Raw genomic sequence first — 100,798 nt, 5'->3', positions numbered from 1 at the left:
TTCAACAAGTTTCTATCTGCATCACCGCCGATGGATGTGCATTCTACACCATCCCCATTCCTTTACAACCCCTTTCGCCTTTCTTTTTTTTCAAGCGAACAGTTTTTGTTCTTTTTTGCTTTTTTTATGCCTTTTTTAAAGTTTTTTTGCTTTAATAGTAGCTATAAGGAAACTGTTAAATAAAAATGATCTTATTTAAAATCATATAAGCTTTCACCTTCGAGATGGTGGTTAAGGAATTCTATGCATTATTCAAAACTTTTTTTTGCTGGTCTCTTGTCGGCAGGTCTATCTGGTTATGTGTTTGCCCAAGACACCGCGGAGCAAAATACTAATGCCAACGCTGTGGCTTCTGACAGTATGCAAGCCGATGTAGAACCCTCTACGCAATCATCAACTCACTTTCAATCTTTACGTAATCTCAAGTCTGAATTAAAAAATGTTAAAGCCAGTGACTTTAAGGTAAATGCAAAAGCATCTCAGCCCGATGAAGTGAAAGATCCTTTACAGCCCTTAAACCGTCAGTTTTATGCTTTTAATGATTATTTAGATCGTAATGTAATCCGCCCTGTGGCCGTACAATATGTGGCTAAAACACCTGAAGATGTAAGAGGTTCGTATCGTCAGTTTAGAAAAAATCTAGGCGAACCTTGGAATGCAGTCAATCAGCTGATTCAAGGCAGACCAACCCGTGCGGCAAAAACATTAGGACGTTTTACAATTAACACCTTAACTACGCTTGGTCTGGCAGACCCTGCGCGTCGACTTGGACTACCACCTGAAGAAGAAAGCTTTGGCGTCACGCTGGGTTATTATGGTGTCCCGTCTGGTCCATTCTTAATGTTGCCGTTTTTTGGGCCAAGTACATTACGTGATACTGTTGGCTTAGCAGCAGACAGTCAGGCTCGTCCACAAAAATATGTTATGGACGATCAAGATGGTTTGTATTGGTCTACTAACGTGCTGCAAGCAATTGACACACGTGCTCAAGTGCTCGATATCGAACAAATTTTACAAGGTGATAAGTACGCTCTAATTCGCGACTTGTATTTGCAACGTAAAAATTTCCAGATTGCAGAGAAGAAAGGAAACTCGTCTGAACAAATTAATTTTGTGGATACCGATGATGACGGGTCAGACGACAGCGACACACCACAACCCTAACGTTATTTCCAATAAGAAGATTGCTATCTGGATGTGACATCTTCTAGCAATCTTTTGTTTTCTATAGTACATCTACTACTATGGTAAATACGGTTTTCTTGTAAAGGCAGTGTTCAATCCTCTATGTATCTCATTCAACCGACTCGTTCTATTTATAATTTAGACGAAACGCTTCAGGCGTTGCCCGATCTACAAGTGATTCACATAGAAGATATCGACCTTTACGATCCAACGATTATCGCGATTGCTGATGTGCAGGATTATCTACACTATCAGTGGTCGTTACCAACGATTGTACTTGGATTTGAACATGAAGGTGCCGCGCTTTCACAAGCATGGGAAATGGGTGCTTTAGCAGGCTGGATCTGGGGAAGTCTGCCTAAAAACTCGAATGAAGCATTATTGAAAATTGATGCCAAATATAAACGTAACCAAGACAGTCGTGATCTGCCCGCTGCTGCTGAATTACAAAAAAAATTACTTCCCAATCCAATTGACTTACTAGATTACAAGATTGAAGCTTTTTTTCAGCCTTCTGCGTATTTGTCTGGAGACTGGTACGATTACTGGAAGCTCAATGACAAAGAAGTCTTGTTTTATTTGGCCGACGTTTCAGGCCATGGTGTGACCAGCAGTCTACTGACTTCTTGGATGGCTGCATTTCACGGCCGCTCAAAAACACCTCGTCAATTGCTGAAAAAACTAAATGGAATGCTGTTACAAGAAAATATCGAAAAACATATTACGATTGTGGCGGGTATTTTAAATCTGCAAACGCATCAAATTCGCTGGTCAAGTGCTGGCCATTATCCACCGCCGATTATTTTTGAACCCGATCAACCACCAAAAATTTTAACCACCAGTAGTTTCCCTTTAGGGCTGACTGATGAGCTGGATTTTGAAGAACATGAATGTACATTAAGTCGTCATACACGTTTTATTGTTTGCTCGGACGGTGCACTTGAACCTTTCGATGGTGGATTGAATGAACAGTTTTCCCAACTCCTCGATCATTTGCAAAAACAATCATTCAAAGCACCCGATCATGTTGCAGACGACATTGCTATTTTAAGCTTATGTAGAATGAATTAATTTAAAAAACAATAGGTTAATTCTTTTGAAATCATTATGCGACTGTCAAGCACTTGAGTATCGATTCACCCTATGTGATAATTTTGCTATCCTTCTCTGAAAATGGCATTTATATGTCAACAGGTCATGTTGAATATGCAAGTTTAGATGGAACGCATATTTTCAAACTTATTGGTGAAGTGCGTGCTCAATCTTGCATCAGTCTTGATAAACTTTTAAACCGAATTGAACAGCAGAAAAATGTCGTTGGTGCGATCGTAGATCTTACCCGAACGACATTTATTGACAGCACAGTTCTCGGCATTCTGGCAAAGCTGGGTCTTAAACTTAAGCAAACGCACCACATTCAGGCAGTTATGCTGTCGACCAACCCAGATATTAGTACCTTGGCCAACAGCATGGGGCTTGGGCAGGTTTTTGTCATCTTGAATTATTGCGGCGATCCAAACGTATGCACGTTGGAACTCACCGAAGAACATATCACTCATAATGCCATGTTGACCACGGTATTAGATGCGCACAAAACCCTAATGCGACTCAACGAAAACAACCAAAATATGTTTGAGCCGCTTGTGAAACAACTACAAAAAGAACAAGATACTCTGGATCAGGCCTGCACCAAGCAAAATGCTTGACGCCTAAACGGACTTATACCTCATGACTTTACTTTCTGTTGCACAAATGAATTCTCAAAACGATATTGGAGCAAATTTCTGTATCGTTGAATCTCTGATTGAGGAAAGTAAAGCCAAACAGGCTGAGTTAATTGTTTTCCCGGAAAATTTCATTTGTTTTGCTGCCGGCAAACAACGTGAAACTGCTGCTCAATTTGAATCGATACAAGCCCAGTTGGAAGAACTGGCTCATCGACACAACATCTGGATTGTTGCAGGTACATTACCCTGTCCGTTTCGCCCAGATGGTAGTGTGATTCGGGATGGTCGTGTCAGAACGTCAAGCTTATGTATTAGCCCAGAAGGTACAGAAGCTCGCTACGACAAAATTCATCTATTTGATGTTCAGGTTGGCGACGCGGTGGGTGGTTATCAGGAGTCAAAGTTTTTTGAACCGGGTGATCAGCCTGTTGTCGTCAATACACCATTTGGACATATTGGTTTAATGGTGTGCTATGACTTACGCTTCCCCGAACTTGCATTAACTTTGCGTGCCCAAAATGCACAAATATTAACTGCACCTGCTGCATTTACCTATACCACGGGTCAGATGCATTGGCAGCTCTTGTTGCAAGCACGTGCAATGGATACACAATGCCATGTACTCGGTGCCGCGCAACAAGGCTGGCATGGTGAAAAACGTCAAACTTGGGGACACACTGCTGCGGCGAATAGTCGCGGACAACTGCTGGATATTATTCAAAACGATGGTGCTGGATTAATCACAATTGATTTTGACAGTGCTGAGCAGCAGCAGATTCGTGAGTCAATGCCCTTAATGCAGCATCGCAAGCTCATCCAGTTTTAATTCATTTCTTTCTAAGCCATCGCTTAACTGGTCGTTATAGCGAAAACAAGGCTATACTTGAGACTTGCCAAATGACTCATGAGGCCTTTATGCAGCAAGACAGTTCTATTTTACATCTTGATAATCAATTGTGTTTTTTGATTTATTCAACCAATTTGGCGCTGCATCAGTTATATCGTAAGTTACTGGCCCCCCTCGGACTCACCTACCCACAGTATTTGGTCATGCTGGTGCTTTGGGAAAAGGATCATATAACGGTATCGGATATTGGTGCACAATTGTTTTTAGAATCGTCTACCCTGACACCCCTGTTAAAAAAACTCGAATCGTTACAACTCCTCACACGCCAGCGATCAAAGCGCGATGAGCGTCAAGTGATTATTTCACTCACAGATCAAGGCGCACAGCTTAAATCACAGGCGCTAGACATTCCACATCAGCTCGCCCAAGCCAGTGCATGTGATTTAGATGAATTAATGCAGCTTAAGTCTCAGCTCGAAGCACTTCGTACAAATATCAGCAAATAAATGCATTTGATTACAAAAAAACCTCTTGCACACCTATTTATATCGTGTACGATATATTTGTACACAAATTAAAGGTGGTTTAAAAATGTCATTAGAAAAAGTTGTATACACAGCACACGCTAAAGCAACCGGTGGCCGTGATGGTCGAGCAACATCTTCAGACAATATCTTGGATGTAAAACTGACCGTGCCTAAAGAAATGGGCGGTGCAGGTGGTGGTACCAACCCAGAACAACTTTTTGCAGCTGGCTACTCTGCATGTTTCCTTGGTGCCATGAAGTTTGTTGCCAACCGTGACAAATTCAATATTCCAAAAGACGCTTCTGTTGAAGGCGATGTTGGCATTGGTCCAATCCCAACTGGATTTGGTATTGAAGTCAAACTTCATGTTCACTTGCCAGGCATGGATGCAGATGAAGCGAAAAAACTGGTCGATGCTGCGCATATTGTCTGCCCATACTCAAATGCAACACGTAATAACATTGATGTCGATTTCAATATTGTTACCGATGCTTAATTGATTGAGCAGTTTGTAAAAAAGCACCTCCATTGAGGTGCTTTTTTTATTCTTCAGCTTGATTGGTCACACGAAGTACTTCTTCGAGTGTGGTTTTACCCGCCAGTACTTTTTTGAGTCCATCGTCTCGGATTGAACCTGCGCTACGACGCGCATAGGCTTCTAGTTCAAATTCGGCAGCATTGCCATGTATTAGACGACGGATATGTTCATCGATAGGGACAATTTCATAAATGGCTGTTCGACCAGTAAATCCAAGATAGGAGCAATGTTCACACCCTTGAGCTTCTGGCAATTGAAGATGCGTTCGATCAGATTGAACATTTTGAAAAATTTGCCGTTCGAAGTCGTCTGCCTCGCGCCATGTAGCGCAGTGCGAACATAAAGTTCGAACCAGTCGCTGTGCAATCACACCAATTAATGAACTCGACAATAAAAAGGGTTCAATTCCCATATCTTTTAAACGTGTCACGGCGCCAATGGCCGTATTGGTGTGCAAGGTAGATAAAACCAAGTGACCCGTCAGTGAGGCTTGAACTGCAATTTCAGCCGTTTCAAGATCACGAATTTCGCCGACCATGACCACGTCTGGATCTTGCCGTAACATGGCCTTTAAGGCACGCGCGAATGTCATGTCGACTTTGTTGTTCACCTGCGTCTGACCAATCCCCTCTAGCTGATATTCGATTGGATCTTCAGCCGTTAGAATGTTTCGAGTATTGTCATTTAAATCAGATAGAGCCGCGTAAAGTGTCGTGGTTTTTCCTGAACCTGTAGGCCCCGTGACCAAAATAATCCCATGTGGACGATGGACCAAATAATCCAGACGCTCATAATCTTCGGGCATCAACCCCAAATGTGTCATATTTAAACGACCGGCCTGCTTATCGAGCAATCGCATCACTACCCGCTCACCATGCGATGACGGTAAAGTCGAGACACGCACATCGACTTCACGGCCAGCTAAACGCAAAGAAATACGGCCATCTTGAGGTATACGTTTTTCAGCAATATCCAGCTTAGCCATTACTTTAATCCGTGACACCAACAGTGGTGCCAGTTCACGGCGCGGCTGCACAATTTCACGTAATTGACCATCGACACGCAACCGCACGGAAAGCTTTTTCTCAAATGCCTCAATATGAATATCCGATGCATTGACGCGAATTGCTTCTGACAGTAAGGCATTGATCAGACGAACAATCGGGGCATCATCCTCCTGATCCATTAAATCTTCTGCTTCGGGTACTTGATCGGCCAGACTCAATAAGTCAGGATGATCTTCTAGCCCTGCAGCGACCTGCTGCGACTCTCCACGATCTCCAGCATAGCTAGAACTGAGCAAGGCATTAAACTTTTGCTCGTCACAGAGTTCATATTGTGCCGCCCTGCCCACGATTCGGCGTGCTTCTTGTAATGCAATCCATGCGGTTGTTTGTTTTCGAATAATAAAAACCTGATCACCGTCGTATCTCAACAAGACACCATGACGTTTTGCAAAACTATAAGGAATTTGTATTTGTTTGAGTATTTGCATCACAAATTTATAATGATCATAAAGATAGTTTTGAGTGTACTCTAAGCGTATGACAGCGTGAAGTCCGTTTTAGATAAACTCAGCAGAGGATTTTTTCGACTTGACTCAACAACATGACCTTCAAGAGCTTGCATCCCCACATTTAAAATGGTGGGGCGAGCATACATTTGAATTACACCAAGTCAAAGCTTGGCAATTTGGTTCTCTGCTTTTTCGATTGACGCGTGGGATCAATGAATGGCGGCTAGAATATCATCGTCCCAAATATCAATACGATTACGAACAAAACTGGCATTCAATTACCGATACCAATTTTGCCTGCCCACAGCCGCGTAAAATTGAACGTTACATGTTTAAAAAAACCCATGAAACCTTTCAGCTAATGCCACGCCTTGCAGATCGTTCTGTGGTGATTAAGCCAGTCGATCCCATTTATATTCCGGCAGGCCAGCGCGGTACTTTATATATCAGTACGCCACTTTGGATCGCAGGCTTTGTCGAAGGTCAGCGTGAACCATTGTTTGATCTTCCAGTGATTCAGCCTAAAGATACTTGGTTTGGCCCAGATCGTCGTAATGGTGAAATCTGTTATGCCACCGCAGTGGATGGGCGTACCGATATCAACCAACTCAAGCCACGCGCCTTTCGTGCCGTAACCCCTGTCGAATTCCACAACACCAGCAGTCAGCAATTGCGATTTGACCGGATGAATGTCCCCGTGGCTGCATTGCCTCTGTTTTACAGTGAAAGTACACAGCGCTTATGGACCTCACAAATTAAAGTTTTGCATGAAGGCTACGACAAGCCACCGCGTATTCGGATTGAAAACCGGACGCCACCTTTGGCCGGTGAAGTCATTTATGTACATCCACCGCGTTCACCAGGTGGTGCATTGTTTAATATGTTTGATTCATTTTTCTAGGACGTAGTATGGCTGATTCCAATATCCCGAAAGATGTTGCCGTGAGTCTTAAAGGGATTTTTACCAATATCAATCTGGACCGTCTGAGCGAATTGCTGGTTGCACTTGTACTGTGTTTAATCGGGTTTATCATTGCCCGACTGGTCTCGAATACCTTTATTCGTACCATTGGGCATCGTTTTAATGCCCATCAAAGCATGGTGTGGCGACGCGGGATTTTTTATTTTATTTTCTTAATCTTTGTGATGGCCAGCCTAAAAGAAGCGGGCTTTAAGCTCAGTGTATTTTTAGGCGCAGCAGGGATTCTTACCGTAGCGCTGGGTTTTGCCTCGCAAACTTCGGCCAGTAACTTGATTAGTGGACTATTCCTGATTGGTGAAGGCTCTTTTGAGGTGGGTGACACCATTCAGATTACTCTAATACGTGGTCAAACCATTGAAGGCGAAGTCATTTCAATCGATTTGCTGTCGGTCAAACTGCTCACCTTAGATAATGTATATGTACGTTTGCCAAACGAGCAACTGATTCGTGCACCCGTAATGAATCTGTCAAAGTATCCGATTCGACGAATTCCCATTACATTAGCCATCAACTTCCAAGAAGACATCATGAAAGTTCGCAAGGTATTGTTGGATGTGGCATCTAAATACCCATTGGCTCTAGATGAACCGAAACCTGAGGTGACCGTTACCGCTTTTCGTGAATCTTCAATCGAGCTTTTATTTACCGTATGGTGCAGGCAGGAATTTTTCTTAAAATCACGCGATGAATTGCAAGAACGCATCCGCAATGGCTTTTTAGAAAACCAAATTGAAATTCCAGTACCGAAGATGGGCTTTGTTGATCGCCCGCCCATTAGCGCGCTAAACGAAGATGAAATCGATCAATATGCCAATAAAGAGTCACTTAAGCGTGAACCTAAAGCTTAACTTAGACTAACAACCATTTTGTTTACAGTGTGCCACCCACAACGGATTGGCACACCACTCATCTCAACCTTACGTTCTAAAAATCAATGACCCATCGTTTGACTAGCAGATATTAAAAACTCTAAACGTCTCATATCACGATATATCGGCAGACTCAACTCACGCGCACATAAGATAAAATTTAGCCCCTCTAAGTATCGTTTTTATCTGCTATTTTGCTGGCAGGCGGTAAAGGCGCCAGATAAGCAATGACCAACATCACACCTCCAGCACCAATAAACGAAACCACTCGAGTTAAGGTGCCACTTTGTGACAAATCCAGACTGACCAGTTTGATCACCACTATTCCCAGTAAGGCTGCACCGACAAACCAGATCTGACGAATGTGTCTTTGGCTGGAAAAAGTCATCAACACAAAGGCCAAAATGACCCACAGCAAAGTCAGGCTCAGTTGTACTGCACCATTCGACCAGATCGATATCCCCCAAAGCGGTGTTCCCATATAAACATGTAATGCACGCACCACGATACTACTGAGTACCAAAAGAGCCATTAAAATGCTTATGACTTTACTCGCCCACTCTAAGCCATGCTGTTGAGGCAAAAATTCTTTTCGGTAAATTGCCCAGAGTAAAGCCATCAGTACCATCAATGACAATCCATCTACCGGATTCAACACAGGCAATAGATACGCGGTAAATGGCGCTTGCTGCAAACTCACCACAATGAGCCAAATCCAAGTGATGCCCCATACCGCAGGATACTGCATTACACCTGAAGTACCTCGAGACATACAGACCATTGCATACACCACCGGAGCGAGTGCCAAAGATAAAATAGCTTCTGCTGGCCACAGCACTGGACCGAGTGCTGCAAGTGCTAACCAGACCACCGAAGCAGCAACGTGCTGCATGATTAAGAAAGCGTCAGCGTAACGCGTGGTACGTAAAAACAACAACAACACGAACCCTTGTGCCACCACAAAATTCAACTGCTGAATCAAATTCAGCCATTTAAAACTTGCAAACAAACCATAGTTAACCAGTTCTACGTAGCTGAGCAATAATAAGACCGTAGCTAAAATGAGTTCTGCCGTATGGCTAGTGTTTTGTTTTCTGGCCGCGACAAAACGAGCAAATCCAAACAACAACAGCGCGCTGATCGCTAAATATGGACTTAAACCACTCGATTGCCATGCCAAGGCATGTACACCAGCCAATGCGCCAGCGTAAAGCCCTAAAGCCAAAAAGAGACTGGCCAAAACAGGCGGTTGTTTTTGCCGCTCGGCAAATTGAAACAAAAAGTAGGCAGCAACAAACTGGGCAATTGCATAAATGGTGGTGCTTAACGTCGGAAATCCCTGAACAGACCAAAACTGATCAAATAGTGCCAAAGAACTTAAAAATACCAAAACACAACCTAAATAACGACTAACTGAATAACGCTCAGTCACGCCCCACACAATCAGTGCAGCCCCCTGCACCACCCATCCTACGGCACTCCAGTGCGCACCTTTCCAGAGTGGAAAAATTAAAGAAATAAAGGCCACTGCCAAGATAAAAAAGCTTTTGGCCAGTACCGATAATTCTGATTGTTTTTGCTTGATCCACCACGCGAGTCCGCTATAGGTCACACCGAGTGCCAGTGCTCCCAATGTCAGTGCCGTACTTGACTGCTGCATCAAGACCGCATGCATTGAAAAACCCAGAATAGGCACACTAAATATCAGCCCCACATCTATTAACGGCGGCAACACAAACTGATTATGTGCTTTAAGACTTAGATATTCTTTTTTAATTAATTGACTATAACGTATGCTCAGCCAGATAAATAATCCGATATGCAGCCAGAGAATTTGATCTAAAACCGCATACTGCTCGGGCTTGGCATATACACTGATGTAACTTCCCGCGATCAGACCCGTGGCCACAAAAGCCAATTGATGAAGCAGCTTCCATGGTTTGACAAAATTAATCGCCGCAACCGCAAGGTTGATGACCAAATAATAACTGAGTAAAAACACACTCTCTGGGTGGTACTGTGGAATCAAAAGAGGCGCAAGATAGGCCATCGACAGTGCCAGTATCGATAAATACAGTGCATTTTGAAAGAGACTGAGGGCAATCGTGATTAGCAGTAAGACTGCGAAACACAGGCTAGCGGTCATCAGCTCTTCAATAACCTCAAAGTGATTCGCAAATACCAAGGTTAAGAAAATGATGGCAAGGCCTGCACCTTGTAAAGCCACTGCAAACAGTGCATTTTTATGACGCAAGTAAAATCCAAGCACTGTCGCCGCACCACCCGTTAGTGCAATGGCCAGCAATTTCGCACTCAAACTTAATTGCCAGTGCTCACTGGCAAAACGAAGCAACAGCACGACCCCGATCATCAGCACCACAATCGCGACACGCAAAATTGGATTACCGTGCAATAACCAGTGTTGAACAGGCTGCCACCATGTTGCTGCATTTGAAGTTTTGGTCTGAGCTAATACTGCATTAGTCGATGGCGCGACTTCAGATAAAAATACATTCTGCGGCTGTAGCGTATGTTGTGACTGCGCATCCTGAATGGGATGCGCCGAGGTCGAGAGTACAGATGAAGAAGATGAAATTGAGGGATCGGTCTTTAGGCGATCGAACGCTGTATCAGAAACCTGACGATCTGTGTGCTGTGTGGATGTGAGAGATTCAATATGATTTAAACGCTCCGTCAGAGCATTAAACATCTGCAACAAGCTCCACAGTCCGATCACGGCACCAAGGATTGGCATCCATACAACGCCAATAAACCCACCGATCAGTGCGATCAATACACCCAGCCAAACACCAGACTGCCAACCACGCATAGATGTGACTGAAAAGGCAACCGCATGGTGCTGCTCAAGCTGCTGAAGGCGTTTGTCTAAACGATTGAGATAATACATCAACACAAACAGCATCAATGTACCCAGCACAACCGCTAGATTTGCCGCGTGAAGTACATAGCTCATCACTGTGCCCACGCCCAGCATAAGCACGATGATGCTGATCTTTTGTTTATCGTTTTTATACATGATCAAAAAAACAAACACATGGATTGAACTCTCATTTTAAACCATGATGTCTTGAGCGTATATTTAGACATACAAAACAACCGTAAAAGTGAATCTCAGCATTTTGATGCTTTTTCACGTAGAATAAGAGCCAATTGTTTGTGAGGAAATGTTCAATGCCACCATTTGTCTTGGTTGATGGCTCATACTTTTTGTTTCGTGCGTTTCATGCACTTCCCCCCTTGACCACGTCAACAGGCCTTCAGACCAATGCCATTCGTGGTGCCATTTCCGCCATTCAAAAGTTAATGCGTCGTACCCAGCCGACGCACATGGCTGTGATTTTTGATACTCCTGAACCGACATTTCGTCACGAACTTTCGCCAATTTATAAAGGTGATCGTCCAAGCATGCCAGAGGAACTCGCACAGCAAATCCCTTATTTGCATGCCTTGATTAAGGCCTTGGGAATTCCGCTATATATGCTCCCGGGTGCAGAAGCCGACGATGTGATTGGAACACTGGCCAAACGCGCTGAAAAGGAAGGACATCAGGTTCTGATTTCGACGGGCGACAAAGACATGGCACAGCTTGTGACTGAAAAAGTCACGCTTGAAGACAGCTTCAAAGACAAACCTATGGATATTCAGGGTGTATTTGATAAGTTTGGTGTCTGGCCAAATCAGATTATTGACTACCTCACCCTGATGGGCGATGCCTCGGATGGCATTATGGGGGTACCGGGCGTAGGCGCAAAAACCGCAGCCAAATTACTTACAGAATATGGCTCGATTGGCGGTATCTTGGAAAATGTCGACAAGATTAAGGGAAAAGTCGGGCAAAACATCAAGGAACATGCAGATGGTATTGCGATTGACCATCAGTTGGCCAGTATTGTGTGTGATCTCGATATTGCACTGACTTGGGATGACTTACAACTACGTGAACCGCATGTGGAAAGCTTGCGCAATTTATACACCGAGCTTGAATTTAGAAACCAGTTACAGTCGCTAGATCATCCCAACAATCCAGTAAGCAGCAGCTACAAAGCAGCCAATCAAGAAATTGAAAAGATACACGCTGCACCTGCGATTGAAACTGAAGATCAGGCCAGCCTGACCAGTGAAGATGATCAACTTGGCACGGCAAATTATCATACAGTACTAACACAAGCTGCTTGGGATGCCTTATTGCAACGCTTCCAGAGCGAAAAGCACTTTGCAATCGACACTGAAACCACCAGTTTAGATTATCGTGTAGCACAAATGGTGGGCTTCTCTGTGGCGTTTGATGCACAAGACGCCTACTACGTGCCATTGGCTCATGACTATGAACACGCACCTGAACAATTGAACCGTGAGCAGGTACTGGCTCAGCTTAAACCCATTTTAGAAGATGAACAGGTTGGTAAAATTGGCCATCACCTTAAGTATGATGCACATATCTTCGCGAATCATGGCATTGAACTTAAAGGCTGGTACTTCGATACCATGCTGGCCTCTTATGTGCTGAACTCGGTCGCAACACGACATGGTATGGATGATGTGGCACGGGTCTATTTAAGTCATCTCACCACCACCTTTGAGCAAATTGCAGGTAAAGGCGCTAAACAAAAAACTTTTAATCAGATTGATCTTGAAGTGGCTGCGCATTATGCCGCAGAAGATGCGCATGTCACCTACCGACTCTATGAGGTACTGGCGCAAAAACTCAAACAGAGTCCAGAACTTGAACAGCTTTTGTACCAGATTGAAGTCCCTGTAGCGCGTATTTTAGCAGGAATGGAAGAAGCAGGCATTAAACTTGACCATGACTTTCTGGGTCGGTTAAGTGGGGAATTCACAAACACCATTCAAGGGCTTGAAGATCAGGCCATCGAACTGGCTGGTGAAACCTTTAATGTCAGCTCACCCAAACAGGTGGGTGAAATCCTGTTCGATAAGATGGGGCTTAAAGGCGGCAAAAAAACGGCCACCGGACAACACAGTACCAGTGAAAGCATTTTGGAAAAAGTTGACCATCCGATTGCCGAGGTGATTTTAGAACACCGCACGCTTTCTAAACTCAAAAACACGTATACCGACCGTTTGGTCGAGCAGTCTCATAACGAAACGCATCGGGTTCATACCAGTTATCATCAGGCCTTGACTGCGACAGGCCGTTTGTCATCGTCTGATCCCAACCTACAAAATATTCCAATTCGCGGTGAAATTGGTCGTCAAATTCGTAAAGCCTTCATTGCACCTGAAGGCCGAGTGTTGTTGGCTGCCGATTACTCACAGATTGAATTGCGTTTAATGGCGCACTTTTCTCAGGATGACGCCTTACTTGACGCGTTTAAAAATGGTCAGGACGTACATCGACGTACCGCGGCAGAAGTACTCAACATCGCACTGGAAGACGTCACCAATGATCAGCGCCGACAAGCCAAGGCCGTCAATTTTGGCCTGCTCTATGGTATGTCTGAATTTGGTTTGATTCGTCAATTGGGATTCACTCGTGAAGAATCGCAAAATTACATCAAGCAATATTTCCAGCGCTATCCGGGTATTTATGAATACATGCAGCGCACGCGCCAGATTGCACTGGAGCAAGGTTTTGTCGAAACCATTTTAGGACGACGCTTATATACGCCAGATATCGATGCACGCAACATGATGGTACGTAAAGGTGCCGAGCGTGCCGCAATTAATGCGCCGCTACAAGGCAGTGCTGCCGATATTATTAAATTGGCGATGATTAAAGTCGATAAAATGCTGCCAAAAGATCAAGCCAAGTTACTGCTTCAAGTACACGATGAACTGGTTTTTGAAGTCGATGCGGCAGTTGCAGACCAGCTTGCACCACAGCTTGCAGCCACCATGCAATCGGTGGTAGATATTTCGGTTCCTTTACTGGTGGAAGTCGGTAAAGGTTTAAACTGGGAAGAAGCCCATTAAGCATGTTCCATAAAAAAAGGCCGATCAAATCGGCCTTTTTTTTAAAGCAACTTATAGTCCGGTCAGAAGAACTTTAGCCACTTCATTCATCAGAATTTCAGCAATATACAGCGCCAAAAAGGCCAAAATAGGCGATAAATCAATCATGCCCATGTTTGGCAATAACCGGCGAAAAGGTGCCAGTAAAGGTTCGGCAAGCTCTTGAATCACTTCGATATAAGGCGAGCGAGACTGGGTAAACATCACCACCCAGCTCAAAATAATCGTGGCAAAAATCAGGTAACGACAAAAACGGATTAAATCCTGAATCATGGTGACAAAAGTCAGAATCAGCAAATGAATCGGACTATTTGGCATTGCACCCGAAAGATACATCACACCAAAAATCTTAAGTAAATACAGCACGACCAAAAGCGCAATCGCTGCAAGATTCACGCGGCCTTTGGCAACCGTTGGAAAAATACGGCTAAAAATATCTACAATTTTGGTGGCTTTAACGGTAGATAAAACCACAGGATTATAGGGAGTAACCCCGGTCAATTGGATGAGAAATCGAAAAAATACCAATAAAATGGCAACATTAATTAAAATACCAAAAATGAGCGCAGAACTCGCCATAGTGTTCCTATCCTACTTAAGTCGTTTTGGTGCTGTCGCTGAGCTCGCGGGCTAACTCTTGACTTCTTTTTTGCGCTGCGGCAAGCGCAGCCTGAATATTTTGAGAGATTTGAGCACGATCAAATACTTCAAGTGCGGCCTGAGTCGTTCCGTTTGGAGAAGTCACATTTTTTCTTAACTCAGACGGAGTGCTCGAACTGGTAATGGCCATTTGCGCTGCACCCAATGCGGTTTGCAGCGTCAATGCGGTGGCAACTTTTTCATCTAGTCCCATGTTTTTACCCGCACGGATCATGCTTTCCATCAGGTAAAAAAAGTACGCCGGACCAGAGCCAGAAACCGCTGTGACTGCATCGATCTGTGCCTCAGACTGTACCCAGATGGTCAGACCTGTAGCTGCTAGAATTTGGCTAGCCAGTTCACGATCTTTTGCACTGACTGTCTCGTGTGCATACAAGCCATGTGCACCCGTTTGTACCAAAGCTGGTGTATTGGGCATTACACGCACAATACGCTCGGCTCCGGTTAAAGCGGCAATCGTTGCAATCTCTGCACCAGCAATCACAGACACAATCAGTTTATCTTCAAACAAGCCTTGAAGTGGCTTAAGTACCTGAGCCAATACCTGCGGTTTAACAGCCAATACCACAACATCTGCATTTTTAATCGCTTGAAGATTATCATCGATGGCATGAATTTCTTTTTCTTGAAGTACTTGGCGAATTGCTTCGACCGGATCAGAAACGGTAATCCGAGTTGAGGGTAATCCACGCGCAACCAGCCCCCCAATCAGGGCTTGCGCCATATTACCACCACCAATAAATGTGATATTTGAATTTAATGTCGCACTCATGAATTATGCTCAACTCGCAAATGATTGACGTCAGAAATTAAATAAGGTTGCCATCCCCCGACTTCACAATAGTCAGATTGTGCCAGCCAAAACCCATTGGGCGTAAAAACCCCTAGCATAACATTATCTACCAGCAATATTTGAATTGTGTGACGTAACCAAGGGAAAATTTGTGCGTCTTGAATCGCTTTTTTAAGTGGCCAATGTCCAACCCGACCATAAAGATGAATCTTTTCGCCGCCCTGACGTGCCAGCACAGTGAGCTCACGTGCCAGAAGAGCTTTAGATAGTCCAATATCTGCTGCTTTTAAGATATAACGACCCGATGACAACTCAAGCATGTGATCGAGTTTCAAGTCAGCAAGTGTTTGCTGCTGAGGCAATGTTTGAGCGGTATAAGCGGCATGTGCAATACGATGCAAAATCTGCTGATAGCGAACATAATAAAAACCGTTCCAATGTAAGGTAGCTTGAGCATCGGCTTTAGCGTGAATGACTTCCTCTTGCAGACGATTCACCATATCCAGAGAAGGCCTGTACGTTTCTTTGCCTTTCATCCAAAACGATAACAGTTGCCTCTGGCGGGCAGCTGAAAGCTGTAAAAATGGTTGCAGCACCAGATGGTTGTCCGAACCCGTGGCAGCTAAATCTTGTTGCAACACCTCATCTAAAATGATTTGCGCGTCTTGCATCAATACACTGGTACGCGCAACCGCGTCTTGCATCTTGGGAAAGCGTTGTTCAAGTAGCGGCCAAAGCTGCTCCCGACACCAAGCACGATCATAGCGTGTGTCAAAATTGGTCTCATCTTGTACATAAGGCAATGCAAGTTGATCTACCCACGCCTGAATCTGCTGCCGAGACAGTGATAAAAAAGGACGCCAGCGACGAAGTGTCTGAATGTGATCGTGTTCCTTCATGGCCGCTAAGCCCTGAACACCAGTGCCTGAAAGGAGGCGAAGTAATACGGTTTCGGCCTGATCGTTTTGATGATGCGCCAACACCAGAATATCATTGGGCTGCGCATGGCGTAAAAAGGCAGCATAACGTGCTTGGCGTGCCTGATTTTCAAGGTTGCCTGCCTCAACATCGACGGGTTGAATGGTGACTGGAATCTGACGTTGCTGTGCAAAATTCTGGATAAAATCGCCCCATGCACGGCTGCTCGATTGCAGCTGATGGTCGATATAAATGGCACGAATGTTATGAGGAAAGAGTTCAGACATTACATGCAGCAGTAGCATGGAATCCATACCACCACTGCATCCAATGAGAAAGACCGAATCAGCAGAGAATTGCTGGGCCTGTATTAAGAGGCGATGCCTAAATTTTCGCTGCCAAATTTCATTAAACGTTGGTAACGCGCTTCGCATCGTTCATCTGCATCCATAGCTAGCAATTCATCGAGCGCTTGTTTTAACACGACTTGCAGATTTTGCATAACCTGATCTGGATTGACATGCGCGCCTTCACCTTCATCGACCACATACTCTACAATACCGATTTTTTGTAGTTTATCTGCGGTCAATGCCAAAGCATCACTGGCTTGTTCTGCTTTTTCAGCCGTTTTCCACAAAATCGATGCGCAGCCTTCAGGTGAAATCACTGAATAAATACTGTGCGATAACATGATAACGCGGTCTGCCACACCAATTCCAAGTGCACCACCTGAACCACCTTCACCCAATACTGTAGCAATCACAGGTACTTTTAGGCTTGAAAGCTGTGCCAAACTGGTTGCAATTGCTTCAGCTTGACCGCGCTCTTCTGCACCTACACCCGGATAAGCACCCATGGTGTCAATAAACGTAAATACCGGCAGGTTAAAACGTTCTGCCATATCGAGCAAACGTTGTGATTTGCGGTAGCCTTCAGGATTACACATCCCGAAGTTGTGCTTGAGTTTTTCACGTGTACTACGGCCACGATGTTGACCCACGACCATCACAGGACGACCTTCAAAGCGAGCCAAACCACCCACCATCGCACCGTCATCACCAAATAGACGGTCACCGTGCAGCGCATCAAATTCAGTGAAGATTTCACCGACATAATCTAAAAACTGCGGACGATCTGGATGTCGCGCAATTTGAACCGTTGTCCACGCTTTAGACTGAGCAGCTTTATTTTTCATAAGTCGAGCATTATCCCTAAATTAACCAAATCGAGTTAATCGATAAATTTTTCCGACTGAATATTCAACTCAATGTCCCAGTGCTTAAATTGCTCTTGCTCATCATGCAAATCGGCAACCAGCAATGGCCATTGTTTGGCATCACCAGAAACGCTAAGTTGCCATTGTTGATCATTTACAATGTTTAATTCAATGGCAGGAAGCATCTGATCGCTGCGACTATGGTTGAGTAAAACAGCAAGGCGAAGAAGTAAACATAAATACATCAGTTTGACCCCACCCACCTTTAAAACATCGGTTTTAACATCACTGCGCAATTTACGGCGATGATGTGCAACCAGATGCGACAGATGGTTTTGGTCAATTTGTGAAAAGCCGGGAATATCAGAATGTTGCAATAAATATGCACCATGGCGATGGTATCCACCATGACTGATGGCCAAACCAATTTCGTGTAAATAGGCAGCGCGACGCAATAAGTCACTGTCTTCACTGAGTAAATCCAGACGACCAGCAACATGATCAAAGAGTTGCTGTGCAGTATTCACCACTCGCTCGGCCTGTTTGGTGTCAGCATTGTAGCGCCCCATTAAGGCCTGTACACTGCGGTCACGAATGTCTTCATGTTTGAAGCGCCCAAGCAGATCGTACATCACCCCTTCACGCAGTGCGCCGTCTGAATAAGCGAGTTTATCAATATTCAAAACATCAAATACTGCGAACAAAATGGCCAATCCAGCTGGCAAAACTGCTCGTCGATCTTCTTTTAGTCCCTCAAAATCAATTTCACTGATATGACGAAACTTCAATAATTTGTCTTTTAATTTTTCAAGGCCCTCACGCGTAACATTTTCTTGCTCGTCGCTTAGCCCCATATTGACCATGATCTGTTTGGCCGCCTTGATGGTACCGCTGGATCCCACAACGGTATCCCACCCTTCAGCTTTATAGATATTGGCAATTGCCGAAAGCTCTTTGCGAGCAGCCACGACAGCCTTATCAAAAATCTTGGCGCTGATTTCCCCTTCAGCGAAATAAGCTTTAGTAAATGCCACACAGCCCATTTGTAAGGATTCAGTTTGAATCGGCTCAAATTCTTCGCCAATAATAAATTCGGTCGACCCGCCGCCGATGTCGACGACCAAACGACGCCCACCATTGGCCATGGTATGCGATACGCCCAAGTAAATCAGGCGAGCTTCTTCACGCCCTGCAATAATTTCAATGGGTTTAGGTAAAATTTCAGCCGCACGCTGAATAAATTCATGACCATTTTTGGCTTGTCGAAGCGCATTGGTCGCCACGATTCGTAAACGATTGGGCTGCACCGACCCTAAACGTCCGACAAAACGAGCCAGACATGCAAGCCCCCGCTGTTGTGCAGCTTCGGTTAAATTTTTATTTTCATCTAGGCCCGCTGCCAGCTGAACCTTTTCTGACATAGAAGCCACTTTTTTTACTTCGCCATGATCTACACGTGCAATGGCCAAGTGAAAACTGTTCGATCCCATATCGATGGCAGCAAGTAATTCTTCATCTATCAAAAAATCAGCCATTATTGATATAAACCTTTATAAAATTGTCGCTAAGATTAATTCACACGCACCCAATTGAAAAGCCATTTCGCTGATCTTTTAAGCTTGATTTCCCCTTAGATCGCCATTTTACGATAGTGAATTACGATTACAAGTATCGCAAGCATCCATTAGACAAAATTCACATAACCTTGAATAATACGAATCAACCCTTATATTGATCTAGAAGGTTATGTCATACTTAATTTCTGTATTTGTCTAACTTCTATATCCGCAAAAAATAAATTTGGAGCGACCTATGTCTGCCACTATTGTAAATACAACTGATGCTAACTTCCAAGCAGACGTTTTAGATGCTGAAACTCCCGTTCTTGTAGATTTCTGGGCAGGCTGGTGTGCACCTTGTAAAGCAATTGCACCTGTTCTTGAAGACCTGTCTCGTGAATACGAAGGTAAAGTCAAAATTGTAAAAGTGGATGTAACTGCATGTGAAGATACTGCAGTGAAATACAACATTCGCAACATCCCTGCACTTTTACTTTTCAAAGATGGTGAAGTGGTTGCTCAACAAGTTGGCGCTGCACCGCGTTCAAAACTTGCTGCATTTATCGATGACAACGTATAAGCCGATTTATACGCACCATCATCAAATACGCTATTGTTCGATAGCGTATTTTTTTTGCATGGAAATTGACAATCACCCTGATCTGACTTATAGTTCTTGAGCAGGAAGTGCTGAAGGAAAATCACTTCATTTGCCTCCTTTTCGCAAGACACAAAACATAAGATCGCCGCTCGGCAACAGAAATTGCTTCACCTATTTCTATACTGAAATAACCAAACAAACTTCTGCGTTTGTGATTGTGCAAGTGCGATTCTTATCGTCATTTGAATGCTTGCGGCTGACCTTTATCTCTTTCCATTTCTGTGCTCCACACACTCCTTTTATCTATCTGACCACTTATGAATTTAACCGAACTCAAGAAAAAACCGATTGGCGAACTCATTAAGATTGCAGAGTTTATGGGCCTTGAAGGTATGGCTCGTAACCGCAAGCAAGATATTATCTTTGCCATCTTGAAACGTCATGCAATGAATGGCGAAGAGATTTTTGGCGACGGTGTTCTCGAAATTCTCACTGATGGTTTTGGTTTTTTACGTTCAGCTGCTGGTTCTTATCTGGCAGGTCCAGACGACATTTATGTGAGCCCGTCCCAGATCCGTCGCTTTAACTTGCGCACCGGTGACACCATCACAGGAACGATTCGCCCACCTAAAGAAGGTGAACGTTACTTTGCATTGCTTAAAGTTAACCAGATTAACTACGATACGCCTGAAAACTCGCGTAATAAAATTTTATTTGAAAACCTCACACCGCTTTTCCCAACCGAACAACTGGTGATGGAGCTGGGTAACGGCACCACAGAAGATTTAACGACGCGTGTAGTCGACTTAATCGCACCGATTGGTAAAGGTCAGCGTTCAATTATCGTTGCGCCGCCAAAAGCCGGTAAAACCATGTTGTTGCAAAGTATTGCACAATCGATTGTTCGCAATAACCCAGAAGTGTTCCTGATTGTTCTTCTGATCGACGAACGTCCAGAAGAAGTCACCGAAATGGAACGTACCGTACGCGGTGAAGTGGTTGCTTCAACCTTTGATGAATCGCCTGCACGTCATGTTCAAGTGGCCGAAATGGTGATTGAAAAAGCCAAACGTCTGGTTGAACACAAAAAAGATGTGGTGATTTTGCTTGACTCGATTACCCGCCTTGCACGTGCGTACAACACGGTGATTCCATCATCGGGTAAAGTCTTGACTGGTGGTGTCGATGCGCATGCACTTGAGCGTCCAAAGCGTTTCTTTGGTGCTGCACGTAATATCGAAGAAGGTGGCTCACTGACCATCATCTCAACTGCCTTAATTGAAACTGGCAGTAAAATGGATGATGTGATCTACGAAGAATTCAAAGGTACAGGCAACCAAGAGATTACCCTAGATCGCCGTATTGCTGAAAAACGTGTCTTCCCTGCGATGAATATCAAGAAATCTGGTACGCGTCGTGAAGAACGCCTGATGGACGAAGATAACCTGCGTAAAGTCTGGATCTTGCGTAAATTGCTTCATCCTATGGATGAGCTTGCCGCAATGGAGTTCTTACTGGATCGTATGAAAGAAACCAAAACCAATGATGATTTCTTTGACCAAATGAAGCGTAAAGCCGCAAACTAAGTTTTGTTGCGAATACTCAATCTAGGCTGTCTATAACGACAGCCTTTTTTGTTTGGTTGACTTAATTTACATAAATATACAATTGACGGTTTTCTATGTTAAATTTCGTGTAAGCACTTGATTAATATCATCTTCAATTATAAAAACTGTATAAAATTTAACTAGTTAACCCGTGTTCATCCAATATAAAATTCAGTCTTGATTGTTATTTTCTGTTAAAAATCAGACAATTTTATCGTTTTTTTAGCCACTTTTTCACATCAGGCAGTAGTAATTCGCAAAGGGCAGTGATAGCATATCCGCAGACCAGTTAGACTGCTCTATGCGTTGTTACCTAACCACGTTTTAGGAATAATTAAAGCACAAACAGGCTAACGTAGGTTTTTTTTAATCTCAATTTTTTTATGAGAGTGATGCCATGTTATTCAAGAAAATCGCAATTGCTGCTGCTATCGCTACTACTTTAGCTTTCGTTGGTTGTGCAAAGAAAACTGAACAAGCTGCTGCTGACGCTAACACAGCTGCTTCTCAAGCAACTGCTGCTGCTTCTGAAGCTCAAGCTGCTGTAGACGCTGCTGCTACTTCAGCTCCTGCTTCTGCTGCTGCTGCTGCTGACGCTGCAACTAACGCTGCTGCTGCTGCTACTGACGCTGCTAAAGCTGCTTCTTCAGCTGCTGCTAAATAATCTAGATTTTAGATTATTTGAAAAAAAGAGAGCCTTATGGCTCTCTTTTTTTATGTCTGGTGATCAAGAAAATTTGATAACCAAACCGACACAATCAAATCAATTACTCGACGTACACAGCTCAACACATGGCCAATATAGCATCGGCATTTAAAAAAAGAATAAAAAAATGAGCAGGTTATTCCTGCTCATTTCCTACGCGCTGTCTAAATTTCTGACCCGCTCTAAAAGTCACAACGCGACGGGCAGAAATCGGAATTTCCTCTCCCGTCTTAGGATTACGACCTGGGCGCTCACGTTTGTCACGCAATTCAAAATTACCAAACCCAGAAAGTTTTACGTGTTCGCCTGTAATCAACGCTTGGCTGATTTCATCAAAAAATAACTCGACCATTTGTTTCGCTTCGCGGCGATTTAGGCTTGTGAGTTCGCTTAAATGATCTGCCATGTCTGCTTTTGTTAATGCTGTCATGAGGCCCTCAATGTCGCTTGATAAGTGTTTTCCAACACTTGAATTATATTATCCATACCTGACTTAATTTCAGCATCTTCAAGCGTACGAAATGGGTGCTGCCATAGAAGTGCAAACGCTAGCGAACGCTTACCCTGTTCAACACCTTGACCCGTGTACACATCAAACAACCAAGTCGAATCGAGTAGATCACCACCTGTTTGTTTAATTAACTGCTGAATATCGCTCACATTTATCTTATCACTGATTAATAAGGCAATATCACGTCGAACCGATGGAAAACGTGATAATTCTGTAAAATTAGATACATAAGATTGCAAAATCGCCTTCTGATCAATTTCAGCAACCCATGTTGTGCCCAAATCTAGTTCATTTTCCAATGATGGGTGCAAACGCCCCAAATAACCAATCGACTGTCCATCGACTAAAATCTCGGCAGATTGACCCGGATGCAACCAAACACGCTCTGAACGAACATAGCTCACATTGAGACGACCCGCAGCTAAAATTTGCTCGACTTCATTTTTTAGGTCAAAGAAATCCATTGGCTGTACTTTGCCATGCCAGAGCTCCGGTGTACGTGAGCCGACCGCAATTAGAGCTAAAGTCGGGATCTGCTGTAAATCGTGAATTGATGCTGCATGCTGATAATCAAATCGCAACCCCAATTCAAAGAAACGTACGCGACTTTGCTGACGGTTCAAGTTATGTTGCACACATGGGATTAAGCTTGAAAGCAAGGTACTGCGCATCACAGCCAAATCACTTGAAATCGGATTAGCCAAGGCCAACGGATTTACATTCGGATTGAGCTGCTTTTCAAGCTTGAGGTCTGCAAAGCTAAAGCTGATGGCTTCTTGATATCCCAAAGTTGCAACGGTTTGACGCAGTGCTGCCAATTCAAGATGATCTTGATACTGTGCAAGCTGAACATCAATTTTTGGCAAGGCAATCTGAATATTGTCGTAGCCATGAATACGCGCAACTTCTTCAATTAAGTCTTGATAAATCGCGAGATCAAAACGATGTGATGGGGGCACAACATGCCATTCGCCTGTGGCAACCACAGTCACTTCACAACCTAAACGCTGTAGTGCATCGGTAATAAAATCGGTTTCGACACGATACCCAAGTAATGCATCGACTTGCGATTGATGCAGCGTAATCGGATCACGCTTTGGCAATAGCTCTGCTTTTTCAGCCACGCTGATTGGTCCAAACTCACCACCGGCATATTGCTGAATCAATTCACTGGCGCGATGCATCGCCAGCATTGGCAATTCAAAGTCGACCCCACGCTCATAGCGCTGTGATGAATCGGTATGCAAACCGAAACGACGTGCACGGCCCGCAATCGCTAGCGGCGCGAAAAAGGCACTTTCAAGGAAAATATCACGGGTTTCATCAGTGACACTTGAGTCTAGGCCACCCATAATTCCAGCAATTGCCAAAGCTTTGCTATTGTCTGCAATGACCATAATATCTGGATTCAGCTCAACTTCTTGCTCATTCAATAAGACCAGCTTTTCCTGATCTGCTGCTTGACGAACATGAATATCGCCGTCGATTTTTGCCAAATCGAAAGCATGCATCGGCTGGCCAAGTTCCATCAATACATAGTTGGTGATATCGACCAGAATGCTGTGCGTGCGAATACCTGAGCAGCTAAGTGCATGTGCCATCCAATCAGGCGTTTGTGCTTGCACATTGACATTTTTAATGGCACGGCCCAAATAACGTGGCGCACCATCTGTCGCGAGATGAACCTGCTTTTGTTCTAAAATGCTAGATTCAACCGCAGCAATAACAGGTGGCGTAACTGCTAACTGGTTAATGACACCGATTTCACGTGCAATACCACGAATACTAAAACAATCACCGCGATTTGGCGTGATACTGATATCAATCACATGATCATCCAGCTTCAAATAGTCGCGGATGTTGGTGCCCACAGGTGCATCTTGTGGCAATTCGAGTAACCCATCGATTTTATCTTCAAGATCGATCTCAGATGCGCCGCACAGCATGCCTTGTGATTCAATACCGCGTAGCTTGCCCTTTTTAATTTTAAAATCACCCGGCAATACCGCACCAATGGTCGCAACTGGTGCTTTCATGCCCACACGTACATTCGGTGCACCACATACAATTTGTAATGGCTCACCATTGCCAATATTGACCGTAGTGACACGCAAGCGATCTGCATCTGGATGCTGCTCAACGCTCAACACTTCCCCCACGACAACCCCAGTAAATGGCTTGGCAATCGGTGCCAACTCATCGACCTCTAGCCCAAGCATGGTCAGTTGATCGGTCAACGTTTCGCTATCAATGGCTGGATTAACCCAAGTGCGTAACCAACTTTCACTAATTTTCATCTTTATAAAACCTTAAATCTAATCCTGAAAAACTGTTAGGCAAACTGACGCAAGAAACGCACATCATTCTGATAGAACATCCGTAAGTCATTAATGCCGTAACGCAACATGGCAAAACGCTCAACACCTAGACCAAAGGCAAAACCTTTGTATTTTTCAGGATCAATGCCTGCAGCACGCAGTACATTTGGGTGCACCATACCGCAGCCCAATACTTCTAACCAGCGGCCTCGTTCATCCATAATGTCTACTTCAGCACTTGGCTCTGTAAACGGGAAGTAAGATGGACGAAAACGAACCTTTAAGTCTTTTTCAAAAAATTCATTTAACAGATTGATCAACAGCCCTTTAAGCTCAGCAAAGCTGGTGTGCTCTGCCACATAAAGTCCTTCAATTTGATGGAACATCGGTGAGTGCGTCTGATCTGAGTCACAACGATACACACGCCCTGGACACACAATACGAATCGGGGGTTGGCTGGTTTCCATGGTACGAATCTGTACGCCCGATGTATGCGTACGCAACAAATGATTCACATCAAAGTAGAAAGTATCGTGCATTGCACGTGCTGGATGATGCCCCGGAATGTTCAAGGCTTCAAAGTTATGATAGTCATCTTCAACTTCAGGCCCAGTGGCAACGGTAAAACCAGCTTTGGTAAAAAATTGGCAAATTCGTTCTTGTACTTGAGTGACCGGATGAATGCTCCCCATGCGCTGGCCGCGGCCCGGTAAGGTGATATCAATCATTTCACTGGCCAGTTTTTGTTGTAACGCTGCCTGTTGTAATGCAGTTTGGCGTTCGGTCAAGGCAGCATTAATGGCTTCACGTACAGCATGAATGGCCGCACCTTGCACTTTGCGTTGCTCGGGATCCATTTTTCCCAGTGCTTTCGATTGTTCTGCAAGCTGGCTTTTTTTCCCTGTAAACAAAACTCGTACTTGATCGAGTGCAGCAAGGTCTTCAGCCGCTGCTATTGCAGCAAGCGCTTCGGTGGTCAGGGCTTCCAGTGACATAGTAACTCTCAAAGCAACAAAGTTATAAAGAAAATAAAACTCTGCATTCTAACAGTTTTTAAACGGATTGATGAAGCATAAACGCAGGAAAATTACTAGGCAGGGTATTTATAAAACGTATAAGATGAGCGCTGGTGTGAATGAGAAACTCGACAATGGCACTTGATCAAATCTGGAAACAACAACTCGCATTGGTCAGTTATGGCAATGAATATCTGAATCATGATCTTAGCTTTTCAGGCTGGAAGCAGCACAGCATCTTTACACGGCATGCACTGTATTTTCGAGATCTGATCACACAGCATTTACTGGCTCAGCATTTTCAGGTTTGGCTTGAAGGGCTTAAACAGCAAGGCGTATACCGGATTAGTCTTCATGCCTCGAATCTACTGATCGATGAAAAAAATCCAAATCCAAATGTTGAGTTGCTGTCGAGTCATGTAGTGGTGACGCACAGTAAAACACAAAAAACAGCCTGGATTATGGGTCAGGAACTTGCCGAGTGGTATTTAAGTGATCAAGCTTTTGAGATTCCCCTAAACCAACGTTCCGATACTCGTGAAACAACATTTTGGCGCTACGATTTAAGTGACAAACTCGCAAAAAAAGTTCAAGCCGATCTGGAAACTGCCAACTGGAAAGACATCTCGGCGTTTTTATCTCGTGAGTTATTTGAACAGCGCTTAGCTCAGGGAGTAGATCTTGAGTCGAACGGCAAGCCTTATTATGGTACAGATACTTTAGCCTCGAGCGAAGCAACAGGCCAATATCTCCCACTATTGCCGAGCGAGTATCCCGCCCAACTGGCACATGAGTTACTCCATAAAGTAGAACGCTTAAGCCATTTTATTCAGCAAAAGCGGCAGCATCCTTATCATGCAACAGGTGAGATGCTCAGTCCTGAAGAGCAGATTGCACTACGCCAGTTTGCCGAAAAAATTGAGGATATGCATGCCAAGCTGATTGTACGCGTAGCCAATCACTACCAATCGGCACATCCGCTTCCTGCTGCGCCAGTAGCCTCTCCACTTGAGCCACAACTGGCACATACGCCAACCGCGCAGATTGCAAACAGCACTCCACAGCATTCACATAAAGTCGGCTCGCCCAGTGTAATTAAACTGGTGCTTTTAACCATTATTATCTGTGCATGTGCCTATTATTTTGGGCTATAAGTCGGCTAAACCTGACTAGGTGCTTAATCGTGCAGAAGCCTTTAAGCACTTTTAAAAGGTGGGTTTAATTTTAAGAATAATTTTATGACCGCCATCATGTTGATTAATCACATGATGTACACCTTCTACCACGCCCTCCACTTCTGCATCTGGCCCATAAAAAACCCGGATGCTCTCTCCCAAACGCGGCAATAGTCCCAGTTCAATTTCAATCGCGCCTTGCTCGATTCCCTCAACCAATACTTTCATGCGTACGCTCCTTTTCTTATTACTGTATTCCTATTACTGTATGAAGAAGCATGTAAGCCTGTCTTATTCATCCTGTGGCAATTGTGTACATCTTTAGTCATTTTCAAGACTTAGAACTTAAAGAGGCGTAGTTGATCGATATACCTCAAGCACATTTTTAGACATAAAAAAAGACCGCTAAAAAGCGGTCTTTTTTTGAATCTCTAGCTTATGCAGCCAAAGCGCCTTTCGCTTTTTCAGCTAAAGCAGCAAATGCTACTGCATCATGCATAGCGATGTCAGCTAATACGCGACGGTCGATGATCACTTGAGCTTTTTTCAAGCCATCGATCATACGGCTGTAAGACAAACCGTTTTGACGAGCACCCGCGTTGATACGCGCAATCCATAGAGCACGGAATTGACGTTTCTTCTGACGACGGTCACGGTAAGCGTATTGACCAGCTTTGATTACCGCTTGGAACGCTACGCGGTAAACGCGTGAGCGAGCACCATAGTAACCTTTAGCGCGAGCAAGAATTTTTTTGTGACGACGATGAGCCACTACACCACGTTTTACACGAGCCATTTATAATCTCCTTAGATGTATGGGCACATACGACGAACTGAATTCATGTCAGAAACATGAACCATTACACAGCCGCGTAATTGACGAATACGTTTCGCAGATTTTTTGGTCAAGATGTGGCGCTTGAACGCTTGTTTACGCTTGAAACCGTTTGCAGTCGCTTTGAAGCGTTTAGCTGCACCACGGCGAGTTTTTAACTTAGCCATAGTAACCTCTTTTAGGCACCTGTTCGGCGCGTTTGCACCATTGCAAACCGACCTGCAGGTAAGGAAGGCGAAATCATACCGTATCTTTGTTTAAAACAAAAGCAGTTTTACTGATTCTGTTCCCTCTTTATCGTGAAATAACTGCAAGATTCTTCATCATTAAAAAATCAATATAAATGGCTATTTTTTAAGAATTCAAACTTATACTGAGTAAAAATTATCAATATACGATATTTATGAACGCTCAACAGGATGCTTTTGCCGCATTACGCTATCGTGATTTCTCTATTGTGACCATCAACCAGTTTTGCTTAACGCTGGCCATTTTAATTCAAGAAATTATCGTTGCGTACTCGTTATATACCATTACCAAAGATCCACTGACTCTGGGCCTGATCGGACTGGCAGAAGCGATTCCATTTATAGGGCTTTCGCTTTGGGGTGGCTATTTTGCCGATAAGTTCAATAAACAGCGCATTATGAAAATTTGTCTGTTTTTCTCCTTTCCTTTGCCTCTGGTACTTTTGGGGTTATTTCATGCTTATACGCTCGGACACTTATCCACCCACAGCTTAGCTTTAGGAATTTATGCCGTAATTTTTGCACTCGGTACGATACGCGGCTTTTATAACCCGTCGGCCACATCACTTAAACCCTTTCTCATCCCGCGTGAACTCTATGCCAATGGTGCCACATGGACCACGATTGGCTGGCAAAGTGGTGTGATTATTGGTCCGATGCTGGGCGGTTTTATGCTGGCATATTTAGGTCGAGAAACCAGTCTTATTAGTGTGGCCATATTGCTATTTGTCTGCTTTGTTCTAATTTCTTTGCTCAAAAAGCGTGTTTTTCCTGCCATTGAACATGATCAGTTATGGAGTAGTTTAAGTGAAGGATTTCGCTTTATCTGGAAAACTAAAATTGTACTTTGGGCGATTTCATTGGATCTGGCTTCGGTTTTATTTGGTGGCGTGATCGCTTTACTGCCTATTTTTGCTGAAGATATTTTAAAAGTTGGTCCAGCGGGACTCGGCTATTTACGGGCAGCACCGTCCATTGGCGCGCTGATCACCATGATTGCGTTAACACGTTTTCCGCCGACTCAGCATGCTTGGCGCAATATGCTTTTGGCAGTGGCAGGCTTTGGTGGTTTTACCCTTGTGTTTGCATTTTCAACCCACATGTGGCTTTCGCTCTTCGCACTGACCATGACCGGTGCATGCGACAGTATTTCCGTGGTGGTTCGTCAAACGATTTTGCAGATTTTTCCACCTGAAAATATGCGTGGACGCGTTGCAGCAGTCAACGGAATGTTTGTTTCTAGCAGTAACGAACTGGGTGCATTTGAATCGGGGCTGGCAGCAAAATATATGGGAACCATCGCAGCAACGGTATTTGGTGGCTGTATGACCCTCGTGGTGGTGGCACTGAGTTGGGCCAAGACCAAAGACCTGTTTAAAGTCGATATCACTAAAAGTTCAGAACATTAGACATTTTCTTGTTGCGAGTATTCTTTAAACAGGGAATACTTTCGCAATATTTTAATTTTAATTTCCTATAAAGAACGACGTATGAAAGCCTTTGTTTATTTGTCTTTACTCCTTTGCGTGCCCTTTGCGCATAGCCATGCACAGTCACCTGCAGCCAATGTGCAACTGAGCGCTCAAAAAAGTGCTGCACTGCCTGCACATTTAACCACGCGACTACAATGGGCCAGAACGCCTCAACTTGAATATTCAGATGCCGATTTAAATCAACAAGATCGTGCTGCAATTGTGAGGGTTGTTGCCGATGAAACCGGGCAAATCACGCAAGCGACGATTCAGGAAAGTACTGGACTTTCCAAACTGGACAATATGCTGATCAATGCCACCAAAGCGGCTTTGATTCAACCGTTTCAGGTCGATGACACAGCCGTTCCAACCATTGGATATCAGGCCTTTACCCTAAAAATCGCGCATGCGCTGAAATCTAACGATTGTGTCTATCGTTTTGATTCTGAACACTGGCGTAAGCAACAGCAAGATAAAAAAGTACCCTTTCGCTATATCGAACAACCATCATTACAAGTTGATCGTGATGAGCTCAAAGGCAAAGACCGTTACGTTCGGTTGAGCTTTAAGGTTGATAAGGCCGGAAACGTCACACGCGTTAAAATCAAGAAAGGTTCGGGTATTTATGCGCTGGATGAAAAAGTGATGCAAGCCGTAATGGGGGCCAAAGTTGAGGTCAGTAAAACCCTATGGCTTTATAAAAAATCGACGCTGAGCGATAAAATCAATTTTTCTTTGGATGCCTGTCAGTAATTGTGTCACGTGACTTAAGCATCACATCACGCCAAGGTAGAGCAAATAAATACACAAATAACGCCCTGCTTTGGCGATGGTGACCATCAACAAAAAACGATAAAAGTTTTCTTTTAACACACCTGCAATAAGGGTAATCGGATCACCAATAATCGGCACCCAGCTTAAAAGCAACGAATAAAACCCATAACGATGATAAATCGTCTGTGCCTTTTGCATATGTTGCTGCGAAACCGGAAACCATTTTTTATGTTTGAACTGCTCAATCTTGATACCGAGCCACCAATTTACACATGAGCCAAGTACATTACCAACCGTCGCCACCAGAAGAAGTACAACGGCGGGTTGTTGCTTCAATGCTAAAAATGAAAAGAGTACTGCTTCAGACTGTAAGGGCAACAAGGTTGCTGCACCAAAGGCTGAAATAAATAACGCCAGATACTGCATCATGCTGTATTGAGTAAGATGAATAAATCGATGGACTACTATGTCAGATTAATAAAAAATGTCCATCATTATGGACATTTGATCAACACGCACGGTACATGATTTGGCAACGCCAATTTAAACAATACTCAACGATAAGGCTTTTTGTACAGCCGGTCGAGCGGTTAAACGCTCAATATAATCCTGCACATACGGATAGTCGTGCAGGTCAATCGACTGCCATTCATGACGCAGTGCCCAAGGCAAAATCGCCATGTCTGCAATTGAATACTCACCAGCCACAAACTTCTGACCAATCAACTGGGTATTGAGCACCTTGTATAAACGCTTACTTTCTGTGACATAGCGATCAATCGCATACGGAATTTTTTCTGGTGCGAAACGGCCAAAATGGTGGTTTTGTCCAAGCATCGGGCCAAATCCACCCATTTGCCACATCAACCATTGTTCAACTTCTACGCGTGCCTGCTCATCGGTCGGATAAAACATGCCGGTTTTTCTGCCTAAATATTGCAAGATAGCACCCGACTCAAAAATTGAAATCGGTTGGCCATGTGGGCCGTTTTGATCGACAATTGCAGGAATCTTGTTATTTGGTGAGATACGTAAAAAATCAGGCTGAAACTGATCGTTGTCTAGGATATTGATGGGATAAATCTTGTATTCCAATCCCATTTCTTCAAGTGCGATGGTGATTTTGTGTCCATTGGGTGTACCCCAATAATATAGGTCGATCATGAAATACCTTCTTATCCTATTTTTCTATCTATGATTGTTTGTGTACGTTTATAACATGATTTTCATGTTATAAAAGCAGCACCAAACAGGTTTTATTCTAACAGTCACTTTGCTTAACAACCTTAAAGAAAATCACAAGATGAGAATTTTAGATTTTTTTCTTAAAAAAACCAGCCTATATTATATAATGCCTCGCCAAATTCTGGTTGGTCAGTCTAAAAAAGTTGCAAAGATTAAAAGCACTACAGTTTTGAGTTCTTAATTCACACAAAAAGTATCAGTTCTAAACTTCTTTTTCGTATCTTATTATTGGTGTTTTAATGCATATTGCTTGGCGTGTTCACCTACAAATTTACGACCAGCATTATCACCCTGTACCCATTCATTTATTGAAAATAGATCGAACAGTCCCACTTTAAATAAAGTTGGAATTGCCAAGATCAGTTCTTGCTCTACCTCACCCCGAGCACCTTCATTATAAAGCTGAATGTTGTATAGCATGGTTGCAACGGTTCCTGTCTGAACCTGCGTACCATCTTTAAGCTTTACCACTGGAAGCACTTCACCTTGCTCTACTACTTTTTGATTAACATTGGTAAGTTGTTCTGTACCTTCGAGCTGAGTCATATTTTTCTCCTTAAGTTTATTTTTATATAGATGAAGGTATTTTTTAAATTTTCAATTGTATGTAAACGAAACCATAAAAAAACGCAGCGATTAGGCTGCGTTTTTTTATTTGGATATACTTACTTTTTCTTTTTCGGTCCAAGTAACATACCCATTTGACGACCTTCCATTTTTGGTGCTTGTTCAACAACACCATAATCTGTCACGTCTGCTTCAATTTTTTGCAACTGAGCAAGACCCAACTGTTGATGTGCCATTTCACGACCACGGAAACGCAATGTGATTTTAACTTTGTTACCTTCTTCAAGGAACTTTAAAATCGCACGAAGTTTGACCTGATAATCACCTACATCCGTTGCTGGACGTAGTTTGATTTCTTTCACTTGCACCTGATGCTGTTTTTTCTTCGCATCTTTTTGCTTTTGCTTTAGGTCAAACAAGTGCTTGTTGTAATCCATGATTTTACAAACAGGTGGTTCTGCATTCGCAACGATCTCGACCAAATCGAGTTCGACTTCTTCTGCAGCACGCAACGCTTCATTTAATGAAACGATTCCTTTTTGTTCCCCATCTGCACCAACGAGACGCACTTCTTTAGAACGAATCTCGTCATTAATCGCAGGACGGTTACTCTTTGCACCTTGTTGTTGGTTACGGTCAGGCTGTTTAATCTCTCTTACTCCACAATGTACCGGCCACGTTCGGCAACGGCAGATTTCACCAAGTCGACGAATGCATCGATTGACATGGTACCTAAATTTTTTCCTGAGCGAGTACGAACATTAACAGTACCTTCCTCAACCTCGCGGTCACCTAATACTAAAAGGTACGGAATACGCTCAAGTGTACGCTCACGAATCTTAAAGCCGATTTTCTCATTTCTCAAGTCAGAAATCGCTCTAAGACCATTTTCTTTGAGTTTTGCCACTACAGATTCACAGGCTTGAGCTTGAGAATCGGTAATATTCATCACACATGCTTGTACAGGCGCCAACCAAGGTGGCATAAACCCAGCATAGTGTTCAATAAGTATACCAATAAAACGCTCGAAACTGCCAAGTATTGCACGATGCAACATCACAGGCTGATCACGTTCATTGTCTTCTGTCACAAAAGAGGCATCTAGACGGATTGGCAAGTTGAAGTCACATTGAATAGTACCGCACTGCCAGACACGGCCCAAGCAGTCTTTCAATGAAAATTCGATTTTCGGACCGTAGAATGCACCTTCACCCGGCTGTAATTCCCACTCAAGACCCGCAGCATCCAAAGCATCTGCCAAAGATTTTTCTGCAAGATCCCAAAGTGCATCATCACCAACACGTTTTTCAGGACGCGTAGACAATTTCATTTGTACATCTTCAAAACCGAAGTCTTTATAGACATCAAGCGTCAACTGAATAAAGTCTGCCACTTCCTTGCCAATCTGTTCTTTGGTACAGAAGATATGTCCATCGTCTTGCGTAAAGCCACGCACACGCATAATGCCGTGCAATGAACCTGACGGCTCGTTACGGTGACAAGAACCAAACTCGGCCAAACGTACAGGAAGGTCACGATACGATTTCAAGCCTTGATTGAACACTTGTACGTGACACGGACAGTTCATTGGCTTAACGGCATAGTTACGGCTTTCTGAATGTGTGGTAAACATGTTTTCTGCATAGTTGGCAGCATGTCCCGACTTTTCCCAAAGTGTAAAGTCGACAATTTGTGGCGTACGAACTTCTTGGTAGCCGTTGTCTTGCTGAACTTTACGCATGTATTGTTCAAGCGCTTGATAAATCGTCCAGCCATTGGCGTGCCAAAACACCATACCTGGTGCTTCTTCTTGCATATGAAACAGATTCAGTGCCTTACCGATTTTACGGTGGTCACGTTTTTCAGCTTCTTCAATACGTTTTACATATGCAGCCAGCTCTTTTTTGTCTGCCCATGCTGTACCGTAAATACGCTGCAACTGTTCATTTTTCGCATCACCGCGCCAGTATGCACCCGAAATCTTGGTCAATTTAAAGTTTTTCAAGAATTTGGTATTTGGCACATGTGGTCCACGACACATGTCCACATATTCCTGATGGAAATATAAACCCATTGCCGTTTCATCAGGCATATCATCGATCAAACGCAGCTTGTAAGTTTCACCACGCGCTGAGAATTCTTTGATAACCTCTTCACGAGGCGTCATTTTCTTAATGACATCATAGTCTTGATCGATCAGCTGCTTCATGCGTGCTTCGATTGCAGCCATGTCGTCTAGCGTAAAAGGTTTTGGACTAAAGATGTCGTAGTAAAACCCTTCTTCGATGACTGGACCAATCACCATCTGTACATCAGGGAACAATTGCTTAACCGCATGGCCAACCAAATGTGCACAAGAATGGCGAATGATTTCGACACCTTCTGGGTCTTTTGGAGTAATAATTTGTAATGTCGCATCTTCAGTGATGAGATCACATGCATCGACCAGGCGATCGTTCACTCGACCTGCAACGGTGTTTTTTGCAAGGCCAGGCCCTATACTTTGGGCGACTTGCATAACAGATACAGGCTGATCAAATGATTTTTGATCACCATTTGGCAATGTGATAATTGGCATAAAAAAATCCTTAAGGAGTGATGCCCCGCACAATGGAGCATATCACCGCGAGATTATGATCGAGGAAAGCCTCAAAAGATAAAAACGGTGGATGGGTTAAATTAAATCGAACCGGAATTTTACACCTCTTCGATCACACTGCAAACCTATTCATCAATAAAAGAGCAATTTGATTCAAAATCATAAATTTTATGGGGCTGCAAACCGTATATTCAAGAGGTCGTGCTGATTTGTAACGCATGCACTATAGACAGCACAGGTTTTTTGGCGCTAAAAAATAATCAGAAAAGATGAGTATAAAGCGCCCATTGATTGAGACAAAGTATGCAGCCTAAGACTAAAGCATAAATGAATTGAAGCCTTCAAGCGCCTATCTTTTCAAGCAGATTAGAACAATTAGATGGAGTAGAGACATGGTGAGTGCTTATGATGAGTTTCCACGCACGCCCGCGAATTTTGTTGCATTATCACCATTACGATTTTTAGAACGCGCAGCCTATATTTATGCCGAGCAGGCTGCAATCGTTCACGGTTCACGCGTGATTACATGGAAAGAAACGTATCAGCGTTGCCGACAATTTGCAGCCCAGCTTAAACAACTCGGGATTCAAAAAAACGATACCGTGTCGGTATTGTTACCCAATGTGCCTGCCATGATTGAAGCACATTTTGCAGTGCCCATGAGTGGCGCGGTACTCAATACCATCAATACCCGACTCGACGCCAAAACTGTGGCTTTTATGCTAGAACATGCTGAAAGCAAGGTCTTATTGGTCGATCAGGAATTTGCTGGACTGGCCAAAGCTGCCCTCTCGCTGGTGAAGCAGGATATTTTTGTGATTGATGTCGACGACGCAGAATATGAAAACTGTTTTAGCCCGCCGATTGGTGAAATTGAATACGAAGATTGGCTCTGTGAGGGAGATTCCGAATTTGAATGGACACTTCCCGACGACGAATGGGACGCCATCAGTTTAAATTACACATCAGGCACGACGGGAAATCCCAAGGGAGTGGTATATCACCACCGCGGTGCTTACCTGAATGCGGCCAGCAATATGATGGCTTGCGGCATGACACCTCGCGCCAAATATCTCTGGACTCTGCCTTTGTTTCATTGCAATGGCTGGTGTTTTGCTTGGACGATCGCTGCCAATGGCGGTACTAACTACTGCTTGCGTAAAGTTGATCCAGCTTTGGTCTTTCAACTGATCGAAAAGCATCAGATCGAGTATTTTTGTGGTGCGCCAATTGTACTTTCGATGTTGATTAATGCCCCTAAAAATCAGCAGATTGCCTTTGAACATCGTGTTGAGGTACTCGTTGCAGGCGCTGCACCGCCTGCCGCGATTATCGAAGGCATGCGCAAGCTAGGCGTAAATGTCACGCATGTATATGGATTGACTGAAACCTACGGCCCATCTGGACTATGTGCCGCACAGGCTGGCTGGAACGACCTGAGCCTAGAAGAACAGGCCAAATTACATGCACGTCAGGGTGTGCCCTATCCGCTTCAAGACAGTATGCGCGTTTTAGACCCGGAGACCCTAAAGCCCGTACCTGCAGATGGAGAGACACTTGGTGAGATCATGTTTCGCGGCAATATCGTAATGAAAGGCTACCTGAAAAACCCTGAAGCCACTCAGGCGGCATTTGCAGGAGGCTGGTTTCATTCTGGCGATCTGGCCGTTTGTCAGCCCGATGGTTATGCCAAAATTACTGATCGAGCTAAAGATGTGATCATTTCAGGAGGAGAAAACATTTCATCCTTAGAAATTGAAGAGGTGCTATACCGTCATCCTGCCGTGTTGACCGCAGCAGTCGTGGCCAAACCCGATCCGCAATGGCAAGAGGTTCCCTGCGCATTTATCGAGTTAAAACAGCATGCAGAGGCTACACCTGAAGAAATCATAGAGCATTGCAAAAAAGAACTGGCACGCTTTAAGGTACCCAAAGATGTAGTGATTGCCGAAATTCCGAAAACATCGACGGGAAAACTACAGAAATTTATTTTACGTGAATGGGCCAAAGAGCGTGCAGTAGGCGAATTTGGTTAATTTTCATTGAAGTTAAAAAGCCCGCTCATGCAAATTGAACGGGCTTTTTTGACAAGAATTTTTGAAGGAATTGTATCAGCACAAACTATGGCTGATATTTTGTCAGAACACTGTTAGTTATCTGATAATAAAGCCACTTGCTGTACATAATTGAAAAACTTCAGCTTCGAAGCAGCCAATTCCTCTTCACCTGCGCCTTGAGTAATATCGCGCTGAACACGCAATACATGCTGACGCAAGGTATGACGTTCTGATGCATTGTGCAATTTGCTGAACTCGTTGACAGCTGGGTCACCCTGCTCGATCATCCGATCAACCCAACGTTGCAACTGTGCTTGTTTCTTTGCACCTTGTTGAGGTGTCAGATACGATAAAATCACCGTTTCATCTTCATTACGGAGTAATTTGCCGATGCGCTGATACTGTCGGCGTTTTGCTTCGAATGAGCTAATGGTTTGAACATCTAGCAAGGCATCAATCAAACGTTCATCTACTGGGAGTTTTTGAATCTGTTTTGCCGAAAGCTGAGCCAGTTGCTCACCCAATGCTGCCATACGCTGTACAGCTTTTTTTTGCTCAGTTTTGCTCGCACGTCCTTCTAAAGAATCGAAATCATCTTCATTAAAACGCTGGGTACGACGTGCCACGATTAATCTGCCTCATAAAATTTTGCAGCGAATAGTGCCTGAATTTCTTCCTGTGCTTTTTCTTCATCCGCACCTTCAATCACTAAACGCAAAGTGGTTCCCTTACCGGCTCCGAGCATCAGTAAGGACATAATGTTTTTTGCATCGACCAGTTTATCGCCTTTACCAATCTGGATAGACGAGCGGAACTTGGTGGTGACTTCAATCAGCTTTCCAGATGCGCGTGCATGCAAGCCAAGTTTGTTAATGACATCTAGCGTGGTATCAATCATAACCAGTGCTTCATTTCTCTGTGTAAGACCTGAATAGACCATTTTGCCTCAAGCGCTTTTTTTAGTCTATCTACAATATAAACTGAACGATGCTGACCACCCGTACAGCCGATCGAGATCGTCATATAATGACGATGCCCTTCTGCAAACACAGGCAACCATTTGTCCAGAAAGTGAAATACGTCATCAAACATTTCATTGGTTTGATCACTGGCTTCCAAAAACTGACGAACGGGTTCATCTAAACCCGAAAAACGACGTAATTCTAAATCCCAATGCGGATTTGGTAAATGCCGTACGTCAAAAACATAGTCTGCATCGAGTGGAATACCATGTTTGTAACCAAAAGACTGCAAGATCAGAATCAGTTTGTCGGACTGGCCCAATTTAGACAACAGCGTATGTTTCAGATCATGCACGCTTTTGTCGGTGGTATCGATGTGCACGGTCGAGCGAAACTGAATCGGAAGCAGCAGTTGTTTTTCTTCCTGAATACATTCCGTCAGGCTTTTAAAGCGACTGGCTAACGGATGCGGACGACGCGACGCGCTAAATCTGGCAATCAGTTCCTGATCTTGTGTCGTCAAATAAATCACATCGACCGTTCCATGCTTTTGCAATTGCTCAAACACCAGGTCAAATTCCTGCATATCTGCGCGCGTGCTTCGCACATCTACCCCAAGAGCCAGTTGCTCCAGATTATTTTCATGATCCAGCTTGGCGACAATTTCTGGCAACAATGCCAAAGGCAAATTATCTATACAGTAGTAACCCAAGTCTTCAAGTACCTGTAGTGCCGAGGATTTTCCGGAACCTGATTGACCTGTGACGATAAGAATACGTTTCATGGCATGGATGTCCTGTCGAAATTATGCCTTAAACTTGACCTGCAAATTGTCGATAAGTCGCGTATTGCCCAGCTTGGCTGCAATAAACAGCACCAGATCTCGATCAAAATTTGAGACAGGCTGCAAATTTGGCTGTCGCGCTTCCACATAATCGACCTTAAAACCGGCATTGCTCAATGTCGCTTTGATGGTGGCCAATACCGACTCTAGCGTCTCACCTGCATGCAATTGTACTTCTGCATGTTTTAAGGCTTGATAGATGGTCGGTGCGGTTTGGCGATCGGCCTCAGATAAATATCCATTGCGCGAGCTGAGCGCCAACCCATCTGCTGCGCGTGCAATTGGCACGCCAATAATATCAATCGGCAGATTTAAGTCTTGAACCAATTGACGAATCACTGCGAGCTGTTGATAGTCTTTTTGACCAAAAAAAGCTACATTGGGCTGCACAATATTAAACAGCTTGGTGACCACGACAGCCACACCATCAAAATGTCCAGGACGCGACTTACCACATAAATCGTCAGTGATCTCGGCCACCGAAATATTGGTTAAGCGTGGCTGCTTGCCATACATTTGCTCAACCGTAGGTGCAAACAAGATATCGCAGCCCACATCGGCCAGCAGATGACTGTCTTGCTCTAATGTCCGCGGATAGCTTTCAAAATCCTCACCTTCACCAAACTGGATCGGATTGACAAAAATACTGACCACCACAATGTCACACAGTTTTTTTGCTTCGCGAACAAGGTTCAAATGTCCTTGATGTAAATTCCCCATGGTTGGTACAAAACCAATAATCTTTCTTGAGCTACGTGCAGGATGAAGTGAAGCTGTTAATCCCTGAATCGTGGTTTCGGTTTTCATAAATTACAGCTCTACCTGAAAAGTATGTTCGGGTGCAGGAAAACTCTGATCTTGAACTGCAGCGTGATAAGCTTTCATGGCATCCACAATTGCCGTCTCGCCGGATTGTTCTTTCATAAAATTACGGACAAAACGTGCCAGTTTACCAAAGGTCAGTCCAAGCATATCTTGCACCACCAGCACCTGACCATCGGTCTGGTTGCCTGCACCAATGCCAATCACGGGCACTTCAGGAAAGAGCTGTGCAATTTCTTCGCCTAGCTGTGCTGGCACACATTCGAGCAATAAGATCGCAGCACCCGCATCAACCACAGCCTGACAGTCTGCAATCAGACGATCTGCGGCATCGCGTGTTTTCGCTTGCAGTTTATAGCCACCAAAAACATGGACCGATTGTGGTGTAAGGCCTAAGTGTACACATACAGGAATACCGTTTTGTGTCAAAACACGAACCGATTCGCTGAGCCATGCTCCGCCTTCAATCTTGATCATTTGGGCGCCCGCCTGCATGACCTGTTTGGCACTTTTCAGGGCATCTTGTAAGGTGGCATAACTCATAAATGGCAAGTCTGTCATGATAAAGGCATGCTGATTACCACGACGAACTGCCGCAGTGTGATAAGCCATATCTTCGACCGTAACAGGTAGTGTCGAGTCATGCCCCTGGATGGCCATACCCAAAGAGTCACCAATCAAAATCGAATCGACTTGAGCGATTTCCATGGCTTTGGCCATGCTTGCATCGTAGCAAGTCAGGCACGAAAATTTACGCCCCTGCGATTTAAATTTTTTTAAGTCACTTAGACTAATCATTACGATGTCCTCTATCGACGTTTCCACATAGAAACGCGCTTATTCAGCCCAGTCACTCGCTGCCAAAACTGTCAGCGACGGTGCCTGTGCCAGCTTTAACTCATTTAAATGTTGACCTTTTACGACAAGGTTCTTATTCAGATCCAATAAGGGCACCACCACAAAATCGCGCTCCAAAAGCCCGACGTGTGGAACCGTAAGCCGCTCATGCTGAATCTCTTGATCAGCATACAACAGCAAATCCAGATCTAAGGTGCGCTCACCCCAGCGACGTAAACGCACACGTCCTGCATCCTGTTCAAACTGCTGTAAATGATCGAGCAGTTCAAGTGGACTAAGTGTTGTTTCAAGCTGTGCCACTGCATTTAAATAGTGCGGTTGATCTTGCGGCCCCATGGGTGGGCTTTCATACAACCTTGAAACTCGAACCTGTCCAAGCTGTTTCAGCTGCTCTACAGCACTGCGCAGAATCTCACGTGACTCACCCAGATTACTGCCCATCCCAATATATGTGGTGTAACTCATTGTGTCGGCCCGAAAACCACGTGCTGTAGATCACGCTGAACGCGCTTGCGCTTAAGAATAGGATGATCGGCAGATACCCCACTCTCAGTTGCACGCGACTGCGTAGCCGCCTGATGACGTGGCTCACGTGATTCAGGCTTGCTTTGTGCACGTCGGTCACGACGATTACGTGGTTCAGGCGCATCAACCAATGGCTCGATGTCTAAACTTTCACGTGTATCAACTGGATCAAGCTGTTGCTTACGGCGCGATTTAGCACGCTGACGATTGTACTTCGCGATCATGGCTTCTTTGCCATCTGCATTAAGCAACTGGTACTGATCCCACCATTCGCCCATACCTTCGGTGGTTGAATCGCCTGATTTTTCGCGCAGTAGTAGAAAGTCAAAGCCTGCTCTAAAACGTGCATGCCCGGCTAAAGCTTCAATTTGCTGTGGTTTTGGATTGAGCAGTCGGGTTTGCATCTCCCACACTTCGCGAATAAAGGTTTCGGCAAAACGTGGAATCACAGTACGGGTCGCTTGGCGTTTTAACACATCCAGACCAGCCTGCGCTCGCGCTTCGGCAGGCACTACACCTTTTTGCAAATAAAACTCGCAGCGATCTGAAAATGAACGCCACAACAGTACAGCATAGAAAAACGCTGGATTAATGGTTTTTCCAATCTGGATACGCTGATCGGTATTACGCGCAGCACGCTCAATGAACGGGGTGATATCGGGTTTAACATCGGCAAACAATTGACGCCAGATATCAAACTCAATCAGCATCGGCAACACGCGTGCCAGATGTCCCATAGTAAAGAGCTTTTGTGATTCATCATAAAGTCGATGTGGTGATACATCGCGCAGCAATTGAGTCATCTCGACATCAAAAATTTTGAGAATCTCTGGGTCGATCGTAAAGTCGAGTTTTGCAGCAAAGCGCAATGTTCGGAGCATTCGCACCGGATCTTCTTCAAAACGCTGTGTAGGATCACCTAGCAGACGCAATGTTTTACTTTTGATATCGGCAACAGCATCACAAAAATCCAGCACAATCCCTTTACGTGGCTGATAGTACAGCGTATTGATAGAGAAATCGCGTCGGGCAAAGTCTTGCTCGATGGTTCCCCAGTTGTTATCACGTAAAATCATGCCCGAAGCACTGGTCACCGCTTTTTTGGGTGGTGCTCGAAAGGTCGCAACCTCAATCAGCTCACGCCCAGAATAGACATGTGCCAACTCAAAACGACGACCAATAATACGGCATCGACGCCCAAAAACCTCTTTGACCTGTGAAGGTGTTGCATTGGTTACAGCATCGAAATCCTTTGGATTAAGCCCGAGCATTAAATCTCGAACTCCCCCACCCACAATGTATGCTTCATAGCCTGCTTTGGTGAGACTATCGATCACATCTAAAATTGAAGCAGGTAACTGTGTGGTTGATAGCCCACATTTTGACGCGCGCAAAGTTTGCAAAAGACGCTGTCTCCTACGTCAGGACGTTAATAATAAGATGTTGCTAATCATATCTCTAACCTGAGTAAAGGGCAATTTGATTCTCTCACTGCTTTAACAGGTTCATCTTGATCGCTCAACACAGTTTAAATGGCCAAGCGATGACGATTTTTTTCAATGAATTTAGGCCCAATACCTTTCACTTTCTGTAAATCATCTACTGAGTTAAAGCGTCCGTATTGCTGGCGATACTCTACAATTGAGAGTGCCTTTTTCTCTCCTACCCCATGTAACTGCTGCAAGTCTTTGGCTGTCGCAGTATTGATATTCACTTTAGGGCCTGTGTTTGCCTGTAAGGAAGGTTTGGCTAAATAATAATTGGAGTGAGATGACTGTAGTCGTGCGTCGTGTGCCTGTTGCTGGCTTTTCCACGCTTGGTATTGCTGGTCAAACGCCTGAGCATACAAACTTGAACTGAATAGTAAACTGGTCAGTAGCGCGCACAAGGCGCCATAAAAAATTCGAATCATCATGTATGAACCGTTTTTAAATATTCTTTGGCCTGATCCCACAACTGATCCATCTCTTGGAGCGTCATGTCTTCAAGCACTTTATCTTGATACTGTGCTTGCGCTTCTATATAAGCAAAGCGCTGTCTAAATTTGTGAATCGTGGCCAGCAATGCAGCTTCACTGGAGAGACCTAGTTTACGTCCAACATTCACCAAAGAAAATAAACAATCACCAAATTCTTCAAAAATGTGATCGGGTGACTGCTCCTGCATGGCCTGCTCAAACTCATTCAGTTCTTCTTTGAGTTTTTCAAACGCATCTTGAGGCGTTTCAAAATCAAATCCAAGCTGAGCAGCCGTTTTTTGAATCGCCTGTGATTGATTGAGTGCAGGCCCTGGTTTGGTCTCATCTAGTCTGGATCGTGGTTTTCCTTGCTTTTCTTTGTGTTTGATTTGCTGCCATAAATGGCTCACCTCTTCAGGCGTAAGCGCATTGAATGATGCCGCATCAAACACATGCGGATGGCGACGAATCAGTTTTTCTGTCAGGGTTTGCACCACATCGTAAAAATCAAATGCACCTTGTTCTTGATACATCTGTGACTGAAACACCACCTGTAAAAGCAAATCTCCCAGTTCCTCACGAATCTCTTTGAGATCTCCACTCTGCACGGCAGCTTCAACTTCATATGCTTCTTCAATGGCATAGCGAGTGAGGCGCTGAGGGGTTTGCTCACGATCCCACGGACAATTTTCACGTAAGGTACGCATAATCTGTAGTAATTGATCCATGTTTCGTTCCTTTAAAAACTTGTAAGGCAGCGCCAGCAGGCACGAGATTGTCACCCTTGCCATGATGCCAAAACTCGGCGTAAGATCACAACCGATTCATCTTAAAATAATGAGTGCAATGATGAAAAAAACTGTTTTTATTACAGGTGCAGGGCAAGGGATTGGCGCCGAAATTGCTCGGATTTTTTATCAACACGGCTATTATGTCGGATTGTTTGATGTGCAAGTTGAACAGGTCAAGGCTTTACAGCGTGAGCTTGGTGAGCGCGCGTTTGCAGGATATCTGGACGTTTGTGATTACTCAGCTTGGCAAGTTGCACTGGCAAATTTTGAAACTTGGGCTGGAGCACTGAATATTCTGGTCAACAATGCCGGTGTTTTGTATTCGGGGCCATTTGAAGACACCCCGATCGTCCATCATCAGCGTACACATCAAATCAATGTCGGCGGTGTGCTCAATGGGTGTCATGCTGCATTGCCCTATCTTCAAAAAGCACACCATGCGCGTGTGATTAATCTCTCTTCCGCCTCGGCAATTTATGGGCAGGCTGATCTAGCATCGTATTCAGCCAGTAAGTTTGCCGTGCGTGGACTAACCGAAGCACTCGATGTCGAGTGGTCAAAATACAAAATACGCGTACTGGATGTCATGCCGCTTTTTGTTCAAACCGCCATGGTCGAGCAGATGAATGCAGCCAGTATTGAGCATATGGGGGTGCAATTGAGCGCTCAGGATGTTGCATGCGAGGTCTTTCGCTTGGCCCAAGCCACAGATCGCGGTTTATGCCCAACCCATACCCCAGTGGGTTTTAAGGCCAAGATCATGTTTCAGCTATCCAAGCTCAGTCCGCAGGTGCTGAATCGCTTGAGCAACCTCTGGCTCTCTCGACGCGACTAAATAAAATAGATATAAAAAAGGCCTGCCAATGCAGACCTTCTTTATGATTTTGACTTAGTTGCCTTGTATCAGACGACGTGCGCTAATGATGCCCGGTTGCTGCTCCAAACGTGCCAACAAACGTGACAGTTGAGCCAGTCCTTTCACTTCAATTAACAGTTTCATATTGGCAATACCATCGGCTTCTGAAATGGTATTGACCTGACGGATATTGATTTGATCAGAAAAAATTACTTGCGTGAGGTCTTTGAGTAAACCACGACGATCATAAGCATCAATGACAATCTGTACGCTTTGACCTCGTGTTGGCTGCATTTCCCAATCGGCCTCAACGGCACGCTCAGGCTCCAGTTTAATCATACGCTGATAATCTGGACAACCAATCTTGTGAATACTCACACCGCGATTTAAAGTGATATATCCACCAATCGATTCGCCATGTACGGGCTGGCAGCACTGGGCAATATGCAGCTCGACATTATCCAGACCATCGATCAAGATACCATGCGCCGATAAGGTATGGCTGGCACGCGGATTCAAGGTCGGTTTGAGCACCAGCTCAGGTTCGTCTTGATCCAGATGCATCTGACGATTAATCTGATTGATCAGTGCATGTAGGCTGATATCACCACTGACCAAGGCAATCATAATGTCGTCGCCTGATTTCACATTAAAGTGCGACGAGTAATCATTCAGATCGATACTTTTTGGATGAATGGCCAGACGAGACAGTTCCTTGTTCAGAATGTCCTTGCCAATCTCCAAGTTTTTACTGCGATCTTGCTGACGGAACCAGTGGCGTAATTTGTCTCTGGCACGTGAGGTACGAATATAACCTAAAGAATTCACCAACCAGTCACGGTTCGGCTCACGGTCTTTTTTGGTCAGAATCTCGACCTGTTCACCGGTTTTCAGGGTATAAGTCAGCGGAACATAACGCTGGTTGACACGTGCAGCGTAGCATTTATTCCCGACTTCGGTATGCACATGGTAGGCAAAATCGAGAACAGTTGAACCGCGTGGCAACTCTCTGATATCGCCATCACGACTAAACACATAAATTTTTTCAAAATCTTCAAAATTCTGGATTTCTTCAAAATTTTCGGTGTCATCATCGTTTTTATGCACCGTCGAATCGTTACGTTCTTGATAATGCTCGAGCACCGAACGCAATGAATGTAAACGATGATTAAACGAGTGATCGGTGTTTTTCGCGCCTTCTTTATAGTTAAAGTGCGAGCACACGCCGAGTTCGGCTTCTTGGTGCATTTCATGGGTTCGAATTTGCACTTCCAGCGATTTGTTTTCTGCAATCACTGCCGTGTGCAAAGAGCGATAACCATTGGCTTTCGGATTGGTAATATAGTCATCAAACTGGTGCGGAATATGCCGCCAGATTTGATGAACAATGCCGAGCGAGTGATAGCACTCAGGCACATTTTTGACCAATACACGAAGTGCGCGAATATCATAAAGCTGATCAAAACTGAGGTTCTTGCTCTTCATTTTTCGATAAATCGAATAAATGTGTTTGACCCGACCCGTGATTTCGGCCTCAATGCCGTATTCACCCAATTCACCTTTGAGCTTCGAGATCACAAACTGAATATACTGTTCGCGCTCGAGGCGTTTTTCGTTTAATAACGAAGCAATTTCTTTATAACGCTCTGGAGCCAAGTAGCGAAAGGCCAGATCTTCGAGCTCCCATTTTAACTGGGCAATCCCTAAACGATGGGCCAAAGGTGCGTAAATGGTGAGAATCTCACGAGCAACACGCTCTTGACGCTCACGTGAAGATTTAGCCAGTTCACGTAAGGCAAAGGTTCGTTCTGCCAGCTTAATCAGTACCACACGAATATCTTCTGTCACGGCGATCAGCATTTTATATATGCCAGACAGATGCTCACGTTGATTATTATTAAAATGATCTTCCAGACGTTTGTTCTTTTCAATCATTTCAGAAAGCTTACCCATGGCCAAAGTGCCTTTGACCAAGCTATGGACATGCTCTCCGAATTTTTCATGAACAATATTGAGCGGAATCACGCCCTCACGAACACTTCGATACAGTACAGCAGCGGATAAGGTGTCTTCATCGACATGCAAATGCGCCAAAATATCGGCCATTCCAATACCCGTAGTAAAGGTATTAGATGGATGATTGACAGTGCTTTCAAGCTCACTCTTTAAGGTGAGTTGAGCGACTTTTTCAAGTTGTTTTAGCTCAGCCCCGTCTAAAATATCCCCCACTCGCTTCACCCAAGCGGCCAAGTCGAGCTGGGTTTTTTCGGCATGTTCTACAGTCGTTTCCTCAGCTAACTCTGAAAGTCGCTCAGGCAACTGCTCACGTACTGTGACCATACCAATCTCCTATGGTGTTATAACTCATTTTTTAATCGTTTATCTCTTGAATTTTCTCAAATAAAGCAATCGACTCAACATGTTCTGTATGTGTAAACATGTCCATGACGCCTACTTTCTTCAACTGGTAACCTTTTTGTACCAACACACCTGCATCCCTTGCCAGTGTTGCTGGATTACATGATACATAAACGATTCTTTTGGCCTCAAAGTTCGAAATATACTGCATGATTTCCAGTGCACCCGAACGAGGAGGATCAATCAATAATGCATCAAATCCTTGATTCGCCCAAGAATGATGCGAGAAGTCTTTTGTTAAATCTTGTGAAAAAAATTCAACCTGTTGTATCTTATTGAGTGCCGCATTTTCGTGGGCACGCTGAACCATTTTATCACTGCCTTCTACGCCGACCACATGCCCGGTCTGCCCAACACATTGCGCCATAGGCAAAGAAAAATTGCCTAAACCACAAAATAAATCCAGCACCCGTTCACCTTTTTTCAGATCTAGCAAGTTACATGCCAAGGCAATCATTTGACGATTCACCCCAGCATTCACCTGAGTAAAATCAGACGGCGCGAAGTTAAAATTCAGATTGAATTCGGGTAAGGCATAACTCAAACGCATCGCGGCTTGAGGCTCGTCCAAGCGCTTAAGCTGTTCACTGCGACCCGCATGAACATAAAGTTGCCAATTTTTTTGCTGGCAAAACGCAAGTAATGCCTGACGATCTGCTTTGCCTAGTGCACCTAAGTGACGTACCACCAGTGCAATATCTTGATCGCCCATGGCCAGTTCCAGATGTCCAATTTCAGCTTTGGCCGACAAAGATTGGATCAACTGATTCAGCTCTGGCAAAGCTGAAGATAAGGCTTGATCGAGCACTGGGCACTGCTGAATCGGGGTTAAACGATTACTGGCGTGCTCACGAAACCCCATCACCAGCTGATCTTTAGTAGCGATGTAACGTACGCCTATCCGAGCACGACGGCGGTAGTCGTCACGATCTGAACGAATGGGCGCGAGCCATTCTTGTACATCGAGTCCTGCAAAGTGCTGTAAATGCGACTTTAAAACATCTTGTTTGATCTTGATCTGCTCTGAAGCGGCTATATGCTGCATGCTGCAACCACCGCATACGCCATAATGAGGACAAATCGGATCGACGCGAAGCGATGATTTACCCTCTAAGATTTCCAGCACTTCACCTTCTTCAAAGCGCTTGGTGGCGTGGGTAATTTTAGCCAAAACGGTTTCGCCCGGGAGTGCATAACGGATAAATGCTTTCTTACCGTGCTTATCTACCGGGTGATCATTAGACTGACCGAAATGTGCAATCCCTCGTCCTTCATGTGAAAATGATTCAATCTGAAACGTATAGCGCGTGACAGATGGAGAACGAGATGGCGCTTGCTTTTTCAAAAGAGACCTTCTTCCTGCTGTTCAGGAAAATCGTGTGAAGTAAAGGCGGTATGTGCCGCAGTGCGTTGCCAAACCGTTAAAAAGTCAGCCTGTTGGGGTTGCTGCTGCAAATATCCAATTGTAGCCTGAATCCAGCCTTGATGTTCTTCACGTTGCAACTGCCCTTTAAGCAATAACCAGCGCAAATAAATCAGCCATGTATTGAGCACATCACCTTCGCAATAACTGCTCAGCTTCAGCCACTCGGCCTGCTGAACATAAGCAGGCACATGATAGCCATTTTCACCGCGCTTGCCGGGTAAGCCCAGCACGCAGGCGACATCATCAAGTTTCTGAAAATTACGACCATTAAACATGGCCATCACATCCATTAAATCCACATGACGATGGTGATAACGGTTCTGATAGTTATTATAGCGCTTTTGTTGGTCTAACTCACCCTGATCAAACAAACTGGGTGCAGAAAGTCCATGATACATGGCGCGAAACAAAATTACCGGCAAGTCAAATTGTGAACCATTCCAGCTCACCAAGGTCGGATGGCGCTTGTCAAAAATAGACAGAAACTTGGCCAGTAGCTCGGCTTCACTCCAATGTTCTTGACTAAACGAAAACAAGCGCAAGCCTTGTTCATCGATCCATAGACCAGAAATACAGACAATTTCATGTAGTGCTAGACGCTGAAAATCTGTTCCAGATTCTTGACGACGCAATTTAGTTAAGGCCTGCTCTAGATCATCTTGTGGTAAATCCAGATGATACAAATGCGCTCCGGCCTTTAAATCGGTCAAGGTTTCAATGTCGAAAACCAACGTGGGAAAACGCATTTTATTCTCACAAATCGAGTAAAATTAGTCTTTCACCGAAAATAGTCCGGTCGACAGATAACGATCACCACGGTCGCAAATAATGCAGACAATCACAGCATCTGGCTGCTCTTGAGCAATTTTAAGCGATGCCCAAACCGCACCACCCGAAGATGTACCCGCCGAAATTCCTTCTTCACGCGCTAAACGGCGCATGGTTTTTTCTGCTTCGATTTGTGGAATATCAATAATACGATCGACACGTGACGGCTCAAAAATCGTCGGTAAATATTCTTGTGGCCAGCGACGAATACCCGCAATACTTGAGCCCTCAGATGGCTGTAAACCCACAATCTGAATCTCAGGATTTTGTTCTTTTAGATATTTCGACACGCCCATAATGGTGCCTGTGGTTCCCATAGAGCTGACAAAATGCGTGATTTTGCCCCCCGTTTGCGACCAGATTTCTGGGCCGGTGGTCAGATAATGTGCCTGAACATTGTCTGGATTTCCAAACTGGTTCAAGACCACACCCTTGCCCTCTGCCTGCAAACGAAGCGCCATATCTCGTGCGCCTTCCATGCCCTGTTGCTGGGTCACTTCAATCAGCTCAGCGCCATAAGCCAGCATTGCATCTTTGCGCTCTTGGCTCATATTATTGGGCATGATCAGCTTCATTTTATAGCCACGCATAGCAGCGACCATCGCCAGAGCGATGCCTGTATTGCCACTGGTGGCTTCAATTAAGGTATCGCCCGGTTTGATGTCACCGCGTTTTTCAGCTTGCATAATCATGTTATATGCAGGGCGGTCTTTTACCGAACCAGCCGGGTTATTCCCTTCTAGTTTTGCCAAAATGGTCGCTTGTGTCTGTGCGCCAACACGCTGTAAACGCACCAACGGCGTCTTTCCAACATAATGGTCTAACAAAAACTCATCGGCTAAAAAATCAGGTTCTGCTGTGTTCATGCTTAACACCCAAATCAAGGTGACGCCTATTGTATGAAAAAAACACCTCGGCTGCACTCCTTTCACTCAGCTTTTTCTTGGGGATGATTAAAGCACCATCAGTTTGACCCAAAGCATGCTAATATGCCGCTCATCGGGATAGATCTGATTGGGCTATGTCAAATTTTAATAAAAAGTTATCCAAACGCTTACAGTTAAACCATGCCTATGGTCAATTAATCGCGTTGATTTTTGTTCCAATTTTAGTGTTGGCCGCGGTAGGAACCGTATTGGTCCTCAATGAAACTGGTGCAGCAGCCCAATCTCAGCAGCGTCATACTGCCGCTGCCTTATTAACACGCTATGAACATACCGCCAGCAATTTACTCAAACTGGTAGAATTACGTCCCGACCAGTACGATCAGGCACTTCGGATCATGCAAAGCATGTACAACGAACGCTACCTGAAACGTGCCGCGATTATCGATCAAAAAGGCCAAGTCTCGTTAAGCATCGGCTATCGCGATACGCGCTTTTGGCCCAAAATTCCAGATATGATCTTTTTTGGCCCCATCAGCCATAACCACAACAATATTTACGGCCAGCGCATTCAATCCAGCAATAATCGACCGATGTGGCTAGTGGTGGAAATGGACAATCAACCGCTACAGATTGCCCATTATCGGGTTTTCACCGTATTGATTGTCACGGCCTTGATCACCTTATTATTATTGCTGCTGTGTTTGAACTTTTACTCACGGCGCTGGATTGCGCCGATGTACGAGATTCGGATGCAATTGCAACGCCTCAATGCCGATACGCTCGATCAGCATATGGTAATTAACAGTACTGGCGAGCTGCGCTTGCTACAGCGTGATATTGCCAATGTGGTCAAGCGCTTACACTTTAGTTTCTTAGAGCTAAAAGAACATACCGAGCAAACCGAAGACGATTTGCGTCGCACACTCGATACACTTGAAGTGCAAAATATTACCTATCGCCAAGCACGTGATCAGGCCATTTCAGCCAATCAGGCCAAATCGGTTTTTCTGGCCAATATCAGCCATGAGTTGCGTACTCCACTCAATAGTATCGATGGTTTTATCCATTTATTGCTGCGTCAGCAAAGTTTAAGTAATGAGCAACGTTTGTACTTGCAGACCATTCGTAAATCATCTGCACATTTACTGGCGCTGATTAACGATGTACTCGACTTCTCAAAAATCGATGCTGGTAAGCTTGAACTTGAAACGGCGGCATTTAATTTAGAAGAAGCTATTTTTGATGTGATGGATATGCTTTCGCCGCTGGCGGCACAAAAGCATATTGATATGGCCTTTTATTATGGCGATAACATTCCTGAAATCGTGAATGGAGATGCGCTACGCGTCAAACAGATTTTAACCAATCTGATTTCCAATGCGATCAAATTTACCCCAGATGGTGAAATTATCGTTCGGGTTCGAATGGAACACGATGATATTGGTCAGTGCCTGCTACATTTTAGTGTGCAGGACAGTGGCATTGGTTTAAGTGGTACCGACCGCAAGAAACTGTTTGAGTCGTTCTCACAAGGCGATGCATCGGTAACACGTCAGTTTGGCGGTACAGGACTTGGACTTGCCATTTCCAAACAGCTGGTGCAACTCATGCACGGTCATATTGGTTTTGAAGACAACCAAGAACGTGCGCCAACCGAAAAAGGCTCAACATTCTGGTTTACTGCACAATTTAAAACCGAAGACGATATTATTCCAGAGTACCCGCAATTTCCTCAACTGCATGTGGTGTCGTATCTTGCCCATCCAGCCACAGCTAATATTTTGCGGCATTATCTCGAAAACTATCGCGTCAATCACACCGAAATCACTTCGATTTTGGAACTCTTTAGCCGTCTGAATCATTTGAGCTCAAAAGAAAATACTTGGCTGATTGTCGATCATAGTGGCGATACCCAAGCGCTGCTCAAAGAGATTCGCCAGCGCTATACCGGTAATTTAGCGGTGTATGGCTACCAGATGGCACTTGAGCCAAATATGCTCAATGACTATCGTGCCCGACCGTTATATCAGCCGCTGAGTCGAAGCGCACTGGTTCAGCTTCTGAGCAACCAGCCGATTTTTGAGCATCAACCCGAACAGTTTAATGGCCGGGGCCTGCATGTATTAGCGGTCGATGATCATCTACCTAACCTGATTGTGCTTGAGGCGTTGCTGAGCGAGCTGAATGTCACCACCACCAAAGCACTTAGCGGTCAGGAAGCTTTAAATATTATCGAACAGCGCATCGAACAAAAAGAAAAGCCGTTTGATTTGGTATTTATGGATATTCAAATGCCGGTTATGTCGGGCATCGATACCACGCGTGCCATCCGCTCACTTGAATCGACACTAGATAACAACATGCGCCTACCGATTATTGCACTGACCGCGCATGCACTGGCTGATGAAAAGCAAAAGCTGTTAAAAGTCGGCATGGATGACTACGTGACCAAACCGATTCAGATGGAACAGATCATTCACATTTTGAATCAGTGGAGCAAAGCCGATTTTGATAGCCCCGCAGCAAATGAACATCAAATTTTGATCGATGCACTCGACCCGTCTATTTTAGACTGGCAGCAAAGTTTACAGCTTGCAGCCAATAAAGAAGATTTGGCCTTCGATCTCCTTAAAATGCTGGTCGATAGTTTTGATACTGAATTGAACGAAATGGAGCAACTAATTGAGCTGGAGGATTTTCCACAGCTTGAACATGTTTTGCATCGTTTATATGGTGCGACGCGCTATGTGGGAACCCCGAAACTGCAACAGGTAGCCGGCGAATTTGAACAGTTTGTCTCGACTTTGCGTAAAGAACGCCGTAAGGCAGATGCTGCGTTTATTCAGGAAACCCAGATACGGTTTGAAGCACTCAACTTAAGTATTCGTGAAGTTGAGGGTGCGGCCAAGCATATATTGTCTGAGCGTGATTAGCCCAAATCGTGTGACTGATGTGTTCGTGTTAATTTTGAAGCACATGCTATGCTGAGCTGAATAACAATTTAAATGAACACGAGTACTCAAACATGGAACTGATCAAACTCAGCATACAAAATGGTATTGCAGAGGTGCGCTTAAACCGACCAGAAAAACGCAATGCCATGAGCTTTGCTTTGCTACGTGAGCTGATTGTGACGGCCAAAACCATAGAAAAAGATCGTCATATTCGCTGTGTAATTTTAAAAGGTGAAGCGCAGGTTTTTAGTGCAGGGATTGATTTAAGTGATTTAAATAACCCTAAAAATCGAGCCTATGCCGCGTGGGAGCTGATCAAGCCAGGCGAAAGTCTGTTTCAAAAAGCTTTTTTAATTTGGCAACGCTTGCCTATTCCAGTGATTGCGGTGCTCGAAGGTTATTGTTTTGGTGCTGGTATGCAACTGGCTCTGGCTGCCGATATTCGCATTGCGCATCCAGATACCCAGCTCTCGATCATGGAAAGCCGTTGGGGACTGGTTCCCGACATGGGGCTTACACGCTCACTAAAAGGACTGGTCGGGCCAGATCTGGCCAAAGAACTCACTTTAAGCGCACGCATTTTCGACGCTCAATATGCAAAAACCGTCGGATTGGTTACTCATCTTGCAGAGGAGCCACACCAAGCCGCAGAGCATTTAGCTGTTGAATTTCTACAGCGCTCTCCAGATGCCGTGGCCGCAGCCAAGTCAGTTTTAAATGCCATGGAACATGCGCCTCATCGTGCATTACGGCTAGAGAAACTTTGGCAATTAAAGTTATTATTGGGTAAGAACAGCCGCCTTGCTCGGCAAAAAGACAAACACCCAGAGGTGGAATTTCTGCCTCGACAATATAAATAAACAAGGACTGATGTATGCGCTTTGATCTTCACACGCCCGTTGCATTTGTAGGCATGGGACTTATGGGTAGCCGAATGGCGACCCGACTGATTCAGGCCGGCTTTCAAGTCGCGGTATGGAATCGAACTCAAAGTGCATGCGATGCATTGCTGGATATGGGCGCAGCATTGCTTAAATTTGAAGATCTGGGCAATTACCCCCTCATTTTAACCTGTGTTGCGGACGATGCCGCCATGCATGATGTCTTTGCTCAAATACAGCCCTATTTGAAAGCCGAGCAAGTAATTGTCGATTTTTCAAGCTTGTCGGTTGAGGCGACTCACCAACTGGCCAAACAGGCCGCACAGCATAAAGTGATCTGGATTGACTCACCTGTTTCGGGCGGGACAGCCGGCGCTGAACAAGGCACCTTGGTGATCTTTGCCGGTGGTGATCCTGCTGTAATTCAAGACTTGAATCTACTCTATAACATCTTGTCACAACGTGTGACCCGTATGGGAGATGTCGGAACTGGGCAAGCAACCAAAATTTGCAATCAACTCATTGTCGCGGCCAACAGCGCTCTGATTGCAGAGGCTGTAGCACTGGCTGGTCGAGCCGGTGTAGATACCACTTTGCTGGCACCCGCGCTGGCGAACGGATTTGCAGACTCCAAGCCATTTCAGATTTTGACACCGCGCATGGCCAAGCAGGTTTTTGAGCCGGTGCAATGGAAAGTCCAAACCCTTGCCAAAGACTTAAACAATGCGGTGCTGCTGGCACAGCGCTGTAACCTGCATATTCCAGTTGCGGTACAAGCCTTGAGCCAGTTACAAGCACACCAAGAAAATGGCTATGCACAGCAAGATTTAGCCACTATGATCAAACATGTAGATGATGTAAATCACTAACAGAAAAGGACATTCATGATGAGTCAGTTGGCTGTTAATTTATCCATGATCTTTACGGAAGTACCTTTAATTGAACGCTTTGCGCTGGCGCGCCAACATGGCTTTCAGCACATCGAAATTCAGTTTCCGTATGAGCTGTCTATTGAGCAAATTCAGACACAGTTGCATGATCACCAACTCGATTTATGTCTGATCAATGTACCTGCTGGCGATTTAATGCAAGGTGGAAATGGGCTGGCGGGTGTACCCGGCCAAGAGCAGGCTTTTGCGCAGGCTTTGCAGTTAGCGATTGATTATGCCACCGCATTAGATGTGCCACGCGTGAATATTTTGGCAGGCAAGCAGCCACACGACTACGATCTATTGCCTTGCCTGAATACTTTGGCAAGCAATCTTAAACTTGCCTGCAACCTGTTAAGCGCACATCATATTCAACCCTTGATTGAAATGATCAATGGTACCGATATGCCACGCTTCTTAATTCAAAACACGGCACAGGCACAAGAGATGCTTGAAGCGGTTCATCACCCTGCACTCAAGCTACAATACGATTGTTATCATATCGCCATGATGGGCGAAGATGTATTAGAAGAACTCAAAGAAAATATTCACGACATCGGACATATTCAGTTTGCTGATTGTCCCGGTCGCCACCAACCCGACACAGGCCAGCTCAATTTTGAGCAGATATTTGCTTGGCTACAAAGTAGTCATTATTCGGGTTTTATTGGCGCAGAATACCGGCCATGCGCATCATCAAGCGACTCTTTTGACTGGAAATCAAAATATTTCTCTGATGATGTAAACACTTAGTTTGAATTGACAGTTTTTTAAACAATTTTTTTCAAACTCAACCGATAGGAAAAATTGAAATTTGGGCGTAAAGACGCTATATTAAACAATGAGTAATTGTCAGGAAACTATACCCTTTATGAATTTAGAACCATCGCCCAGCGCTTCTAATTCTCACGATCTCGCCATGAATTCTACGTCGCAGAATGTACAAGGCTGCCTAAAAGTCGTACATGATGCGCTCACCGATGTAAAAGCAAAAGATATTTTAGAAATTGACGTTCGTAACATCAGCAATGTTGCAGACGCCATTGTGATTGCCAGTGGTACCTCTACCCGTCATGTCAAAGCCCTTGCAGACAACGTTGCAGACGAAGCACGTAAAGCAGGCTATCGCCCGATCGGAATCGAAGGCGAACGCGACGCCGAGTGGATCTTAATCGATCTAGGTTATGTCGTGGTACATGTGATGTTGCCAACTGCTCGTAAATTTTACGACCTTGAAAGCTTGTGGCGCAATGCACCAGAAGCAATAGCTTAAAGTTAAGCATATAAAAAAGCGACCTGAATGGTCGCTTTTTTATGATTAAGATTTAGTCTCACACCTAAGCCCTGTGATAATGTTTTTCCAACTTCAGTGCCGTTTTTCACTTCGTTTGAAGCCTTAAGATGCAAAAAGAACATCCCACCGTAGATGGCAGTCAGTAAAATTAAAACAGTAAACGTGTCCGACTTACTATTATGTTGTATAAAAATAATCCACGCCAATACCAACATCATCGCATATAAAACCATCATACATCGATGCGTATAAAATAAAACTTTATTCATCCGTAAAAAAACCACCCGCAGGTGGTTTTCGTTTTAGCTCAGATTAGTGACCATTGCCATTAATGGCTTTGGTCATATCTTCCACCACTTTCTTGGCATCACCAAAAATCATCATGGTTTTTTCGTTATAGAACAAATCATTATCCAGACCTGCATAACCTGTTGCCATTGAACGTTTGATCACCATAATGGTTCGTGCCTTGTGGGCTTCCAAAATCGGCATACCATAAATTGGAGAGCTTGGGTCATCTTTCGCAGCCGGATTGACGACATCATTGGCACCAATCACAAGCACGACGTCGGTTGCTGGAAAATCAGAGTTAATCTCATCCATTTCCAGAATGTCTTCGTATGCCACATCTGCTTCTGCTAACAATACATTCATATGGCCCGGCATACGCCCCGCCACAGGGTGAATTGCGAAACGCACCTTTACACCCTGCTCTTTGAGTAATTCGCAAAGTTCTTTTACCGCATTTTGTGCACGACCTTGTGCCATACCATAGCCCGGTACAATCACCACACTGTCTGCATTCGACATCAAGAAGCCTGCATCGTCTGCCGAACCTGAACGGTGGTTACGCTGCACCTGTTCACCTTTGGCAGCGCCCGCAACCGCAGCACCGCCCATTGCGCCACCGAATAAAACATTCAAGATGTTTCGGTTCATGGCTTTACACATAATGTAAGACAGAATCGCACCCGATGAACCGACCAATGAACCGGCCACAATCAGCATGTTATTTTCTAAGGTAAAACCAATTCCTGCTGCCGCCCATCCAGAAAATGAGTTGAGAAGTGATACCACCACTGGCATATCACCACCACCAACTGGTGCAATCCAGACCCAACCAAAGGCCAGTGCCAGTGCAGTCATTGCCCAGAACGCCGTCATGTTGCCTGTCGAGAAGAAGTAAAAACCACAGGCCAGCATTGCAATAAAGATTATGGCCTGCACAGGCTTTACCCAAGCGCCAGAAATGGTTTTGGCCCATTTCTTTGCAGCCAGTTTACCGTAGGCAAAAACTGATGCAGTAAAAGTAATTGCGCCGACAAAGCAACCTACAAACAGCTCAAACAAATGTACTGGGCTCATGTGTGCATGCTGAACGCCCGCAGCAGTCAACGCTGCTTCGTTTTGTTCAAACAGAACTGTTAATTGGTTGTTGTGCAAAATTGCCGCAATAGCAATCAGTACCGCTGCCAGACCCACCAGAGAGTGCATCAGTGCAACCGTTTCTGGCATTTGTGTCATTGGTACCGTCCGTGCGCGCACAATCCCCACAATTGCACCCAGCACCATCGCCCCCACAATCATCCAAACCACAGGATGATCAGCCACAAAAAACGTGGTCAATACCGCAATTGCCATACCGATCATGCCGTAGCGGTTACCCGAAATTGCTGTTTTAGGTCCAGACAATCCGCGAAGCGTCATAATAAACAGGACTGCACCGATCAGGTAGAACCACTCTGCGTTTGCTCGAATAAATTCCATGTTTTCGTCCTCTTATTTTTTCTGCTTCGGCTTAAACATTTCAAGCATGCGCGCTGTTACAGCGAAGCCACCAAAAATGTTAATACTGGCCAAGAACACCGCAATAGCACCCAATACACTCACGACATTGATGCTTTGAAAATCGACACTGCCTTCTACACCAATCATGGGTAAACCCACGGTTTGGATCATCGCCCCCACGATGATAATGGAAGACAATGCATTCGTGACCGCCATCAGCGGTGTGTGCAATGCAGGCGTAACGCCCCATACCACGTAATAACCTACAAAGATGGCAAGGACGAAAATTGTAATCGTTTCAACCATGAGTATTCTCCTTAACCACGCTTGAGCAGTACATGACCGCCATGAGTGACCAATAGGGCTTTTTGAATTTCTTCTTCTGGATTGATGGCAAAATTCTTGTCTTGATCAAACAGTGTTTCAACAAAATTGAATACATTGCGTGCGTATAGTGCTGAAGCTTCTGTCGACAAGGTCGATGGAATATTTGGAACACCTAAAATCTTCACACCATTTTCGGTGAATACCGTTTCGCCGACTTTAGAGCCTTCAACATTACCGCCTGTTTCGACGGCCATATCTAAAATGACTGAACCCGGTTTCATTTTGGCCACGGTTTCCGCTTTAATTAGACGTGGTGCATTTCGACCCGGTAATAGCGCAGTCGTAATGACGATATCGGCATTGGACACTGCTTTATCGACAATGGCTGCCTGATCCTTGATGTACTGCTCACCCGGCGTCCAGCCATATCCATTTTTGGCAGCTTCATCGGCACGCGCTTGCTCTTCAGGTGACATCGGCACATCTAACCACTTACCCCCAAGCGATTCGACTTGCTCTTTAGCCGTTGGGCGTAAATCGGTGGCTTCAACCACTGCCCCTAAGCGTTTGGCTGTGGCAATCGCCTGAAGGCCTGCCACCCCAACCCCCATAATCACCACACGTGCAGGTTTTACAGTACCTGCTGCGGTCATGAGCATCGGGAACATGCGCTGGTATTCTGCTGCTGCCAGCAAAACCGACTTATAACCCGCCAAGTTGGCTTGAGAAGACAACACGTCCATGTTTTGCGCACGAGACAACGTACGTGGCAACAACTCTAGAGCAAATGCAGATACGTTTTGACTGGCAAAGGTATCTAGGTCTGGATTTCGATATGGATCAAACATCGCCACAACGGTTGTATGTGCAGCTAACTTTTGAATTTCGTCACCTTGAGGTGCCCGAACTTTCAAAATCAATTGACTATCCGAATAAACATCTTCCGTAATGGTAGCGCCTACCTGTTCATAAGCGCTGTCGATATACGCGGCTCTTACCCCTGCTCCACGCTCAATCAAGACGCGATGGCCAGCACTGATCAACTTTTTCACTGTCTCTGGTGTCGCTGCGACACGATTTTCACCAGCGATCGTTTCTGTTGGGATTCCGATCTGCATGAGCATTCCTCAAGCTAATTTTCTTAAGTACAAACACCGTAGTAAACGATGTTCTCCCCCAGGTTATGTTTTGTTCATTTTTTGGATTTTAATTGAACTTTTTTAAATTACCACCCACTATTTATTTAATAAATACCTATATTTTGAACTAATGATTCACCTTTATACCTTAAATCTATAAAATCGGAGAGTTTGACTAAAAATTAAAAAACGACTCAAGATGCTATTTTTTAGATGAAATTTTCAATGAATTCGGTACAAACAGGATCCCTGTGTGCCATTTTTGCTGCTTTTTTATTCAGCACCAAAGCCATTTTTATCAAACAGGCTTACGCCCTCTCTCCTTTGGTTGATGCAACCACCTTAATGGTGCTTCGAATGGGAAGTGCTTTACCCTTCTTTATACTTATTTGCTGGTTAAATCGGCATCATAATCAAGGCATTCATATAAAAGATTGGCTCATTTTAGTTTTTGCTGGGCTATTGGGCTATTATTTCGCCAGCTGGTTAGACTTTGTGGGGCTGATGTTTATTAGTGCTTCACTTGAACGCATTATTTTATTTTTGTATCCCACGCTCACTGTTTTGGCCTCAAGTTTAATTTATCGTCAAAAATTAAATGCAAAAACTTGGTTTGCCATTTTTTTGAGTTATGGAGGAACGGTTCTGGTCATGCTACAAGAAGGCAAAATCGCACCAAGTCAGGGCAATCTGTGGATCGGCTGTAGCGTCGTATTTGCCAGTGCCGTCGCGTTTGCAGCGTATTTATTATTGACCCCTCATCTTATTAAAAAATTTGGTTCATGGAATTTTAACGGTTTGGCGCTCAGCGTAGCCTGCGTAGGCACACTGCTTCATTTTATCATTGGCACTACACACCTTATAGACACACTCATGCAGTTGCCAACCGGTGTTTGGCTATATGGCATTGGTCTTGGTTTTTTCGTTACCGTTTTGCCGACGGCTTTATTAATGCAAAGTATTCAGCGCCTGGGGGCTTCACAGTCTGCCATGATTGCCTCAATTGGCCCCATTCTGACCATTATACTGGCTGTCTTGTTTCTCAATGAGCATTTAAATCTTTGGCAATGGATCGGATGTGGGCTCAATATCGTTGGTGTTTTAATGATTAGCTTAGGCAAAAGCCGATTAAAACATTAATCTTCTGCTTCAAGTGGTTCAATGCGATATTGAATCTTCTGAAAATGTGCTCCATTTGACTGGCTCGCATAGTAATCATCAGGATTACGTAGCGGACATTGATCAAGCGATAAACATCCACAACCAATACACCAGTCCAGTTGCTGTCTAATCTGCAATAAGGTCTGAATTTTCTCTTCAAGTTGATTTTTCCAGAGATTAGACATGTTTTCCCAATCTTGTTTAGATGCCATTTTTCGATCAGGTAAGACCGAAAATGCTTGTTTAACCTCTTCAAGACTGATACCCACCAACTGCGCTACTTTAATAATGGCGATACGTCTGAGCATCGCACGCACATATCGGCGTTGATTGCCGTTAGTTCGAAGACTCCAGATCAATTGTTTTTCTTCATAAAATCGTATTGTAGAGACACTTACCCCACTACGTTTAGCCAACTCTCCAATCGTGATGAATTGTTGTCCTAAATTTTCTTGCTTCAATCGCTTGACCTCAAGTTAACTTGAGCTTTGATACTAGCATTTAATTTAATCATCTTCATATTCTCATGTCATTCAAATCTAAACATTGTTTTCAAATCATTAACCCTGAAACGTTATATAATCCCCAAGCATTTGCTTATAACCATGTTGTAGAAGTTAGAAATTTTCAGCGAATCTTACATATTGCAGGTCAAGGTGGTGAAAATCAGGCTGGTGAATTTTCAAATGATTTTTCTGAACAAGTATGGCAAGCATTTCACAATATCGAACGAGCGCTTAACCATATCAACGCCTCTATCACTAACATCGCAGTGTTACACCTGTTGATTGTGAATCATGATACGACCAAACATAAGATCGTGATTAAAATCATGCAGACATTATGGCCTGAACAGAATTTCCCGGCCTGCACACTTATTCCTGTGAAAGGACTGGCATTACCCAATATGCAATTTGAAGTTGAAGCAACTGCGTATACCCATTGATATGAGAGAATTTTATGCAAGAAACATCTGATATTAGCCAGAATAAAAAATTACTTTGGTTGATGGCGCTTGCATGTGGTCTGACTGCAGGCGCAAACTACTTTTGCCAACCACTAATCAATTCGATTCAACATGCCTTTGGGGTTACCACAGCCCAAGCCCAGTTAACCGTTACCTTTGCGCAAATGTCGTATGCTTTTGGCCTACTTTTGATTGTGCCTCTGGGCGATATTGTTAATAAAACCAAATTCATTCCATTATTGATGGCCTTGGCCGGTGTAGGACTTTTGATCTGTGCTACATCCGTGAATTTAACCATGCTCTGGATCGGAACCGTGATTACGGGGCTGTTTTCGGTTGCAGCTCAAGTCTTGATTCCGTTTGCCACCATGACCGTGCGGCCTGAAAAAATAGGCGAAGTGGTTGGATTCTTAATGAGTGGATTGCTGGTTGGCATTTTACTTTCGACCAGCTTGTCAGGGTTACTGTCGCAATTGGTCCATTGGAAACTGATTTATGTGGTTAGTGCAGTACTCATCTTTATTTTAGCCTTTAAACTAAAATCCGAACTGCCTTATGCCATGCGCATTCGAATGAAATACAGCGATGTATTTAAATCGATGGCTGAACTTTTAGTGAGTGAAAAGCGTTTATCGATTCGGGCTTATGCAGGCGCGGGTGCATTTGCTTCGATGAGTGTGATTTTCTCGACCATTGCCGTGTATCTGTCTTCCGCACCCTTTCATTTACAAGATATGTGGATTGGCTTGGTGAGTTTGGTGGGAGTATTTGGAGCTTTGTCTTCTCAGTTTGTAGGGAAGTATGCCGATCGTGGTTACGGAACGCTGTTTACTTTTCTGGGCTGTGGTTTCTTAATTTTAAGCTGGGTGATCTTTTATTTTTCTTCGGCTGGATTAGGACTGTATTTAATTGGTTTTGCCACGACGAATCTCGGTTTGGCATTTGTGCATTCGTGCAATCAAAATATTATTTTTCGAATTCGTCCCAATGCCAAATCTCGCCTAAATGCCATTTATATGACGCTATATTTTGGTGGCGCTGCAACAGGTTCTGCGATTGGTACATACGCATGGAATCATGGTGGATGGGTATATACCTGCATGGCAGGTTTGGCACTGGCTATCTTTGCCACCTTCTTTGCGCTTTTAGATTATTTGCTGTATCGGAATAAAAAACCCAATGTGGCGTGAGAAACATCCCCAATTGCACAATTTGGGGATTTAGCATAAACCGCGTATAATTTATGCCCTCGTTGCACACTCATTGTTTGGATCTGTTTTCATGAAATCATCACTAGAGACGTTAAAGCCCCGTATTTCGGTTGCCCCGATGATGGATTGGACGACCAAAGACTACCGCTTTTTTGCTCGCCTATTTAATCCGAATGTGGTGTTGTACACCGAAATGGTCACGACAGGCGCGATTTTATTTGGTGATGCCAAACGCCATCTCGATTATAGTCATGAAGAACACCCTATCGTGCTACAACTGGGTGGTTCCAATCCCAAAGATCTGGCCGAATGTACCAAAATGGCACAAGATTGGGGCTATGATGAAGTCAATCTCAATGTCGGCTGTCCAAGTGACCGTGTACAAAACAATAAAATTGGCGCATGTCTGATGGCAGAACCCGACCTCGTGGCCGAATGTATTGCACAAATGCAACAGGTCGTTGATATTCCTGTACATGTTAAGCATCGTATTGGCATTGATGACATGCAGTCTTACGATGAAATGCTGAATTTTGTAGATACCGTGGCAAAAACTGGCTGCCGCCATTTTGTTGTCCATGCCAGAATTGCCTTACTTAAAGGGTTATCGCCTAAAGAAAACCGTGAAATTCCGCCGCTACGCTACGAAGATGTTTATCGACTCAAACAAGAACGCCCAAATCTCTTTATCGAAATCAATGGTGGCATTAAAAGCGTTGCAGAAACACAGCAGCATTTACAACATGTTGATGGCGTGATGATTGGTCGCGAAGCGTATCATAATCCTTACCTACTGGCAGAACTGGGGCAGTTGTGGAACCTGACGCCTCCAGATCGATTTGAAATCATGCACAAAATGCTCCCATATATCGAACAACGATTGACTGAAGGTGCACCACTGTCAATTATCACGCGCCACATTTTAGGCCTGTTCCAGAACTTGCCGGGTGCACGTAAATGGCGACAAGCATTAAGTGGTGGAAACGCCAAAACTCTGCATGATATCGATCGGGCACTGCATCAGATGGCAGAAAGCTTAAGCCGTCGCGATACGGTCAGTATTGAGCAAAGTGTTTAAATCAAAATAGTGCCATGACTTACGGTTTTCGTCATGGCACTTCTTTATGTGCTTCCTACAAAAAATTGTCTAAAAAATCTTCATTCATCTTTTTTATCACAGCATTAAGCGTCTGATTTAACGTGCAATTGATTTAAAAATAATCACTTTGTGAAATATTATTACATAGCTTAAAAAATTCTTTAAGGTTCGACCTGTAGGATGAGCCGGTCAGGAAATTACATCATTTGCACAGCGACTTAAAAAACGTAGGGATGAAGTTCAACCATGATTTATGACGGACAAGCTGCCGATTATTATCCAACGCAAAGCACAACAGAAAGAACAATTATTGAATCTTCAAGCCGGTCATCTGGTCCGTTTTCTTTTTCCTCTGAAAAAGCAGGACGTAGTCAGATTGATGTGCATAAATTTGTCTCAAAATTACAAACAATGAGTGGATTTACCAGCACGGCAAAATGCGCCAAGATGGTTCGTATTGCCCTAGAATCTGCGGGCGCAAAGATTCAGAGCCATCCTGTCGCTGCTTCGGACTGGGGAGATACGTTAAAGAAAATTGGCTATCGCCAAATTCAACCTGCATTTGACCACCCAAAAGTCGGCGATATTTATATTATTAAGCGCACCAAAAACCATGTATATGGTCATATCGCAGGTTATAGTGGCAGCCAGTGGATTTCTGACTACAAACAACCGAGCTACAACGTATATCGCGATGATGACGTCAGCTACAGTTATTTTAGACCAGGCGCAGACGACGACAATTAAAGCGGATTATTTGTCCAAATTTATGCGTGCTGTTTGATTTTGTGATTTTTCAGATCGAGCTTTTTAAGCACTTCTGCCACGGCAACCATGGCAAAGCTTGATGTCACCACCACCGCAGAGCCATATCCGCCGCAGCGTAATCCCGCCGCTGCGCACACCTCTGCACTGGAAAATGGATTATCAATCGAATAAATACAGGTAATGCCAAACTTCTCTTTAGGCTTTTTACAAATGCCTTTGGCCCGCAACTGACTTCTTAACTTGGCCAGCATCGGGTCTTGTTCGGTTTTAGACAAATCTGCAACGCGAATTTTAAGCGGATCCAGTTTGCCACCTGCTCCACCAGACACAATTAACGAAATCTTATTGAAACGACAGTGCAGCATCAGTGCAAGTTTGGCTTTGACATCATCAATACAATCCAGCACCACATCGGGTTGATCAGCCAATATATCTGCAACATTATCGGCCGATAAAAAATCATCAATCACATTGACCTGAATTCGCGGGTTGATCTGACGACAACGCTCCGCCATGATCGCTGCTTTTTCTTGCCCCAAGGTCGATGATAATGCAGGCAACTGACGGTTAATATTCGATGCAGCCAGCACATCCATATCGACCAACGTTAATTGAGCAATTCCCGTGCGCGCCAAGGCTTCAACCGCCCAACTCCCGACACCGCCAATTCCAATGACCATGACATGACTTTGTTCATAATGATGAAATGCTTCATCACCATAAATTTTGGCAACGCCTGCAAAACGGCGTTCATATTCATCGTCGTGGAAGTCGGTCATACGGCTCAAATCAGTTCATTTTAAAGACGGCATATTTTACTGGTTTTAGCTGCCGATTGTTAGCCCAACAGTAAAGGCCTTTGTCATGATAACAAAGGCCTTTAAAAAGTGAACTCAAGGATGTTTAAGCTGCAATCAGATTGCGCAGTACATAATGCAAAATACCGCCAGCTTTAAAGTACTCAACTTCGTTCAGTGTATCGATACGACAGAGTACTTTGAAGCTCTCAGTCGATCCATCTTCACGCGTCACACTCACGTCAAGCTGTTGATGCGGCTGAATCTCGTCTGATAAACCAAAAATAGACAGCTCTTCTTTACCGGTCAGATTTAAAGATTGTCGTGTTTGACCATCGACAAACTGTAACGGCAAAACCCCCATTCCAACCAGATTAGAACGGTGAATACGCTCAAAGCTTTCGGCAATGACTGCTTTTACACCCAGTAAATTGGTGCCTTTAGCAGCCCAGTCACGAGAGGAGCCGGTGCCGTACTCTTTACCTGCCACAATCACCAGTGGCGTGTGCTCCTCGGCATAACGCATGGCAGCATCATAGATCGCGAGTTTTTCACCGCTCGGAATATGCAGGGTGTTACCGCCCTCTTCGCCTCCCAGCATTTCATTTTTGATACGGATATTGGCAAAAGTACCGCGCATCATGACTTCATGATTGCCGCGTCGTGAACCGTAAGAGTTAAAATCTTTAGGTTCAATGCCATTTTCTTGGAGATAGCGACCAGCGGGACTGTCTTTCTTGATATTACCAGCAGGTGAAATATGATCTGTGGTGACCGAATCGCCTAGCACGGCCAAAATACGTGCATGCTCAATATTCTGAATCGGCTCAGGTGGCTGATCGATTTTTTCAAAAAATGGAGGATGCTGAATATAAGTTGAATCATCGGCCCATTCATAGGTTTTACTGTGTGGAATTTGAATCGATTGCCAACTTTCATCCCCTTCAAAAACATCTGCATATTCCTTGTGGAACATCTCGGTATCGACCTTTTGCAATACTGCTGCAATTTCTGCACTGCTTGGCCAAATGTCTTTGAGGTAAATATCTTCACCATTTTTGCCCTGACCTAAAGGCTCGGCGGTTAAATCTTTGCGAATGGTACCAGCCAGCCCATAAGCCACAACCAAAGGTGGTGAGGCAAGCCAGTTGGTTTTCACCAGCGGATGGACACGACCTTCAAAGTTTCGGTTACCCGATAATACCGAGGCTACATTTAGATCATACTTCTGAATGGCCGCTTCAATTGGGTCGGGTAATGGTCCTGAGTTCCCAATGCAGGTGGTACAGCCATAACCCACCAGATTGTAGCCAAGCTGATCCAGATAAGGTGTGAGTCCGGCAGCTGCCAAATATTCGGTGACGACTTTTGAGCCCGGTGCCAGTGAACTTTTCACCCAAGGTTTACGTTGTAGGCCTTTTTCAATGGCTTTTTTCGCTAACAAACCTGCCGCGAGCATTACGCTTGGGTTAGAGGTATTGGTACATGAGGTAATGGCAGAAATGACCACATCGCCATGATGAAGATCATAACGCTGTCCATCGAGTTCAAAATACGGCGTATCGGATTCATGATGACTTTCTTCAACATCTACCGCTGTACCACCGCCTTCATTTTCTAGGCGCTGTTTTTCAGGTTTGGCCGGTTGTAAGTTCAACTCGACAGCGGCTTGAAATGCTGCTGGAACTTTTGACAATACCACTCGGTCTTGCGGACGTTTTGGGCCAGCCAAACTCGCCTCAACACTGGCCATATCAAGTGTTAGCGTATCAGTAAATACAGGCTCATCGCCAGTGTGACGCCATAATCCCTGCTCTTTGCTGTAATCCTCGACCAGTGCAATCCGCTCTGGATCGCGTCCTGTCAAACGCATGTATTCAAGGGTAATCTCATCGACTGGGAAGAATCCACAGGTCGCACCGTATTCTGGCGCCATATTGGCAATCGTAGCACGGTCTGCAAGCGGTAAATCTGCCAGCCCGTCACCGTAAAATTCCACAAACTTACCCACCACACCTTTTTGGCGCAGCATTTGCGTGACAGTCAATACAAGGTCGGTTGCGGTAATACCTTCTTTGAGTTTACCAGTCAGCTTGAAGCCAATCACTTCTGGAATGAGCATGGAAATGGGTTGTCCCAACATGGCTGCTTCAGCTTCAATTCCGCCTACGCCCCAGCCTAATACGCCTAAACCATTGATCATGGTAGTATGCGAGTCGGTTCCGACCAATGTATCTGGAAAGGCATAGGTGTGCCCTTGTTCTGCGTTGGTCCATACCGCCTGCGCCAGATATTCAAGGTTTACCTGATGACAAATACCCGTACCCGGCGGTACAACGCTAAAATTATTAAAGGCCGATTGTCCCCAGCGTAAAAATTGATAGCGTTCGCCGTTGCGTTGCATCTCAATTTCAACATTTTCTTCAAACGCATCGTCTGTGGCAAAATGATCGACCATTACCGAGTGATCAATGACCAGATCGACTGGTGAAAGCGGATTAATTTTTTCCGGATCACCTCCTGCCTTGGCCATCGCTGCACGCATGGCAGCCAAATCGACGACAGCAGGAACACCAGTAAAGTCCTGCATGAGTACCCGTGCAGGTCGATATTGAATCTCCTGCTCAGAGGTTTTCGTTTTTTGCCAATCCACAAGTGCCTGAATATGGGCTTGCGTTACGGTATGGTTATCTTCAAAGCGAAGTAGGTTTTCAAGCAGTACTTTTAGCGATTTTGGCAACTGCGCAAGATCACCCAATTGTTTTTCTGCCTGCGCCAGACTAAAAATTTGGTAATTACGACCTGAAACTTTTAATGTTTTTAATGCATTAAAACTGTTGATTTTACTATAGCTGGCCATGCGGTCATCCTCCGGTTGGCTATTTGTTTTTAAAGATTTTGTTTGATGTTTTTCTACTGTATGCCAGATTTGGACACACAGTGTTCAGTTTTGGTTATTGTTTTTAAGGATGTTGTTTTTTATTGATTTAATCGTAGCGCGTTCAGTGCATTTTGCCACATGACCGGCGCCAACTCATCTACTGACAAACCGAGTGATGTCGCCAGTCCTTCTAAGACATAAGGTAAATTGACGGGTGTATTTCGTGTACGTGTCTGATTGGACTGCTGACAGCATAACGGGGTCATATCGGGGCAATCGGTCTCCAGCACCAAGTGCTCTGCACCAACAGCCTGAACCACTTGATGCAGTTTTTTTGCGTTTGGATTGGTGATTTGTCCAGTGACGCCTAGTTTGAAACCAAGTTTAATGAGCGCTTTGGCTTCCTCCACCCCGCCACTAAAGGCATGTGCAATACCGCCATGTTTAAATTTGTGCTGTTTGAGCAGTTGGATCACATCGGCATGGGCTTTACGGATATGCAATAAAACGGGTTTGTCATATTGCGTTGCCAAGTCGAGCTGCGCAGAAAAATAAGCACGCTGTTGAGTGAATATTTCAGGTTGCTTGTGCTCGCTTAAAAAGGTATCAAGGCCAATTTCACCGACTGCCACACAGGGCCGCTGTTTCAGCAATTGCTCAAGCCGATGCAGATCTGTATCGGTATGTTCTTTGATATAAAATGGATGCAAACCGGGCGCCAGATAACTTTGAGGCGCCTGATCGAGCTGATTGATTTGATCATGTACACGGCATAGATCGTCGAAGCGCGAAGCCACAAAACCAATCAGAACCAATGCCTCAACACCACGTTCCTTCGCCCGATAAGCCAGCTCCACGCGATCCGGATCAAAATCCGGAACGTCAAAATGCGTGTGCGTATCAAACAGGCGATGCATCTAAAAATATCCTTGTATTAACGCTGCCCTTTGGCTTGAGGTAAATATTCGGGTTTCAAAATACCGCCGAGTTGTGAGTATGGAATCACCAAGCGCGGTAAACCAACCGCATATGGGCCAATTTCATATTCGCCGTATTGCAAAATAAGTCCATCATCGCCGAGTAAGAAATTATCCGAAAGCTTGAATTTCCACGCCTGCTCATATTCGTCTACCGATGTCGCGAGCTTCGATTCAATCACCCAAGCTTTAAAGGCCTCGTGAGCTAACTTTTCTAGCGCTACTTTTTGCTTGGCTAACAGTAAGTCATTCAAATGCAGTCGTTTCTGCTGTTTTAAATCGAAATTATAATATTCTTGCATGGCTGAGCCATGAGCTCCCCCCAAGTAACTACTGGTATTGAGTACAATTGTGGCGACTGGTTGCTGCGATTTTAAAATTGAGGGCTTGATCATCAGATTCAACTGATGATTCGCACTTAAGGTTTTCATTTCGTTGTCTAAAGCAACAAATGAACGCACATAGGGTTTAATTTGCTGTTCAAGGGTAATTTGCTCTGGTTGCGCGCCCGTTGCGGCACTGGCAGCGCCGGTTTCAGGCTTTGCCGCGCTATCACCAGCTTTGACCGACTTGGATATTTCAAGAATACGCGCCAAATTATTTAAAATTTCTGCATCAATCTGTTGGTCAATCCATGGCATATTACTTTGCAGGCGTTCGATCTCGAATTCTGGACAATTATTGCCGTCACATTCTGGTAAATCTGCATTCAGTTTTACCGTTTTTCCTTCGATGGCCAAGGCCTGTGCCTGAGTGGATGAATCGGTGGCCGATGCTGCTTTTGCAGCGTCTTCTGCTGCTTGCTTAGGCTGACAAGCCGCCAGAGCCAGTGTGCTTCCCAAAATGGCTATCCATGCATTCTTCTGAAATCGCAACATACGCAATGCCTTACACATTTATTTACATATATGATGATGCTAATCCAAGCCACTGCGCTTTGACCAGCATTACTTAAAATATCTATACAGAGTTAAAACATATCTCGATAAATAGCTGGATTCAATACCGTCTTGGTTTGCTGTGCAGTAAAATACAAATCAAACTGATCAGCGTGTTCTGAAATCTCGCTGGCACGATAGTGCAAACCAATGCCCTCCTGATCAAAAAACAAATCGGCCTTACGCCAGTCGAGCTGTTTTGATGCTTCTTTTTGTATGTCTTTCGGCTGCTGGCTGCGCCATTTTTTGTAGGCTGTCTGTACCCATTGCTCAAATTGTGCTTGCTGTTTCGGGTTAAGAATATCATTCACAGCAATCATACGTTTGCTTTTACGATCGGCCACCATAAAGTAATAACGATTTTTTATGGTAATTTCTTCCTGTTTGGCATTGAGTCCAATTTGTAACAGCACATACTGGTTTTTTTGATAAGCGATTGCACTACTTACCTTGAGTTCATACGGTCGATTGCGTGAGTATTGTGCTTGCCATTGTTTAGATTGTTTCAGATATTGCTTTAACACTGCATCCAGAGTGGGCGGCGTGATTTTTTTCTTGAGCTGCTCATTGATCACTTCCGCAATCTGTAGATCAATCCATTGTTTCAGCCAGGGATCATTGGTCTTCAGCGTTTGAACATCCAAACGAGCACAGGTCGATGAAGACGAACACTCAAGCTTTGGCACCTGAAGTGCAGTAGACTGACTCTGTATTGGAGCGACTTGTATTGTTTTGCTTGGCGTCTTCGCTGGAACTGCTGGCAGTTTTGGTGCAGCAGCAAACCACAACCATATACACAGTGCGGCAATGATGCACAAACAGAGACCTAACAGCCAGATGTATCGACGCATATGCGAATCCTGCAAACTCAAAGCTGTACTCTAAAAGAAAAAACAGCGTCTGTTTAGACGCTGTTTTTTACATTATTTAGTGTTCTCGTGTATTTCGGAACTGGATATCAGGCCAGCGTTCCTGCATCAGTTGCAGATTGACCCGACTTGGTGCCAAATAAGTTAAGTGTCCACCACCATCGACCGAAAGTTGATCGTGAGCTTTTTTCTTGAATTCATTAAAAATCTTTTCATCATCGCAATGCACCCAACGCACGGTGTTCACGCTGATCGGCTCGTAAATACAATCGACTTTGTATTCTTCTTTTAAGCGATAAGCCACCACATCAAACTGTAGCACCCCTACTGCCCCCACAATCAGATCATTACTGATTTGTGGCATAAAGACCTGCGTTGCGCCTTCTTCTGACAGCTCTTTTAAGCCTTTTTGCAACTGCTTAGATTTAAGCGGATCTTTAAGACGTACACGGCGGAACATTTCAGGCGCAAAGTGCGGAATACCGGTAAAATGCAGTTTTTCACCACTGGTAAAGGTATCCCCAATCTGGATGGTACCATGGTTGTGCAAACCAATAATATCGCCCGGCCAAGCCTCTTCCAAATGCTCACGTTCGCCTGCCAAAAAGGTTAGTGCATCTGAAATCCGCACGTCTTTACCCAAGCGCACATGATTCATTTTCAGGCCTTTTTCATATTTACCCGAACAAATTCGCATAAAGGCAATCCGGTCACGATGTTTCGGATCCATATTGGCCTGAATCTTAAATACAAAGCCACTAAATCCTTCTTCAGTCGCCTCGACGGTACGCTCTTGGGTAGGATGTGCTTTTGGTTCTGGTGCCCACTGAATAAAGGCATCCAAAACATGATCGACTCCAAAGTTGCCAAGTGCGGTACCAAACAGTACAGGTGTTTGTTTACCTTGCAAGAACAGCTCACGGTCTAACGGTTCGTTGGCCATTTGTACCAGCTCCAGAGACTCCTCAAAAGAGGCCCAAGCCAGCTCACCCACTTTTTCACGGATATCGGCGTGATCATAGCCATCACGAATTTCAATATCGGTAATAGTCGAACCAAAGCCCGCTTTGTACACATAAAGCTTGTCTTCAAGCAGGTTATATACACCTGCAAAGTCGCGTCCCATACCCAGTGGCCATGTGATCGGTACACAGCGGATATTTAAAACGCTTTCAATTTCATCGAGTAGCTCAAGCGGTTCGCGAATTTCACGGTCCATTTTGTTGACAAACGAAATGATTGGCGTATCGCGCATACGACACACTTCCATCAGTTTAATGGTTCGTTCCTCAACCCCTTTGGCACCGTCAATCACCATCAGCGCCGAGTCGACAGCCGTTAGAGTACGGTAGGTGTCTTCGGAGAAATCTTCGTGTCCCGGTGTATCCAAAAGGTTAATGGTGTGCTGCTTAAATGGGAATTGCATCACCGAGGTGGTAATCGAGATACCACGCTCTTTTTCCATTTCCATCCAGTCGGAGGTTGCAGAGCGATCTGATTTACGGCTTTTGACCATACCCGCCACCTGAATGGCCTTACCCCATAACAGCAGCTTCTCTGTCATGGTGGTTTTACCCGCATCGGGGTGGGAAATAATTGCAAAAGTACGTCGTGCGTTTACTTCACGCGCAAGTTGTTCTTTAAACATGAAAGATGTCTTCAATCTAAATTCAGCAGGCCATCAAACGTACGTCCGGCACAAGACTGAAATGTGGGAATTCGAAATTGTCGCAATTGTAGCAGATTTGGCAGCTAATTTAATGCTTGTTGATATCTTCTAGGTTATCCACAGAAGAATCCATCCATAAGGTATTACATGCGCACTACAATGAATGAACTGCCTGAAAATCGGCTGTTGCCACTTGAGAGATTAACTGCGCTACAGGCATAGGCCTGCCCAGCAAATAACCTTGTAGCTGATGACAGCCGAGTCGAATTAGAATGTCGGCCTGTAACTGAGTTTCAACACCTTCTGCTGTCACATACAACCCGAGTTTTGTCGCCAGATGAATAATACTGTCTAAAATGACCTCTTCTTTGGAACCGTTAGTCAAATGAATAATAAATCCACGGTCAATCTTTAATTCATCTACTGGCAAATCTTTTAAGTACAGAAAACTCGAATGGCCTGTACCAAAGTCGTCAATCGCAATTCGGATTCCCAATGCACGAAGTTGTTCAAAGGTCGAAATACTTAAGTCGATATGCCGCATCGCGGTTGACTCGGTAATCTCGATCGTCAGGTGATTGGGCCGGATGCGGTATTTTTTGATTAAGTCTTGTAGTGTCTTGACCAGATGTTTATTTTCAAACTGAATGGCCGATAAATTGACTGCAATTGGATATAACGCTGTACCTTGTGTTTCCCACTCTTGTATTTGCTTACAGGCTTGCTCGAGTGCCCAGTAACCCATCGGAACAATCAAGCCAGTTTTTTCAGCACCATCGATAAACATATGCGGGCTAAGCAGCCCAAAACTAGGATGCTGCCATCGAATCAATGCTTCAACACCACAAATTTTAAGCGTGGTGTCATATTTGGGCTGATAGAACAACACAAATTGTTTTTCTTCAACAGCCTTATACAGGTCATTAATTAACTTGGATTGACTGCGTGTTTCATTTTGCTCACTCGAATAGTTAAAAATCGAGTAGGTATTCCGGCCTTGATCTTTGGCCATGACCATGGCGATATCGGCATTAATGAGCAAATCTTGCATGTTGTGACCATGTTCAGGATAAATCGCAATCCCAATACTGCCCGAGATATTAATTTCTTTACTGGTGATCTGGTAGGTTTCTTGCAAATGCTTGAGAACATCTTCTGCGATTTTTGCAACTTGGCGGGTTGTTTTATTTTCAATAATCAGTAGGAACTCATCACCTCCAATCCTGAGCAACTTCCCGTTTTCATCGAGCTGCTCTTGAATGCGATTGGCCACCTGAATCAGTAATTGATCACCCACATGGTGGCCAAATGCATCATTGATCGACTTAAAGCGATCTAGATCCAGATATAAAAATGCAATTTTTTCATGTTGCTGGTGCGGGTCTGCAAATCTGTCTTTAACATAGTCCATCAAAAACAAACGATTGGGCAATTTAGTTAAATTATCATGTACAGCTAAATTGGCCAGTTCGCGGTTGAGTTTAAGCAATGCCTTATTACGCTCTTCAAGACGCAACTCCAACACGGCCACGCAATAACCCGCCATCAATACCAAACTGGTAATAAAAATAATCGTAAATAACAGCAAGTCATGACTGGTCTGATTCAGCGCAATGCCGCTAGTCAAATCTTTATCGATAAACATCGTGGCAGTCATGCCGGTATAATGCAAACCGACAATCGCAAGTGCCAAGGTGGTTGCGGCAGCAAGTTGCAGATAGACTTTACTTTTTTGCGCGTTTTTATATTTAAAGATCAATAAAAAGGCAAGTCCTGACCCGCTAATCGCGATCAATACCGAAAACACCACCAATAACGGATCATAGTCGATGGTGTAATGTTCGAGTATCAGTCCCATCATGCCAGTATAATGCATGCCGGAAATGCCCAAGCCCATAAGCACCGAACCAATCACCAGTCGTGCAATCGGCAAGGTTTCACGAGTAATCAACCAGATTGCAAAGGTCGATGCCACAAAAGCAATCAGGTAAGAAACCAGCGTTAAACTCGGATCAAAATAATATGGCTTGGGTAAATGGCAAGCCAGCATACCGACAAAATGCATGGCCCAGATCGCAAGACCAAGGACCAGACCACAGCCCAGCATAATGATCTTTTCATAAGGTAAATAACGTTTTTTAAAAATTAATTGTTGCAAAGAGATTGCGACAAAGCAGATTATCACCGCCAGAACAATAGAACCGATGACAATGGTACTGTCGTAATCAACATGTTCCATAAAGGACTTCCATGATTATTTATTAAACTGCTTGCTGTTTTTAGAGTGTTAGGCAACAACAACGCATCATTATTATTGTTAATCCGACCCACACGATTACTTATGATTCTAACATTAAAGCGCTTCTTTACTATTCGTAAATCCACCTTTTTTTATTTTAAAAATCAATGAAATAAAACACGTTATTTAATTATTATTATGAATCAATTCACATTATCTAATTAAAAAGGTAAAAAAAATCCCGTCTCAAGACGGGATTTTTTTACCAAAAAGAAAAATTAGTTTTTCTCTTTGTCTACGATTTTGTTGGCTTGAATCCACGGCATCATTGCACGTAATTTCGCACCTGTTACTTCAATACCGTGTGCCGCATTTTGACGGCGACGTGCAGTCATAGAAGGATAGTTCAACGCACCTTCCTGAATGAACATTTTCGCGTATTCGCCAGATTGAATACGTTTAAGTGCATTACGCATCGCTTCGCGAGACTGTTCGTTGATTACTTCAACGCCAGTTACGTATTCGCCATACTCCGCATTGTTTGATACCGAGTAGTTCATGTCCGCAATACCGCCTTCGAACATCAAGTCTACAATTAACTTAAGTTCGTGCAAACATTCGAAGTATGCCATTTCTGGTGAATAACCCGCTTCAACCAAAGTTTCGAAGCCCATTTTAACCAGTTCAACTGCACCACCACAAAGTACCGCTTGCTCACCGAACAAGTCAGTTTCAGTTTCTTCGCGGAATGAAGTTTCGATAATACCGGTACGGCCACCACCAACACCAGAGGCATAAGACAATGCAACGTTACGTGCATTACCTGAAGCATCTTGATGGATTGCGATCAAATCAGGTACACCTGAACCGCGCTGGAATTCAGAACGAACTGTATGGCCTGGTGCTTTTGGTGCAACCATGATCACGTCAAGATCTTTACGTGGAACAACTTGGTTGTAAAGAACAGAGAAACCGTGTGCAAATGCTAAAGTTGCACCTTCTTTGATGTTTGGCTCAATCACATCACGGTAAAGTTGTGACTGGAACTCATCTGGAGTCAAAATCATCACCAAGTCAGCTTGTTTCACAGCTTCAGGCACTTCTGCAACTTTTAAGCCAGCATTTTCAGCTTTTTTCCAAGATGCTGAATTTGCACGCAGACCAACAGTCACGTCTACACCAGAATCTTTTAGGTTTAGCGCATGCGCGTGACCTTGTGAACCGTAACCAATAATTGCTACTTTTTTGCCTTGGATGATTGATAAGTCACAATCTTTATCGTAAAAAATTTGCATCTGTTTTCTCCGCTAAAATACGTTAATTTGGTTTAAATACTTAATACTTTTTCGCCACGCGCGATACCTGAGACACCTGAGCGAACCACTTCTAAAATGGTATTTTCAGCTAAGGCATCAATAAATCCATCGAGCTTATCTGTCGTCCCTGCGATCTGGATGGTATACGTGGTCGGTGTCACGTCGACAATTGCGGCGCGGAAGATATCCGCTGTACGCTTGATTTCCGCACGTGCTGAACCCAAGGCTTTAACCTTGATCAACATCAGCTCACGCTCAATATGCGCGCCTTCTGAAAGATCAACCACTTTGACCACTTCAACCAGCTTATTTAGCTGCTTGGTGATCTGTTCGATTTTGTGGTCATCACCATAGGTGGTCAGGGTTAAACGCGACAAGGTCGGATCTTCTGTTGGCGCAACATTCAAGGTTTCAATGTTGTAGCCACGTTGACTAAATAGCCCGACTAGACGTGAAAGCGCACCAGCTTCGTTCTCAACGAGTACCGAAATAATGTGTCTCATTAAATGCGCTCCCCTTTAGAAATCCACATATCACGCATCGACTGACCCGCAACCAACATTGGATAAACGTGTTCAGTACGATCAACCATGACATTGATAAACACACATTTATCATTGATGGCCATGGCCTCTGCAAGCTTAGACTCTAACTCATCGGCATGATCAATCTGAATACCAACATGACCATAGGCGTCCATCAGCTTGGCAAAGTCAGGTAAAGACTCGACATAAGAGCTTGAATGTCGGCCTTCATAGTTCATATCCTGCCACTGTTTAACCATCCCGAGGGCACGGTTATTGAGGCACAGAATCTTCACGTTTAAGCCATATTGCTTACAGGTCGAAAGTTCCTGAATACACATCTGGATCGACGCTTCGCCTGTAATACACACCACGTGCTGATCAGGACAAGCCAGTTTGGCTGCCATCGCATACGGCAAGCCAACGCCCATGGTGCCAAGACCACCCGAGTTGATCCACTGACGCGGACGCTTGTACTTGTAATACAGTGCGCCAAACATCTGATGCTGCCCAACGTCTGAGGTGATAATCGCTTCACCATCAGTCGCTTTATAAAGCGCCTCAACCACCTGTTGTGGCTTCATTTCACCGTTTTGCGCGGCTTGATATTTCAATCCGTGAACTTTGCGCCACTCATTGATTTGCTCCCACCACTCAGCCATCGCTTCTGGGTTTGGCTTCGACACATTCAGCTGCTTAAGCTGTGTCAGCATTTCCTGAAGAACTGGCTGTACCGCACCCACAATCGGGATATGCGCCATGATGGTTTTTGAGATGGCCGCCGGATCGATATCAATATGAATGACTTTGGCATTTAAACAGAACTTGGCCGGATTATTGGTCACACGGTCATCAAAACGTGCACCAATTGCCAAGATCACATCGGCATTATGCATGGCCATATTGGCTTCATAGGTACCGTGCATGCCAAGCATACCCAAGAATTGCGGATCATCACCCGGAAATGCACCCAAGCCCATCAAGGTATTGGTTACAGGGAAACCCAGCACACGTGCCAGTTCTCGGAGCGATTCAGATGCATTGCCTTGTACCACACCACCACCGGTGTAAATCACCGGACGCTTAGCGGTTAATAGCTCATCTACAGCTTTACGAATTTGACCCGAATGGCCGCGAGAAGGTGGCTGATACGAACGCAGCTTGACCTTTTCTGGGTATTCATAGGCAAATTTTTCAGCAGGATTAGTCACATCTTTTGGAATATCAACCACGACCGGACCAGGACGACCCGATGAAGCGATATAAAATGCTTTTTTAATAATTGCAGGAATTTCACTTGCATGACGGACTTGGAAACTGTGTTTGACGATTGGACGGGAAATTCCCACCATGTCTGTTTCCTGAAAGGCATCTTCACCAATAAGATGTGACGCAACCTGTCCCGATAGAATGACCATCGGAATAGAGTCCATATATGCAGTTGCAATTGGAGTTACGGTATTGGTTGCCCCTGGGCCAGACGTGACGAGCACAACACCAGTTTTTCCGGTTACACGCGAATAGGCATCAGCCATATGACCAGCTGCTTGCTCGTGGCGTACCAGATAGTGATTGATTTTGTCTTGTTGAAAGAGCGCATCATAAATATGTAAAACTGCGCCGCCTGGGTATCCAAAAACGTGCTCAACGCCCTCATCCGCGAGTGCGCGAACGAGCATTTCACCACCAGATAAAAGTTCCAACGTGATTCACCCTAGTCTTTATCACTATTTATGGGAGGCACAAATAGTGTTCATTCATTTACTGTCTGCATTGTTATAGCACACATAGTTCCAAGTTTTTGCTGCAATAGGAAAAATTTCTGAGCTCACAACCGTTTGAGTTGTTACAGCATCGTAGAAGAACTGTTGGGATAAACAGCACTTGGACAAAATCATTTTCTCGGCTAGAGAAAATGTCCATTGCAAACCATGTCATTTAGTCGAAGGGTGATCGAATAAATGCATATAAAACTAAAGCAAGCATTTTTTATGTTTCGTCCTACAAAGTCAAGTTTTAAAGTACATTTTTTGGCATTAATTTAAACCTGAATAATTTTTAAACAGTTTTCGCAATCATCTCCTGCACAGGATTTATTTTCGCTCTCGATCAAATATGCTATTAATACTCGATATGATGCATGGTCGAGTGCGCTGAAATGCAAAAAATAAAACAGAATCACCTTTCAATCATGATGTCCTTAGTGCTAATTAGCAGCGTTGCTTTTACGACTAACACGCTTTACGCCCAAAGCTATTATAAGTGGATCGATGCTCAAGGTTCGACCCACTACACCAAAACGCCACCGCCCAAAGGTGCAAAAAAGCAAGGCAAAGTAGATACGTACAGCTCAACATCCAGCACCTCTGCTGCTACATCAAGCCCTACGACACCGCCAACACCTACAGCCACATCATCACTTGGGAGTAATTCAAGCCCTGCCAGTACGCCAGCCACCGCACCTGCTATCTCTAGCGAATCATCAAAGCGCGACATCACTGATCGCAGCAATCCCACCATGAAAACACCGGCTCGCACACCGTCAAGCAGCACTTTTTAAACGAGGCCTGTTCAATTATTTTCAGATCGCTTTGCAAGTTTTTACGCATCTGCCTGAAAATACCTGCCCACATGATTCACTTCTTTATGGGTTTTGCGCTATGCTGTGCAGCAATATTTTTTAACTTCATTTTGTTGTTGCCAATACATTTATGACTACCGCACACATTGACGCCGAATATCAAGCCAATGCGATCGAATCTCAGGTTCAAAACGACTGGGAAAACCGCAAAGCATTTAAAGTCGCAGACACTGTTGAAGGAAAACATCGTTATATCCTGTCGATGTTTCCATATCCAAGTGGCAAACTGCATATGGGTCACGTGCGTAACTACACCATTGGCGACGTGATCAGCCGTTTTTATCGCCTTAAAGGTGAAACGGTACTGCAACCTATGGGCTGGGATGCGTTTGGTCTTCCTGCCGAAAATGCTGCTATTGCACATCAAGTCGCACCGGCAAAATGGACGTTTGAAAATATTGCCTACATGCGCGACCAACTGAAAAAACTCGGTTTATCGATTGACTGGGACCGCGAATTTGCCACCTGTACACCAGAATACTATCACTGGGAACAGTGGCTCTTTGTGCAGTTGTATAAAAAAGGCCTGATTTATCGCAAGCTCTCTACCGTCAACTGGGATCCGGTAGATCAAACCGTTTTGGCCAATGAGCAGGTTGAAAATGGTCGTGGTTGGCGCTCGGGCGCTTTGGTTGAAAAGCGCGATATTCCGATGTATTACTTCCGCATCACCGATTATGCGCAAGAACTGTTAGATGATTTAGATACGCTCAAAGATGGCTGGCCGCAACAGGTCTTGACCATGCAGCGTAACTGGATTGGTCGCTCAACGGGCATGGACATCACGTTCCCATCGGCTAACCCAGAAATTTATGCCGATGCTTTAACAGTTTATACCACACGTGCCGATACGCTGATGGGTGTGACCTATGTAGCGGTTGCCGCAGAGCATCCAATGGCGCTTAAAGCAGCCGAGAATAACCCTGAATTGGCGGCATTTATTGAAGAATGCCGTATGGGCTCGGTTGCCGAAGCCGATTTGGCCACCGCTGAAAAGAAAGGCATGTCGACTGGTTTATCGGTTAAGCATCCGGTCACAGGTGAAGCCCTTCCTGTTTGGATTGCCAACTATGTGCTGATGTCGTATGGCTCTGGTGCTGTGATGGCTGTGCCTGCTCACGACGAGCGTGATTTCGAGTTTGCCAATAAGTTCAATCTACCGATCAAGCAAGTGATTGATGCCAAAGGCGCAGATGATGCTGAGTATTCGGTAAACACGTGGCAAGAATGGTACGGCTCTAAAGATGGAATTCTGGTCAACTCTGGTGAATTTGATGGATTGCAATTCCAAGCAGCATTTGATGCATTCCTTGCAAAATTAGAACCACAAGGTTTAGCAAATTCGAAAGTTCAGTTCCGTTTACGTGACTGGGGTGTATCACGCCAGCGCTACTGGGGCTGTCCAATTCCAATGATCAACTGCGATAGCTGTGGTCAGGTTCCGGTTCCAGAAGAGCAGTTACCTGTGGTATTACCGACGGACGTTGTTCCAGACGGATCGGGTAATCCACTCAATAAAATGCCTGAGTTTTACGAAACGACTTGCCCATCGTGTGGTGGTCATGCGCGCCGTGAAACCGATACTCTCGATACTTTTGTTGAGTCATCTTGGTATTATGCACGCTATGCCTCTCCTGACTTTACCGGCGGAATGGTCAAACCAGAAGCAGCGCAAAGCTGGTTACCGGTCAATCAATACATTGGTGGCGTAGAACACGCGATTTTGCATTTGTTATATGCGCGCTTCTTCCACAAACTCATGCGTGATGAAGGCGTGGTTCAAGGCGATGAGCCGTTTACCAATCTACTGACTCAAGGCATGGTGCTGGCCGATACATTCTACCGCGAAAGCGAAAGTGGCAAAAAAACCTGGTTCAACCCTGCCGATATCTTGCTTGAACGCGATGAAAAAGGCCGTATTGTCTCTGCCAAATACAGTGGCGACGGACAAGAAGTGGTGATTGGCGGACAAGAAAAAATGTCTAAGTCCAAAAATAATGGCATTGATCCACAAGCGATTATTGATCAATACGGCGCAGATACTGCACGCGTGTTTATGATGTTTGCTGCCCCACCTGATCAATCACTCGAATGGTCAGATGCAGGCGTAGAAGGTTCTAACCGTTTCTTAAAGCGTGTTTGGCGCCTTGCGACTGGATTCTTGGAAAAAGGCTATGCGCAGGCAGCAATTGCTGGCGAGCTATCTAAAGATGCACAAGACTTGCGCCGTAAAACGCATGAAACCATTCAAAAAGTGGGCGATGATATTGAGCGCCGTCATGCATTTAATACCGCCATTGCAGCCTTGATGGAATTACTCAATGCCACCAGCAAATTTGAAGTTCAAACTGCTGACGATGCTGCTGTTGCGCGTGAAGCCATTGAAACCTTGCTGACCTTGCTGGCACCATTTGCACCGCACTTGAGTCAGACCTTACTGGCAGAATTCGGCATCGACTTGATTTCAGCACAATTCCCAACGGTGGATGAGTCTGCATTGACACGAAATACACAAACCATCGTTGTACAAGTCAATGGTAAACTTCGTGGTAAGTTGGAAGTGTCGGTCGAAATTTCTAAAGATGAGCTGTTGGCACAAGCCAAAGCGTTACCGGAAATTCAGCAATTTTTAACAGGTCCAACCAAAAAAGAAATTGTGGTGCCAAACAAACTGGTTAACCTAGTGGTTTAATTCTAACAAGCGTCAAGAGGAACAAGCATGCACTTAGTTCAACGTTTAGCAGCAGTTGTTTTAACTTTAGGTCTAAGTGCAGGCTTGGTCGGCTGTGGATTTCATTTGAAAGGAATGAATCCATCTGCCAGTCCGATGGCTTACACTAAAATTCAGTTGGCTTTACCAGCCAATACTGAGGAGCTAGAAAAGCAGTTGAGTGTTTATCTCACTGCGTCTGGCGCACAAATCAGTCAGGCCAATGATGCCTATGTGCTTCGTGTACTCGATTACACCCCGCGCAGACAGCTTCTGAACGGTAAACTCACTGAGGTGCTGCTGCGTTTGACTGTGACTTTCCAAATTGAAGATCGTCAAGGTCATGCGCTGACAGAACCAAGAACCATTACCGCAACACGTAACTATCAATACGATGTGGCAACGGTCAACACCGACAACCAGCAAGAGATTTATCTGAACCATATCATTGTCGATGATGTGGCACAGCAAATTGCTCGTCAGATTTCAAATAATCGTTTACCTCAGGTCACTGCTCAGCCTTAAGGCTGTGTCATTCGTATGAAACTGGATTACTTACAAGCACTTAAGCGAGTCGATGAGGCCCGCGGTGCTTGGATTGTTCACGGTCAGGAGCCTTTGCTCGAGCAAAATCTACTTGATGCCTTTCGTAAGAGCTGGCAGGCGCAAGAGATCGAGCGGCAGCGTTATGACATTGGTAGCGTAAGTGACTGGAAAAACGTGTTTAATGGTTTAAATAGCCTATCGCTTTTTTCGCAGCAACTGGCAATAGAAGTGCATGGCAACATCAAGCCCGATGCCAACGGTATCAAGCAACTCAAAAGTTACTTGCAGCACAATGAGCATAATCTGCTGCTGGTGGTATTGCCTAAACAGGATGCCTCAAGTCTAAAGTCATCTTTTTTTCAAACAGTTGAAGCCAATGGCGTAATTGCGCATTTGAGCGCACAGTATCCACAAGATCGTCAGCGCATTCTGGCAAAAGAAGCAGAAAAAATTGGGATACAACTGGATCAGGATGCTTGGACATGGCTGATGCAACACCACGAGCATAATCTGCTTGCGGCTAAAAACAGTCTCATGCGCGTAAGCGATACCTTCCCTGACCATCAACTGATTCAAATTGAACAGTTGTATGCCTGCCTGCAAGATCAATCACGTTATACCACCTACGATTTAAGTGATGCCATGTTACGTGGCAATCTGGCGCAATCAGTCAAAATCTTTCAATATCTGATTGGTGCGGGAGAACCCCATAGTCTGATTTTGTGGACATTAAGCAAAGAAATGCGTTTGCTGATGCAGCTCTTTGAGCAACCGCAAAATGCATTACAACTGGGAATCTGGAAAACCAAAGTGTCAGATTATCAGCAGGCACTGCGTCGCTTAAATCCGCAGTGTTTTTTAAACTGGCCTGCCTTATTGTTACGTATCGACAGTGCCATTAAAGGCATGTCGGATGAAAACCCCGAGCACTTGATTTTACAGGCGCTGGCCGAATTATGTGGTACTTCGCTGTTTGCCCAACCAGCCTGATGAATGTATTTGATTGAACTAAATTAATAAAAATATTCACGTTTTATTCTCATTTCACTTCTATACTAGCGCCAGTCCTTCTTACTTTGCCTGTATCGCTATGCCTAAAATAAAACCATCTAGACTTGTGATTATTGCTATTGGTGTTGTGCTGATTGCCCTTTTGGCTTGGTTCTTTTTAAAACCTAAGCAACAGCAACCGCAGTACATCACCGAAACAGCAAACTACGGTAATCTTGAAAATACGGTACTGGCAACCGGTACACTGGATGCCACCAAACTGATTAGTGTCGGTGCACAGGTATCTGGTCAGGTGAAGAAGATGTACGTTCAGTTGGGCGATGAAGTGAAACAAGGGCAACTGATTGCGCAAATCGATTCGACCACGCAGGAAAATAGTTTAAAAACCGCAGATGCTAATATTCGTAATTTAGAAGCTCAGCGTTTACAACAAGAAGCCAATCTGAATGAGGCACAGTTGGCGTATCGTCGTCAGCAGCAAATGTTTGCACAAGATGCCACGTCTAAAGCCGAACTTGAATCTGCCGAAGCCAGCTACAAAACGGCTCAAGCTCAGATTAAAGCGATTAATGCGCAGATTGAATCGGCTAAAGTGACGCGTTCGACGGCACAAACCAATATCGGATATACCCGCATTGTGGCGCCGACCGATGGAACGGTAGTGGCCATTGTGACGGAAGAAGGTCAGACGGTAAACGCCAACCAGTCGGCTCCAACGATTGTGAAAATTGCAAAATTACAGAACATGACGATTAAAGCCCAAGTCAGCGAAGCCGATATCATGAAAGTGGAAAAAGGCCAGCAGGTGTATTTCACAACTTTAGGCGATGATAAAAAGCGCTATGCAACACTACGTCAGATTGAACCGGCACCAGACTCAATTTCTAGTGAATCCACTTCATCTAGTAACTCATCTAGTTCAAGCAGTAGCACCGCAATTTATTATAACGCCCTGTTTGATGTACCCAATGAAGATGGCAAATTACGTATTGATATGACAGCTCAGGTCTATATTGTTTTAGATTCGGTCAATCATGCCTTACTGGTCCCGTCTTCTGCCTTATCGACACGTTCAGCAAATGGTCAGGGTCAATCGAATCGTAATAAAAATGCTGCTGCATCTTCGGCGACAGCCAGCCATAAAAAAGACAAAACTGATGCACCTAAACTCGAACGCCTGAACTTAACCGCAGAGCAAAAGCAGGCAGTCGACGCAGGAAAAGCCACGCTTAGTGTGGTGCGTGTATTAAATGCAGATGGCACGGTGCAGCCAAAACAAGTATTGATTGGTATTAACAACCGAGTCAGTGCACAGGTCTTGGCAGGGCTTAAAGCAGGTGATCAGGTGGTGATTGCTGACAGTGCAGATACCTCAGCTGCTAACGCCAATAGTGGTAATCGTCGTCGTGGACCAATGGGATTCTAAGCATGACCAAACAAGCTTTGCTTGAAGTCAGCAATCTGGTACGAGAGTTCCCTGCTGGCGATAGCACCATACAAATTTTAAAAAATATTGATCTGACGATTTACGAAGGCGAACTGGTGGCAATTGTCGGCCAGTCCGGTTCGGGTAAATCGACCCTCATGAATATTTTGGGCTGTTTGGATCGACCGACCAGCGGCAGCTATAAAGTGAGTGGGCAAGAAACCGGAAAACTTGAACCCGATGATCTGGCCAAGCTCCGCCGTGAATATTTCGGATTTATCTTTCAGCGTTATCATTTGCTCGGAGATTTATCTGCAGAAGGCAATGTGGAAGTTCCAGCAGTTTATGCAGGTGTTAATCCAGCCGAACGTAAACAGCGTGCAACAGCACTGTTAACCGAGTTGGGACTGGGCAGTAAAACCCAAAATCGGCCAAGTCAACTGTCGGGTGGTCAACAACAACGTGTCTCGATTGCCCGTGCGCTGATGAACGGCGGCGATGTAATTTTAGCCGATGAACCTACCGGTGCTCTCGATTCGCATAGCGGTGTCGAGGTGATGCGGATTTTGCGTGAACTCAATGCGGCAGGTCATACCGTGATTATTGTAACGCACGATATGCAAGTGGCCAAAAATGCCACCCGAATTATTGAGATCAGTGATGGCGAGATTATTGCTGACCGCGCCAATACTCCTGAGTCCGCCGCTACACAAAAAGCTGAACCAGATCCTGATGCTGCACCCGCCCTTGCGCACAAGCAGAGTAAAAGTCAAAGTGTGTCATCTTGGCGATCATTTTTAGATCGCTTGTCTGAAGCATTTCAGATGGCGCTGATTTCGATGAATGCACACCGCATGCGCACCTTTCTGACCATGCTCGGGATTATTATCGGTATTGCATCTGTGGTCACTGTGGTCGCGCTCGGAAACGGCTCACAGAAGCAGATTCTAGAAAATATCAGCAGTTTGGGTACCAATACCATTACGGTCTTTCAAGGTCGTGGCTTTGGTGATAATTCCAAAACCGCCAACTTTAAAACACTGCTTCCAACAGATGCCGATGCCTTGGCAACTCAACCTTATGTTACAGCAGTCTCGCCGATGGTGAGTAGCTCCAAAACTATTCGTTATCAAGAGAATGAAGCCACCGCCACCATCAATGGTGTAGGAAATGACTTTTTTGGCGTGCGTGGCTTAACCTTTAAAGATGGGCAAAGTTTTGATGCAGTCAGCGTGCGGGATCGCTCGCAAGATGTGGTAATTGATACCAATACCCAAAAGCAGTTTTTTGCAGATGGAACCAACCCGATTGGGCAAGTGATTTTACTGGGTAGCGTACCGGCTCGAATTATCGGCATTATCGAGCCGCAAAGCAGCGCAATGGGTTCAGATGATAGCCTGAACGTCTATATGCCCTACACCACTGTGATGAGCCGTATGCTGGGTCAGTCGAATGTGCGTAGCATTATCGTTCGTATTAATGATCAGTATTCCACCAGTGCTGCTGAAAATGCCATTGTGAACTTGCTTACCTTGCGACACGGTCAGCAAGATATTTTCACCATGAACAGTGACAGTATCCGTCAGACCATTGAAAAAACCACCAGCACCATGACGCTTTTGGTGTCTGCCATTGCAGTCATTTCACTGGTTGTTGGGGGAATTGGGGTTATGAATATCATGCTGGTTTCTGTGACGGAACGAACTCAAGAAATTGGGGTACGCATGGCGGTTGGTGCGCGTCAAAGCGATATTTTGCAGCAATTTTTAATTGAAGCCATTCTGGTGTGTTTAATCGGTGGTGTGCTTGGCGTATTACTATCCTTAGGATTAGGACAGCTTATCAACAAAGTTGCCGCCGGGAATTTTGCAGTGGCGTATTCAACCACCTCGATTGTTGCGGCTTTTGTTTGCTCAACCCTGATTGGTGTGGTCTTTGGTTTCTTACCCGCCAGAAATGCTGCTCAGCTCGATCCTGTTGCGGCCTTGTCTAGAGAATAAGAGGAGCTCTCATGCCATCATCTAAACTTACTACGCTGTGTGCCATGCTCGTTGCCTCCTCGACGTTGGTCGGTTGTGCTGCAATGGTGAAAACACCCTATCATGCACCCGCTGTACAAACACCTTCGAGCTTTCAATACGACAAGACCCAAGTCGCATCAAATTATGCCAATTATGCCGACCGCTGGTGGACATTATTTGGCGATACACAGCTCAATCAACTGGTCGATCAGGTGATTGCCAAAAATACTGATTTGGCTGTGGCAGGTATTACACTTCGGCAGGCTCGATTAAAAGCTGGCTTGGCTGCAGATCAGCAAGGCCCACGCGTTAATTCAAGTGTTTCGAGTAGTCAGAATATTGACGTAAACTCGGGTGATAGAAGTTCAAATGGCCTCTCGCTCAATGCCGGGGTAAGTTATGAGCTGGATTTATTTGGTAAATTGGCGCGTCAGACCGAAGCAGCCAAATGGGAAGCATTGGCCACAGCGCAAGATTTACAGGCGACTGCACAAACCCTGATTGGCACCACTACGAAGCTCTACTGGCAACTGGCTTACTTAAATGAAAGCTTAAGTACCGCACAACAAAGCTTGGCCACCTCTGAAAAACTATATAGCTTGGTGAATACCCAATACCAAGCAGGTGCTGTTTCCGGGCTGGATTTAACACAAGCCGAACAATCGGTCCAAAGTCAAAAAGCCAACTTAAGCCAGATCCAGCAAAGCTTGGTAGAAACCCGCACAGCGTTGGCTGTACTGTTACACATTCCTGTACAGCAGTTAAATATCCAAGAACCACAGCGCTTGCCTCAGGTCAATTTACCGCAAATTCAAGCGGGATTGCCTGCCAGCATTTTGTCACGACGTCCGGATTTACGTGCAGCTGAGTTGAGATTACGCGAAACCTTGGCAACTAAAGATGCTACCACGGCCAGTTATTATCCATCGATCAGTCTAACGGGAAGTTTAGGTTCAAGCAGCACATCACTCACAGAGCTGATTAAAAACCCAGTGTTGGCGCTTGGTGCGAATTTGAGTTTGCCTTTTTTACAATATAATGACATGAAGAAGAATATTGCCATTAGTCAACTCGATTATGAAAAAGCCATTATTCAGTATCGTCAGACCTTGTATCAGGCTTTTGCCGATGTTGAAAATGCACTTTCTGCCCGTACCGAGTTGAATCAGCAAGTTCAATTTCAGCAACGAAATCTCGAACTGGCAGAGAAAGCAGAACGCCTGACCGATGTGCGTTATCGTAATGGCGCGATTGCGCTTAAAAATGTATTAGATCAGCAGCAAACAACGCGAACTGCGCGCTTAAGTTTGGTCAATACCAAACAAAGCCAATACAATGCCTATGTCACGCTCATGCAGGCACTAGGTGGCTCTCCAATTCAATAATAGATCCATAAAAAAGCCACTACGGTGGCTTACTTTTCTTGATCAAAATAATTTTCTGGATAAGGATCTTTTCCTTTGAGATTTTTTCGATATTTCATAACACTCATCAGAACACGATCATCAGTTAAAAATTATTATAAAAATTCTGCTTTTTAGGAGTACCAGAACCTGGTCTTTCAGATATTTTTTCTGATAATGATAAAAAATCCTATGTGAATTGTGATAATCGAAGTGAATTTTAAGAACATATATTTCAACTATTTTAGCTACACGCTAAATATAAGTTTAATATAAAAATAGTTAAAATCTTTTAAACTATTTATGGCAATACTTCAAACTCTGATTAGCTAATACAAAGTTTCTTTTCAAGAATTCATATCTCACTTAAAATTTATACAATATGTGTAACATTATGACTTATAAAAAGATGATGAAACAAAATCTTATAATTTTTTTATTTTCAACTCTTGCTTTAAGTGCCTGTGCAAAATCGACAGAAACCTCCACTAAAGCAGCTCAGCCTTCAGCCGAATTACAGCAAAAAATTCAAAAACTCGTTGAGAAAACCAAAAAAAATATGATTTTTGTTGAGGGCGGAAGCTTTATGATGGGTGATTTTGGTCATGTCACACGTAAAGATAAATTACCCATCACTGGCCTTTATGCAGCCATGCCTTTACATAAAGTCACTCTCGATAGTTTTAGTTTAAATGCGTATAAAACCACCTTTGATGACTTTGATATTTATACTGAGGCGACTGGGCAGAAAAAAATTGCAATGGAAGAAATTTCCAAAAAGTTACGCGTTCCGAATGCACCCGCAGGTGTGAGCTGGCAACAAGCACACGATTACTGTCAATGGCTAGGCCAACAAGTGGGGATACCAATGGCACTGCCGACCGAAGCGCAATGGGAATATGCTGCCAGAAACCGTGGACAATATGTCATCTATCCAACGGATAATGGTGAATATGAACCAGGACAAAATGTATGGAGTGATGAACAACGTGATCAAGTAAGTAAGTCTTATGATTTAGATGGCGTTCCGATTCCAATTTTAGGAAAATTCAATCCTACGCCACTCGGCTTTTATGATTTAGCAACTGATAGCTATGAATGGATGTCGGATTGGTTTGATCCTCAGTATTATAAGCATTCACCAGAGAAAAACCCTCAAGGCCCAGCGACAGGGACACTCAAATCGGTTCGAAGCACTTATCAGGAGGCTGGTGTTTTAGATCTAAAAATTGGCGGTAGTGTAACAACAATTTATAGATATGGCATGGAACCTAATCCTAAATTTGATAAGGATGACAATGCTTTCAATACTATTAACCCAAATAGTGCAACCGCTGTAAGATGCGCCTCTGACTCACCTAAACCGTTTGTCTTAAATAAAAAAGTTAAATGACATGTTATAAGCGATTAAATTTGTTCATTGATAAATACAGCTAACTCTAATCACTAAACACAAAGTTTCTTTTAAAGAATTCATATCTCACTTAAAATTTATGCAATATGTGTAACGTTATGACTTATAAAAAGATGATGAAACAAAATCTTGTAATTTTTTTATTTTCAACTCTTGCCTTAAGTGCTTGTGCAAAATCGACAGAAACATCCACCAAAGCAGCTCAGCCTTCAGCCGAATTACAGCAAAAAATTCAAAAGCTCGTTGAGAAAACCAAAAAGAATATGATTTTTGTTGAGGGTGGAAGCTTTATGATGGGCGATTTTGGCCATGTCACACGTAAAGATAAATTACCCATCACTGGCCTTTATGCAGCCATGCCTCTACATAAAGTTACGCTAGATAGTTTTAGTTTAAATGCGTATAAAACTACATTTGATGACTTTGATATTTATACTGAGGCGACTGGACAGCCAAAAATCAGTACTCAAAAAGTATCAAAATTTTTCCGTCAAGAAAATTCTCCGGCAGGTGTGAGTTGGCAACAAGCACACGATTATTGCCAATGGTTAGGCCAACAAGTTGGAATACCAATGACACTGCCGACCGAAGCACAATGGGAATATGCTGCCAGAAATCGTGGACAATATGTCATCTATCCAACGGATAATGGTGAGTATGAACCGGGAAGAAATGTATGGAGTGATGAACAACGACAAAAAGTTAAAAAAACTGTTGGTGTGGATATGCCTATTCCTATTTTAGGAAGATTCCCACCTACTCCTTTAGGCTTTTATGATATGGCAACCGATGGGAATGAATGGGTGTCGGATTGGTTTGACCCTCAGTATTATAAGCATTCACCAGAGAAAAACCCTCAAGGTCCAGCGACAGGAACACTCAAATCGGTTCGAAGCACATACCAAGTAGGCGCAGCAAAGAGCTTACAAATTGGAGGTAGTGTAACGACAATTTATCGTAGTGGTGAAAATCCTGAACCCAAAGTTGATGAATCAGATAAAGATTATCTCAACCCAAATGACATGACAGCAGTCAGATGCGCATCGAACTCACCAAAACCGTTTATCTCAAATAAAGAAAGTTAAATGACATGTTATAAGCGATTAAATTTATTCATTGATAAATACAGCTAACTCTAATCACTTAACATAAAGTTTCTTTTCAAGAATTCATATCTTACTTAAAATATTATGTAATATGTATAAAGTTATGACTTATAAAAAAAGATGATGAAACAGAATCTTGTAATTCTTTTAATTTCAAGCCTTTCGCTTAGTGCATGTGCCAAATCAGATACTACTCAACAAACTTCTACACCAGTGACCGAACAAGACCTTTCTTCTGAACAAAAAAAGCAATTACAACAATTGCTTGAGAAAACCAAAAAAAATCTGATCTTTGTGAAAGGCGGAAGTTTTAAGATGGGTGACTTTGGCCCAGAACATAGTATTGATAAACTCCCATACGACAGTAATGGAGATAGTAAACCTCTGCATAAAGTCACTTTGGATGATTTTTATTTAAGTGCCACCAAAGCCACCTATGCCGATTTCGATGTTTATACCGATGTGACAGGACAACAAAAAGTAGGTAGATTCGATGAATACTCAATTAAAGAAAGGGTTCCTGAAGCTGCAGCGGGAATTAACTGGCAACAAGCACGTAATTATTGCCAATGGCTTGGTACGCAACTTAATTTAAAGATGGATTTACCGACAGAAGCACAATGGGAATATGCAGCCCGTAATCGAGGACAATATATTCTATATCCGACAGATAATGGAAAAATTGATAACGGTCGTAATGTCTGGAGTTTTGAACAAAGGAAAACATCAAATAAGAAATTTAAATCTTTGAGAGATGTCCCAGTTTTAAAACAATACCCACCAACTCCTCTGGGCTTATACGATATGATTACGGATAATTATGAGTGGATGCTGGACTGGTATGATCCCGAATACTACAGTAAATCGCCAGAGAAAAATCCTCAAGGTCCAAACACGGGAACTTTAAAAGTAGTACGAAGTTCTGCACCAGCAGATGGACAACCATTGCAAACATTTACTGGTAAAACAATGAGAAGAAATGCAATGCACCCTGTAGCAGATCCAGAACTTATAGAACACTATTCTAAATCCAAGTATTCTTTTGATTATAATAGAAAAAATTCTGTGCGCTGTGTAGCTAATAATTAATTATTAACCGTTTATCAGGTTATACCTGATAAACGGTTGGATTTAATTCATCCTGCTCAAATGGTGCTAATATTTCTAAATTTTGCGCTATCAAAGATCGCTCCTCAAAACCAACTGGCATCCTCTTTTAATGTGAAAAAATTTCACTTAGGACTAATTATTTTAGGAATAGTGAAAGGTAAATTCTGTTTCTCCGATATATATCGAAATATATCAAAAGATTGACAACCACCCAGTATCGATAGATAGTTATGCATTCAATAAAATTTCGACTAAGAATTCAATTATATTTAGATCTGTTATACCTGCAATCTTACAACAATGGTTAAGTATTTTATGAGATTTTTTCTAACTTTATCATTTATTTTTGTTACTGCATTAATTATAACATCATCCTACTTCATTAAATCAAATTTTTTTATTTTTACACATAGCAATTGGATAAAAATAAATTATTTTGAGATATTAGACTATAAAGTTTATTGTTCAAGTTCTCCATGGAGAAGAGGAATGGATAGAAGTGCTCGAGGAAATTTAAAAATAAGATACAATTACAAAAATAATATTTATGAATTTAAAAAAAATGACTTTTTAGTTTTTTATAGATTAAATTTATTTGAAGACTGTAATGAATTAAAAAACAGAAATATATCTTTGTTTAAAGAAATTAATAAAAATAATGAAGTTTATGTTTTTATTTCACCCAAAACAAAAGAAGCAAAAGTTTTAATCCTTAAAAAAGATCTATCGTTTAGAAACTCATGGATGATAAATTTTATTTTTGAAATTCAACTAATAATTATTGTAATTATCGGCCTTACAATATACTTAACCTTGAGCTCCAAAAGAAAGCCTTAAAAATATTTTAATACTTTCTTTGCTGATTCATAGCCATTACTAGTAGTTTTTCAAGCCAAAATTTAGCTTCACTATAGTCAGAATAAAAATTAGCATACATGTAAGTTAAATTATTTTTAGCTCTTGAAAAATTATTATTTTATCCTTTATTAAAAATAATAACATACTCATTTTTCATTCTTCTCAACACCAATATCCTTAAAATACGTTACTACTAAATAATTTTGAACAATTTGATTATAAAATAGCATTTAATAGTTATATCAGAATAAGTTTGCCTTTTAGTTGTACATACTATTGAGCACTCAGATCAAATCAGATCTAGAGATTTTCTCTATAAAGAGTACTCTGTTATAAGAAGACTAATTTATTGTATGATAGATTTTAGGTGCGGGCTTATTTATTTCGAAATCATATTGCTCAATAAACTTTTAAGAATATGTTTATGTAATAAAGCTGAACTATGATGGAAGCTAATTCTCTTAAGTTTAGTGAAAAATGGCAGTTTTTATCTAAAAATGAACCCCAATTTTTCTACAGCTTTTCGTTGTGCTTCTGACGCGTCAAAGCCATTTACTCCAAATAAAGAAAGTTAAATGATATTTTATAAGCGATTAAATTTGTTCATTGATAAATACAGCTAACTCTAATCACTAAACACAAAGTTTCTTTTAAAGAATTCATATCTCACTTAAAATTTATGCAATATGTGTAACGTTATGACTTATAAAAAGATGATGAAACAAAATCTTGTAATTTTTCTATTTTCAACTCTTGCTTTAAGTGCCTGTGCAAAATCGACAGAAACCTCCACTAAAGCAGCTCAGCCTTCAGCCGAATTACAACAAAAAATTCAAAAGCTCGTTGAGAAAACCAAAAAAAATATGATTTTTGTTGAGGGCGGAAGCTTTATGATGGGTGATTTTGGCCACGTCACACGTAAAGATAAATTACCCATCACTGGCCTTTATGCAGCGATGCCTTTACATAAAGTCACTCTCGATAGTTTTAGTTTAAATGCGTATAAAACCACCTTTGATGACTTTGATATTTATACTGAGGCGACTGGGCAGAAAAAAATTGCAATGGAAGAAATTTCCAAAAAGTTACGCGTTCCGAATGCACCCGCAGGTGTGAGCTGGCAACAAGCACACGATTACTGTCAATGGCTAGGCCAACAAGTGGGGATACCAATGGCACTGCCGACCGAAGCGCAATGGGAATATGCTGCCAGAAACCGTGGACAATATGTCATCTATCCAACGGATAATGGTGAATATGAACCAGGACAAAATGTATGGAGTGATGAACAAAGACGTGAATTTAGTAAATCTATACCTAATCTTCATGGAGTAAAAGTTCCAAAACTTGGTCGGTTTCCTCCGACACCTTTAGGCTTTTATGACTTAGCAACTGATAGCTATGAATGGATGTCGGATTGGTTTGATCCCCAGTATTATAAACACTCACCAGAGAAAAACCCTCAAGGTCCAGCAACAGGAACACTCAAATCGGTTCGAAGTACATATCAAGTGGCAGGTGTTTTAGATCTAAAAATTGGCGGTAGTGTAACGACAATTTATAGAAGTGGTAAGGAAGCTAATCCTCAGTTTGATAAGGATGATAGTTTGTATCAAAAAGCGAACCCCAATTTTTCTACAGCAGTCAGATGCGCCTCTAACTCGCCTAAACCATTTATCTCAAATAAAGAAAGTTAAATGACATGTTATAAGCGATTAAATTTGTTCATTGATAAATACAGCTAACTCTAATCACTTAACATAAAGTTTCTTTTCAAGAATTCATATCTCAATTAAAATTTATGCAATATGTGTAACGTTATGACTTATAAAAAGATGATGAAACAAAATCTTGTAATTTTTTTATTTTCAACTCTTGCTTTAAGTGCCTGTGCAAAATCGACAGAAACCTCCACTAAAGCAGCTCAGCCTTCAGCCGAATTACAACAAAAAATTCAAAAACTCGTTGAGAAAACAAAAAAGAATATGATTTTTGTTGAGGGCGGAAGCTTTATGATGGGTGATTTTGGTCACGTCACACGTAAAGATAAATTACCCATCACTGGCCTTTATGCAGCGATGCCTCTACATAAAGTTACGCTAGATAGTTTTAGTTTAAATGCGTATAAAACCACCTTTGATGAGTTTGACATTTATACTGAAGCGACTGGGCAGAAAAAAATTGCAATGGAAGAAATTTCCAAAAAGTTACGCGTTCCGAATGCACCCGCAGGTGTGAGCTGGAAACAAGCACACGATTATTGCCAATGGCTAGGCCAACAAGTTGGAATACCTATGACCCTACCAACCGAAGCGCAATGGGAATATGCTGCCAGAAACCGTGGACAATATGTCATCTATCCAACGGATAATGGTGAATATGAACCAGGACAAAATGTATGGAGTGATGAACAACGTGATCAAGTAAGTAAGTCTTATGATTTAGATGGCGTTCCGATTCCAATTTTAGGAAAATTCAATCCTACGCCACTCGGCTTTTATGATTTAGCAACTGATAGCTATGAATGGATGTCGGATTGGTTTGATCCTCAGTATTATAAGCATTCACCAGAAAAAAACCCTCAAGGCCCAGCAACAGGGACACTCAAATCGGTTCGAAGCACATATCAAGTGGGCGCTGCAAAAAGCTTGCAAATTGGAGGTAGCGTAACGACAATTTATAGAAGTGGCAAGGATACCAATCCTCAGTTTGATAAGGACGATAATTTATATCAAATTGTTAATCCTAATTTTTCTACAGCTGTTCGTTGTGCCTCTAACGCGTCAAAACCATTTGCCCAAACTAAATAGTCATTACATAGACATGGTTGGAATTAAGCCATCCATGTCTGATCCTGTGTGATTTCGTATTTATCTGAATCGATTTGATCGATCGGTGTAGGTGCTTGCGCCAAAAATATATCAGATTGTATCAACCCTTGAGCAAGCTGTAATTTTTTAAACTCTTGGCTATCAAAATTAGCAATCATATAGTCTTTAGGATAGGCCAATATGCGCTCTCCGCGCATTTTAATATATTCATCAATATATTTATTACCTGAATGATAATCTTTCGGAAAATTATGATCTTGATTAATCAAAATTTTGATTTTTTTCAGATCAGCTAGAGGCAGCACTCCACCTTTACGTCCTAAATTTAGAAAATCTAATAACTCACTTTCATTTTCTGAAATACTTTGAGTTGATATTTCACCATCAGGATGCATATGTTGAAGCGTATTGGCCCAGTGACTCACAACTGTCACGCTTTTAAATAAATTCAACACAGCTTCTTTATGTTCAGGAAAATCATATTCCTTATCTGTGCCCAATATCCACCAGCCTTCAGATTCAGATGGATCATTTATTCGAGTAAGTAATCCATGCCGCGTAATGTGATATAGAAAACACCCTCTACTCTCAGGAGTTAAATATTTTAACCATTGACCTTTAGTATTGATTTTACGACATATAGCAATACGCTGCTCTGCTATATTCATTTTTGATTTGAACTTTTGAAATTCAAAATTTATCAACTCAATTTTGTTAATAAAGTTATTATTCTTTTCAAATGGCAAAAGCATACTAATTTTATGTAATAAAATAAAGTCTTTATGCAACATATAAACTAGTTTTTTAAAAGATACATAGGTCAGTTGATAAGCAACAAATTTGATTAGTTGATCTATCTTATTTAAATCAACTGTAAACTCCAATGCTCCTTTTCCACCCACACCATAACAAGCTGCTATACTCGCTTTAAATCTAAAAGCACCATTATCGTAATACAAACTAAAATCTGCACTTCCACCTACACCTGCACTCAAACCTAGAGTAGGAGAAATTTTTGCCAAGTCAGAAAAGTCTTTTGGCTTTTCAGGATCTAGCCACTGTAATCCACCAAAAGGAGTGATATTTGCTTGCATTCCTGCAAAAGCATTAATTCCTGCATTAAACTTATTATCCTCATTAACTTGATCATCCATACCACCTTTTTTAATATCTAATATGGCTCGCTTAGATGAATTTAGACTATTGGCCAAAGTTGCCTTAGGATCACGTCTTATACTGCTAAGCATCTGCTTACCAGAATTATTATCAATTGTGACAGCAAAAGCTGATGATGCTGCGAACACTGCTCCAGAAAAACCATAAATTTCTGCACCACAAATAAAACGAATTGCACCTAAAGGAACATTGTCAATTTGCATCACCCAACCTTGTAAACTAGGATAAGCCCATAGCCATTTTTTCTTTCCTTCAAGAAGTACCATTTTTGCCTGTGCATAAGCTGAGCCACTCGCTTGAAGCCCTTTCGCTCCCCATTTCAAGGTGCCATCATAGCCTGTACTTGCAATCAATCTTAACCATTGTGCTTGAACATCCACTGTTGAAGAATCGCTTGTTTTGTAACTCTCAACTAACTCTGTTGCTGTAATTCCAAAAATTTTAGGGTCTGGAACAAGCGTAATCGATTTTTCACCTTTGGTTTTATAAACTTCTGCATGAATACCCTCAACCGTTTTTGTAAAGTTTTCTTTAAACTTTTCACGATCAATCGTCATTAATGTATTGTCTTTATGCCCTGTTTTAGCTGTTTGGGTAGAAGCATTCCAAGGAACCTCATAATTCAGACGATATTCAAATTTGTTTAATCTATTATTTTTGTTTTTTATATGTTGACTTTCATTGGTGTATTTACGCATCGCGTTCATTTTTTGTCGACCATCAGAGGTGGTAAACATCTCAAATGCAATTACTTCACGAATATCAGCCTGATTTTTAAATTTCTGATTTAGAGTTTTTATTGCCTCATCTTGAGCGATCCCTAGATTTTTTTCAGCCTCTCGGATTTGTTCAGGTGTTTTTGCTTCAAGTGCCATTAATGTGTTTACTTTCTCACGCCGCTCATGCAACGTCTTCATAGCATTCGTTAAGCTACCCGAGACATCTAAAAAATCTTTAAAATCTTGAGGGCTTAATACGTAAATTTCTTTGGTAACAGGATCTACAATGATTGGAATATTTTGCTTACCAGCCAATAAAGTTGTATTTTTAATATCTGGCATAGTCACTGCTGGTGCAGTTTTGACATACTGAATCTTTAAAACTTCCTGATGTGAAAAAAAAGGCGTGATTAAATCGGTACTAACTTTAACACTACCTAAATCACCATTGTAAAATCTAAACTTTACTGCTTCATTTGAGTAATACAATTGTGTTAAACCAGCTTTTTCAGTCTTTAAACCCTTTAATTCTTTATTATTTTCTTTAATAATATTACCACTAGCATCTAACACATCATAATTTAAACGTGTTTTAAAAGTACGTTTCAAGTGATCTCTCAGGTCAACTATGATATATGGTCTTAATCTTAATGTTGTAACTTTAATCTTTTTTTCTGGAACTAAGATATTTGCGTTCTTTTGATTTTTATTCTTAAAAATCTCATCTAAATTGATTTTTTTATTCTGTAAATCATTAATACTATCCAACACATTATTATTGATCAAAATATCTGAAGCTTTATGATTAAATAGTTCTGGAAAAATATAACCACCTTTTCCATTATTATGCTTTGGATTGAAAATTTTTACTTGTATAGAAGTTAAACCCTTAACTTCAAATACAGCTGTTTCTCCAACTGACGATGTACTACCTTTAGATAAAATTTTACCTTGAGCTGTAATAACATATGCAGTATTGGCCAATGGTTTACTTCCATTTTCACCAAGTAATAATTTTAATTTGTATTGTGCTTTATTCGTCATAGAACTGCCTAAACTTAGTTGAGTTGACTAATGTGATATCCATCATGATCTTCATCATCAATTAAGATATTTACTTTTTGAGGTCCAGAAGTTTTGACGCTCTCAGTTTCCCCCAACCCATTCGTTTTCCCTTTTTTTACACTTCCATCCGCAAGATACATTACATAATGCTTATCTTTTAAAGGTTTACCTTGCGTATCAGTCACTCGATAAGTTAAATAACAAGGCGAATCATTAAAACTCATTTCAGGAACAGTAACTTTCTCCCCACCCTCAAATATATGCTGTCCCGCCTTCACCTCAAATTTTCCACCAGTAGTTGAAAAAACACCCGAATCATTTAGTTTAAGCTGCGAACCATTTACGGTTAAATTTATTTCTTTCGGGCTGGTGATATACACCGCCTCCTCCGTGGAAATAATCTGAATATCCTTCCGTGCAATCAGATCCGCACCATCTCCTTGTGCCTGTAACTCGATCTTACCCTTTCCAGCATACAGGCGTGCTCCTTGCTGTGCTGCAAATAAACTGATCTTGTCACTGGCGTGTGCAATCAGACTTTTTTGCGTGCTGAAGTTCAGGCTTTCTCCTGCATGCTGGCTCAGTTGCCCGTCTGCACTCAGGTGGATATCTTGATTACTGCTCATGGCGATGCTGCTAGGTGCACTTAAGATCATCAGTGCTTGCTTAAATGCCGCTGCCTTGTTCTGGTCTTGTTGTTCGATTTGTTCCAAGAACTGTTTGAGGTTGTCTAATACTTCAAGCGGGTCAGTCTGCTGATTCTTGGCCACTTCACTTAAGGCTTTGGCATTGTTCAGGCTGCTTTCAAGCTGCTGGCTGGCCTCTTTCGCATCTAGGTGCTGGCCCTGTGCCTGCTCTTGTTTGTGGGTGCTGAGGTGTAGCCCTTCACCTGCCCGTACGGCTCCCCACTGGTCGGTACGTAGTTCGAAACCTTCGCCTCGGCCTCCGCTTTCCAGTTGTTCTTTGGGATGGCTCAGATTACCCAGATTAAGCTGGGTCGCGCCATGGCTGCTGTGGAGCTGGCTGCTGATCTGTCCTGTGGTGTCATCAAAGCGGAGCTGGTTGTAGCCACTGCCCTGAATTTCTTCGGAGCGGATGCCACTCAGGTGTCGGGTATGCGGTAACTGTCCTTTGATGTCGAATTTGGTCGGACTTCGCTGCGCTTCGTGGATGCGTCCAAGCACAAAGGGCCGGTCGATATCGCCATCAAAGTAGTCGATCACCACAATCTCGCCGATACGGGGTAAAAAGCGGGCGCCATAGCCTTCGCCTGCCCATGGGGTCAGTACATCGACCCATGCCGAGTCGGTGTCGTTGTCGTTGCTGCCTGCGCCACCATCATGGCTGTGGTCTTCACTTCGGGTAAACAGGAACCGGACTTTGATGCGTCCCCATTCGTCCACATGTACCTGTTCGCCTTCTGGCCCTACCACTTTGGCGCGTTGCGGATGTGCCGGTGGGCGGTGTTGCTGCGGGTGGTACTCGGGTACGATTTTGATGTTGCGGCGAACCAAGGTCAGTTCGCTGTGGTGGCGTTGTTCGGGTACGCTGTAGTTGAGCTGTTGTTGTAGTTCTTTGGGCAGGTTGTTTTGATTGCTGTAGTGTTTGCCCACAATGATCATCTGGCGGTCGTCTGCGCTGTGCTGGGTCAGTTCGGGATGGCCTTCGAGCTGAAACCAGTAGCCAACCTGTGCATCGCGTACGCTTCCACGGGCGCTGAATTGTTTGCTCTGTAGATGGTGATAGGCATTGATCTGCTGGTTGAGCTGTTCCAACTGGGGATTACCAGATGCGGTG

At 43.7% G+C, this 100,798-nt stretch carries 88 protein-coding genes; 39 read left to right on the top strand and 49 right to left on the bottom strand.

From position 1 onward, the window contains the following. Positions 1–360 precede the first annotated feature (360 nt). From L2096_RS13280 to L2096_RS13255, 6 genes are all read left to right on the top strand, one after another. Complete coding sequence (locus L2096_RS13280; RefSeq protein ID WP_162628541.1) at positions 361–1,164, top strand: MlaA family lipoprotein; 804 nt, start codon at positions 361–363, stop codon at positions 1,162–1,164. 123 nt (positions 1,165–1,287) lie between these two features. Beyond that, positions 1,288–2,256 (top strand): RsbU family protein phosphatase GigA, encoded by a 969-nt coding sequence (gene gigA, locus L2096_RS13275; protein ID WP_004940408.1) that lies wholly within the window; start codon positions 1,288–1,290, stop codon positions 2,254–2,256. A 113-nt stretch (positions 2,257–2,369) separates the two neighbouring features. Beyond that, the gene (gene gigB, locus L2096_RS13270; protein ID WP_004940412.1) at positions 2,370–2,891 is read left to right on the top strand and encodes an anti-anti-sigma factor GigB; all 522 of its coding nucleotides are present in this window, start codon (positions 2,370–2,372) and stop codon (positions 2,889–2,891) included. A 22-nt stretch (positions 2,892–2,913) separates the two neighbouring features. Continuing rightward, positions 2,914–3,738, top strand: a complete 825-nt coding sequence (locus L2096_RS13265) for a carbon-nitrogen hydrolase family protein (protein ID WP_151795504.1) — start codon at positions 2,914–2,916, stop codon at positions 3,736–3,738. A gap of 89 nt (positions 3,739–3,827) precedes the next feature. Further along, positions 3,828–4,265: a MarR family winged helix-turn-helix transcriptional regulator gene (locus L2096_RS13260; RefSeq protein ID WP_004940417.1), complete on the top strand. Its 438-nt coding sequence runs from the start codon at positions 3,828–3,830 to the stop codon at positions 4,263–4,265. A gap of 85 nt (positions 4,266–4,350) precedes the next feature. Further along, entirely contained in the window at positions 4,351–4,782 is a 432-nt protein-coding gene (locus L2096_RS13255; protein ID WP_004940419.1) for an organic hydroperoxide resistance protein, read from the top strand. Between the two features lie 46 nt (positions 4,783–4,828). On the opposite strand, the gene gspE is transcribed toward L2096_RS13255, so the two are convergent. Then, a complete protein-coding gene (gspE, locus tag L2096_RS13250; protein ID WP_119690797.1) occupies positions 4,829–6,319 on the bottom strand; it encodes a type II secretion system ATPase GspE in 1,491 nt (496 codons plus the stop codon). Between the two features lie 100 nt (positions 6,320–6,419). Here gspE and L2096_RS13245 point away from each other — a divergent pair, with 100 nt between their 5' ends. Together L2096_RS13245 and L2096_RS13240 are read left to right on the top strand one after the other, a co-directional pair. After that, a complete protein-coding gene (locus tag L2096_RS13245; protein ID WP_119690798.1) occupies positions 6,420–7,241 on the top strand; it encodes a DUF432 domain-containing protein in 822 nt (273 codons plus the stop codon). Between the two features lie 8 nt (positions 7,242–7,249). After that, entirely contained in the window at positions 7,250–8,170 is a 921-nt protein-coding gene (locus tag L2096_RS13240) for a mechanosensitive ion channel family protein (protein ID WP_004940428.1), read from the top strand. Positions 8,171–8,360: 190 nt separating this feature from the next. On the opposite strand, the gene L2096_RS13235 is transcribed toward L2096_RS13240, so the two are convergent. Next, positions 8,361–11,228: a DUF2339 domain-containing protein gene (locus L2096_RS13235; protein ID WP_250365610.1), complete on the bottom strand. Its 2,868-nt coding sequence runs from the start codon at positions 11,226–11,228 to the stop codon at positions 8,361–8,363. 155 nt (positions 11,229–11,383) lie between these two features. Here L2096_RS13235 and polA point away from each other — a divergent pair, with 155 nt between their 5' ends. Further along, positions 11,384–14,146: a DNA polymerase I gene (gene polA, locus L2096_RS13230; RefSeq protein ID WP_250365609.1), complete on the top strand. Its 2,763-nt coding sequence runs from the start codon at positions 11,384–11,386 to the stop codon at positions 14,144–14,146. A gap of 51 nt (positions 14,147–14,197) precedes the next feature. Here polA and L2096_RS13225 read toward each other — a convergent pair whose 3' ends face one another. From L2096_RS13225 to ppx, 5 genes are read right to left on the bottom strand one after another with little or no spacing between them, the layout of a single operon-like run. Next, on the bottom strand, positions 14,198–14,764 hold the full coding sequence (locus tag L2096_RS13225; RefSeq protein ID WP_004940437.1) for a YggT family protein: 567 nt from the start codon (positions 14,762–14,764) through the stop codon (positions 14,198–14,200). A gap of 16 nt (positions 14,765–14,780) precedes the next feature. Then, positions 14,781–15,617 (bottom strand): pyrroline-5-carboxylate reductase, encoded by an 837-nt coding sequence (gene proC, locus L2096_RS13220; RefSeq protein ID WP_004945418.1) that lies wholly within the window; start codon positions 15,615–15,617, stop codon positions 14,781–14,783. After that, positions 15,614–16,990: a tRNA lysidine(34) synthetase TilS gene (tilS, locus tag L2096_RS13215; protein ID WP_216198672.1), complete on the bottom strand. Its 1,377-nt coding sequence runs from the start codon at positions 16,988–16,990 to the stop codon at positions 15,614–15,616. The genes proC and tilS overlap by 4 nt, the downstream gene beginning before the upstream one ends. Continuing rightward, entirely contained in the window at positions 16,927–17,751 is an 825-nt protein-coding gene (locus tag L2096_RS13210) for an acetyl-CoA carboxylase carboxyltransferase subunit alpha (RefSeq protein ID WP_004940445.1), read from the bottom strand. The genes tilS and L2096_RS13210 overlap by 64 nt, the downstream gene beginning before the upstream one ends. 35 nt (positions 17,752–17,786) lie before the next feature. After that, on the bottom strand, positions 17,787–19,307 hold the full coding sequence (gene ppx / locus L2096_RS13205; protein ID WP_025096103.1) for an exopolyphosphatase: 1,521 nt from the start codon (positions 19,305–19,307) through the stop codon (positions 17,787–17,789). Positions 19,308–19,584: 277 nt separating this feature from the next. On the opposite strand from ppx, the gene trxA reads away from it, so the two are divergent. From trxA to L2096_RS13190, 3 genes are all read left to right on the top strand, one after another. Then, positions 19,585–19,911, top strand: a complete 327-nt coding sequence (gene trxA / locus L2096_RS13200) for a thioredoxin (RefSeq protein WP_004940451.1) — start codon at positions 19,585–19,587, stop codon at positions 19,909–19,911. Positions 19,912–20,249: 338 nt separating this feature from the next. Further along, positions 20,250–21,518 (top strand): transcription termination factor Rho, encoded by a 1,269-nt coding sequence (rho, locus tag L2096_RS13195; RefSeq protein WP_004940453.1) that lies wholly within the window; start codon positions 20,250–20,252, stop codon positions 21,516–21,518. A gap of 418 nt (positions 21,519–21,936) precedes the next feature. After that, positions 21,937–22,203: a hypothetical protein gene (locus L2096_RS13190; protein WP_151746641.1), complete on the top strand. Its 267-nt coding sequence runs from the start codon at positions 21,937–21,939 to the stop codon at positions 22,201–22,203. 178 nt (positions 22,204–22,381) lie between these two features. Here the strand turns inward: L2096_RS13190 and L2096_RS13185 are convergent, their stop codons facing one another. The 3 genes from L2096_RS13185 to pheS are packed head-to-tail and all read right to left on the bottom strand — an operon-like array spanning position 22,382 to position 26,069. After that, positions 22,382–22,675, bottom strand: a complete 294-nt coding sequence (locus tag L2096_RS13185; protein ID WP_004940460.1) for an integration host factor subunit alpha — start codon at positions 22,673–22,675, stop codon at positions 22,382–22,384. Further along, positions 22,672–25,053, bottom strand: a complete 2,382-nt coding sequence (gene pheT / locus L2096_RS13180; RefSeq protein WP_250365608.1) for a phenylalanine--tRNA ligase subunit beta — start codon at positions 25,051–25,053, stop codon at positions 22,672–22,674. Before pheT ends, L2096_RS13185 begins: the two co-directional genes overlap by 4 nt. A 35-nt stretch (positions 25,054–25,088) precedes the next feature. Then, positions 25,089–26,069 carry a phenylalanine--tRNA ligase subunit alpha gene (gene pheS, locus L2096_RS13175; protein ID WP_004940464.1) on the bottom strand — a complete coding sequence of 327 codons (981 nt, stop codon included), beginning with the start codon at positions 26,067–26,069 and terminating at the stop codon, positions 25,089–25,091. Between the two features lie 155 nt (positions 26,070–26,224). Between pheS and L2096_RS13170 the strand changes: the two genes are divergently transcribed. Continuing rightward, the gene (locus L2096_RS13170) at positions 26,225–27,244 is read left to right on the top strand and encodes a hypothetical protein (RefSeq protein WP_250365607.1); all 1,020 of its coding nucleotides are present in this window, start codon (positions 26,225–26,227) and stop codon (positions 27,242–27,244) included. Between the two features lie 51 nt (positions 27,245–27,295). Here L2096_RS13170 and L2096_RS13165 read toward each other — a convergent pair whose 3' ends face one another. From L2096_RS13165 to rpmI, 3 genes are all read right to left on the bottom strand, one after another. After that, complete coding sequence (locus tag L2096_RS13165; protein ID WP_004940467.1) at positions 27,296–27,493, bottom strand: hypothetical protein; 198 nt, start codon at positions 27,491–27,493, stop codon at positions 27,296–27,298. A 208-nt stretch (positions 27,494–27,701) separates the two neighbouring features. After that, complete coding sequence (gene rplT, locus L2096_RS13160; protein ID WP_000124858.1) at positions 27,702–28,061, bottom strand: 50S ribosomal protein L20; 360 nt, start codon at positions 28,059–28,061, stop codon at positions 27,702–27,704. 11 nt (positions 28,062–28,072) lie between these two features. Beyond that, positions 28,073–28,267, bottom strand: a complete 195-nt coding sequence (rpmI, locus tag L2096_RS13155; protein ID WP_002054552.1) for a 50S ribosomal protein L35 — start codon at positions 28,265–28,267, stop codon at positions 28,073–28,075. Between the two features lie 236 nt (positions 28,268–28,503). Between rpmI and L2096_RS13150 the strand changes: the two genes are divergently transcribed. Further along, positions 28,504–29,757 carry an MFS transporter gene (locus L2096_RS13150; RefSeq protein WP_250365606.1) on the top strand — a complete coding sequence of 418 codons (1,254 nt, stop codon included), beginning with the start codon at positions 28,504–28,506 and terminating at the stop codon, positions 29,755–29,757. Positions 29,758–29,838: 81 nt separating this feature from the next. Beyond that, positions 29,839–30,573 carry an energy transducer TonB gene (locus L2096_RS13145; RefSeq protein WP_004940472.1) on the top strand — a complete coding sequence of 245 codons (735 nt, stop codon included), beginning with the start codon at positions 29,839–29,841 and terminating at the stop codon, positions 30,571–30,573. Between the two features lie 21 nt (positions 30,574–30,594). Here the strand turns inward: L2096_RS13145 and L2096_RS13140 are convergent, their stop codons facing one another. The 5 genes from L2096_RS13140 to thrS form a co-directional block, all read right to left on the bottom strand. Continuing rightward, positions 30,595–31,020, bottom strand: coding sequence for a YqaA family protein (locus L2096_RS13140; protein ID WP_040053962.1), 426 nt, complete (start codon positions 31,018–31,020; stop codon positions 30,595–30,597). 117 nt (positions 31,021–31,137) lie between these two features. After that, positions 31,138–31,758 carry a glutathione S-transferase N-terminal domain-containing protein gene (locus tag L2096_RS13135; RefSeq protein ID WP_004940476.1) on the bottom strand — a complete coding sequence of 207 codons (621 nt, stop codon included), beginning with the start codon at positions 31,756–31,758 and terminating at the stop codon, positions 31,138–31,140. A 306-nt stretch (positions 31,759–32,064) separates the two neighbouring features. Beyond that, on the bottom strand, positions 32,065–32,385 hold the full coding sequence (locus tag L2096_RS13130) for a DUF7709 family protein (protein ID WP_151796741.1): 321 nt from the start codon (positions 32,383–32,385) through the stop codon (positions 32,065–32,067). 119 nt (positions 32,386–32,504) lie between these two features. Continuing rightward, positions 32,505–33,056 (bottom strand): translation initiation factor IF-3, encoded by a 552-nt coding sequence (gene infC, locus L2096_RS13125; RefSeq protein WP_076033019.1) that lies wholly within the window; start codon positions 33,054–33,056, stop codon positions 32,505–32,507. Between the two features lie 5 nt (positions 33,057–33,061). Continuing rightward, complete coding sequence (thrS, locus tag L2096_RS13120) at positions 33,062–34,984, bottom strand: threonine--tRNA ligase (RefSeq protein WP_004940482.1); 1,923 nt, start codon at positions 34,982–34,984, stop codon at positions 33,062–33,064. 413 nt (positions 34,985–35,397) lie between these two features. Between thrS and L2096_RS13115 the strand changes: the two genes are divergently transcribed. Next, positions 35,398–37,041: an acyl-CoA synthetase gene (locus L2096_RS13115; protein ID WP_250365605.1), complete on the top strand. Its 1,644-nt coding sequence runs from the start codon at positions 35,398–35,400 to the stop codon at positions 37,039–37,041. Between the two features lie 113 nt (positions 37,042–37,154). On the opposite strand, the gene yjgA is transcribed toward L2096_RS13115, so the two are convergent. The 9 genes from yjgA to mazG all read right to left on the bottom strand — a co-directional run bounded on the left by yjgA (position 37,155) and on the right by mazG (position 43,758). Continuing rightward, positions 37,155–37,688, bottom strand: coding sequence for a ribosome biogenesis factor YjgA (gene yjgA, locus L2096_RS13110; RefSeq protein WP_025096095.1), 534 nt, complete (start codon positions 37,686–37,688; stop codon positions 37,155–37,157). 2 nt (positions 37,689–37,690) lie between these two features. Further along, the gene (locus L2096_RS13105) at positions 37,691–37,960 is read right to left on the bottom strand and encodes an HPr family phosphocarrier protein (protein WP_025096094.1); all 270 of its coding nucleotides are present in this window, start codon (positions 37,958–37,960) and stop codon (positions 37,691–37,693) included. Beyond that, the gene (rapZ, locus tag L2096_RS13100) at positions 37,957–38,808 is read right to left on the bottom strand and encodes an RNase adapter RapZ (RefSeq protein WP_250365604.1); all 852 of its coding nucleotides are present in this window, start codon (positions 38,806–38,808) and stop codon (positions 37,957–37,959) included. The genes L2096_RS13105 and rapZ overlap by 4 nt, the downstream gene beginning before the upstream one ends. Positions 38,809–38,829: 21 nt before the next feature. Then, positions 38,830–39,675: a pantoate--beta-alanine ligase gene (gene panC / locus L2096_RS13095; protein ID WP_250365603.1), complete on the bottom strand. Its 846-nt coding sequence runs from the start codon at positions 39,673–39,675 to the stop codon at positions 38,830–38,832. A gap of 3 nt (positions 39,676–39,678) precedes the next feature. Then, a complete protein-coding gene (gene panB / locus L2096_RS13090) occupies positions 39,679–40,488 on the bottom strand; it encodes a 3-methyl-2-oxobutanoate hydroxymethyltransferase (protein ID WP_004940501.1) in 810 nt (269 codons plus the stop codon). A gap of 39 nt (positions 40,489–40,527) precedes the next feature. Continuing rightward, positions 40,528–41,013: a 2-amino-4-hydroxy-6-hydroxymethyldihydropteridine diphosphokinase gene (gene folK / locus L2096_RS13085; RefSeq protein ID WP_004940504.1), complete on the bottom strand. Its 486-nt coding sequence runs from the start codon at positions 41,011–41,013 to the stop codon at positions 40,528–40,530. Further along, on the bottom strand, positions 41,010–42,476 hold the full coding sequence (gene pcnB / locus L2096_RS13080) for a polynucleotide adenylyltransferase PcnB (RefSeq protein ID WP_149930542.1): 1,467 nt from the start codon (positions 42,474–42,476) through the stop codon (positions 41,010–41,012). The genes folK and pcnB overlap by 4 nt, the downstream gene beginning before the upstream one ends. 125 nt (positions 42,477–42,601) lie before the next feature. Further along, complete coding sequence (locus L2096_RS13075; protein ID WP_088458532.1) at positions 42,602–42,988, bottom strand: ComEA family DNA-binding protein; 387 nt, start codon at positions 42,986–42,988, stop codon at positions 42,602–42,604. After that, positions 42,985–43,758 (bottom strand): nucleoside triphosphate pyrophosphohydrolase, encoded by a 774-nt coding sequence (mazG, locus tag L2096_RS13070; RefSeq protein ID WP_250365602.1) that lies wholly within the window; start codon positions 43,756–43,758, stop codon positions 42,985–42,987. Before mazG ends, L2096_RS13075 begins: the two co-directional genes overlap by 4 nt. 121 nt (positions 43,759–43,879) lie before the next feature. On the opposite strand from mazG, the gene L2096_RS13065 reads away from it, so the two are divergent. Beyond that, the gene (locus tag L2096_RS13065) at positions 43,880–44,656 is read left to right on the top strand and encodes an SDR family oxidoreductase (protein ID WP_250365601.1); all 777 of its coding nucleotides are present in this window, start codon (positions 43,880–43,882) and stop codon (positions 44,654–44,656) included. 54 nt (positions 44,657–44,710) lie between these two features. Here L2096_RS13065 and L2096_RS13060 read toward each other — a convergent pair whose 3' ends face one another. The 4 genes from L2096_RS13060 to cysM are packed head-to-tail and all read right to left on the bottom strand — an operon-like array spanning position 44,711 to position 50,215. After that, complete coding sequence (locus L2096_RS13060; protein ID WP_250365600.1) at positions 44,711–47,017, bottom strand: RelA/SpoT family protein; 2,307 nt, start codon at positions 47,015–47,017, stop codon at positions 44,711–44,713. A 31-nt stretch (positions 47,018–47,048) separates the two neighbouring features. Continuing rightward, entirely contained in the window at positions 47,049–48,440 is a 1,392-nt protein-coding gene (gene rlmD / locus L2096_RS13055) for a 23S rRNA (uracil(1939)-C(5))-methyltransferase RlmD (RefSeq protein WP_250365599.1), read from the bottom strand. Further along, positions 48,437–49,267 (bottom strand): 3'-5' exonuclease, encoded by an 831-nt coding sequence (locus L2096_RS13050; protein ID WP_250365598.1) that lies wholly within the window; start codon positions 49,265–49,267, stop codon positions 48,437–48,439. The genes rlmD and L2096_RS13050 overlap by 4 nt, the downstream gene beginning before the upstream one ends. Positions 49,268–49,291: 24 nt before the next feature. Then, positions 49,292–50,215 carry a cysteine synthase CysM gene (gene cysM / locus L2096_RS13045; protein ID WP_025096089.1) on the bottom strand — a complete coding sequence of 308 codons (924 nt, stop codon included), beginning with the start codon at positions 50,213–50,215 and terminating at the stop codon, positions 49,292–49,294. Positions 50,216–50,370: 155 nt separating this feature from the next. On the opposite strand from cysM, the gene L2096_RS13040 reads away from it, so the two are divergent. The 5 genes from L2096_RS13040 (at position 50,371) to rsfS (ending at position 56,273) form a co-directional block, all read left to right on the top strand. Next, positions 50,371–53,169 (top strand): GacS-like sensor histidine kinase, encoded by a 2,799-nt coding sequence (locus tag L2096_RS13040; RefSeq protein ID WP_250365597.1) that lies wholly within the window; start codon positions 50,371–50,373, stop codon positions 53,167–53,169. Between the two features lie 92 nt (positions 53,170–53,261). Further along, the gene (locus L2096_RS13035) at positions 53,262–54,050 is read left to right on the top strand and encodes a crotonase/enoyl-CoA hydratase family protein (RefSeq protein WP_004940535.1); all 789 of its coding nucleotides are present in this window, start codon (positions 53,262–53,264) and stop codon (positions 54,048–54,050) included. Between the two features lie 14 nt (positions 54,051–54,064). After that, positions 54,065–54,940 (top strand): NAD(P)-dependent oxidoreductase, encoded by an 876-nt coding sequence (locus L2096_RS13030; RefSeq protein WP_048766414.1) that lies wholly within the window; start codon positions 54,065–54,067, stop codon positions 54,938–54,940. 18 nt (positions 54,941–54,958) lie between these two features. Further along, positions 54,959–55,753: a hydroxypyruvate isomerase family protein gene (locus tag L2096_RS13025; protein WP_151840100.1), complete on the top strand. Its 795-nt coding sequence runs from the start codon at positions 54,959–54,961 to the stop codon at positions 55,751–55,753. A gap of 118 nt (positions 55,754–55,871) precedes the next feature. Then, complete coding sequence (gene rsfS / locus L2096_RS13020) at positions 55,872–56,273, top strand: ribosome silencing factor (RefSeq protein ID WP_004940540.1); 402 nt, start codon at positions 55,872–55,874, stop codon at positions 56,271–56,273. A gap of 2 nt (positions 56,274–56,275) precedes the next feature. Here rsfS and L2096_RS13015 read toward each other — a convergent pair whose 3' ends face one another. Genes L2096_RS13015 through L2096_RS13000 form a run of 4 tightly spaced genes read right to left on the bottom strand, consistent with a single transcriptional unit; the run spans position 56,276 to position 59,527 of the window. Further along, positions 56,276–56,563 carry a hypothetical protein gene (locus L2096_RS13015; RefSeq protein ID WP_250365596.1) on the bottom strand — a complete coding sequence of 96 codons (288 nt, stop codon included), beginning with the start codon at positions 56,561–56,563 and terminating at the stop codon, positions 56,276–56,278. Between the two features lie 43 nt (positions 56,564–56,606). After that, positions 56,607–58,061, bottom strand: coding sequence for an NAD(P)(+) transhydrogenase (Re/Si-specific) subunit beta (locus tag L2096_RS13010; RefSeq protein ID WP_004945351.1), 1,455 nt, complete (start codon positions 58,059–58,061; stop codon positions 56,607–56,609). Between the two features lie 12 nt (positions 58,062–58,073). Continuing rightward, positions 58,074–58,388, bottom strand: a complete 315-nt coding sequence (locus tag L2096_RS13005) for a proton-translocating transhydrogenase family protein (protein ID WP_004940548.1) — start codon at positions 58,386–58,388, stop codon at positions 58,074–58,076. An 11-nt stretch (positions 58,389–58,399) separates the two neighbouring features. Then, the gene (locus L2096_RS13000) at positions 58,400–59,527 is read right to left on the bottom strand and encodes a Re/Si-specific NAD(P)(+) transhydrogenase subunit alpha (RefSeq protein ID WP_208478113.1); all 1,128 of its coding nucleotides are present in this window, start codon (positions 59,525–59,527) and stop codon (positions 58,400–58,402) included. A 234-nt stretch (positions 59,528–59,761) separates the two neighbouring features. Here L2096_RS13000 and L2096_RS12995 point away from each other — a divergent pair, with 234 nt between their 5' ends. Beyond that, positions 59,762–60,688 carry a DMT family transporter gene (locus tag L2096_RS12995; protein WP_250365595.1) on the top strand — a complete coding sequence of 309 codons (927 nt, stop codon included), beginning with the start codon at positions 59,762–59,764 and terminating at the stop codon, positions 60,686–60,688. Here the strand turns inward: L2096_RS12995 and soxR are convergent. Next, positions 60,685–61,170: a redox-sensitive transcriptional activator SoxR gene (gene soxR, locus L2096_RS12990; protein WP_151820560.1), complete on the bottom strand. Its 486-nt coding sequence runs from the start codon at positions 61,168–61,170 to the stop codon at positions 60,685–60,687. The two genes, L2096_RS12995 and soxR, sit on opposite strands and share 4 nt — an antisense overlap. A gap of 65 nt (positions 61,171–61,235) precedes the next feature. Between soxR and L2096_RS12985 the strand changes: the two genes are divergently transcribed. From L2096_RS12985 to L2096_RS12970, 4 genes are all read left to right on the top strand, one after another. Further along, positions 61,236–61,655 (top strand): RidA family protein, encoded by a 420-nt coding sequence (locus tag L2096_RS12985; protein ID WP_250365594.1) that lies wholly within the window; start codon positions 61,236–61,238, stop codon positions 61,653–61,655. Between the two features lie 14 nt (positions 61,656–61,669). After that, a complete protein-coding gene (locus L2096_RS12980) occupies positions 61,670–62,866 on the top strand; it encodes an MFS transporter (RefSeq protein WP_151676240.1) in 1,197 nt (398 codons plus the stop codon). Positions 62,867–62,957: 91 nt separating this feature from the next. Then, a complete protein-coding gene (gene dusA, locus L2096_RS12975; RefSeq protein ID WP_250365593.1) occupies positions 62,958–63,965 on the top strand; it encodes a tRNA dihydrouridine(20/20a) synthase DusA in 1,008 nt (335 codons plus the stop codon). A gap of 267 nt (positions 63,966–64,232) precedes the next feature. Further along, entirely contained in the window at positions 64,233–64,733 is a 501-nt protein-coding gene (locus L2096_RS12970) for a hypothetical protein (protein WP_004940560.1), read from the top strand. 20 nt (positions 64,734–64,753) lie between these two features. Here L2096_RS12970 and L2096_RS12965 read toward each other — a convergent pair whose 3' ends face one another. From L2096_RS12965 to L2096_RS12910, 11 genes are all read right to left on the bottom strand, one after another. Continuing rightward, the gene (locus L2096_RS12965) at positions 64,754–65,533 is read right to left on the bottom strand and encodes a tRNA threonylcarbamoyladenosine dehydratase (RefSeq protein WP_048766336.1); all 780 of its coding nucleotides are present in this window, start codon (positions 65,531–65,533) and stop codon (positions 64,754–64,756) included. A gap of 124 nt (positions 65,534–65,657) precedes the next feature. Further along, positions 65,658–68,411 carry an aconitate hydratase AcnA gene (gene acnA, locus L2096_RS12960; protein ID WP_250365592.1) on the bottom strand — a complete coding sequence of 918 codons (2,754 nt, stop codon included), beginning with the start codon at positions 68,409–68,411 and terminating at the stop codon, positions 65,658–65,660. 119 nt (positions 68,412–68,530) lie between these two features. Further along, positions 68,531–69,349: a TatD family hydrolase gene (locus L2096_RS12955; RefSeq protein WP_151978597.1), complete on the bottom strand. Its 819-nt coding sequence runs from the start codon at positions 69,347–69,349 to the stop codon at positions 68,531–68,533. Positions 69,350–69,366: 17 nt separating this feature from the next. After that, positions 69,367–70,287, bottom strand: a complete 921-nt coding sequence (locus L2096_RS12950; RefSeq protein ID WP_076033041.1) for an RsiV family protein — start codon at positions 70,285–70,287, stop codon at positions 69,367–69,369. A 92-nt stretch (positions 70,288–70,379) separates the two neighbouring features. Then, positions 70,380–71,198, bottom strand: a complete 819-nt coding sequence (locus L2096_RS12945; protein ID WP_250365591.1) for a hypothetical protein — start codon at positions 71,196–71,198, stop codon at positions 70,380–70,382. A gap of 76 nt (positions 71,199–71,274) precedes the next feature. Beyond that, the gene (locus L2096_RS12940; protein WP_025095861.1) at positions 71,275–72,864 is read right to left on the bottom strand and encodes a peptide chain release factor 3; all 1,590 of its coding nucleotides are present in this window, start codon (positions 72,862–72,864) and stop codon (positions 71,275–71,277) included. A 175-nt stretch (positions 72,865–73,039) separates the two neighbouring features. After that, positions 73,040–75,124: a bifunctional diguanylate cyclase/phosphodiesterase gene (locus tag L2096_RS12935; RefSeq protein WP_151840688.1), complete on the bottom strand. Its 2,085-nt coding sequence runs from the start codon at positions 75,122–75,124 to the stop codon at positions 73,040–73,042. Positions 75,125–75,402: 278 nt separating this feature from the next. Then, positions 75,403–76,419 (bottom strand): ketol-acid reductoisomerase, encoded by a 1,017-nt coding sequence (gene ilvC, locus L2096_RS12930; RefSeq protein WP_004940573.1) that lies wholly within the window; start codon positions 76,417–76,419, stop codon positions 75,403–75,405. Positions 76,420–76,451: 32 nt separating this feature from the next. Next, entirely contained in the window at positions 76,452–76,943 is a 492-nt protein-coding gene (gene ilvN / locus L2096_RS12925) for an acetolactate synthase small subunit (protein ID WP_055414603.1), read from the bottom strand. Further along, positions 76,943–78,667, bottom strand: a complete 1,725-nt coding sequence (locus L2096_RS12920) for an acetolactate synthase 3 large subunit (RefSeq protein WP_004940576.1) — start codon at positions 78,665–78,667, stop codon at positions 76,943–76,945. Before L2096_RS12920 ends, ilvN begins: the two co-directional genes overlap by 1 nt. Positions 78,668–79,253: 586 nt before the next feature. Further along, positions 79,254–79,484 (bottom strand): hypothetical protein, encoded by a 231-nt coding sequence (locus L2096_RS12910; RefSeq protein ID WP_151764238.1) that lies wholly within the window; start codon positions 79,482–79,484, stop codon positions 79,254–79,256. Positions 79,485–79,675: 191 nt separating this feature from the next. Between L2096_RS12910 and leuS the strand changes: the two genes are divergently transcribed. From leuS to L2096_RS12850, 12 genes are all read left to right on the top strand, one after another. Then, positions 79,676–82,297, top strand: coding sequence for a leucine--tRNA ligase (leuS, locus tag L2096_RS12905; RefSeq protein ID WP_250365590.1), 2,622 nt, complete (start codon positions 79,676–79,678; stop codon positions 82,295–82,297). 27 nt (positions 82,298–82,324) lie between these two features. Next, positions 82,325–82,840: an LPS-assembly lipoprotein LptE gene (locus L2096_RS12900; RefSeq protein ID WP_004940589.1), complete on the top strand. Its 516-nt coding sequence runs from the start codon at positions 82,325–82,327 to the stop codon at positions 82,838–82,840. Between the two features lie 15 nt (positions 82,841–82,855). Then, positions 82,856–83,851: a DNA polymerase III subunit delta gene (gene holA, locus L2096_RS12895; RefSeq protein WP_119025999.1), complete on the top strand. Its 996-nt coding sequence runs from the start codon at positions 82,856–82,858 to the stop codon at positions 83,849–83,851. A gap of 100 nt (positions 83,852–83,951) precedes the next feature. Then, positions 83,952–85,298, top strand: a complete 1,347-nt coding sequence (locus tag L2096_RS12890) for a MacA family efflux pump subunit (RefSeq protein ID WP_250365589.1) — start codon at positions 83,952–83,954, stop codon at positions 85,296–85,298. A 2-nt stretch (positions 85,299–85,300) separates the two neighbouring features. Then, on the top strand, positions 85,301–87,298 hold the full coding sequence (locus L2096_RS12885; protein WP_250365588.1) for a MacB family efflux pump subunit: 1,998 nt from the start codon (positions 85,301–85,303) through the stop codon (positions 87,296–87,298). 44 nt (positions 87,299–87,342) lie between these two features. Then, positions 87,343–88,704, top strand: coding sequence for an efflux transporter outer membrane subunit (locus L2096_RS12880; protein WP_370685439.1), 1,362 nt, complete (start codon positions 87,343–87,345; stop codon positions 88,702–88,704). A 412-nt stretch (positions 88,705–89,116) separates the two neighbouring features. Continuing rightward, positions 89,117–90,115: a formylglycine-generating enzyme family protein gene (locus L2096_RS12875; RefSeq protein WP_025095852.1), complete on the top strand. Its 999-nt coding sequence runs from the start codon at positions 89,117–89,119 to the stop codon at positions 90,113–90,115. A gap of 119 nt (positions 90,116–90,234) precedes the next feature. After that, positions 90,235–91,221, top strand: a complete 987-nt coding sequence (locus tag L2096_RS12870) for a formylglycine-generating enzyme family protein (RefSeq protein ID WP_025095851.1) — start codon at positions 90,235–90,237, stop codon at positions 91,219–91,221. Positions 91,222–91,362: 141 nt separating this feature from the next. Beyond that, the gene (locus L2096_RS12865; protein WP_025095850.1) at positions 91,363–92,331 is read left to right on the top strand and encodes a formylglycine-generating enzyme family protein; all 969 of its coding nucleotides are present in this window, start codon (positions 91,363–91,365) and stop codon (positions 92,329–92,331) included. Between the two features lie 510 nt (positions 92,332–92,841). Further along, positions 92,842–93,189 carry a hypothetical protein gene (locus tag L2096_RS12860; RefSeq protein ID WP_228205124.1) on the top strand — a complete coding sequence of 116 codons (348 nt, stop codon included), beginning with the start codon at positions 92,842–92,844 and terminating at the stop codon, positions 93,187–93,189. 719 nt (positions 93,190–93,908) lie between these two features. Next, positions 93,909–94,907 (top strand): formylglycine-generating enzyme family protein, encoded by a 999-nt coding sequence (locus L2096_RS12855; protein WP_250365587.1) that lies wholly within the window; start codon positions 93,909–93,911, stop codon positions 94,905–94,907. 123 nt (positions 94,908–95,030) lie between these two features. After that, on the top strand, positions 95,031–96,020 hold the full coding sequence (locus tag L2096_RS12850) for a formylglycine-generating enzyme family protein (RefSeq protein ID WP_250365586.1): 990 nt from the start codon (positions 95,031–95,033) through the stop codon (positions 96,018–96,020). Between the two features lie 23 nt (positions 96,021–96,043). Here L2096_RS12850 and L2096_RS12845 read toward each other — a convergent pair whose 3' ends face one another. Further along, the gene (locus tag L2096_RS12845; RefSeq protein WP_250365585.1) at positions 96,044–98,980 is read right to left on the bottom strand and encodes a hypothetical protein; all 2,937 of its coding nucleotides are present in this window, start codon (positions 98,978–98,980) and stop codon (positions 96,044–96,046) included. Positions 98,981–98,994: 14 nt separating this feature from the next. Next, a partial coding sequence (locus L2096_RS12840; RefSeq protein ID WP_250365584.1) for a DUF2345 domain-containing protein occupies positions 98,995–100,798 on the bottom strand: 1,804 nt, incomplete at its 5' end.

It is taken from the genome of Acinetobacter sp. ACZLY 512, assembly GCF_023614015.1.
In the GTDB taxonomy this organism is placed as follows: domain Bacteria; phylum Pseudomonadota; class Gammaproteobacteria; order Pseudomonadales; family Moraxellaceae; genus Acinetobacter; species Acinetobacter soli.
The sequence above is the reverse complement of the archived record's forward strand: the minus strand, read 5'-3'. Positions and strand labels throughout refer to the sequence as shown.

Excerpts from the sequence above, each read along its gene's own strand:
- L2096_RS13280 (WP_162628541.1), top strand. The coding sequence starts at position 361 with ATGCAAGCCGATGTAGAACCCTCTACGCAATCATCAACTCACTTTCAA.
- gigA (WP_004940408.1), top strand. The coding sequence starts at position 1,288 with ATGTATCTCATTCAACCGACTCGTTCTATTTATAATTTAGACGAAACG.
- gigB (WP_004940412.1), top strand. The coding sequence starts at position 2,370 with ATGTCAACAGGTCATGTTGAATATGCAAGTTTAGATGGAACGCATATT.
- L2096_RS13265 (WP_151795504.1), top strand. The coding sequence starts at position 2,914 with ATGACTTTACTTTCTGTTGCACAAATGAATTCTCAAAACGATATTGGA.
- L2096_RS13260 (WP_004940417.1), top strand. The coding sequence starts at position 3,828 with ATGCAGCAAGACAGTTCTATTTTACATCTTGATAATCAATTGTGTTTT.
- L2096_RS13255 (WP_004940419.1), top strand. The coding sequence starts at position 4,351 with ATGTCATTAGAAAAAGTTGTATACACAGCACACGCTAAAGCAACCGGT.
- gspE (WP_119690797.1), bottom strand. The coding sequence starts at position 6,319 with ATGCAAATACTCAAACAAATACAAATTCCTTATAGTTTTGCAAAACGT.
- L2096_RS13240 (WP_004940428.1), top strand. The coding sequence starts at position 7,250 with ATGGCTGATTCCAATATCCCGAAAGATGTTGCCGTGAGTCTTAAAGGG.
- L2096_RS13235 (WP_250365610.1), bottom strand. The coding sequence starts at position 11,228 with ATGTATAAAAACGATAAACAAAAGATCAGCATCATCGTGCTTATGCTG.
- polA (WP_250365609.1), top strand. The coding sequence starts at position 11,384 with ATGCCACCATTTGTCTTGGTTGATGGCTCATACTTTTTGTTTCGTGCG.
- L2096_RS13225 (WP_004940437.1), bottom strand. The coding sequence starts at position 14,764 with ATGGCGAGTTCTGCGCTCATTTTTGGTATTTTAATTAATGTTGCCATT.
- proC (WP_004945418.1), bottom strand. The coding sequence starts at position 15,617 with ATGAGTGCGACATTAAATTCAAATATCACATTTATTGGTGGTGGTAAT.
- tilS (WP_216198672.1), bottom strand. The coding sequence starts at position 16,990 with ATGCGAAGCGCGTTACCAACGTTTAATGAAATTTGGCAGCGAAAATTT.
- L2096_RS13210 (WP_004940445.1), bottom strand. The coding sequence starts at position 17,751 with ATGAAAAATAAAGCTGCTCAGTCTAAAGCGTGGACAACGGTTCAAATT.
- ppx (WP_025096103.1), bottom strand. The coding sequence starts at position 19,307 with ATGGCTGATTTTTTGATAGATGAAGAATTACTTGCTGCCATCGATATG.
- trxA (WP_004940451.1), top strand. The coding sequence starts at position 19,585 with ATGTCTGCCACTATTGTAAATACAACTGATGCTAACTTCCAAGCAGAC.
- rho (WP_004940453.1), top strand. The coding sequence starts at position 20,250 with ATGAATTTAACCGAACTCAAGAAAAAACCGATTGGCGAACTCATTAAG.
- L2096_RS13190 (WP_151746641.1), top strand. The coding sequence starts at position 21,937 with ATGTTATTCAAGAAAATCGCAATTGCTGCTGCTATCGCTACTACTTTA.
- L2096_RS13185 (WP_004940460.1), bottom strand. The coding sequence starts at position 22,675 with ATGACAGCATTAACAAAAGCAGACATGGCAGATCATTTAAGCGAACTC.
- pheT (WP_250365608.1), bottom strand. The coding sequence starts at position 25,053 with ATGAAAATTAGTGAAAGTTGGTTACGCACTTGGGTTAATCCAGCCATT.
- pheS (WP_004940464.1), bottom strand. The coding sequence starts at position 26,069 with ATGTCACTGGAAGCCCTGACCACCGAAGCGCTTGCTGCAATAGCAGCG.
- L2096_RS13170 (WP_250365607.1), top strand. The coding sequence starts at position 26,225 with ATGGCACTTGATCAAATCTGGAAACAACAACTCGCATTGGTCAGTTAT.
- L2096_RS13165 (WP_004940467.1), bottom strand. The coding sequence starts at position 27,493 with ATGAAAGTATTGGTTGAGGGAATCGAGCAAGGCGCGATTGAAATTGAA.
- rplT (WP_000124858.1), bottom strand. The coding sequence starts at position 28,061 with ATGGCTCGTGTAAAACGTGGTGTAGTGGCTCATCGTCGTCACAAAAAA.
- rpmI (WP_002054552.1), bottom strand. The coding sequence starts at position 28,267 with ATGGCTAAGTTAAAAACTCGCCGTGGTGCAGCTAAACGCTTCAAAGCG.
- L2096_RS13150 (WP_250365606.1), top strand. The coding sequence starts at position 28,504 with ATGAACGCTCAACAGGATGCTTTTGCCGCATTACGCTATCGTGATTTC.
- L2096_RS13145 (WP_004940472.1), top strand. The coding sequence starts at position 29,839 with ATGAAAGCCTTTGTTTATTTGTCTTTACTCCTTTGCGTGCCCTTTGCG.
- L2096_RS13140 (WP_040053962.1), bottom strand. The coding sequence starts at position 31,020 with ATGCAGTATCTGGCGTTATTTATTTCAGCCTTTGGTGCAGCAACCTTG.
- L2096_RS13135 (WP_004940476.1), bottom strand. The coding sequence starts at position 31,758 with ATGATCGACCTATATTATTGGGGTACACCCAATGGACACAAAATCACC.
- L2096_RS13130 (WP_151796741.1), bottom strand. The coding sequence starts at position 32,385 with ATGACTCAGCTCGAAGGTACAGAACAACTTACCAATGTTAATCAAAAA.
- thrS (WP_004940482.1), bottom strand. The coding sequence starts at position 34,984 with ATGCCAATTATCACATTGCCAAATGGTGATCAAAAATCATTTGATCAG.
- L2096_RS13115 (WP_250365605.1), top strand. The coding sequence starts at position 35,398 with ATGGTGAGTGCTTATGATGAGTTTCCACGCACGCCCGCGAATTTTGTT.
- L2096_RS13105 (WP_025096094.1), bottom strand. The coding sequence starts at position 37,960 with ATGATTGATACCACGCTAGATGTCATTAACAAACTTGGCTTGCATGCA.
- rapZ (WP_250365604.1), bottom strand. The coding sequence starts at position 38,808 with ATGAAACGTATTCTTATCGTCACAGGTCAATCAGGTTCCGGAAAATCC.
- panC (WP_250365603.1), bottom strand. The coding sequence starts at position 39,675 with ATGAAAACCGAAACCACGATTCAGGGATTAACAGCTTCACTTCATCCT.
- panB (WP_004940501.1), bottom strand. The coding sequence starts at position 40,488 with ATGATTAGTCTAAGTGACTTAAAAAAATTTAAATCGCAGGGGCGTAAA.
- folK (WP_004940504.1), bottom strand. The coding sequence starts at position 41,013 with ATGAGTTACACCACATATATTGGGATGGGCAGTAATCTGGGTGAGTCA.
- L2096_RS13075 (WP_088458532.1), bottom strand. The coding sequence starts at position 42,988 with ATGATGATTCGAATTTTTTATGGCGCCTTGTGCGCGCTACTGACCAGT.
- mazG (WP_250365602.1), bottom strand. The coding sequence starts at position 43,758 with ATGGATCAATTACTACAGATTATGCGTACCTTACGTGAAAATTGTCCG.
- L2096_RS13065 (WP_250365601.1), top strand. The coding sequence starts at position 43,880 with ATGAAAAAAACTGTTTTTATTACAGGTGCAGGGCAAGGGATTGGCGCC.
- L2096_RS13060 (WP_250365600.1), bottom strand. The coding sequence starts at position 47,017 with ATGGTCACAGTACGTGAGCAGTTGCCTGAGCGACTTTCAGAGTTAGCT.
- L2096_RS13050 (WP_250365598.1), bottom strand. The coding sequence starts at position 49,267 with ATGCGTTTTCCCACGTTGGTTTTCGACATTGAAACCTTGACCGATTTA.
- cysM (WP_025096089.1), bottom strand. The coding sequence starts at position 50,215 with ATGAACACAGCAGAACCTGATTTTTTAGCCGATGAGTTTTTGTTAGAC.
- L2096_RS13040 (WP_250365597.1), top strand. The coding sequence starts at position 50,371 with ATGTCAAATTTTAATAAAAAGTTATCCAAACGCTTACAGTTAAACCAT.
- L2096_RS13035 (WP_004940535.1), top strand. The coding sequence starts at position 53,262 with ATGGAACTGATCAAACTCAGCATACAAAATGGTATTGCAGAGGTGCGC.
- L2096_RS13030 (WP_048766414.1), top strand. The coding sequence starts at position 54,065 with ATGCGCTTTGATCTTCACACGCCCGTTGCATTTGTAGGCATGGGACTT.
- L2096_RS13025 (WP_151840100.1), top strand. The coding sequence starts at position 54,959 with ATGAGTCAGTTGGCTGTTAATTTATCCATGATCTTTACGGAAGTACCT.
- rsfS (WP_004940540.1), top strand. The coding sequence starts at position 55,872 with ATGAATTTAGAACCATCGCCCAGCGCTTCTAATTCTCACGATCTCGCC.
- L2096_RS13015 (WP_250365596.1), bottom strand. The coding sequence starts at position 56,563 with ATGAATAAAGTTTTATTTTATACGCATCGATGTATGATGGTTTTATAT.
- L2096_RS13010 (WP_004945351.1), bottom strand. The coding sequence starts at position 58,061 with ATGGAATTTATTCGAGCAAACGCAGAGTGGTTCTACCTGATCGGTGCA.
- L2096_RS13005 (WP_004940548.1), bottom strand. The coding sequence starts at position 58,388 with ATGGTTGAAACGATTACAATTTTCGTCCTTGCCATCTTTGTAGGTTAT.
- L2096_RS13000 (WP_208478113.1), bottom strand. The coding sequence starts at position 59,527 with ATGCAGATCGGAATCCCAACAGAAACGATCGCTGGTGAAAATCGTGTC.
- L2096_RS12995 (WP_250365595.1), top strand. The coding sequence starts at position 59,762 with ATGAAATTTTCAATGAATTCGGTACAAACAGGATCCCTGTGTGCCATT.
- L2096_RS12985 (WP_250365594.1), top strand. The coding sequence starts at position 61,236 with ATGTCATTCAAATCTAAACATTGTTTTCAAATCATTAACCCTGAAACG.
- L2096_RS12980 (WP_151676240.1), top strand. The coding sequence starts at position 61,670 with ATGCAAGAAACATCTGATATTAGCCAGAATAAAAAATTACTTTGGTTG.
- dusA (WP_250365593.1), top strand. The coding sequence starts at position 62,958 with ATGAAATCATCACTAGAGACGTTAAAGCCCCGTATTTCGGTTGCCCCG.
- L2096_RS12970 (WP_004940560.1), top strand. The coding sequence starts at position 64,233 with ATGATTTATGACGGACAAGCTGCCGATTATTATCCAACGCAAAGCACA.
- L2096_RS12965 (WP_048766336.1), bottom strand. The coding sequence starts at position 65,533 with ATGACCGACTTCCACGACGATGAATATGAACGCCGTTTTGCAGGCGTT.
- acnA (WP_250365592.1), bottom strand. The coding sequence starts at position 68,411 with ATGGCCAGCTATAGTAAAATCAACAGTTTTAATGCATTAAAAACATTA.
- L2096_RS12955 (WP_151978597.1), bottom strand. The coding sequence starts at position 69,349 with ATGCATCGCCTGTTTGATACGCACACGCATTTTGACGTTCCGGATTTT.
- L2096_RS12950 (WP_076033041.1), bottom strand. The coding sequence starts at position 70,287 with ATGTTGCGATTTCAGAAGAATGCATGGATAGCCATTTTGGGAAGCACA.
- L2096_RS12945 (WP_250365591.1), bottom strand. The coding sequence starts at position 71,198 with ATGCGTCGATACATCTGGCTGTTAGGTCTCTGTTTGTGCATCATTGCC.
- L2096_RS12940 (WP_025095861.1), bottom strand. The coding sequence starts at position 72,864 with ATGTTTAAAGAACAACTTGCGCGTGAAGTAAACGCACGACGTACTTTT.
- L2096_RS12935 (WP_151840688.1), bottom strand. The coding sequence starts at position 75,124 with ATGGAACATGTTGATTACGACAGTACCATTGTCATCGGTTCTATTGTT.
- ilvC (WP_004940573.1), bottom strand. The coding sequence starts at position 76,419 with ATGCAAATTTTTTACGATAAAGATTGTGACTTATCAATCATCCAAGGC.
- ilvN (WP_055414603.1), bottom strand. The coding sequence starts at position 76,943 with ATGAGACACATTATTTCGGTACTCGTTGAGAACGAAGCTGGTGCGCTT.
- L2096_RS12910 (WP_151764238.1), bottom strand. The coding sequence starts at position 79,484 with ATGGTGGGATTGCTGCGATCAGTGATGTCGCGCTTTGATGATTCGCTA.
- leuS (WP_250365590.1), top strand. The coding sequence starts at position 79,676 with ATGACTACCGCACACATTGACGCCGAATATCAAGCCAATGCGATCGAA.
- L2096_RS12900 (WP_004940589.1), top strand. The coding sequence starts at position 82,325 with ATGCACTTAGTTCAACGTTTAGCAGCAGTTGTTTTAACTTTAGGTCTA.
- holA (WP_119025999.1), top strand. The coding sequence starts at position 82,856 with ATGAAACTGGATTACTTACAAGCACTTAAGCGAGTCGATGAGGCCCGC.
- L2096_RS12890 (WP_250365589.1), top strand. The coding sequence starts at position 83,952 with ATGCCTAAAATAAAACCATCTAGACTTGTGATTATTGCTATTGGTGTT.
- L2096_RS12885 (WP_250365588.1), top strand. The coding sequence starts at position 85,301 with ATGACCAAACAAGCTTTGCTTGAAGTCAGCAATCTGGTACGAGAGTTC.
- L2096_RS12880 (WP_370685439.1), top strand. The coding sequence starts at position 87,343 with ATGCTCGTTGCCTCCTCGACGTTGGTCGGTTGTGCTGCAATGGTGAAA.
- L2096_RS12875 (WP_025095852.1), top strand. The coding sequence starts at position 89,117 with ATGACTTATAAAAAGATGATGAAACAAAATCTTATAATTTTTTTATTT.
- L2096_RS12870 (WP_025095851.1), top strand. The coding sequence starts at position 90,235 with ATGACTTATAAAAAGATGATGAAACAAAATCTTGTAATTTTTTTATTT.
- L2096_RS12865 (WP_025095850.1), top strand. The coding sequence starts at position 91,363 with ATGATGAAACAGAATCTTGTAATTCTTTTAATTTCAAGCCTTTCGCTT.
- L2096_RS12860 (WP_228205124.1), top strand. The coding sequence starts at position 92,842 with ATGGATAGAAGTGCTCGAGGAAATTTAAAAATAAGATACAATTACAAA.
- L2096_RS12855 (WP_250365587.1), top strand. The coding sequence starts at position 93,909 with ATGACTTATAAAAAGATGATGAAACAAAATCTTGTAATTTTTCTATTT.
- L2096_RS12850 (WP_250365586.1), top strand. The coding sequence starts at position 95,031 with ATGACTTATAAAAAGATGATGAAACAAAATCTTGTAATTTTTTTATTT.
- L2096_RS12845 (WP_250365585.1), bottom strand. The coding sequence starts at position 98,980 with ATGACGAATAAAGCACAATACAAATTAAAATTATTACTTGGTGAAAAT.